A 113,444-nucleotide genomic window follows, 5' to 3' on the forward strand; every position below is an offset into this window, starting at 1 on the left:
CGGGTCGGGCAGCCGCCGCTCGCGTACGTCCCCGACTGCCGCCCGGCCCTGCCCCCACAGCGCCGGCATGCCGCCTCCACCCCGTCCCGCACCAGCCGAACGGGACCGGATGCCGCCGACGCGGACCGTTCGGCGTCCGGCGGCCCGACGGCCACCGTGCAGACCCCCCAGTGCCCCGAAGACGCGAGGGACCATGACGAACGAGCCGTCCGACCTGCTCGGCCCCGGACCGGGCGCCACGCCGCTGATCCGGCCGCACGGGGCGAGTACGACGCTCGCCGGCCAGGCCCCCCTCGTCCTGCCGGCCGAGGTCGACGACCTCGGCCACCTCATGGCGGCGGCCGCACGCGGAGAAGCGTTCGTCCTCCAGGGGAGCACCTGCGCGGAGCCGTTCAGCGGCCCGCGCGTGGGAGGCCTCGTCCGCACCCTGCTGCAGATGTCGGTGATCCTGACCCACGCCGCCAGGGTGCCCGTGGTCAAGATCGCCCGGCTGGCCGCCCGGCACACCGGTCCCGGCTCCGCCGGCCCGGCCCGGGCGCACGCGGAGGCGGCGGTGACGATGAACATGATCCGAGCGGTGAGCGGCGAGAGCGGTATCGCCGACGTGCGTCACGTACAGGGCTGGAACAGGGAGTGGGTGCGTGACGCCGAAGGGGGCAGCCGATTCGAGGCGCTCTCCGCCGAGATCGACCGCGGTCTGGGATTCATGGCCGCCTGGGGCGTCGACGACCGTCCACTGCGGACCACGAAGGTGTTCGCGAGCCACGAGCCGCTGCCGGGCCTCAGGATGCCGCACCTGCTCCGGGAGGCCTCCGGCGACGAGCCGTGCCTCTGGGCCCTGTCCGCGCACCAGTTCCGCATCGGTGAGCGGGCCGGGCAGCCGGACGAAGGGCACCTGGCCCAGGCCGGACTGCTGGCCAATCCGGTCTGCCTCACGATCGGTCCGGCGACGGCACCCGAGGAGGCCGTGGAGTACGTGCGGAGACTCGACCCGTACGTACGGCCGGGCCGGGTCACTCTGATGTGCCGGATGGGCAGCGACCGGGTCCGTGACGTACTCCCGCCCGTCGTCGAAAAGGTGACGGCGTCAGGTCACCAGGTGGTGTGGAGCTGCGACCCGATGCACGGCTACCCCCACGGGCCGTCGGCCGACAGCGCCGCGTGTTCCCTCCCGCGGGTGGTGGACGAGGTGCGGGGTTACATCGACGTACATCGTGCGCTGGGGACCCATCCTGGTGGGATACATTTCGAAACTACGGGCGCACAGGATAAGTCCGACACGAAACCGCTCGGCGGATTCGGACCGGAATGCGAACCTCGGTTGAATGAACAACAATCTATGGAGTTGGCCTTTCTGATGGCAGAGATGCTCCGTAGCTGATTTTCCGGAACTGAAAGTCTCCGTCAGGCGTCCGTGCCAGGGATTCCCGGCTCACTTACATTGGCTCAACCAATGGCGCCGGGTCGGTCCGCCGACCGGGCGGGCGCGGGCGGGCCGCCTGGCGGGCGGGGTCGCGGGGCGCTGGGCCCCCACCCCGCCCCGCTCCGACTTCCCCCTGGTGAGCCGGGTGTGCCGTCGCCGTCTGCGGGCGCCGGGCGCCGCCGGCCGGCTTCGCGGTCACTCCGGTGCGGGCCCTCTCCGGCCCCACGGCGGCCCCTCGGCCGTTCCGGCGGGCCGAAGGGAGAGATATCGCCATCGAAGCGGGTCGCTGTATGACCTCCCGCCGGGCGCCGTGAATGCGCGGCCGTCCGGCGAGTGCCTTGGTCTGAGCCATGAAGGTTGTCGCACTTGCGTACGGATCCAGCAACAGGCCGTGCCCGCGCTCCGTTGGGGGCGCCGACGGATGCGGAGGCCGATCCCCTATGCCGCGTGCGTCCTACCCCTATGCCCGGTGGGGCCGGAAAGAGGGGGGCCCTGGAGGCCCAGAGGTGGGCATTTGAGCCTAACTTGAGGTTCCGGCCTGCGATTTGACGGAACGCCAGGTGGGAGGCATCGGCTTGTGGGGGTGCGAAGCGGAACCCGCGCAAAGGGTCGTTGTGTGCTTTGAGTAGGGGTTTGCAGGGGGAGGGGGGTGGAGCTAGTGTTCCAATTGGAGAGGGATTCCAGCGACTGTTTTTAGTCCCTGGCTATAGCCGGTGTGGCGTCGAGCGGCGGCCGAACCGGGCGGGGTGGTCGCGGGGTAAGGCGCGGTTTTGAGCCTTTGGTGACGCAGCCACCGCTCCTCGATGTCACGAAAATGGTCACAATGGGGGATGATGGTGCCAGTGGCACTTGTTGAACGTGAGCATGACGTCCAACTGCTCAGGAATCTTCTGACCGCCACTTTCAAGGGGCATGGAAAGATAGGACTTGTCAGCGGGGCGGTGGCAAGTGGCAAGACCGAGCTACTCCGCGCGTTCGCCGACCAGTGCTCCGACGAGGGTGCCCTGCTTCTCAACGCGACCGCGACGAGAGCCGACCGCGGCGTTCCCTTCGCCGTGCTGCGCCAGTTGCTCGACTGCCTGCCGGGGCACGCGGAACAGGTGACGGAGCTCCTCGGCTCGGGCGGGACGTCAGAGGTCTCCCGCACAGCGGCTGCCACGCTGCTCGACCTCTCCGAACAGGCGCCGCTGGTCGTCGTCGTGGACGACGTGCACCACGCGGACGAACCGTCCATGGACTGCGTGATGCGTCTGGTCAACCGCCTGAGATCGTCGCGCATCCTGCTCGTACTCGCCGAGTCGTCGGGTGACTGGTCGGTGCACCCTGCCTTCCGTATCGAGCTGGTCCGGCAGACGCAGTTCCACCGGGTCCGGCTGGCACCTCTCACGCCGGACGGCGTCAGCGAGATGTGCTCGCAGCACCTCGGCCACGGTGCGGCCCGGCACGCCGTCGAGGCGCACCGGATGACCGGCGGCAACCGGCTGCTGGTGAGAGCCCTCATCGAGGACCACTCCGAGGCGGGGGAACTACCGGGCCGGGCGGGCTGCTCCTCGCTCGGCGAGAGTTTCAGGCAGGCCGTCCTGACCTGCCTGCGCCGCAGCGGCCCGGACGAGCTCGAAGCCGCCAGGGGCCTGGCCGTACTGGACGCCACCGGCTCGACGCACCGGATCGCGGAGTTCCTCGGCCGGGGTCCGGAGGCACTCCGCCGGCTTCTGCAGTCCCTGCAGACGCTGGGGATCATCCACGACGGCCGCTTCCGGCACCGGCTGACACGCGCGGCGGTCTACGACGACCTCGCCCCGCAGATGCTGGCCGAACTCCACACGCGAGCAGCACAGTTGCTGAGCGACTCCGGAGGCAGCGTCACCGACGTCGCGGACCACCTGGTGGCGGCGAAGCACGTGAGTGCGGACTGGGCCGTCGCGGTACTGCAGCGGGCCGCGGAGGAGTCGCTGGCCGCCGACGACGAGGAACCGGCGATCCGGTACATCGAGTTCGCGCTCTCGGTCTGCACCGGTGAGCGGCAGCGAGCCCTGCTGCGGATGCTGCTCGTCCAGACCAAGTGGCGCAGCGACCCCGAGGGCGCGGTCCGTCATCTGACACCGCTCTTCGAGGCGCAGCGTGAAGGCCACCTCGACGTGGAGCAGACGGCCTACCTGCTGCGTGTGCTGATGTGGCACGGGCGCGTCCAGGAGGCCACGGAGCTCATCACCCACCTGTCCCGCATCAGACCCTCGCCGAACGAAGCGCCGAGTGCCGTCCTGACGGGAGTGCACAACCTGCTCAGACACGCCTACCCGCAGTTCATCCAGCACAGCCCTCGCGTGGACAGCCACCTCTTCGACAAGGCGACCACGCCGCCGGGTCAGCAGGCACAGGCCTCCGCCGTGCTCAGCTCCGTCCTCGGGGAGACCACGGGCGGGGACGAACGGTGCGTCAGAGTGGCCGAACAGATCCTGCAGAGCAGCCAGTTGAGCGACGAGATGGTCGAGTCCGTCTGCTCGGCCCTCCAGACGCTCATCTACGCGGAGCAGCCGATCCTGGCGGAGCGCTGGTGTGACGCGCTGCTCGCCGAGGCCGACGCCCGTGGCGTGGTGACCTGGCAGGCGGCCCTGTCCGGGCTGCGGGCCGAGATCGCCCTGCGGGAGGGCGACCTGGTGCAGGCCGAGCACTACGCGGTCAAGGCGCTGACGATGATCGGCGTGGGGGGCTGGGGTGTCGGCGTCGGGGCCACCCTGGGCACCCTCCTCCAGGCCGTCACCGCCCGGGGCGACTTCGAGAGCGCCCGCAGATACCTGCGCGAGGCGGTACCCGCGGCCATGTTCCAGACACGGTACGGACTGATGTACCTGCGCGCCCGGGGCCACTACTACCTGGCGACCGACCGGCTGCAGGCCGCCCTCGCCGACTTCAGCTACTGCGGTGAGCTGATGACGTTGTGGCAGCTCGATTCCCCCACGTTCGTGCCGTGGCGTACCGACGCCGCCCAGGTGCTCCTCCGGCTCGGCGACGCCGAGCAGGCGCGCGCGCTCACCAAGGAGCAGATAGCACAGATCGGTTCGCGTGCCTCGCGGACGTACGGCGCGTCCCTGCGCGTCCTGGCGGGCACGGCGAGCCACCGTGGCCGGCTGAGCCTCCTGAAGGAGTCCGTCGAGATACTCCAGGCGAGCGGTGACCGGCTGACCCTCACCCAGGCGCTCTTCGACCTCAGCTGCGCGCACGAGGGCATGGGGGAGTTCGGCAAGGCACAGATGATCTCGCGCCGGGCGGGGCGGCTCGCCAAGGAGGGAGGGATGCAGCGGATGCAGGATTCCGCCCTCGCCTGCCCGGAGGAGCCGATGATGCTGCACCCGGGGCAGCCCGACTCCTGGTCCCGCCCGGTGGACGAGGCCGCGTCGGCCGCGGACGTGCTGACACTCTCCGAGCGCCGGGTCGCGGCGCTGGCCTCGCTCGGCTACACGAACCGCGAGATCTCCAGCAAGCTGCACATCACTGTGAGCACGGTGGAGCAGCACCTCACCAAGGTCTTCCGGAAGTTGCGGGTCAAGCGCAGGACGGACCTGCCCGTGGAACTCGAGTACCACGTCGCCAGCCCGGCCTGCTGACCTCCGGCACCACACCGCCCCGTTCACCTCCCCCTACGTACGTGAGCTGTTGAGGTACGCGATCACGGCCAGCACTCGCCTGTTGTCACTGGTGGACTGCACCAGCTCCAGCTTGGCGAAGATGCTGGCCGCGTGCTTGCTCACGGCACTGTCGCTGAGTGACATCCGCTCCGAGATGGCCGCGTTCGTCCTGCCCTCCGCCATGAGCGCCAGGACCTCCCTCTCGCGGGCTGTCAGGGCTGACAGCGGCTGTGCCTGTGCCGGCCCCACGGACCGGAACAGCTGACTGATCACCTCAGGGTCCATGGCCGTACCGCCGGAAGCAACGCGGCGCACCGAGTCGATGAACGTGTCGTCGTCGAACACGCGGTCCTTCAGGAGATAGCCGATTCCGCCCCGGCCGTCCGCGAGCAACTCCCGTGCGTACAACTGCTCCACGTGCTGCGACAGCACCAGTACGGGAAGCCCGGGGACCGCCCGGCGGGCGGTCAGGGCCGCCTGGAGGCCCTCGTCCGTGAAGGTCGGCGGCAGCCGCACGTCGACCAGGGCCACGTCCGGCCGGTGCCGGAGGAGGGCGCTGAGCAGATCGGGGCCGGTCTCGACCACGGCGGCGAGCTCGAAGCCGTGGTCCTCCAGCAGATGGGTCAGTCCTTTCCTGAGGAGGTACTGGTCCTCGCCGAGGACAACACGCACGGGAGCTCCATCGTCAAAGTGGTCGGGCCGCCGGGAGGCGAGGCCACGTCGAGCAGTCCGTCGAAAGCGGCCAGCCGCCGCTGGATACCGCGGATCCCGCTGCCGCGAGAGGGATCGGCGCCGCCGCATCCGTCGTCGGTCACCGTGATGCGCAGTGCCCCCGCCCGGTGGCGGAGGTCGATCAGGACGCGCCGGGCGCCGGAGTGTTTCGCACTGTTGGTGAGCGCCTCGCTCACGGAGAAGTACGCGCAGGCGGCCACCGGCACCTGGGCCCGCCCCTGGAGGTCGGCGGTCACCTCCACCGCCAGCGGATGCGCGAGTGCCAGCGTGCGGACGGCGTCGACGAGCCCTCGCTCGGCGAGGACCGGCGGGTGCACGCCCCGTACCAGACCGCGTAGTTCGCGAAGCGCGGCGGACGAGTTCTCCCGCGCCTCGGCGGCCATCGCCCGGAGCTCGGGCTGATCACTGCCGAGGCGGTGCTCGATGGCGCGCAGGCTCATGCCGATGGCGACGAGCCGGGTCTGTGCGCCGTCGTGGAGATCGCGTTCGATCCTCAGAAGCTCCGCCGCCTGGACACCCGTCGCCTCCGCCCGCGTCGTGGTCAGCTGCTGCACGCGCCGGGCGAGTACGGACCGCTCCGTGGGGGCCAGCAGCAGTGCGCACCAGCGCGCCTGGATCCGAAGCGCGTACGGGGCGCCCCACAGGACGGCCCCCGCCGCGAGCAGGGCCGCCGCGAGGCCGGCCGGGCCGGACCACCGGGTCCCGATGACGAGGACCGACGCCATCGGCCCGAGCAGGAGGACCGCCGTCACGACCGGATTGGTCAGCAGCCACAGGAGGTCGCGCCAGGTCGCGGGGTCGGTGAGAACCCACCGGCGGGTCGCCAGCCACGTCGGCAGCAGGGGGCCGGGGTGCAGCGTACGGCCGTAGGCGTAGTGCCCGTCGGCACCCTGGACAGGGCCCGGGGGCGGTCGCCTGTAGGGCTCCGCGATGTCCGCCAGACCGCCGTTGCGCAGCAGCTCCCGCCACAGGTTCACCAGCTTGCGGCTCGCCAGCACCACCTGGGCGAAGACGGGCACGAGCCCGAAGACCAGGGAGCAGACCGCGGCGATCAGCTGGAGCGGAGCGAGTACCGCCCCGCACACCGCCAGTGCGCACAGCAGGCAGGCCGCTCCCACTGTCTGCACCCGCCGCCACAACCGCACCCACCACGTCCTGCCGCCCGGCGCAGGTGCGCCGCCACCGTCCAGGAGCAGTCGCGTCCAGTACCCGTGCAGCCGGATCGCCGGCGGCCCCGACGCGAGCCCGGCCGACACCGAGGCCAGACCGAGCCCGGCCGCTCCCGCGGAGCCGGGCCCCGCCGCCCACAGGGGCGAGGTGAGCCCCGCCAGACCGGCAGCGATCAGGGTCGCGGGCAGTACGGCCACCGGGACCCCGACGAACGGGTCCAGCAGGAGCCACAGCAGGTCCCGCGCGGTCGCCGGATCCCGGGTGATCCTGTGGGCGGCGCGCTTGCGCCCGGCCGTACGCCCGGAGGCGTACAGGCGCCGGCCGTAGCGGTACAGTCCGCCCTCCCTGGCCCGGGCCTGAGAGGAGTGGGGGACGTACGGATCCGAGATCTCCACCCGCGACCAGGAGGCCGCCAGCCGGCGGCGCAGCCCGGGCAGCCGGCGCAGGCGCAGCAGCGTCCTGACCGCGCCGGACAGCAGGGCCACGGCCATCGGTACGACGAGCAGCACACCGACCGCTCCGAGACCGGCCAGCGCCAACCCGCGGAACGGGGCGACGAAGAGCAGCCGCCACGAAGTGCCACGAGGCAGTGCTCCGTTACTCATCGCACCTCCCGGCGGCTCGTGTGATCAACAGTCTGACATGCGGGCACACCCGGCGGCAGGTGCAGTTTTCTGCACCCCGACTGTGCTCCCGACTGCATTCCGCGGGACCCCGGCGGTGCGTAGCGTCATTCGGGAACACAACGGCAGGACCGGAAGCAGAGCAGCAAGGAGAGGAGGCCGTCATGAAGCCGGCACCACAGGTAAAGGAAGGGCCGGAACCGGAACCCGCCACGCTTCCGGACGACGTCAGGCAGCCGGAACGGACGGGGCGCAACCCACGGACCGTGCTCGTCGAGGCGGCTGCTCTGGACATCGCCCTGCCGCTCCTGCTCTTCTACGGGCTCCGGCTGACGGGTGTGAACCAGTGGCTCGCACTCGTGCTCAGCAGTGCCCTGCCTCTGCTGCGGCTGGTCTACAGGGCGGTCAAGGACCGCCGGGTCGAGCGGCCCACCCTTTTCTCCCTGAGCATCATGCTCAGCGCCACACTGGTCTCGCTGCTGACGGGAGACCCCCGCCTGGTCCTGGCCAGGGAGAGCTATCTGACAGCCCTGGTCGGGCTCTGGATGCTCAGTACGCTGCTGGCCTCACGGCCCTTCATCTACCAGGCGACCATGCCCCTGCTGCCGGAGGCCACCGCCGCTGCCTGGCGCAGGGACTGGGACGAGGTCCCCGAGTTCCGCCGGGCCATGCGGGTACTGACCGTCGCCTGGGGTACGGCCTTCATGATCGACGCGGTGGCCCGGGTGGTCATGGCGTACACCCTGCCCGTCGACAGCGTCCCGCTCCTGGGCGCCGGTCTGCTGACGGTGCTGCTCATCCTGATCGTGCAGTTCAGCAAGACCTACGCCAAGCGCCTTTCGGCCCGTCTCGGCCGGCCCTCCGAGGGCTGACCGGGTCCCCCTGCCCCCGCCCGGGCGTACGAGAGGCACCGGCCCCTTCCCCCCGGGGGCCGAGGGCCCTCCGCCCGGGCGGGTCACTCACTCCTGGGTCAGTGTCAGCAGGGCCCGTGCCGCCAGCTGGTAGCCGAGCGCGCCCATGCCGACGACGACCCCCGAGGCGAGGGGCGCCATGACCGACTCGTGGCGGAACTGCTCACGGGCCCAGACGTTGGAGAGGTGCACCTCTATCCACGGCCGGGGGTAGCTGGCCAGGGCGTCCCGCAGACTCCACCCCGCGATCATCAGCGCGCCGGGATTGACGATCGCGCCCACCGAGTCGTAGTGGTCCTGGACCGCATGGATCAGCTCGCCCTCGGATTCACGCTGGACGGAGACCACGTCCCAGCCCCGCGCCCGCACCTCGTCGGCCACGGAGCGCTCGATGTCGGCCAGGGTCGCCTTCCCGTAGACCTCCGGTTCGCGGCGTCCGAGGATGCCCAGGTTGGGCCCATTGAGAAGTAGCAGTGTGCTCATGACGCACCCTTCGTGTCGGCGGTGGATGTGCGATGGTCCCGGGGGGCGGCGGCTCCCATGGCGGCGAGCACTCCGGCCACTTCGTGCTCCGGGACGTCGTGCACCAACTCCGGCCCCCGCGGTCCGTCCAGGACGAACGACAGGCCGGTGGTGGCCTTCTTGTCCAGCCTCATCAGGGCGATGAGGACGTCGGGGGCCAGTCCGGGCGGCAGCGCGGTAGGCAGGGAGTAGCTCGCCACGACCGCGTGGTGCTCCGCGGCCCGCGCCGCGTCGATCCGGCCCAGGGCTCCGGCCAGCCGTCCGGCGAACACGGTTCCGATGGCGACGCCCTCGCCGTGCCGGACGGCGTAGCCGGTCGCCCGCTCAACGGCATGACCCAGCGTGTGGCCGTAGTTGAGGATGTGCCGCATCCCCGCGTCCCGTTCGTCGGCGGCGACGACGGACGCCTTCAGGGCCACACTCGCGGCGATCTGCTCGTGCGTGGACAGGCCGCGCAGGTCTCCCGCTCCGATGAAGTGGCACCTGGCGATCTCGCCGTAGCCGTTCAGCCACTCCCGGGGCGGCAGGGTCTCCAGGTAGTCGGTGTCGCAGAGCACGGCCTTCGGCTGCCAGTACGCCCCGACCAGGTTCTTCCCCTGCGGGAGGTTCACCGCGGTCTTCCCGCCGACGCTCGCGTCCACCTGGGCCAGCAGCGAGGTCGGCAGATGGATCACAGGGACCCCGCGGTGGTAGAGCGCCGCCGCCAGACCGACCGAGTCGGTGGTCGTCCCGCCTCCGCAGGAGACCACCGCGTCCGTCCTGGTCAGCCCGAACTCGGCGAACCGGCGGCACAGTTCCTCCACCGTCGACAGAGTCTTGTCGTCCTCGCCGTCCTTCGCCTCCAGCGTCAGCGCCGGCACACCCGGATCCGGCACCCAGTCCCGGGGCCGCGCGGACACGATGACGACCCGGGCCGCGCCGAGCCCGGCCACCACCTCGGGCAGCGTGTGGCGCACACCGGGGCCGATCCGCACGGAGTACGACCGCGCACCGAGTGGCACCTCGATCCGCCGGTATTCCTGGGGCATGTCCTCGCTCCTCGTAGTGCGTCCGCGCGCGGGCCGCCACGGCCGAAGCATGAACCGCGCTCCGCGCCCGTGGCCCAGGTTCGCATGAATACAGGGGGTCCGGTATGCGAATAGGGGTGAGAGATCGAACATAGGGGTGTCGCCCCCGATGGTGGCGAAATACTCTTCACAAAATCCTTCCCAGTGGTTGTCGAACCACCGGCCTGGAATCGGTGAAGGCGATGATTGAGCAGTTGCTCGCGGCGGAAGTCGCTTCGCACGAAGTGTTCACGGACCCGCCAGGGGTCACCCTTCTGCCCGAGGAGGAGGCGCTGGTCCGCGATTCCGTGGAATCGCGACGCCGCGAATTCACCACGGGACGTCATTGTGCCCATATGGCGCTCGCACGCCTCGGCTTCCCGCGCGACCGCCCCATCCTCTCGGGGAAAAGAGGAGAACCCCTCTGGCCCGGACAGGTGCGCGGGAGCATCACCCACTGCCGCGGCTACCGGGCAGCGGTGGTCGCCCGGTCTGCGGAGATCGCCTCGGTCGGCATCGACGCGGAGCCCGACCAGCCCCTGCCGGAGGGCGTCCTCGAGGCGGTGGCGCTGCCCCAGGAAGAGGCGAGGACCAAGGAACTCCTTGTCCGCTTCCCCGGTGTGTGCTGGGACAGAATGCTTTTCAGTGCCAAGGAAAGCGTGTACAAGACCTGGTTCCCGATCACCCGCAGGCCGCTTGAGTTCGAAGACGCCGTCATCGAGATCGATCCGGTGGACGGAACGTTTTCCGCCCGAATCCTACCGCAAGGTGTCCGCGGTATTCATAATGCCCCCAGGGGATTCACCGGCCGTTGGATCGCCGGGAACGGGCTTGTGGTCACAGCAATCGCTGTGCCGGCCGTGGGGGGATCCCCTGACGAAAACCCTGACCGCAATCATGACAGCAGCCGAGGAGTACATACCGCATGAGCATCGTCGAGCCCAATGTCATTCTCCGGGGTGGGCCTTCCCCCTATCTGTCGGAAGACCAGCGCATTTGTTACGTCGAGCAGCTGGACGAGAAGTTGAAGCTGCCCCGGGGCAACCGGTACGAGCACTTCGAGCCCACGGCGGAGAGCGAGATGCACGGAGGCGTCCCGCTGCGGGTCTTCACCTGGACCGGGGCCACGCAGTTCGCCGAGTAGGAGCCGGGACCGACCGGTGGCGGCGTCCGCCCCCAGGGGCCGGGCCCACCGCTCAGCCCCCGGACCGTCACCTTCCGAGGAGTGCGTCCGCGAGGCGGGCACGGGCGGCGGTACCCGCACGCCGTGGGGGCCGACGGCGGGGACGTGCTCGCACGTGCCCCCGCTCGCGGACGCGGGCCGGAACGGGAGCCACGCCCGTCCCGGCCGCGCCGTCAGGGCAGCAGCGACGACATCGTCCGGGAGACCGAGGCGATGACCTGCGGCGCGTGGTCGTTGAGGTAGAAGTGCCCACCGGAGTAGGTGTGCAGTTCGAACCCGCCCTCGGTGTGCTCGGCCCACGAGCTCACCTCGTCCACGCTCGCCTTGGGGTCATCGGTGCCCGTGTGCGCGTGGACAGGGGCCGCGAGGCGCGGTCCGTCGGTGTACCGGTAGGTCTCCGCCGCTCTGTAGTCGCTGCGGATCGCGGGCAGCACCATGCGCATCAGCTCCTCGTCCCCGAAGACCTGGGCTCCGGTGCCGTTGAGTGACCGCAGCTCCTCGATCATCCCGTCGTCGTCACGGAGATGAACGGACTCCTCCCGGTGGCGGCAGGGAGCCCGCCGTCCGGACGCGAACAGTACGAGCGGCATCACGCCCTTCTGCTCCAGCCGCAGTGCGACCTCGAAGCCGAGTGTGGCCCCCATGCTGTGCCCGAACAGCGCCAGGGGCCGGTCCGCCCACGCGAGCACCTGATCGGCCACCGCTGCGGCCAGGTCCGGCAGGTTCTCGATGCACGGCTCGGCGCGCCGGTCCTGCCGCCCCGGATACTGCACGGAGAGCACATCGATCTCGGGCGACAGTGCCTTGGAGACAGGGAAGTAGAACGGCGCGGACCCCCCGGCGTGCGGGAGGCACACAAGCCTGGCCCTGGCGTTCTCGGAGGGGTGGAACCGCCGGATCCACAGGCTGGGGTCGGTGAGATGCGCGGTCACCTGACATCCTTTCGAGTCACGGGCCGGAGCGAGATCCCGCCCGGCCGAATGCCTCCGCCACCCTTCCCGCCGCCGGCGACCGCGCACAACCCCTAACCTTCCGGCTAGGGGTGGACCGACCTCACAGAAGGCGAGAAATGGAACCCGAAGCCCCCGACCTCTGCGCACCGACGCGGATCTCAGGAAGCACGCGCCTCTTCGCCGTCCTCGGGGACCCCGTCGGACAGGTCCGGGCACCGTCGCTCCTGAACCCCCTCCTCGCCCGCCTCGGCCACGACGCGGTGCTGATCCCCGCGCACGTGGAACCGGACGGCTTCGCCGCGGTCTTCCACGGCCTCACGCGGCTGAAGAACCTGGACGGCCTCCTCGTCACCATCCCGCACAAGGCGACGGCCCTGGAACTCGCGGACGAGGTGAGCCCGGCCGCCGCGGCGGCCGGAGCCGTCAACGCGCTGCGCCGCGAGCCGGACGGACGCTGGCGGGGCGAGAACTTCGACGGAATCGGGTTCGTCCGCGGACTGGTGGCAGTCGGCCATCTCCCGGAGGGCAAGCGGATCGTCGTGATGGGTGCCGGTGGCGCGGGCAGCGCGATAGGCGCCGCTCTGCTGGCGGCCGGCGCCGCGCGGCTGACGCTCTGCGATCCGGACACGGCCAGGCTCCACGGCCTTCTGGCGCGCCTGGAGGAACACTGGCCCGGCCGGGCGGCGGGCGAGGTGACACCCGCGCTCGGAGACGCGGACATCGTGGTCAACGCCACCCCGCTCGGCATGCGGGCCGATGATCCGCGCCCGTTCCCCCTGCACGCCCTCTCCCCGCGCTGCGTCGTGGCGGACGTGATCATGAAGCCGAGGGAGACCGCGCTGCTGAAGGCCGCCGCCGCGCTGGGCCATCCCGTCCTTCACGGAGCCCACATGCTCGACCACCAACTCGACCTCTACCGGGCCTTCTTCCGGCTCGACGAGGCGCCGGCCGGACGAACCGCCACCCCGCGCACGGGCGAGGGGCCGGCCCGGTGAGGCCGCCGGCCGGCCCCTCGCCCGCTGCGACGCCCCTGGCGGGGCCCCTCCGGCCGCCTGTCGGAATCGTGTCGGACGGATGTCGGACGAGCCTGGTCCCATGGCGGCATGACGCAACTCGACAACACCCCCGACGCCGGCCCGCCCGCCATCCGGGTGCGGGGACTGGTGAAGCACTACGGCGGGACCAGAGCACTGGACGGCGTCGATCTCGATGTCCCCGAAGGCACCGTCCTCGGAGTTCTCGGCCCCAACGGCGCGGGTAAGACGACGCTGGTCCGCTGCCTGTCCACGCTGGAGCGGCCCGATGCCGGCACCGCGCTGGTCGCCGGGTGCGACGTGGTGGAGGATCCCCGCCGGCTGCGCCGCATCATCGGGCTGACCGGGCAGTACGCCTCGGTGGACGAGAAGTTGTCCGGGTGGGAGAACCTCTACATGATCGGGCGGCTGCTGGACCTGTCCCGTAAGGACGCCAGGCGCCGCTCCGAGGAGATGCTCGAGCGGTTCTCCCTCACCGAAGCCGCCAGGCGGCCCGCCATGCAGTACTCCGGCGGGATGCGGCGACGGCTGGACCTGGCGGCATCCATGATCGGGCAGCCCGCGGTCCTCTACCTGGACGAGCCGACCACCGGCCTCGATCCCCGCACGCGCAACGAGGTGTGGGCCGAGGTCCAGCGGATGGTGGGCGAGGGCGTCACCGTGCTGCTCACCACCCAGTACATGGAGGAGGCCGAACAACTCGCGAGCGAGCTGGCGGTCATCGACCGCGGCAAGGTCGTCGCCACCGGCGGGGTGGACGAGCTGAAGGCCAAGGTCGGCGGCCGGACGCTCAGGATCAAGCCGTCCGAACCGGCGCGGCTCTCCGCCATGAAGCGGGCGGTCACGGAGTCCGGACTCGACCCGGTGTCAGGCGCGCACTCCTCGCCCGAGGACTCCCTGCTGTACGTGCCGATCCTCGACGACGAGCACCTGACCAAGGTGATCACCTTGCTGGGCGCACAGGGCTTCGGCATCGCGCAGATCGGCACCCACCTGCCGAGCCTGGACGAGGTGTTCCTGGCCATCACCGGCCAGAAGTCCACCTCCGCCCCGGCCGGCGAGCCCGCCGACCGGAAGTCCGACACCGTTCCCGAAGGGGTCGCGGCATGACCACAGCGACGCTGTCCCGTACGTCGTCCACCACTCCGCCCTCTCGTCCGGGGCACGGTCCCGACGACCGGAGCCGGATCGGCCTGCGGGCCAACCTCCGGCACATCGGTGCCCTCACGCGGCGCAACGTCATGCAGATCAAACAGGACCCCGAGTCCATGTTCGACGTCGTGCTGATGCCGGTCATCTTCACCCTGCTCTTCGTGTTCGTCTTCGGCGGATCGGTCGGGCAGGCACTGGGGGGCGACAGCGACGCCTACGTCAACTACGTGGTGCCCGGCCTCATGGCGATGCTGGGGATGAACATCGCCATGGCGGTCGGCAGCGGCGTCAACGACGACTTCCGCAAGGGCGTCATGGACCGGTTCCGGACGATGCCGATCGCCCGGTCCTCCGTGCTCATCGCGAAGATCGTGGTGGAAGTGGGCCGGATGCTCATCGCCATCGTGATCCTGCTGGGCGTGGGCTTCGCGCTCGGGCTGGAGATCAAGACCTCGGTGTTCGGACTCCTGGCATCCGTTGGCCTGTCCGCCGTGTTCGGCTCCTCACTGATGTGGATCTTCATCCTGCTGGGGCTCACGATGAAGACCACGCAGACCGTCCAGGGCATGGCGATGCTCGTGCTGATGCCGCTGCAGTTCGGAAGCTCCATCTTCGCCCCGCCGTCCTCGATGCCGGGCTGGCTGCAGTCGTTCACCGACTACAACCCGCTGTCCAACCTCGCGGACGCCGCACGCGGCCTGATCAGTGGCGGGCCGGTCGCCCACTCCGCCGGCATGACCCTGGCCTGGGCGGCGGCCATCACCCTGATCACCGCACCGCTCGCCGTCGCCAAGTTCCGCCGCAAGACCTGACCCCTTCCGGGGCGAGCGGGGCGGGTCAGACGGTCGCCAAGGAGGCTGCCTCATCCACGGTGAGGCACCTCCCTTCGGCGTACAGCACCTGGTAGGCGGCGTCCGTCAGGCCGGCACGGACCGCCGCCTCGGCGTCCTCGTGCGACGTGCGTTCCTGCGCGGCGGGGGAGTACCCGGGCGGCAGCAGGGCGTCGGCCGCCCCCAGCAGGCGCGCGGCGTTCGCGACCCGTTCGGCGCCGCCCAGCCCGGCCAGCGCGCGGGCCATGGTCATCAGGTGGACCGCCGGCATCTGCGGAGCGACCAGCGTGCCCAGCGGGTCGCGAGCCCGGGCCAGGGCCTCCCGGGCACGACCCAGCGCGTCGGCGTGACGGCCGTCCAGGTTCGCCGTCCATGCCAGCAGTCCGTGGACGAGGCCTTCGAACACCGCGAGGCTGGAGTACCTGAAAGTGCCGAGCAGCCGCTCCAGTTCGACGCGCGCCTCGTCGGTGCGACCGGTCCGGTTCAGCAGGACGGCCAGAGTCATCCGGGCGGCGGGCTCGACCATGTGACTGTGCCGGTCGGCCTCGGCGAGGACCTCCCGCAGCAGCGCCTCGGCCTCGGCGCCCTGCTCCGGCTCCGTCATGACGCCGGCCAGCCGGGTCTTCAGCACGGCGGCCTGGGAGAGGGCGCCCAGTTGCTGCGCGTGCCCCACAGCGGCGCGGAAGTCCTCCGCCGCACGGGCGTGGTCACCGATCCGCTCATGGGACTCGCCCCGGACGGACAGTGCCTCCGCCGCACCCCAGGAATCACCGAGCCGGGTGAACAGCGCCAGGCTCTCATCGGCGTCCCGGGCCGCCTCACCGGCCTTGTCGCCCCGGTTGGCCAGCATGTTCGCCCGCAGCTGGAGGGCGGAGGCCAGGTCCCAGTCGTCGCCCAGTGAGCGGCAGGTTGCGACGGCCTGATCGACGAGCTCCAGCACGCGGCCCGGATCGCCGGTCAGCATCACCGCGTGGATCCACAGAACCCCCGGAGTACGGCAGGCCTGCGGCACGCCCGGCCGGTAGACCTCGACGATCCGGCCGCAGTACTCCACAGCCTCGGGCGTGGTCCACTGGTCGAGTTCGTGGCTCATGGAGGCGAGATGGATGAGCCGGACGCCGCGCCGCGCCTCGACGAGCACCTCCGCATGCATCGGCGGCGGGGCGTCGTTGCACCGCTCGTACAGCGGCCCGGCGGGCACCACCGGGGCGGCGAACGGGTCGGGGCCGAGCTCCCCCACGGCTTTGGACCAGTGCCTGGCGTCGGCCCGCAGGTCACGGATCTGCCAGTACCAGGCGAGTGCGTGGACCAGGCAGAGCGCCTCGTGCTCGTCCTCGGCGGCCACCGCCCGGCGCAGTGCGGCCCGTAGGTTCTCGTACTCGTTCTGGAAGACCGCGACCGCCCTCCGCTGTGCGCGCCCACGCAGCAACGGATCGGTGCGACGGGCCAGTTCCCTGAAGTGGACGAGGTGGCGGCGCTCCACCTCGGCCCGTTCCCCCGTCTCGTCCAGCCGCTCGGCGGCGTATTCGCCGATCGTCTCGAGCAACCGGTAGCGCATGCCCGTCCCCGAGGCGGTCGGCGCTGTCGCCACGACCAGTGACTTGTCGACGAGGGAGCCGAGCTGACCGAGGGCGTCCGGCCCGCAGACCGCCTCGACGGCCGGCAGGTCGCAGTCACCCGCGAACACGGACAGCGCGCACAGGGTCGTGCGCTCTTCGGCGCCGAGCAGGTCCCAGGACCAGTCGACCACCGCCCGCAACGTCTGCTGCCGGGGCAGCACGGTCCTGGCCCCGCCGGTCAGGAGCAGGAACCGGTCGTCGAGCCGGTCCGCGATCTGCCGGGGGGTGAGTATCCGCAGCCGGGCGGCGGCGAGTTCGATGGCCAGGGGCAGTCCGTCGAGCCGGCGGCAGATCTCCGCGGCGGCCTCCGGATCGTCCGCCGCGCGGAAGCCGGGACGCGCGGCGGTACCGCGTTCGGTGAAGAGCCGAAGGGCCATCGGGCCGGGCAGCGGCTCCACCGGGTGCAGCACTTCACCAGGCACCCCGAGTGGTTCGCGGCTCGTGGCCAGGACGGTCACCCCGGGGCACCGGGCCAGTACCTCCTCGGTGAGCCGGGCCGCCGCGTCCACGACGTGCTCGCAGTTGTCGAGCAGCAACAGCATCTCGCGACCGCCGCAGTGCTCGGTCAGCCGGACCAGCGGTGCGTCCCCGCTGCCGCGGTCGACGGCACGGAGCTCCTCGGTCTTCGCGCCCGGCAGTACCGTCTGCCGGGCGCCCAGAGCGGTGAGCACCACCTCGGGCAGGGTGGACGGGTCGTCGACGGGCGCGAGTTCCACGAGCCACACACCGTCCGGCCAGCGCCGTCCGGTGTCGGCCGCCTCGGCCGCCTCCATCGAGAGACGGGTCTTGCCGGCACCGCCGGGCCCGAGCAGGGTGACCAGCCGTGCGTGCGTGAGGTCGGCCCCGATGGACGCGATGTCGTCCTGCCGCCCGACGAAACTGGTGAGGCGCGCCCGAAGCCTCCCCCCGGCCCTCACGGGCTCCACGGTAGACACCTCCCGGCCGGCCGGAGCGAGCAACTCGGCGTGGAGGAGCCGCAGTTCCTCGCCCGGATCGGTGCCCAGGCGGTCGGCCAGGTCACGGCGCACCGTCTCGTACGCATCGAGTGCCTCAGCCGTACGGCCGCCTGCCCGCAGCGCGCGCAGCCGCAGGGCCTGCAGGGGTTCGTCGAGCGGGTTCTCGTCGCACAGGGTCATGAGCTCGGGCGACGCCTCCTCGGCACGGCCGAGCGCCAGCAGCGCGCCGAGCCTCTCCCGGCGGGCAGCGAGCAGCCGGGTGGCCAGCCGGCCGGCCTCGGCGCTGTGGTCGGGCAGGTCGGCGAGCGCGGGCCCGCCCGGCCACAGCGCGAGGGCTTCGTCGAGGAGCACGAGGGCGCCGGCGGGGTCCTCCGCGGCCAGCGCGCGGGTGCCCTCACGGGCCAACTGCTCGAAACGGTGGGCGTCGACGTCGGGCGGTGCGGCGCGCAGCGCGTACCCACCGTCGGCCGACGTCACCGCCCCCGGGCCGAGCGCCCTCCTCAGCCTGCCCACCAGCGCGTGAAGTGCGCCGGCCGCGTCGGCGGGGTGCGTGTCCACCCACACGGCGTCCACGAGGACCGCCACGGGGATGCTGTGCCCCGGCCGCAGGGCGAGGGCGGTGAGAAGCGCGCGCAGCCGGGCCCCGCCGACGGCGACGGGGGTTCCGTCCTCGCGAAAGGCACGGGCGGGGCCGAGAATCTGGTAACGCACACGTGCATTCTCCCGGATACGTCCGCCGGTGGTGTGCGAGGGCCGGAGCCGGCCTCTCCGGACACCGACTCCGCTCACCTGCGGACCGGCGCAGCGACTAGGACCTGTCCGGGCGATCTCGCGGCTGGGCCTTGACCTCAAGTCGACTTGAGGTCGCAGAGTGATCTGCATGGATACCGAAACCGCAGATATCAAGGCAATCGAACAGGTCGTCACCAGTGTCGAACGAGCTCAGCGCGCCAAAGACGTCGAGGGGTTCCTCGCACTCTTCCACCCCGACGCCCTCTGGACGACCGGCCACGGCAAGGTCCTGATCGGCTTCGACGCGATCGCCGAGTTCACCTGGGCCGTGCTGCCCGCAGCCAGCTGGGACGGTGAGATCACCTACGAGGCAGTGCACACGCAATTCCTGCGGCCCGACGTGGCGGCCGTCAAGGTTCGGCAGGTCTACCACTCGCCAGAGGGCGAAACGGAAGGCGCTCCGCTCTACGTCATGACCAAGCAGGACGACGGGAGGTGGCTGCTGCACGCATGCCAGAACACCGAAGTCCGGGTCGAATAGAACCCGAGCGACCGCGTGACTGGCCCATGTTCGGATCGTTGTCCTGGGCATGACGCGGGGTTCTGGCAGATGCGGAGCGGCTGTGGCCGTTTCTGCCGGTGGATAACGGGCGTTGTGGCCGCTGGCGGGATCACCGGCAGGTGATCGACGGGATTCTCCACCGCGTGCGGACCGGGCTCAGGCCGATCCCCCACGGCAGAGCCTGCTCGCCCACCTGGTGGAGGTGGTGCTGGAGGTGAGGGCCTGGGCCGCTCTCGCGGCGGGTGCACCAGCAAGCTGCACCTGAGCGCGGACGGCCGCTGCCGCCCGCTGTCCCTGGTCGTCACGCCGGGGCAGCGGGCGCACTGCACTCAGTTCGAGCCGGTACTGGAGGAAATCCGCGTCCCTCGCATAGGGCCGGGCAGACCGCGCACGAAGCCCGACAGTTCGCCGCGGACAAGGTCTACAGCAACGGCCCGTGCCGGCAGTACCTGCGCCGCCGGGGCATCCGGCACACCATCCCGGAGAAGACCGGCAGCCAGGCCGCCCGCCTGCGCAAAGGATCACACGGCGGACGGCCGCCCGGCTTCGACGAGGAACGGTACAAGAAGCGCAACACCGTCGAACGGGCGATCAACAAGCTCAAGCAGTCCCGGGCCGTCGCCACCCGTCATGACGAGCGCGGCTACGTCTTCCTCGGCACCGCAACCACAGCGGCCCTGGTCATCTGGCTCCGCACGTGATCGCCCGGACAACTCCTTCGGCGAACGCGATCTCCGCGACCCCGTCGCGCTCCTACACGGGCATGCCGTAGGCCATGACCTCGTCGAAGCCCTCCAGTTCCGCACGGCACAGACCGCGCAGTCCGCTCAGGGCGTCCCTTCGCTCCTCCGGCACCTCCGCCAGGTATCCGTCGACGTCCCGCGCCCAGCTCCGCACCATGCCGCGCTCCTGCTTCCCCGGGTGAGTGGCGTCCTCGGTGTCCACGTCGGCCGCCGAGAGGTACCAGGGGCCCGGCGGCACGGGCCTCTCACCGCACGCCCCGGTGGATGACGTCGAGGGCGTGCTCACGTGCCCGCTCCTTCAGGATGCCGTCCAGTTCACCGAAGAGCGCGCCCGCGGTGCTTCCCTTCCAGCCGGACGGAAGCAGCGCGAGGGGGATGCCGGGATCGCGATAAGGCAGGCGGCGCCACTCGGTGAGCATGGGGACGTAGGCCCGGAAGGCTTCCCTCGGAGTGGCACGGGCCCAGGAGGAGGGGTCGGCGAGGCAGGCATGCCGGTCAAGGAAGTCGGTGTACATGCGGGTGAGTTCGTCCAGGTCCCACCAGGCACTGACCTTGGACCGGAGATCGCCGAACGCGAGGTGCCGGCCACAGAAGAGGTCCGCGTAGCCGGAGAGCCCACGGCGTTCGAGGGTTCGTCGTGCCTCCGCGGCCAGGTTTCCCGGGGCGATCCAGACCCCGGGAGCGGTGTTGCCGAAGCCCAGCCGGGTCAGGCACGTGCGGAGCTCGTGCCGCTTCTCCCGCTCCGTCTCCGGGACGGAGAACACGACGAGGACCCAGCCGTCGTCGACGGTGGCGCGGACACGCTCGAAGATGCGTACGTCCCCTTCGGCGAGTGTGCCCAGTGCCGAGTCGGCCAGGGAGTACCCCGCGCGGCCCTCCTGGCGCACGCTGTTCAGCGTCCCACGGCGCTTCATGCGTGACACCGAGGACCGTACGGCGGGTGCCTCCACACCGAGGTCGGACATGAGCCGCACGAGGGCTGCGACCGAGAGCCAGTTCGCCTCGCCTCGTGCGTACAGACCGAAGAGGGTCGTGATCAGCGGTCCGTGGCGGGTGTCGCGGCTCGCCGCAGCCGGGGTCCCCGACCGGGCGGGCGCCGTCATGTCCGCATCACTGTCCCCACAGCAGAGCCGTTCACGAAGTCCTCAGCTTAGGTGATCGCGTGCAGGGCCCGCCCGGGGTGCGCCGGCCCCGGCCGGGGCGGGTGGGCCCGACGTGGTCGCGCGCTGCTGTCCGCCGGCCGGGTGACGACACCCGCTAGGGCGACGCCAGCCAGTCCGCGTAGCGGGTGGGGGCGAGCGAGGCGTCGTCCCTTCCCGTGAGGACGTCTCCGCGAACGACGGAGAACATGCCGGCGGTCTCGTCGGTGATGACCGTACGACTGTCCGAACGGGTCGCCAGAGTGATCCTGCCGAGCTCGTCGAGGGGGAACACCTCGGGCCCCGCGATGTTGTGGACGCCCTGGAGGGGACCGGCCGCGGCGGCTTGGGCGACCGCCTCGGCGACGTCCTGGGCAGCGATCGGCTGGAGGGGGGTGGTGGGCAGCCGGACGGTGTCGCCGTCGGCCGTCCAGCTGAGGATCGAGTCGACGAATTCCATGAACTGGGTGGCGCGGACGATCGAGTACGGAATCGGACCCGCCACGAGTGCTTCTTCCTGGAGGGTCTTGGCGCGGTAGTAGTCGAGTTCCGGCACCTGATCCACGCCGACGATCGACAGTACGACGAAGTGGCGTGCCCCCGCCTTGCGGCCGGCGTCCAGCAGATTGTCCATCGACCGGCGGAAGAAGACCGGTGAGGCCTCGTCGAAGGTCGGCGAGTTCGTCAGGTTGACGATGACGTCGGCGCCGGCCACTGCGTTCTCCACACCCTCGCCGGTGACGACGTCCACACCCGTCGACGTGGAGTGGGGGATCGCCTCATGTCCACCGGCGTCCAGCTCCCTCACGACCTTCGAGCCGATCAGCCCCGTGCCGCCGATCACAGCGAACTTCATGCCAGGCCCTTCCGCCGGAGGACGTGCTCGTCCCTGGTGCAGTTCCCGGTCCACTGAAGCACGCCCGTCGCGTGACCGCACACGCTCCGCGCCGGTGGCCGTAGCGGCTGCGGACGGCGTGCGGCGGCGTCGGGCACGTGGACCGGGACGACGCCCCGGAGTCGGCGGTTTCCTGGCCTGACGACCGCGGGGGCCCAGGGCCGTGTTCGCTAATCTGACCCCCGTGCCCAGCCCCCGCGCCTCCGGAGGTTCGGGAATGCCACCCGGTACATGGCTGTCGGGCACACCCGGCGGTCACGCACGCCCCGACGCGGCCCGGCCTCCCCGGCGGGTGTTCGGGCATGGAGACCGATGACCTCACGGAAGGCATCCCGCATGGCACCCGACCCCACCACCGTCCATCCGCTGTCCGCCCACGAACGGGTCGTCTTCCTCAAGCCGCTGGTGGACGGCAATAGCATCGAGGTGGGTGATTTCACCTACTACGACGACCCTGACGGTGCCACCGCCTTCGCCCGGCGCAACGTGTTGTACGCGTACGGCGCGGAGCGGCTGGTCATAGGCAAGTACTGCGCGATCGCCACCGGCACCCGGTTCCTGATGGCGGGTGCGGAGCATCCGTCGATGGGGGTGTCCACCTTCCCCTTCACCATGTTCGGCGGGGACTGGGCCGAGCAGACCCTCGACATCGTCACCGGTATGGCCGGCCGGGGTGACACCGTGGTCGGCAACGACGTGTGGTTCGGCTACGGGGCCACCATGATGCCGGGGGTGAGGATCGGCGACGGTGCCATCATCGCCACCGGGGCCGTCGTCACCGCCGATGTGCCGCCGTACACCGTCGTCGGCGGCAACCCCGCCAGGACGATCCGCCGGCGCTGCGACGACGACGACGTCGAGCGGCTCGTGCGGGCGGCCTGGTGGGACTGGCCCGTGGAGCTGGTGACCGCGCACGCCCGGACCATCATGGCGGGTTCCCCGCTGGAGATCGAGCGGATCGCCGTTGCCAACGGTCCGGAGCGTGGGCGCTGATGGCACAGGCGATCGAGGAACACGTGGTGTGCGGCCCCGGTGACGGCCCGTACGCGGTCACGACGGGCCCGGACGGTGCGCTCTGGTTCACCATGGTGCACAGCGGCAGGATCGGCCGTATGACCCCCGGGCGGGAGCCGACCGGTCACCGGCTCGGTGCGGACACCGGGCCGACGGTCATCACGAACGGGCCGGACGGCGCGCTGTGGTTCACCGAGTACCGCGCGCACCGGATCGGCCGGATCACCACGGACGGCCGGGTGACGGAGTTCGCGGTGCCGACCCCGGAGTGCGGTCCCTTCGGCATCGCCACCGGGCCCGACGGCGCCCTGTGGTTCACCGAGACCGCGTCGGACCGCATCGGACGCCTCACCACCGACGGGGAGGTCACGGAGTTCCCCCTGCCTCGCGCCGGCGCGTTCCCCTCCGCGATCGCCGCCGGGCGGGACGCCATGTGGTTCACCATGAACCAGGCCGGCGCCATCGGCAGAGTGGACATGGACGGCCGCATCACGGTCCACGACCTGCCCACCGAGGCCGCCGCACCGGTGGGCATCGCCGTCGGCCAGGACGGGCGGGTCTGGTTCACAGAGATCGCCGCCGGCCAGATCGGCAGCCTGGACGCGGACGGCCGGATCACCGAGTACCCGTTGCCCGACCGTTCCGCCCGGCCGCACGCCGTCACCACCGACGCCGACGGCACCCCGTGGTTCACCGAGTGGGGAGCCAACCGCGTCGGCACGATGGCCTCCGACGGGACCTTCGTGCTCCGGAGCCTCCCCACCCCGGGCTCGGAGCCGCACGGAATCACCCTGGGCCCGGACGGTGCCATCTGGACGGCGTTGGAGACCGGCGCGCTCGCCCGTGTCACGCCTGGTCCCGGGGCCGGCTGACCGAGCCGCGCTCCGGAGGGGCCGCCCCCGTCATCGAGCGGCCGGGGCGACGGCCCGGCCGGAACCGTCCCCGGGAGGGGGGATGACGGGGGCCGGCGGAACCGGCGGGGCAATTCCCGGGCCGCGTGGCGTCTACGCCTCGGGGAGTGAGGGATCGGGCGTCCACGGGGACGGCGCGGTGATGGACCAACGCTCGTGGTCGCGCCAGGCCCCGTCGATGTAGAGGTAGGCGGGCGCCAGACCTTCGTGACGGAAGCCCAGGCGCTGGGCCAGGGCCAGGGAGGCCTTGTTCGCCGGCTGGATGCCTGCCTCCAGCCGATGGAGCCGCAGGTCGTCGAAGGCGTGCCGGAGTGCGGCGGTGACCCCTTCCGTCATGTGCCCCGGCCCGCTGACGGAGCGAAAGCCGCATAGCCGAGGGACGCCCCCTGGTACCGGCCGCGGATGATCGAGTCGATGGTGACCATGCCGGCAGCCGCACCGGTCTCCTGGACGCGAATCAGGCACAACCCGGGGACAGCCAGGAGCTGTTGGCACCCCCTGGCGCACGGTGAAGTCGATCCCGACGGTGTCCGCAGGCCGGCGGGCAGGGAGGCGCGCGACCCGGGGACGGACGTCCGCGCGGGACACGTCGACCGCAGCGCTGCCGGACCGGGGCACAGGTCCGTGTGACCGGCGCGTACGCGCCGTCAGGGACGACCGCAGGCCTGTAGCGGTCGTCCCCCATCTACCCTTCACCGCACCGGAATTGGCCCAGTGTTCCGGTGTCCGAATGGCTCTCGGAAGGGGGCCTTCTCGGTCGTAGGCTCATGACATGACCGAGAACACGACCACCCCGTTCCCTCCGGTACTCACCCGGTACGCCGACGCGGAGACCTGCGTCGACCCGAGCAGCACGATGCGTCTGCTCGGCGAAGCGGCCCACACGGACGACGGCTTCACGAGCTACCGGTCCACATTCGCCGAGGGAGCGGTGGGGGCACCGGCCCACTTCCACACCAGGGCGACAGAACTGTTCTTCGTGCTCGACGGAGCCCTTCGCGTGCTCGTGGGCGACGAGGTGACCACCCTGCGGAAGGGCGACTTCCTGGCCGTTCCGCCCCACACCCCGCACGCCTTCGCCGCGGCTCCCGGGTCCACGGCGGACGTCATGTTCGTGTTCGACCGCCACATGGACCGCTTCGAATACCTGCGCCTGCTGGGCCGCGTGATGCGGGGGGAGGCGGACGCCAAGGAGATGGCCGAGTCCGCGCAGCGCTTCGACAACCACTACGTGGACAGCGCGGTCTGGCGCGCCGCGCTGGAACCCTCGTGACCGCGCGGCGGGACCCTGCGGCCGTGAGACCTGGTCACCACGGGCCATGACCGGCTTCCGGCCGGGTGCGAGCCGAAGACGCGGGGGTATGCGTGCGCCGCCGACTACCGGGTAGTCGGCAGCGCAAGGCGTAACCGACCGAAAGAAGGGGTTGTTCTCCTCATGTCCTCCTCCCTCGTCGAAACCGTCGACATCAAGGCGCCGGTCAGCGTCACCTGGGCTCTGTGGAGCGATGTGACGCAGTGGCCGAAGTTCCTGAGCCACGTGAAGCGGGTCGACCCGCTGGACGAGCGCCGGTTCTCCTGGCAGTTGTCCCTGCCGGGCGCCGACAAGGGCTTCGTCGCGGAGCTCACCGAGGTCGTCCCGCAGGACCGGATCGCCTGGAAGACCATCGAGGGCGTACACCACGCGGGCGTGGTCACCTTCCACCGGCTCGACGACACCTCCAGCAGGGTCGCCCTGCAGATCGAGTACGACCCGAACGGGTTCGTGGAGCACCTGGGTGCCCTCACCAACCTCGACTCGGCACTGGCCAACTACGACCTGGGCGAGTTCCAGAAGCTGGCCGAGTCCACGGCGGCGGGCGACCGCCCCCAGGGGCTGTGACCACGGCCCGTTCGCCGCGGAGCGGAGTGCCCCGCAGAACCGTGACCGCCCGTGCGGCCCTCCTGGGGCCGCACGGGCGGTCACGTTCTCGCGGGACGCGGCAGTCAGTGGCCTGACGACGTGGAGGGGCCGGGCCGGCCGGGGGCAGGGGCGTCCGCGTCCCGGTCGTGAGGTTCCGCGTCCCGCGTCCCGCGCGCCGCCGAAGGTTCCGCGTCCCGCGTCCTGCGTGCCGCCGCCGACTGGCGTGCCGTCCGCAGCGGTGACTGGGTCCACTCGGCGAACCACCACACGCCGGCCACCACACAGGCCCACACGAGCCCGCCCCGCACGGCGCTCGGCCACGGGGCGTCTTCCGCCCACCGCTCGACGGCGGTCAGCGCCACCCACGCGCTGATCAGGACGGTCAGGACTCGTACGCGCCTATATCTGAACATCTCCGCCCGATACCCGGTCGACGAGGTATTACACAGCGTGATCCCCGAAGAAGTGCACCAGTTGTCCCCGGGCCCCGCTGACCGGCGGGCCGCCTGCCGGCCGGGCGACAGGCGGTACACCCGTGCGGGGCGCCGCCGCAGGGCCGCCGGAGGACGCCGCAGTAGCCCGGCAGTCACTTCGCCGGGATGCGGGCGCGGTGGCCGGGGCGGGCCGTGGTCAGGCCCCGCCCCGTCTCCTCCCGTGGAACGGGGGTTGTCGGCAGCATCGGGAGCGGGTGGGATGGTTGTATGGAGAAAGCGCTTTCACAGCTCACCGCCGAACCCCTGGTGCCCTTCGACCACCTCGATCACCGCTACCGCGGCGAGAACCCGGTCCGCACCCTCGGCCACCTCTTCCACCCGGACCGCGGCCGACTGGCCCTGGCGGTCGCCATCTTCGTCGTGAAGCACAGCCCCATATGGCTGCTCCCGCTGATCACCGCCACCGTCCTCGACGTGGTCGTCCAGCACGGTCCCGAGTCGGGCATCTGGAAGTCGAGCGGCGTACTGCTGTTCATCCTCGTGATCAACTACCCGCTCCACCAGTGGTACGTGCGGTGCCTCGCGGGCAGCATCCGGCGCATGGGCACGACTCTGCGGTCGGCCCTCTGCCGCAGGATGCAGCAGCTGTCCATCGGCTACCACTCACGGGTGAGTTCGAGCGTGCTGCAGGCCAAGGTGGTCCGCGACGTCGAAGCCGTGGAGCACATGGTCCAGCAGAGTTCCGACATGGGACTCGGCGCGGTCGTCACGCTGATCGGCGGGCTCGTCGTCATCGGGGCGCGCGTGCCCGAGTTCCTGCCCGTCTTCCTCGTCGTGGTGCCCGCCTCCGGCTTTCTCGTGATGCGGCTCCGGGGGCGGCTGCGCAGTCACAACGAGTCCTTCCGCCGAGAGGTGGAGCAGCTGTCCTCCCGCGTCGGCGAGATGACCACGCTCATTCCCATCACCCGCGCCCACGGCCTGGAGAAGACGGCGCTCGGCCGGGTCGACGGGTCGCTGCGCCAGGTCTTCGCCGCCGGAATGCGTCTGGACATGATCAACGGACGCTTCGGGTCGCTGGCGTGGGTCATCCTCAACACGCTCGGTGTCCTGTGCCTGACGGGCTCCGCCCTGGTGGCGTACCACGGGTGGATGGACCTGACCCCCGGTGACGTGGTGATGCTCAGTTCCTTCTTCACCGTGCTGACGGGTTCCGTGACCACCTTGCTCGGCCTGGCTCCCGTCCTGACCAAGGGCCTCGAGTCGGTGCGTTCGGCGGGGGAGGTGCTGCAGGCCCCCGACCTGGAGAACAACGCGGGCAAGGCCCGGGTCGAGGGTGTGGCGGGACGCATCGACTTCGAGGACGTCGGGTTCACCTACGAGGACGGGGAGCCGGCCGTCGACGGGTTCACCCTCTCCGCGCGGCCGGGGGAGACCATCGCGCTCGTCGGGGCCTCGGGTGCCGGCAAGTCCACGGTGCTCAACCTGCTCATCGGATTCATCCGGCCCACCTCGGGCCGCATCCTCCTGGACGGCACCGACATGGCCGGGCTCGACCTCCGGACGTACCGGCGCTTCCTGTCGGTGGTGCCCCAGGAGTCGATCCTCTTCGAGGGCAGCATCCGCGACAACGTCACGTACGGCATGGGGGACACGGACGACGAGGCGTTGACGCGCGCCCTCCGGGACGCCAACGCGCTGGACTTCGTGAACGGTCTGCCGCGCGGCCTCGACACGGTCATCGGAGAGCACGGCGCGCAGCTGTCGGGCGGCCAGAAGCAACGTCTCGCCATCGCGCGGGCACTGATCCGGGATCCGAGGATCCTGGTGCTCGACGAGGCCACCTCCGCGCTCGACAACCGTTCCGAGGCCCTCGTGCAGGAGGCGCTCGCCCGGCTCGTCCACGGCCGGACCGTCTTCGTGGTGGCCCACCGGCTGTCCACGGTGCAGGGTGCCGACCGCATCGTTGCCATGGAGGGCGGCAGGATCGCCGAGGTGGGCACACACGCGGAGTTGCTGAGCACGGGTGGCGTGTACGCCGGGCTCCAGCCCCGTCCGACCGAGGTGACGTGAGGCCTCGCCCCGTGGCCGCCGGAAGGGACATCCACAAGGGAGGAGTCGGGGCGCGGGGGGCCGTAGCGGCGGTCCCGTCGCTCTGAGGTTCGACGCCCTTCCGGGATGCCGGGGAGGGCGCCCCGGCTTGGTACGTCAGGGTCCTGCGGCCGGATGCCGGGGTCCTCGCACGGACGCCCGCGCGATTCGTACAGGGGGACGGGGGGCGGATGTGCCTCCGAAGGGGGAGGCGGGTGGAATCGGCTGCCCGTGCGAGGTGTCATACCAGAGCGGGACGCCGGGCGGGCAACTTCGACAACTGCACGCCGCCCCCGGGCGATTGACGACTACCGTGTGTTGCCGGTGATCAACGGTGGGCTCCTATCGGTCGAGCCTGCCCCAGCCGTTGACCCGGGCCTGACCGACCACCGTAGGTGTCACCACACGAATGCCGATTCCTGGTGCCCCACGTACCGAGGACGATGATGTCTCAACTTCGCGCACCCACCGCGCGACCGGAACGCCGCGAAGGCGGACGGCACGGCCGTCCGGGTGGCCGTTCGCACTCGGCCGGGAGCCGGCCGCGCGCCACACAGCCCGCCCCCGACGGCGGTCTGCGACCACAGCTGCTGCGCACCGCCGTCCTGCCCGCCGTGGCCGCCGCCCTCAGCGGAGCCGCAGCCGTCATCTTCACCATCCGGGCCTCCGGGGTACGCCCGTCCGGCAGCCTCCTGGCGGCGCTCGGCGGCTCCGGAGCACTGGCCGTGGCGGCCGTCGCGGCAGCCTTCCTCGGTGCGGGCCGTGTCGCCAACGGTGTCCTCGACCGCGCTCTGGCGCTCCGGCACACCGGTGCCGAGCACCACGCCGAGCTCCGGCGCGTCGTGGAGCAGCTCCGGGACGGCGAACCCCTGCCGGCCCGGCGGGCGACGCCGGCAGCCCCTCCCGACGCGGACGCCTTCGAGCTGCTCTCCCAGGAGATGGGGCGCGCGCAGGACGACGCGGTGGCGGCCGTCGTCCAGGCCTCCCAGCTGTTCCGCGGCAACGGGAACGAACAGAAGGTCGAGGTCTTCGTCAACCTCGCCCGGCGGCTCCAGTCCCTCGTGCACCGTGAGATCCAGATTCTCGACGAGCTGGAGCAGGAGGTGGAGGATCCCGACCTGCTCAAGGGGCTCTTCCACGTCGACCACCTCGCCACCCGCATCCGCAGGCACGCCGAGAACCTCGCCGTGCTCGGTGGCGCCGTCTCGCGGCGCCAGTGGAGCAGTCCCGTGTCCATGACCGAAGTGCTGCGCTCGGCGATCGCCGAGGTCGAGCAGTACCCACGGGTCAAGTTGGTTCCGCCGATCGACGGAACCCTGCGCGGACACGCGGTCGCCGACGTGATCCACCTGCTCGCCGAACTCGTCGAGAACGCCACGGTGTTCTCCGCTCCGCACACCCAGGTCCTGCTGCGCGCCCAGCGCGTCACCTCCGGGCTCGCCCTGGAGGTGGAGGACCGGGGGCTCGGCATGCCCGGCCCCGAGCAGAAGCGGATGAACACCCTGCTGGCCGACCCCGACCAGGTCAACGTCGCCCACCTGCTGCAGGACGGGCGGATCGGACTGTACGTCGTCGCCTCCCTCGCTCGCAGACACGGCATCGCCGTACGGCTGCAGAGCAACATCTACGGGGGCACACAAGCGGTACTCGTGCTGCCCGAGGTGCTCCTGGGCATCGACATCGATGCCACGGCGCCCCCGGACGTGACCCCGTCCCCGCAGCCCGGAGCCGTGGGCGGGCCACCCTCGCACGGCAGGACACCCGTGGCCGGCCCGGCGCCGGCGGCGCCGCACCCGTCACCGCCGGACCGGACACCCGGCCAGGACCGGCGTCAGGCGGAGGCGCCGCCGCTGCCCCTGCGTGCCGAGCGGGTCGACCGGCCGAACCTGGCCGCGTCCCCGCCGGCCGTCCGGCCGGTGGAGACCCCAGGACCGGCCTCGCCGGCGATGACCGCGTCCTCGTCCGGAGCCGCCCCGTCGTCCGGGACCGGCGAACCCGCCCGGCCCGCCGTGGACACCGGGCGCCCGGCCGGAACGTCCGTGCCGGTTCCGGCCGGTTCCGGCCGTCCTCAGCTCCCCAGGCGCAGCAACCAGGAGCACCTGGTTCCACAACTCAGGGAAGCCCCGTCGCCGCGCGCCCGGGCCGGGAACGTCCTGCACGACCCCGGCCTCATGGCCGCCTTCCGGCGTGGGGTCGACCTGGCCGAAGCCCAGACGGCCGAGCATCCGGAGCCGGACGGCGCGCGTGGCGGTCCGGGAACCGCGCCCGCTGCAACCGGACCCGCCATGACTGTCGGGGCCCAGCGGTCCCAGGGCCTCGCCCCGCTGCCGTTCCGCGGCCCCAGTTCCACCGCGACGGCCGGTGCGGAGCGAGTGGAGCCGGGGCACCGGGCACCGCGGACATCCGGACCTGATCCACGAACCGAGAACATGTTCAAGGAGTAGATGCACCATGACGAGCGAAATGCCGCACGGTCAGGTCTCGGACCTCGACTGGCTGCTGAGCGGCCTGGTCCAACGCGTGCCCCACACGCGCAGCGCCGTCCTCCTGTCGGCGGACGGCCTGGTGAAATCGGTCCATGGCATGGATGCCGACAGCGCCGATCACATGGCCGCCCTGGCCGCGGGACTGTACTCGCTCGGCCGGAGCGCCGGTGCCCGGTTCGGCGACAACGGTGACGTACGACAGGTCGTGGTCGAGCTCGACTCGACCCTCCTGTTCGTCTCGACCGCCGGCTCCGGCACCTGTCTCGCCGTGCTCGCGGGCCGCGAGGCGGACGCCGCCGTCCTGGGCTACGAGATGGCCATGCTGGTCAAGAGCGTCCGCCCCTATCTGATGACGCCGCTGCGGCAGCCGGCCGGAGCGCCGTTCACCCCGGGGCTGTGAGGATGCCGGCCCCGCAGGACGGGCCGTTGCTCGACGACGCGGCAGGCCGGCTCATCCGCCCGTACACCGTGAGCAACGGCCGGACGAGGCCGACAACCGTGCTCGACCTGCTCTCCCTGGTGATGGCCACGGGGCGCGAGCCCCAGGTCCACCTGGGCCCCGAACACACCGTCGCCCTGGAGCTCTGCGAGGGACCCACGTCCGTGGCGGAGGTCGCCGCCCATCTCCGGCTGCCCGCCGTCATCACCAAGGTCCTTCTGTCGGACCTGGTCGACTGCGGCGCGGTCACCGCACACGCCCCCGCCTTCCACGACATGCCAACCGACCGATCTCTGCTGGAGGCAGTGCTCGATGGTCTACGACGACAGCTCTGACAGCTCCGAATTCTTCCCCGTGGCCCTCAAGGTCCTGGTCGCGGGCGGTTTCGGCGTCGGCAAAACAACGTTCGTGGGCGCCGTCAGCGAGATCGCGCCGCTCAGTACCGAGGAACTCCTCACACAGGTGAGCGTGGCGACCGACAGTCTGGAAGGCATCGAATCGAAGTCGGCGACGACCGTGGCCATGGACTTCGGCCGGATCACGCTGTCCGGGCAGCACGTGCTGTACCTGTTCGGCGCCCCTGGGCAGGAGCGGTTCTGGTTCATGTGGGACGAGTTGTCGAAGGGGGCACTCGGAGCGGTCGTGCTGGCCGACACCCGTCGGCTGGCCGAGTGCTTCCCGGCCGTCGACTTCTTCGAGCGGCGCGGCATCGGGTTCGTCGTCGCCGTCAACGAGTTCGACGGCGCCTACAGGTACGAGCCGGAAGAGGTGCGGGCGGCGCTCGACCTGGGGCCCGAAGTACCGGTCGTCCTCTGTGACGCCCGGATCGCCAGCTCGGGCACCGGAACTCTGGTCACCCTCGTCCAGCACCTCATCAACGCCACCGCACCGGCGCCGCTCTCGGGTTTCGGAGCCCGCCCGTGATCCCGTGAGGGACCGGCCGCCCGCCGCTCGCGGCGGACGGCCGCCCGGCCCGGGGCCACGGCCACCGCCCGGGCGCCGGGGTGTCACCGGATTGGCCGGGGGACAGAAAGCGCTTACTGGAGTGCGGCCTGCAGAGTTGATACCCGACATGCCGCGGTCGATGGGCCGAGGAGGCCGTGCCGGACCTCGCGGATCCCGGACGTCCGGGCTACGGTCGGACCGGCCGCAGCCCGGATCGGAGACCGTGGATGACCCTCACCGCCGACGACGTACGCGCGATCGCACTGGCCCTGCCCGACACGGCCGAGAAGCTCGCCTGGGGACAGCCCACCTTCCGGGTGGCGGGGAAGATCTTCGCCGCGCTCGGGGACGACGACGCGACCGTGGGGGTCAAATGCCCCGTGGAGGACCGCGCGGAGCTGATCGCCGCGGAACCGGAGAAGTTCTTCGTACGCGAGCGACACGACGAAGCCTATGCCTGGCTACGGGTGCGGCTCGCCGCCCTCGACGACGCGGGGGAACTGACCGCCGTCCTCACCGACTCGTGGAGGCAGGCCGCGCCGCGCCGGCTCGTCGCCGCCCACCCCGAGCTGGGCCACCCAGCGGTGGACGGCTGACGGGATCTCTCAGCCGTGCAGAAATCCGGTGATCCTCTCCCGCAGAGCGTGGGCGTCGAGTCCGTGCGACGCCAGGTGGTCCGTCATCTGTCCGTACCTCCGCAGTTCGCCCCGGCCCACTCCCAGCCCGAGTACCCGGTGGGGCAGGTCGGCCAAGGCGTCGTTGGCCACCGCCGTCGACGTGCCCGCCAGAAAGGGCTCGACCAGCACGACGTCCGTCCCGCGGCCCGCCCCGGCCGCCCGCCGGAGCCCCGCCGCGTCGAAGGGGCGCACGGTCGTCGCGTACAGCACGGTCGTGTCCAGGCCCTCCGTCGCCGTGAGCACGCTGTCGAGCATCGGCCCGACGGCGACCACGGTTCCGCCGGTTCCCTGCCGCACGGTGCTGAAGCCCGAGCCCGTGACCGGGCGGCCCGCGCTGTTCGACTGGAGGGAGAGCCGTACGTAGACGCGGCCGTCACCGGCGACTGCGTGCCGCAGCAGGGCTTCGGCTTCGTCGGGATGGCCGGGCACGTGCACCGTCCAGTCCTCGAGTGTGTCGAGCAGGGCGACATCACCCGGTGACATGTGGGTGAAGCCGCCGGCCGGCCAGTCGAACGAGGCACCGGCGCTGACCAGTACGCCGCCCACGCCCTGATGACCCAGGTCCAGCTTCACCTGCTCGAAAGGGCGCTCCACGAGGAAACTCGCGAAGGTGTGCATGATCGGCCGGACCCCGGTCAGAGCCATCCCGGCGCCCGCGCCGATGAGCAACTGCTCCCGGATGCCGACGTTGATCACCCGGTGGGGGTGTGCCTGTTCGGCCCGTTCGAAGCCGTCACGGCTGATCTCGGCGAGCAGGAGGGCGGTGCGGGGGTCCTCGTCCAGCAACCGCGTGGTGGTCGTGATGAAGCGGTCACGCATGGTGTCCATGGTGGGTCCTTGTCCGGAGGGGGCGGAATGGTCAGCGGCCGGGTGCCACACGGGCGATCACGGCGTGCGGCCGGCCGGGGTGCGGCGCCGTGAAGGCGGCGTGCAGCGCCTCGTGGTCCCGGCCGTCCACCGTCAGGGCCGACCATCCACCGGCCTCGAACCGGGCGGCGATGCCTCCAGGTCTGGCATAGGTCGCCGAGGCGTTGTCGATCACCACCGTGTGCAGTTGTTCGAGCCCGGCCGGGCCGGCGTAGGCGATCGCCTCGTGGTTACTGCCCTCGTCCAGCTCGGCGTCGCCGGTCAGCACCCACACGTGGGGATCCGTCAGCCCTTGCGCCCGCAGTCCCAGTACGCTGCCCACGGCGAGGGGGAGCCCGTGGCCGAGCGACCCGCTGCTGATCTCGGCCCCCGGTACCAGCAGCCGGTCGGGGTGGTGACCGAGCGGCGAGTCGTAGGACCCGAAGCCGGTGAGCAACTCCTCCTCGAAGAAGCCGCGAGCGGCCAGAACCGCGTAGTACGCCATGGGGCCGTGCCCCTTCGAGAGCAGGAACCGGTCGCGGCCGGGGGAGTCCGCGGTGCCGGGTGAGACTCGCAGTACCCGGTCGTACAGGACCCAGAGGGTGTCGAGGGTGGAGGTCGCGGCGGGGCCGTGCTTCTCGTCACCGGTCATGAGACTCATCAGCCGGCCCAGTTCGTCGTACCCGTGGACCGGCGGGGGGATCGTGTGCGTCATGCGCTCAGCGTTCGACATCAACCAAGGTTGAGGTCAAGGCCCCCGGAAACGGGTTCGTGAGCAGCGGTTGAAGTGCGGTATTGTTCTCATGCGCGTTCAGCCAGGGGGAAACCCCAGGTCACACGGGCAGCGGGACGTGGCGCAGCTTGGTAGCGCACTTGACTGGGGGTCAAGGGGTCGCAGGTTCAAATCCTGTCGTCCCGACTGGAGACAGTCGCAGGTCAGGGCCGGTTTCGGAGCAATCCGAAACCGGCCCTTGATCATTTTTGGGGACCAGTTGGGGACCAGCTGGAGGTCCGGCCTCCTTGACCGGGTCAGCGGGTCATGACGATGGGGCTCGGCAGCGAGCGTGGTGCGCGCAGCACGTTGAAGTGGGCCGAGAGCGCCGCCCCGGCGGCCGTGATCTTGTGGACGTCCGGGTGCAGATAGCGCTGGGTGGTGGTCAGTGAACCGTGGCCGGCGATTCTGCGGAGGACGTGCACTTGGACCCCGGCGTCGGCGAACCAGGTCAGTCCCGTGTGTCGGAGGTCGTGGCGGCGCAGATGCTCGTAGCCGAGCTTGGTGACGACGTCGTCCCAGTGCGTGGCGTCGCGCAGGACGGCGGTGGAGATACGTCCGCCGCGCGGGCCCGTGAACAGGCGCGCGTCCGGATTGGGGCCGGCGGACAGGATGCGCTGGGCGACGAGGGGGCGGATCTCCTCGACGATAGGAACCTTGCGGGCCCGCTTGCCCTTGGTGCCCTTGTCGGTCAGCCCGCCGGGCGCGGGTGTGGTCTGACGCCGCACGGTCCAGATCCACTGGGTGGTGTCGATGTCTCCGACGCGGCAGCCTGAGATCTCCCCGATCCGTGCGGCGGTGCACGCGGCGAAAATGACCACCTCTCCCCAGCCGCGGTACTCGTCGTGAGAGGCGGCCACCAGCGCGTCGGCCAGTGCGAGGAGTGTCTCCCAGTCGGGCAGGGCGAGCGCGCGCGGGTCAAGGAGTTCGTCCTCGGCCTGCTTGTAGAGCTTCTGCCACCCAGTGACTCGGGCGGGATTGACCTTGACGATGCCGTCGCGGACTGCCTGCTCCATGACGCGGACCAGGACGGCGATGGTGTTCTTGACCGTTGAGCGGCTGAGCTCGTCGGCGATCCAGTTCTGCACGGTGCGGTCGACAACGCCATTGGTGATCATCCGGACCGGGACGTGGCCCAGGGCGGGCACGACACGCATCCGCCAGCCTGACAGGTAGGGGTCGAGTGTTTTCAACTCCAAGCCGCGCAGAGCGAGGTCCATGTTCGCGTTGCCGTATTCGGCGAGCTTCATGGTGGCGAGCGACGGGGACAGCCCTGCCTCAGCCGCTTCGATGATGGACTGGAGCCACTCCTGTGCTTCATCCTCGTCCGCCTTCCCCTCCGACAGGGACAGACGCCGCTTCGTAGCCGGATCGAACCAGCGGACTCGCGCGCGGTACGGGTTGGGGCGATCAGGCCGGTACTCGATGTCGGTGGTGAGTCGGACACCGACCGGCACAATGGCCTTGTCGGCCATCATGCGTCTCGGCGCGGGACGGTTCGGTGGCGACGCAGCCATTCCTCAACGTCGAGGGCGCTGTACATGATGACGCGTTCCGAAACGGAGACGAACGGCGGGCCCTGGGGAGGCTGAGCTGTGCGCCAACGGCGCAGAGTCGAGGTGTTTACACGTAGGCAGGCGGCGAGGTCGCGCGTCGAATACCAGGCATTGGCCAGGAGAGGCGATCGGCTGTCATCTTGGACGAAACGGGCACTGCCCTCATTCTTCGCATGCGTCTGACGGTCTGTGTAGTCTGCTATCGGTTTGGTGGGCAAGGGTGGTGGATCTCCGGGGGTACGGAGCACCAAAGGGATACAGAAGGCGGTCGGCGACAAGCGGGGCGGCCCGCAGGTGGTGAACCGTGGGGTTCTGCATGAACAGAAGCGGTGAGCCCCTTCTGTTGGAACTGATCCGCAGTGGTGCTCTGGGCAAACGGTGGACAACAATTGTCTGCAGAAGCGCCGGTTTGGCTAACCGGCGATGTGCGGCTATGTTGCCCTCATTTGCGACGCGGTGAGCGTCACGTACTGTGCCGATTACTGTTTCTCGATGACCCACCACGTGGAGTGCGTCGCGATCCTTGAACCCATCGCAAAGGGCATCTGACCTGCAGGTTTCCCAGTGTGCGTTATGTGCATTGTGGGCGTTACGGGCGATATCTTGACGCTGAAATGACGCTCGTCCTGACGGGGTGTCAGGGCTGTGATCGTGCAGGTAGCGCCGGGTGCTGAACTCGGTTTGTGCGGTCTGGCTTTGCGGAGACTTGAAGAACATCGGTCCGTTCCGCCGTCGCGGGTAGCGGCGGCGGGCGCGCTGCCAGGTGTGGCATCGCGGCTGGCAGCCGGGCTCGAGTGGGTGCTCAGTAGCTGGATCCGTAGGGGCTCAAGCCCTGCATGAACGGCTTGAGGTCCTCGGCCCGGGGCTCGGGGATTTCCGGCATCAGCGGTGAACCGTTGAGTGGATTCAGGCGTTGTACGTGTCCCTCGGCCCAGGCGATCCACGCCTCGGCTTCGTCCTTGGCTGGTCCGAGCGGCAGACGCTCGGCGTGGAGTCGGAGTGCGCCAAGGTACTCGACAAGACCCGCTGCGCGCCTCCAAGCCGCGTTCTGTGCTTCAAGGTGGCGGGCGCGGTATGCCTCTGCGTATTGGGCCGTGGCCTGACGTTTCACGGCTTCCCATCGCAGGCGCTTCTGCTGGGCCTCCTCCAGGTCAGCCAGACGCTTGCATTCGTCTTCCTGCCCGCGGAGGCCGACCTCCTGCACGATTTCGGCGAGCTGGTCCTCAAGGGGGCGTGCGGCCGTGTCGGCCCATTCGCTGGCCCTGTGTCGCAGGCCGCCGCTGACGCAGATCCTCAGGCGTTCAGCGGGGGAGTGGTCGTACCGAGGAATCCTGACCCAGGAGTGCTCCTCAACTTCAGCGAGTTCCTTCTTCGTGGGGATGTGTTCGGTCCGGTCCTGCTCCTGCAGGATGAGGAAATCGCATCTCTGCCTCTGGGCTGTGACGGTGAAGTGGGGAGGGCCGTTCCACCGGCGATGTGGTGCCGGTGCACTCTCGGCTGTGCCGAATGCGCTGGCGTATCCGAGCCTCTGCGTCGCGGTGAGCAGCGCGTGGATGAGACGGAAGGCTCGACCCTGCACAGACTTGGTCAGCCTCATGGGCTGGGGGTGCTGCTGCAGAGCTTTGACCACCGGGTGCGGAGCGGTGAGCCGTACCGGTACGGGAATGGGTGGCAGCACGGCCAGTCGCCAGGCGGGGGTGTCGACCAGGCGGATTTCGTATCCATCACGGCACCAGCCCGCGTGCAGTTCCTTCGTCTCGGGGATCTTTCCCGACCGGCGCGCCGCGGCGACACGGATCGGCCATTTTTCGGTCTCCCGACCACTGGCCTCACGTTTGATGATTCGACCGCCGGCTTCGACGAGCTCTTCCAGGAGCTGCTCCGTGACGGTCTTGGCTTTCTTCCGTGGAAGGGGCCTGGTTCGTTGTGGTGGCACGGGCGCAAGCGACCTGGCGCTGGATTTCTCGCTCTCGGGCATGTTGGGTGACTGGATTCCAGCCCGTGGCGCCGGTGCGGTGTCTTTGCTGCAAGGTTGTTCGGGCGGATAGGATCCGTGGTCCAGGTATTGCTGGCCGGCCTTGGTGAGGGCGACTGACCATTGCCCCTGTCGCTTGGAGACTTTGACTAGTCCGCGGCTGTGCAGGGCTTGGCAGCTGAGTTTGTGCCCGGTTCCTTCCCACACGCCGTTAGGGCAGCCTCGGGCGACCCATTGCAGCACCTGTTGCTGCCGTTCGTTGAGCTGTCGTGGCACCTGAACTCCCCACCGTGCGAATGCCTCACGTGCAATGCTCTCAGCCGCACTCCGCCTGGCGGGTGGAAGAGGAGGGGGGTGGCAGGCGGCGATGAAGATTCGGACAGATGTAGGCATGGCCGCCTGTGGTGGCTAGGCTCGCAGTCGTTCGTTGGTGGCCGCCGTGGACGCTTGCTGGTCGGCCCGTGACGGGTGCTGGCCGTTTCGCGATCATCCGAGGAGGTGGCCGCCGGGCGTACGAGTACCCGTACTAGCCTGGCCATCCGTGCTGAGGCGTTCCCGTGTCTTAGGCAGGGGAAGGCTGGTTAGGCGTGTCGGTCCCGCTTGGCTGCGGCCAGGACGGGACTGGCGAGTGGATCGTGTGAACGTGAGCCGCTCGTGCTTCCGGTGATGCGTGCCTGAGGGTAGGCAGGGGCGTGCAGGCGCACCGCGGACGAGGGTGTCAGTTCGAGACGAGAGCAGGTTGGTTCATGGCGGTCGTGGCGCGAGAGCAGATGGATGTCGTCGCAGGTGCGCTGACTCCCTGCGACCTCGTGCCTCGCGAGGCGAAGCTCGCGCTCGTCGAAGCCTTCGGGACGGAAGCTGTTGTGGCCTATCGGTATGACGCGCTCGAGCGGGAGCGGCGGGCAGATGAAGGGATGCCGCCGCTAACGCGACCTGACGTCCTGGATCTCCTCATGTCGCTGCCCCTGGGCGAGCCGGTTCCTGCCGACTCTTTGAGCGAGAGGGAGCGCCGGGTGCTGAAGTCCCTTCCGAAGGGCGCGGCGGTCCGCAGGGACGGGTCGATCACCCGCCGAGCGGCGCAGCCTGTCCATATCGACATGGCTTTCGTGCCCGGCCGAAGCTGGGAGTCGGCGATGGAGAAGGCAGAGCGATTTACTCCGTTCTGTTCTCGCGCGGTGGTGGTGGACGGCGTATTGCGGCGCAAAGATGATGCTGTGCTGCGCGCGGACTTTTACGGCATCGGCCTGCTCACACTTCAGGGGGACTCGGTGGAAGTGGTGGTGCCGCCGCGTCCCTTCGTGCGCAGACGTCATACCGTCGCCGGCTGGAAGTTCCTGGAAGACGTCCACCGCCAGCTCCCCTGAGCATCTGGCCCGTGGCTCGCTACGGGGTGACGGGGAGTGTCGCCCATGCTTTGAGCGGCGCGGGCGCCTGGAATCCGGACCTGGGGCTGGCGCCCAGGCCGATGCGCTGGTTCTCCAACGCGTAGCGGTCGATCGAGGCCGCACATTTGTCGCGCCACCACGATTTACGCGGGGTGCCTGGCTGGTAGCTGGCCATTTCGGTGACCCAGTCGCTCCAGGTGAGGACGGTGTGATTGTCGGCCTCGCGCCGGGTTTCGCCGTCAGGCAGGAGAAAGCGATCGAGTCCACGCCCGTCGCACTCCTCGCAGGAGCAGGTTGCGGGATCCACGTTGCCGTACAGCCTGGCGAGGGACTCGGCGCCCTTGAAGCACATGAGCTCCGGCATCAGCACGTTCGGGTAGGTGGGGCCAGCCTTGTTGGTCTGGGCCTTCTCGCCGGGCGGGATCGCGTGGCGGAGTGAACTCTGCACGCCGATGCCGGCACAGAGGGCGCCGTGCGCGATCGCATCAAGCGCAGCGAGGTCGGTCCGCAGGAGCGCCATGTGCTCGACCTCGGCCAGCAGGCGGCGCAGATTGGCGGGGATGTCCTTCGTCTGCTCCAGCGGATCGAACTGGCGGAAGAGGACGAGGGCCTTCGGGTGCCGGATCTTCGTGCAGACTGCGATGAGTTGACCGATGTTCTCGCGGTTCAGCCACGTGACGTCGATCGGGAGCGTCACGACGGTGTCGGCGCGTTCGATCTTGTTGGCCTCGCGTATCACTGCCTTGAGCGTCTTGGAGTCCGCGGGCGGAATGTAGCCGGTCGGGGTGAGTGCCGCGCTCGCTCCACGTGCCTTCTGGAAGGCCAGTGAGGTGTCCACTGAGGCGAACAGCTCGTCGGTGGGCACCATGAACGGCTCGTCGGCGGTCGCGACGTAGGTGGTGTAGGGGGCACTGTCGATCAATAGAGTGCCTTCGTAACCAGCCGTGCTGCGAAGGTGGAAAGCCCGCTCGTCGGCTTTGGCTCCGGTCATCACGACGCCACTGAAGTCGTCATCGAGCGCGGGCCGCGGCCGCGGAAGATTCACGGCGTTTTCATGGAGCAGCACCCGCCCCTGGAGAAGCGGCACGGCGGCAACGGTGTGGTCGAGCGTCTTCAGGGCGGGCGGTCGCCGCCTCGGGGAGGGGGTGTTGCTCATGAATCACCTCGCAGAAGAGTCCGGCACGTCCTTGTGTCCGGACGGAGAAGAAGGGCACACGTAGATCTCGTGGAACTCCTCGCGACCCAGGCCCGCTAGGTGGGCGGTCTCGGTCGGACTGAGGTGGAGCTGCTCAAGCCGGGTGACGGCTTGAGCGAGATGGCGCGGGGTCTCGCGTCGGATGGTGATCGGCTCGTTGGTGCGGTAGCCGAGGGCGGACAACTCGACTATGAGCGTGCGGTGGTGCCATTCGCTGATGACTCCCAAGTCCATGGCGCGCCTGATGAGGGATGCCATCGATACCCCCCACCGGGCCTTGAGGTCCAGCAGACGGGACACGTCGATGCCTGGCTTCAGTTCGGGCAGGACCGCGTCGTGGGGCATGAGGAACTCGGCGGCGAACCGGTTGGCCTGGTCCTCCTGCACGCGCGCCTCTCCCGGCTCGGCGTGCATCACCAGGTGGCCCAGCTCATGCGCCAGGCTGAATCGAGAACGGTCCCCGGGTGCGCGCGAGTTGAGCAAGATCAACGGATACCCGCCAGGGGGCCACTGGCTCACGGCGTCGAGCGCGGTGGTGCAGAGATCTCGGACTACGACCAGAGCGCCGGCTTCTTCGAGCAGGGCGACCATGTCCTCGATCGGTCCTGCGGGGACGCTCCACTCCTCACGCATCGTCTCCGCCGCATCCGCGGGAGTATCGAAGTCGTTGACCTCCACGCGCCGAAACCTGTCGTTTCGATGGAGGTCCGCTGCCCGAGCCAAGGAGTCGACCTGGAGCCGGGTGAGCGCCAACGTTGCATGGATCCGCCGCAGGGCGGGCGCCCCCAGGGAGGCGCGCTTGCGATGGTGCACCAGTCCGACGCCTGTCCCGGCCGTGTCACTGCCGCGGCACAGCGTGTCGGCGGTGTAGCGCAGGGCGTCAGCGAACAACTGCACGCGCCCGTCCCTGACGGGGATGCGGCCGGCTTCGGCTCGGCTGACGTACCCCTGGGTGATGCGGCTGCCATCAAGACGTGTCATCTCGTCGGCAAGTTCGGACTGTGTCCAGCCGCGTGAGTCACGGGCCAGCGTGAGCATCCAGGGATCCGCAACCAAGCTCGTCTGGTCGCGCACGTGCCCACCTCCAGCCCTGGCGAGTTCAACTCCTCAGAGAGTACACGGTTTTATGCCTCAGAATATTCCGCCCATGATCTGAGGCCCGTCACGGCTCCATGCGTACCAGACCCCACTGACAGTCCAACTCAACTGTTCAAGGCGTCTTTCGGTACCGAGAAGGCACTCCCCAGGCACAAGCAACGACTGGACGCACTGGAGCAGGCCGTTGTCGATGCCGCTGACAAGTTCGAGGCCGCAGCTAGTGCGGCTGCCCTGCACACGCTCAAGGACCTTGCGGCGAAGCCTGTCGATGCGGCTGACCGAGCTCAGCTAACGAACACCTATACAAACCGGTTCGTACCGGACGGTGCCCCCGGCAATTTGTTGTACAACGCGTTAAAGAAGGTTCGGCACAAAATTTGCCCCCTCTGTGGTCACCGTGATGTCAGCACCCTCGATCACCAACTGCCCAAGATGAAGTACCCGCTCCTAGTAGTGCTTGGTCAGGTTCGCTCGATGGTGGCGTGTCCGCTTGATCTGTTGTGTCGTTGATCGGGTGTGCTGGGTGAGGAGTTGGCCGCGGTCCGGTGTGATCTGGAGGACTTCGCGGCGGAGATGTTCGAGCCGTTCGCGCGGGCGGAACAGCGTCGGTGGGGCGAGGTCTATCTGCGCGGACTGCTGCTGGACGGCGGCCGGAAATCGGTGGAGCCGATGGCCGCCCGCCTGGGCGAGGACGGTAACCGGCAGGCCCTGGCCCACTTCGTCACCTCCAGCCCGTGGGATGCGGCGCATGTCCGGGCCCGCCTGGCCTGGCGGATGCAGCCGGTCATCAAGCCCACCGCGCTGATCATCGATGACACCGGGTTCCTCAAGGACGGCGGAGCGTCCGCGTGCGTGACCAGGCAGTACACCGGCACCGCGGGCAAGGTCACCAACTGTCAGGCCGGGGTCTCGCTGCATCTAGCCTCCCACAACGCCTCTGCAGCGGTGAACTGGCGACTGTTCCTGCCCGAGAGCTGGGATCCCGCCGCGTCGAAGGCCGATCCGGTGAAGGTGGCCCGCCGCACCTCGTGCGCGGTCCCGGCCGAGCTGGGTCATGTCGAGAAGTGGCAGCTGGCCCTCGACATGATCGACGAGACGCGGTCCTGGGGCGTCGACGTGCCCCAGGTCATCGCCGATGGCGGATACGGCGACACGGCCGCCTTCCGGCTCGGCCTGGAAGCGCGCGGACTCGACTACGTGGTGGGCATCTCGACCACGACCACCGCGCAGTGCGAGGAGGCACGGCCGTGCACCGCCGACTACACCGGCCGGGGCCGACTGCCGGTTGCGGCCTATCCTGATCCGGCCCGGCGAGTGAAGGACCTGGTCATCGCGGCGGGCAAGGGGTCCGCCCGGCCGGTGCAGTGGCGAGAGGGCTCACGGCCCGGCAGCGGCCGCAGTGGCCACAAGCGCATGTACTCGCGGTTCGTCGCCCTGCGGATCAGGCCCGCCGGACGCGAGATCCGCAAGGCCACGGCCGGCACCGAACTGCCGGTGCACTGGCTGCTGGCCGAATGGCCCGTCACCGAAGACGAGCCCGTGCAGTTCTGGCTCTCCAACCTGCCCGAGAACACCCGCTGCCTGTCCTCGTGCGCACCGCGAAGCTCCGCTGGCGCATCGAGCACGACTACCGGGAGATGAAACAAGCCCTCGGCCTGGCCCACTTCGAAGGCCGCACCTGGCCCGGCTGGCACCACCACGTCACCCTCGTCTCCGTCGCCCACGCCTTCTGCACCCTCCAACGGCTGGGCCGCTCCCCAAAAGAGACGGCGTCGGCCTGAGCATCTACCGAGTCGTCCGCGAAGTGCAGTTACTCCTCGCACTCTGGACCGGCGCCTGCCCCACCTGTCACCGCGACATCCCCAACCCCGCACCGACCTGACCAAACACTACTAGCCGACTCATGCGGCGTAGGTAGGCCGTGTCCATCACCAGGGCGCCGGCCCCGGGGCGCAGAACGGGAGCATCCAGCGCGTGCCGTCGACCGATTATTCCGCTTTGAGCCACTATGAGAAGTGATTACCCACCCATTCAACCGCTTGTAAAAATGATCCCGTAAGCGCATAATTCGAGGAAATTTGAATGGGGAGAAACTGTGACAGCACTAGAAGAGAAGCTGGCCCGCTACAAGGCGCGGTCGAGTGACACAGAAAAAGAGAAGCAGGAGCGAGCAGAGGGAATGGCTCGTATTGCTGTTGGCGCATGGACCGGCTTCGATGGCATCTCATTGAGCTTCCTGCCCAAGGGCTCCTATAAGAACAACACCAACGTACGTGCGGACAGCGACGTCGACATTGCGGTTATCCACAAAGGGTTCTACTACTACGACGATAGTGCCATTCGTCAGGGCGATAAAGTAACTCACTCTCCCGTCACCTGCAAGCGATACGACGGTGCCGAGTTCCGGGCTGAGCTCGAAAAGGCAATGCGCTCTGCCTATGGCCCTGACTGTGACACGTCAGGTTCGACAGCCATTGAGATCGCGGAGAATAGTGGCCGTGTGAAAGCAGACGTCGTACCGTCCTTCCAGCACCGCAAGTATTACTACGACACACAGGGAAACATACGCTACTTCGAGGGCACCACCACACGGCGCACGAACGGCGAATGGGTTGTTAATTACCCCGCCCAACAGTACGCGAACGGTGTTGCCAAGAACGACTCAAGCCGAACGGGGAAGCGCTACAAGCAGATGGTGCGTATTCTAAAGCGGGTCGAGAACGACCTAGTAGCCGCAGGCAAAATCGAGGCGTTGCCGAGCTACTTCATGGAGTGCCTCGTGTACTGCGCCCCTGACACCCTCTTCAATCATCAGAGCAGCACGCCGCTTACCGATGACTTTTCGGCGGTGGTCAGTCACATTTGGAACAAGACCAAGCCCGATGGAGAAGCTAAGGGGTGGTACGAGCCGAACGGGATCAAGCCGCTATTCGCCGACGGTCAGAAATGGTCAATGGAGCGAGCGCACCAACTCACCCTGAAGACCTGGCAGCATCTGGGGTTGGGTAGCTGATGAACTCTAAGGTTCGTATCGGTATTGGCATCGCCGCTCTCGTTGGCCTGGTGCTTGCGGTCCTCGCAGGACAAGGCATATCGCAAATCCCCTTTCGGGTATTCTCCATTACTGGAATGCTAGCCACATTGGTGTTCGCGCTATGGGAGCGGTTCATCTGGAAGTGGAAAGCGGTCCGGTATTTCACAGGGGTTCCCTACGTCGCTGGAACATGGCGCGGGGAGTTGATCTCCTCTTACATCAAGCCTGATGGAACGCAGGTTCCCCCTATCCCAACAGCCTTGTATATCTCTCAGACCGCTTCCAGGGTGACAGCCACCCTCTTTACAGGAGAGTCCAAGTCTTTTAGTGAGCACGCTAAGCTCATTCATGACCCAGATGGCCGCTGGAGGCTTAGCTGGCAGTATGTGAATACACCTCGTCCTGGCGTTCGTGACCGGAGTGAGCGCCATCGCGGTGCGGCTGAAGCCTTTATAGGGTCACAACCTGGCGAGGGGCTAGAGGGATCTTACTTTACCGACCGTCGTACAGATGGTGAGTTGCATCTTACGGAATGGTCGTCGGCTCGCTATGGAAGTGCGGCGACAGCGCTCGCGGGGGACGGTTTCCGTGATGCCCAGCCGTACGTGCGAGAAAACTAAGACGGGAGCAGGAGACTATGACGAAGCGCTATATTCAGCAGTTCATGTGGGGCTTTCAAGAGCATTTCCGGGGTTCCTTAAATTTGGAATGTGATTCGGTACTTAGGTTTATTGGTTTCCGTGGCAACCCAAAGGCGACTCTTGTGGGGTTTGAGGTGGCTGGTGAACATGAATTTAGCATTTGTATCGAGCAAGAAGAAGGGCTATTCAAGCCGTCAGACTTAGCTGATGTCGAAAGGCGGGCGGTACAGAAGTACAAGAGCCACCCAGAGAGCAAGATTATTAACACGGATCAGAGGACTCACGATAATCGTCAAAGGGGAATCCTGAACCGGATGAGAGCCGAGGCTCTTGAGGAGACGCTGGGCACACTACCGGGCCAGGAGCAGAGACTGTTCTTTGCAGCGAACTCGGTACGTGTAGATGATTACGAGGTTCATGTGATCATCAGCGTTGATCGGTCAGCAGTTGCAGCTGTACCGCAGATCAAGACAACTGTCCGGGATCGCTTTACCATTCGCCCTTCCCTGTTTCATGCCGTCATGATGCGCATGCTTGGTCTCGCCGCCCGATCTCTTTACTTCCCCGACCCGGGCGCTGGCCTTTCAGCTCTGGGCACAAACTACGGCGAAGTAGTTCGCACAGCTACCGAGTCTCTAATGCGCGACATTCTGTACTGCGCGGGATATTGGTTTGGCAGTGATGCCGACTCGCTGATGAATACTTTGTCTTCCTTGCCCTACGAGGGCCGCGCCGGCTCAGGGCGTTTGGTGTTCGCCAAATTCGATAATCCAGCAGTTGACGTTTCGGTCAAGCTTCGTAGTCCAGTTGGTACGCGCAAAACGTTGGCCGTGCGCAAGCTCTTGGAAGCTAGCGGGCCGAGAGCGGATGTCCTATCCGATGGTGAGAAGGTCTACGGTCTAGGTCTCATCAAACCTGACTATGACCCAGAGACCGAAACAGTTTTCGTCGTGACTTTCAATTCCCGTGGTACATGGGAACTTTCGCATGCAGGCGTTGCGCTCCTCACTGTCAAGGATGGGGTTCCCAGCTTGCCGACACACGTGCTTGATGAAGATTACCTCAGTGACCTAGTGGACCGACTGTTCCCTCAAAGCGACGATACTGCCCTATTGGAAGCTGCTCGGGCTGCCGGAGAGCACAGGCATGGCGCCATGCTGGTAATCTCCGCTGACGCCGCTGGTGAGGCAGAGCGGCTCTCGCCCCAATCTTGGGCTGTAGAGCCTGCCCGGATTTCTCCGGCCCTGATTACCCAGCTTACTGATATGGATGGTGCAGTACTTATAGACCCTACAGGTCGATGTCATGCCATCGGAGTGATCCTAGACGGGACTGCTCGCGGTGAAGGTGATCCGGCCCGCGGAAGCCGACTCAATAATGCAGTGCGATATCTCGGGAGTGAGCCGCCACCGGCTATCGTGGTGGTCTATAGTGCTGATGGCGGAATTGATATTCTTCCCCATCTGCATCCTCGGGTGCGTGAGGAGGATGTCAGCAACGCAGTATCCACTTTTGTCGCACTGGCAACCGAGCAGCCGCCTAGTTTCGAGATCGCCAAACGGGCATGGAAGGTAGTGGAATCGTTCAAGTTCTATCTGTCCCAAGAGCAATGTGATGCCGCGAATCAGGCGCACAACACTCTGGAGGACTTCCGCATGAAGAGTAGCAACATGCGTATGCAGGAACCGCCGCTAAAGCCTAATGCCGCTATGGACGAGACGTATTGGCTTTAAGGCGACGCTAAGTGAGGAGTGATCTGCCAGCTCTTGATTTTCCGGATCAGCCTGTGCCGCCCAGGGCCGGTTGATCCCCTCAACCTAGCTGCGCAGGGCGAGGGTGCCATGAGGTAATGACTGTCGTGGATCAGAACTCGCTGCGGAAGCTCGTGGAGGGGCAGCTCCTCCGGCTGGAGGGCAACGCCTTCCAGGACTGCGTGGATCGGCTCGGCCAAGAGCTGTATCCCGGTGACTATCAACCCGTACGGGCGGCCGGACCAAGGGGTGACACCAAGAACGACGGCTACTGCCCGCAGGCCCGAGTCTTCTTCGCGGCGCATGCCACGCGCGGCGAGCGGATCGACAAGACCAAGGCGAAGATCCGCGGTGACTTGGAGGGCTGTCTGCAAGAGCACCGTGACGTGAAGGTGTGGCGCTTTCTCACCAACGACACCTTGCCGGGCGAGGTTGACCAGTTCATCGACAACGAGCTGCGGCCCCACTACCCGGGGATCACCATCGAGGTGTGGGGGCTCAAGACGATGGCCGATCAGATCTGCAAGCTCAAGCGCGAGCAGGTCGACAAGGTCGTCGACGTCAACTTCGGGGCAAGACGAACGGCTCAGAGCGAGCCGCAAGTTGTGCAGTTATGTCTCGTCACCACTGGCCGCGACATCTGGCCGATCCTCTCGGCTTCCATGGCCTGGATGCCAGCAGATGAGCCGGATGATTGCACTGATGAGGAGGAAGACCTCATCGACGCGGTCGTCCAGACCTTCACGGACTGCCTTGAGATCTCCGAAGACATAGAAGTGTCGCGCTCTTCGGTGCGTGAGGCCCAGCGAGGCATCACCGGTCTCCTAGACGAGCTGAGAGCCAAGGGACTCGCCGTGTACGCGGGCGCCGTCGACAACCATCCCATCGGCGGCGGAGCCGCGCCGCTCCTGGTGACCATGGCGATATTCAAGATCACCCGGATCAGCAGTCGACCGTCGTCACCCTGATGCAGCTGAGGTACGAGAACCTCCTCGTCCGAGATCATGGGCGCTGATGGGGCGGTGCTCAACGCGCAGCAGAGGGGCGTTCAGAACCGCGCGTTCTCGATCGAGGCCGGCGCCGACCGTAGACCACCGGCACCCAACCCCGCCGCGGAGGCAGCGAAGACGCCGCTGACCACGCCGACGCCGGCCGTAGCCCGTGGTGCACCTAGCTTCGACGCCCCGTACCGCAGCCCTGAAACCGAGAGCTCTAGCCGGACCAAGCCGTGACGAGAGCGTGTCCGTACTCATGGACGCCGGCTGTTCCTTGTAAAAACTGCTTCTCAGGCTCGCATACGCCTCTGCTGGTCTTCTCGGACCATGAGCAGGACGATCGGGTCGGCGCCGCAGGTGCGGGCGAACCGTTCAAGCATGAGACGGCTGGGTAGCTCCGCTCCGGCGAGTCCGCCGCGAAGTCCTCCAGATCACACCGGACCGCGGCCAACTCCTCACCCAGCACACCCGATCAACGACACAACAGATCAAGCGGACACGCCACCATCGAGCGAACCTGACCAAGCACTACTAGCAGTTGTACCGATCAACCTCGTGCCGGCATGTGGCATCTGTAACGGGCTAAAGGGCGAACGTGTGCCGGAGACGGTTGCGGAGCAGACACTTCACCCGTACTACGACGATGTGGCAGACGAACAGTGGCTCCATGCCGGATTGAAGTGGACCGAGAGCCGCCCGCCAGAGATTACGTACTCCATACGTCCTCCAGAAGGAGCGGACACGGTGCTTGCCGCCCGTGTGATTCGCCATTTTCGGATTTTCAGTCTTGCCGAGCTCTACGGCCCCAATGCCGTGCGTGAGATGAGCAATATTCGTGGAATTCTCAAATGTCTGAACGCCGGGACGCGGCATAAATATCTGCTGCTGGCGGAAAACAGCGTGCTTATTGACAAAGATGCAGGAGGTCAAAATCACTGGAAGAGGGCTCTGTTTCAGACGCTTGCGCGAGATTCCAGGTATCTCGAAGGTGGCTTCGACCAGTTCTGATCCAGGGGGAACGAACTCGCCATCGAGCTTGGGCGGTCGGCCTCGTTGGGGTCGTATGTGTGCATGTATCGACCGGTGCATGACGCGGTCGGACCGGAGCCGGCCCACGATCTCGACAGGCATTCTTACAGACGATGCGGCGGATCTCGGTGTCGAAGTGCAGGCACTGAGCTTCTTCGAGTTGGCCACCGAACGGGTGATGGGGCGGAATCGCAACGAGCAAGGCCCCCGCGCTGTTGATCGAGATGTCTGACGTCTCAATCACTTTGCTCGGGGGCTTCGTTCGTTGCTGTGCAGCGCTCTGCCGGAGGTGGGGCCGTGGTGCCGGTCGCACAACACCGCGGCCCTACGGCTCAATGTGGTCAAAGAGCGTTATGGAGCGCTGGGCCGGTCCCGGCAGATCGCGGCGAAGTCGCAGGCGGCGCAGGTATTGCACCAGGAGGTCTTGCGTGGCATGTGGTTGTGGCGGAGTTGCTCTCCGGCCTTGGCAACCTTGCCGGAAATCTCCTTCAGGAGGGTGTCGTTGACCTCCTCGCGGCTGCTGCGGCTGCCTTCGTCAAGGTTCAGGACCTCGACGAGATCGGCACGCTTGCCGCTCAGCTCCTCGTATCCCGCTACGTAGATGTGCAGTTGATCGCGGGTGACAGCGTCAGCCTGGGCGCGCTCCTTGGACTTGAAGTCCACGATGGATTGCTCACCGGTGTCGATCCGGCGGATCAAGTCGATGCGTCCGCTGACGGTCACCCCCGGCGTGAGGTGTACCTCCACCGGCTGCTCGGAGTGCTCGGTGAGGGCAAGTCGCGAGCCGTTTTCGCGGAGGTAGCGGTGGACGGAGCGGATGGCGGCGTTGCGCAGCTGTTCCTTGAGCGGCTCGGGCGCGAACGGAGCGTGCAGGTGCCGGTCAACGAGCGCCTCCACCTCCGTCGTGTCGACGATGTCGCCCTTCACGGCGCGCTTGTGCACCTCGGCCATCACGTCATGGAGCGATTTGCCGTACCCGAGTTCCTTCTGCAACGGCGAGTCGAAGCCGTACAGAAACCGCAGCTTGAACTGGTACGGACATTCGAACAGGTACTTCAGCTCGCTGAAGCTGAAGACGATATCGGGCGTGTCGGACAGGGGGGTTGAAGGCAGCCGATTCAGCGTGGACTCGTGGGGCCTGGCGGCCTCCCGGGTCAGAACGTAGGTGTTGCGGGTCGCCTCGGCGAAGAACTGCGACTCCCGCTGGTAGAGCTTGCCCGGCCCGGGGGAGAAAGAGAGAGCGAGGTACTTCTGGGCGCGGGTCGCCGCCACGTAGAAGAGCCGGCGCTCGTCGTCCTCGCTGCCGCGGTAGCGGTCGGCTTCGTTGACGGCAGCCTCCGGGACGATGTGGAACACACCGAGTCCGCCCTGCCGCTTGCTGGGGAAGCGGTTGCGACGCATACAGGGCACGAACACCGCCGGCCACTGCATGCCCTTGGCTTGATGGACGGTGGCGATCGTGACGGCGTCGGGCCGGGCATATCCGGCGTCGGCGTCACTCTCCTCGTAGTAGTCGCCGGCCTGGTGCTCCAGCCACTTGGCGAAGGCGGCGAACCGGTCGGGCGGACTGCTGAGGAAGTGGATGCGCTCGTAGTCGCCGATGGCGGTGCTGAACCGTCCTAGGTTGTAGAAGGCGAGCTCGCTGCGCTCGCGTCCGACCTCAGCCGTGAGGTGCTCCTCGCGGACGCCGACCTCGCCCAGGAAACGCTGGTAGGTGCCCTGGATCGTGTAGGCGTCCCAAGGCATGCCCTCCGCCCAGCCGCGGGCCTCGTCGAGGATCTTCCCCCCGCGCTTCAGGGCCTCCTCGCGGAGCCCGAGCCGGGCGTCCGTCCACGCCGTCACGACGGCGTCACCGTCGACGGCTCCGGCGATGTAGTCGAAGCAGGTCTTGGCGGCCTGGACCTCGGGCGTCTGGAACAGGCGGCTCAGGCCCTTGATGATGTAGCGGATTCCCCGGGCGCGCATCTCCGTGACCAGCGGATCGGCGTCACCCGACACGCTGCGGAAGAGGACAGCGAAGTCCGAGTACGCCAGGCCCCGTGGCGGCGTGCCGGCATGGTCGGTGAAGGGCAGGCCGATCATCCACTCGATGCGGTCGCAGATCCACGTGGCCTCCTCCTGCGGCGTACCGAAGGAGAGGGCCAGCAGGTCGCCACGGCCGTAGCTTTGGTGTCCGCTGGCGATCATCGACTTGCTCAGCCGACGCAAGGGATCGATGCCCTCCGCCACCCGGCGTGCAAGGTCCACCACCGCCTTGGACGAGCGGAAGTTCTCGTTGAGCGTCACGGTCTTGGCGCTGCTGTGGCGGGTGGTAAACGTCAGGATGTTGTTCACCGCGCTTCCGCGCCACTGGTAGATCGTCTGGTCGTCGTCCCCTACGACGCACAGGTTTGCGCCGAACTGGATGAGGCCGGCGATCAACTGCTCCTGGACGGGGTTGGTGTCCTGGTATTCGTCCACCACGACGTAGCGGACCGTGTCCCGTACGTGGGCACGCAGATTGACCACGGGTTCGGTGGCCGGCCCTCCCGTACTCGGCGGCGGGAGCAGCAGGTCTGCGGCGAGGCGGAGGATCTCGCTGTAGTCGAGGTAGTGAAGGCGCTGGAGCAACGCCCGGTAACTGTTCAGGCCGTCGAGTACGTCCGACGGCAACTTGTCCTGGTCGATTTTGTCCTCGCGGAGCATGCCCAAAACGCGCTGGTAAAGACGGGAGTTGACGTACCGCTTCATCGGGCGGGTCGGTTTGCCCTTAGTACGGATCTGTGTTGTTGTCAGTCCGCCAGCCCGGCTATTGCGGTCGATCAGAACACGAGCCTGCACATCGCTGAGGACAGTGCATTTGAACGTTTCCGGCACTTGGGACTGCAGCATGCTCAAGGCGTAGCCGTGCATGGTGCCTACGAAAAGCTCGGCCAATCCACGTACATCACCCAGTTCCTCTCGGACGCGAGAGACGATGCGCTGCTTCAGTTCTCCGGCCGCCCGGTCGGTGAACGTGAAGGCGACAATGTGCCGCGGCTCCACACCGGGCAGTCGGAGCAACTTCACCACCCGCCGGGCGATGACCTCTGTCTTTCCGGATCCAGCGCACGCGACGATTCCCAGGTGCCTGTCCACGGTGTTGATCGCTGCCAGCTGATTTGAGGTCAGTTGCACCGAGGTGCCTCCACGCGTCACGTCGGGGACCTGCTCCCCGAGCGATGAAATGTGTACCAAGCAGCACTGACAGTCGTTTCGTTACTCCAGCGCCTTCCCTGTCACCAGTTCGAATATTGATTGGTGCGTTTGTCGAGCAATCCGTCCAATGGCCTGTGGTTAACTCCATCAGGGGGGCACTAGTCCATCACTCCAACGTGCGTGACTGTTCGACATCAGTCTCTGGCGTGTTCGATACATCCACTGGAGCCGGGGGGAGGCGGCGAGCACTGCCGGGCGGCTCACCTGCGCCAGGAGGCGCACCCCACTCTCGGTTGCAGCGTCCCGAATTCGTTTACGGTCCGCGAGGTCGAGGGAACGAGTGATGAGTCTTGGCGGCATGCAGCTCAGGCACGGCTTGGCAGTGGTAGGAACGACGCGCTGCCGACCGCGTCGGCTGGCTTCCGGACAATCGTCGTGCAGCGCAAGCGACCTGTGCCGGGAAATCGAACCGGAAGCACCAGGCGCTTAGAAGGCACGTGCTCTGTCCGCTGAGCTACGGGGGCTGACCTGCGTAAACGCAGCTTCCGGGTCCTGTCCCTCAGGTCGCGGGGGACGCATGGGGGAATCGCTGGTCCCTGGTGGCTAGGGAAGGCGAGTGCTCTCCGGCCGGCTCGTACGTAGGCTCTCACATCACCTTCACGCCCTCGTGGCCTCTCGCGGAAACAATCCCGCACCTTTTCGGCGTTGATGACCTCCGAGCCGAGGAGGGGTCGAGCCTGAAGTTGTTTCGCATGGACATGGTGAATGGCGGCATGACCGAGGTCGTGCCGCGTCTTGCTGAGGTCGAGGCCGATGTGCAGGGTCTTGTCGAGGCGCACATGGAGACGCTGCTGGGGGTGCGGTTCCTGGCGAGCGAGTACGGAACGGGTCCGGTGCACGGGGGCCGGATCGATTCGCTGGGGCTGGACGAGAACGGGTCGCCGGTCCTCATTGAGTACAAGCGCGGTGTCGACGCCGGCGTCATTAACCAGGGGCTTTTCTACCTCTCGTGGCTGATGGACCACCGGGCGGAGTTCGAGCACCTGGTCCGCGACCGGCTCGGGGTGACGGCCGCGTCCCAGGTCCTGTGGAGCGGCCCACGCCTGATCTGTATCGCTGGCGACTTCACCCGCTACGACGTGCATGCTGTGCGCGAGCACCGGCGGTCGATCGACCTGGTCCGCTACCGACTCTTCGGCAGCGATCTGCTCGGGCTTGAGACCGTGGCGTCGGTGAGCGGCGGCATGCGGGTGGCCCGTCGGGCGCGTCGGCAGGCGGTTGCTCGGGCAGCGGCCGACGTTCAGGGCGCGTCGATGGTGGAGCTGGCGGGTGCGGTGGACGAGGCGCTGCTCGGGCTCGGGGGCGGCGTGAAGCGTGTCGAGCGCAAGACGTACCGGGCGTACCAGCGGCTGCGGAACTTTGCTTGCCTGTGTCCGCCGCAGCGGAGCAAGGTGCTGGTCTACCTGAAGGTCGATCCGAAGGACGTCGACCTCGTACCCGGATTCACCCGGGACGTGTCCGGGCTCGGTCACCACGGGACAGGCGACCTGGAGGTGCAGCTGCGTACCCCACGGGACGTGGAGCGGGCACAGGAGCTGTTCCGGGCAAGCTTCGCAGCAGCATGATCGCCTGTCGGCCTGTCGGCCTGTCGGCCTCTCGGTCGTGGCCGCTTCGTGGCTGTTCTGGTGGCTGTTCTGGTGGTCGTGAGGGCGAAGTCTTTCGACGTGCGAGTGGGGCGTGGCGGTGGACTATCAATGATGCGCGGGATCGCCGGTTTGGCTAACCGGCGATCCCGCGCTATGTTGCGCGCTCGGCGGGCGGCGGCTATCGACTGTCCACGCCTGAACGGCGGGGCGGCGGTGTTGAGGATGGGCCTTGCCCTCAGGCAGGGAGCTTTGCACCGAACCAGGCGCCAGTGGCTAGTAGTGCTTGGTCATGTGCGGTTCGTGATGGCGTGTCTTCTTGATCGTCGTGTCGTTGACCGGGTGTGCTGGGTGAGGAGTTGGCAGCGGTCCGGTGCGATCTGGAGGACTTCGCGGCGGAGATGTTCGAGCCGTTCGCGCGGTCGGATCAGCGTCGGTGGGGCGGGGTCTATCTGCGGGGTCTGTTGCTGGACGGCGGGCGCAAGTCGGTAGAACCGATGGCCGCCCGCCTGGGCGAGGACGGGAACCGGCAGGCCCTGGCCCACTTCGTCACCTCCAGCCCGTGGGATGCGGCGCATGTGCGGGCCCGGCTGGCCTGGCGCATGCAGCCGGTCATCAAGCCCACCGCGCTGGTCATCGATGACACCGGGTTCCTCAAGGACGGGGACGCGTCGGCGTGCGTGACCCGGCAGTACACCGGCACGGCGGGCAAGGTCACCAACTGCCAGGCCGGGGTCTCGCTTCACCTGGCTTCCAACAGCGCCTCCGCAGCGGTGAACTGGCGTCTGTTCCTGCCCGGGAGCTGGGATCCCGCCTCGCCGAAGGCCGATCCGGTCAAGGTGGCCCGCCGTGACAAGTGCGCCATCCCTGCCCAGGTGGGGCATGTCGAGAAGTGGCAGCTGGCCCTCGACATGATCGACGAGACGCGGTCCTGGGGCATCGAGGTGCCCCAGGTCATTGCCGACGGCGGCTACGGGGACACCGCCGCCTTCCGGCTCGGCCTGGAAGAGCGAGGTCTCGACTACGTGGTGGGCATCTCGACCACAACCACCGCACAACCCGAAGACGCACAACCGTGCACACCTGCCTACTCCGGCCGCGGCCCGCATCCGGTTCCTGCCTACCCCGAGCCGGCCCAGCGAGTGAAGAGCCTGGTCATCGCGGCCGGCAAAGCGTCCGCGCGGCCGGTGCAGTGGAGGGAGGGATCACGGCCGGGCAGCGGCCGCAGCGGGTTCAAGCGCATGTACTCGCGCTTCGTGGCCCTGCGGATCCGGCCCGCCGGACGTGAGATCCGCAAGGCCGCGGCCACCGCCGAGCTTCCGGTCCGCTGGCTGCTGGCCGAATGGCCCGCCGACCAGAACGAGCCCGTGCAGTTCTGGCTCTCCAACCTGCCCGAGACCACCCCGCTGCCCGTCCTCGTGCGCACCGCTAAGCTCCGCTGGCGCATCGAGAACGACTACCGCGAGATGAAACAGGCGCTCGGTTTGGCCCACTTCGAAGGCCGCAGCTGGCCAGGCTGGCACCACCACGTCACCCTCGTCTCGGTCGCCCACGCCTTCTGCACCCTCCAGCGACTGACCCGATCCCTAAAAGAGACGGCGCCGGCCTGAGCCTCTACCGAGTCGTCCGCGAGCTGCAGCTACTCCTCGCGACCTGGACCGGCGCCTGCCCTACCTGTCACCGCGACTTACCAGATCCCGCGCCGACGTGACCACGCCCTGCTAGCAGTTCTGGGTGGTGAACTTCGTTGCAGGTTCTGTGCCGGTACCCGTATCTGCCTCCGGCAGAGCCCATCGGGCAATGCTGCCGTAGTGGTCCTCGATCAACAGCTTTCCACCTTTCACGGGCACGTTGAGGTCGGTGATGGCCCTGTACTCGTCATTGGCCTTGACCGTCGCATAGGGGGTGAAGGCGTCGATGCAGCCCTGCCAAGGCGCATCGGTGTAGTCCCAGGCTTCGGCCATCTCCGGACCCCGCGCCCACTTGATGTGGTTGTCCGTCTGCTGACCAAGGGTCCCGCCCGTCGCAGATTTCATGGTGAAGGCGACGGCCAGCGCGTACTTCCCGTTCAAGGGAAGCGTCTTGTCCTTGGCGAAGGCATCCCGGTAGGCAATGCCGGTGAGTGTGATTTGCATGGGGCGACCTTCATCGTCCCTGAGCGTGACGGTCTGGCCGATCTGCCGAAGCGCCGGGTCCGAGGCGCCAGCCTCCCCCGGTGCCTGACTCACCGCTTGCGGTGGCCGGGAGTCTTGGCCACCTTCGGCTTCTGTGCACCCCGCCACCGCAAGGGAAACCGCCAGCGTCACGACCGCTAATGCGTTCTTCATGGATGAAGCACCCGCCCTCTCCTCGTTGCCATCGGGACATCTGCCTGTGCGCTAGTCCTTGCTGCGCGTCGAGTACATCTGCCTCGTCCCACAGGCATTTCGTGTCGTGTGAACGCTACCGAGGAATCGATCATGGTGCGTCAAATTGGCCGATCTGCCAACGGCGACGCCGACACGACGGTCCTGCGCACGATCATGGCTGGCCCGATCAACGAACGACCGACCAAGAAGACACGCCGTCACGGATCGCACATGACCAAGCACTACTAGTGCACGGGGCCGGCGGCTCCCTGGCGAAGGCCGACGACGTCGCGGCGAGGCGGCGCCCTGAAGAGTCGCGAGTACTCGCGACTGAACTGGGACGGGCTTTCGTATCCGACCTCGAAGGCGGCTCGGGCGGCGTCGAAGCCGTCTGTGAGCATCAAGCGTCTGGCTTCTGGAGGCGGAGCCATTTCTGGTACTGCAGCGGAGTCATGGCCGTCAGTGCCCGGAAGTGGTGGTGCAGACTCGAGGCGCTCAGGTGGACGTGGTCGGCGAGGTCTTCGATGCGCAGTGGTCGTGCGTAGTTGAGCTTGAGCCACTCGATGGCCCGGGCGAAGGCGACAGCGGTGGGCGGACGCGGACAACAAGATCGCAACGCCGGGCCCCCGCATCCTGCCCGAGAAGTTGGACGCCGACGCGGACGCGGTCACCGAAGAGTTCTTCGACTACTACCGCACCCCCCGCGGCTACCACGAGAGCTCGCCAAACACCAGCGGCGACTGGACCGCTACCACCCCCTGTCCTTCATGAACTTCCCGCTGTTGACCCACATCGCCGAGATCTCCCCTCGCCCCACGTTGCTGATCGCCGGTGAGCACGCTCACTCGCGCTACTTCAGCGAGGATGCCTACGCGGCAGCGGCCGAGCCCAAGGAGCTACTGATCATCGAGGACGCCAACCACGTCGACCTGTACGACCGATCTGACAAGATTTCCTTCGACAAGCTTGAGGAGTTCTTCGGCGACAATCTGCGCTGACCACTTCACCGGTCCTGGCCGGTCCCCCGCGCCCGGCCGGGACCCCACCGGGACCCGGCTGGAGGAGAACCTCGCCGCCGGCGACGTCGTGCTCTCGAAGCCGACCTCGCACACATCGACGAGAACGGAATCGAACATGGCAAGCATCCTGATCACCGGCTCCACCGACGGCGTGGGCCGCAACACCGCCGAGGCGCTGCTCAACGAGGGCCACCACGCCGTCGTGCACGCCCGCACCACAGCCCGGCTGGCCGCCGCCCAGCACCTCCTCGACCTCGGTGCCCAGGCAGTCGTCGGCGACCTCGCCGACCTCGGCCAAGTCCATGAGCTGGTCGAGCAGGCTAACGCGCGGGGCCCGTTTGACGCCGTCGTCCACAACGCCGGCGTGATGCAGGGCCCGGTCCTGCCGGTCAACGTCACCGCGCCGTACCTGATGACCGCGTTTATCCCGGCGTCACGACACATCTACCTGTCCAGCAGCATGCACCGCGGCGGCAAGCCCGACCTCACCGGCGTCGACTGGACCGGCCAGCGCGCAACGCGCTCCTACTCCGACGCCAAGCTGTACGTCACCGCACTCATGGCCGCCGTCGCCCGCCTCAGGCCGGACGTCCTCGCACACGCGGTGGACCCCGGCTGGGTGCCCACCAAGATGGGCGGCACCGGCGCGAGCGACGACCTCGCGCTTGCCCACGTCACCCAGGTCTGGCTTGCAACCAGCGACGACCCCGAGGCCCTCGTCAACGGCCGCTACTGGCACCACCTCCGAACCGAGAAACCCCACCCCGCCGTTCCCGGCGAGACGTTCCAGGACGAGCTCCTGGCCTCGCTCGCCGAGCAGACCGGAGTCCGGCTCCCGGAGCGGGCCGCCGGGCCCTGATCGACGACACCGACCAGATCGCCCCACACACATGCCGGATCACCCCGCACACATGATCACCAGAGGAGAACCACCGCCCTCACCTCGGCCGCCGCTTTCTGGCACCTCGCCCTCGGGGCGATCTCACCGTCAACAGGTCGGCTACGGCACCATGCAGCTCACCGGACCCAGCGTCTGGGGGGATTCTGCTGACCGCGACAACGCAGTGGCTTCTGTGATGGGTTTCAGGGCAGTTCGCTGTCGTGGGCGGGTTCTGCTTCCTTGAGTCGGGTCGCTGCCCAGCTGGCGAGGAGTTTCAGCTGGTCTTCGTCGGGGCTTCCCGGCTCGGCCGTGTAGATGGTCAGCGAGTGGACCTCGCTTGGGGAAATGGGCAGGTCCAGCGGCTGGTAGACGAGTTTCAGCGGTCCGGCGTTAGGGTGCTGGAACTGCTTCACCCCGCCGTGGTGGATGCGCACGTCGTGGGCGGCCCAACGGGTGCGGAACTCATGGTTCGTTGTGGACAGTTCACCGATCAGCTCGCGCAGGGCCTTGTCGTGCGGGTAGCGGCCGGCTTCGGCGCGCAGCAGAGCGACGGTGGTGTCGAGTGCACCCTCCCAGTCGGCGACGAAGTCGGGGGCACCGCGGTCGAGGAACCAGTACCGGGCGAAGTTCGGACGGCCGCGTTTGCCCGTGGTCTCGCTGTCGAACAGCGGCGCGAACAGAGCGCGGGCCAGCGCATTGGTGGCAACGATGTCCAGGCGGCCGTTGGTGACGAACGCCGCGGACAGGGTCATGGAGTCGAGCAGCCACTGGACGCGGGGCGGGATGTCGACGGCCTTGCGGCGGCGCGGGGTTCGGCTGAGTGGCTGGGCGGCCCTGGCCAGGTCGAAGAGGTAGGTGCGTTCGTCCTCGTCCAGCTGCAGCGCACGGGCGACCGCGTCGAGGACGTCAGCGGACACGCCGGCGATGTGACCCTTCTCCAGGCGCGTGTACCACTCGGTGCTCACGCCGGCGAGGACGGCGACCTCCTCGCGCCGCAGTCCCGGAACCCGGCGCCGGCCGCTGGTGGGCAGCCCGACCTGCTCCGGGGTGATCTTGGCGCGCCGGGTGGCGAGGAAGTCACGGATCTCGGCGCGGTGGTCGGGGAGGCGTTCCATGCCTTCCACGCTACGACCCTGCTCCCAGGGAAGGGGGGTCGAGCTTGTCCCCCCCATAAACGCAGCCTGCCGCGCCTGGCGCAGCTGCGGTCTCCTGGAATCGCGCCTCGGTCACGACACCACCAACCGTCGCGCCTTCACCTCCGCCGATCGAAATGAGGTCCCTCCATGGAACGCCGCAAAGCGCTCGGACTGATCGCCGCCACCGGAGCCGCCGCCACCTTCACCGCTCGGCCCTCCTTCGCTGCGGAGGGCGGCCGCGCCGCGAGCGCCACAGGACAGGGCAAGGCCAAGGGCGGCTACACCTTCGCGCTGGACAAGAACGTCAAGCGGACCTCCGTGCGGTTCAAGAACCGCTACGGCATCGAGGTCGCCGCGGACCTCTACATGCCGAAGAACGCCAAGGGCAAGCTGCCCGCCCTGGCGGTCAGCGGACCGTTCGGCGCCGTCAAGGAACAGTCCTCTGGGCTCTACGCCAACGAGTTCGCCCGCCGCGGCTACGCCGCCCTGGCCTTCGATCCCTCCTTCACCGGGGAGAGCGGGGGTGTGGTGCGCGACGTGGCCTCGCCCGACATCTACACCGAGGACTACAGTGCCGCCGTCGACTTCCTCGGCCTGCAGAAGATCGTCGACCGCGAGCGGATCGGCGTGCAGGCCATCTGTGGGTTGAGCGGTATGGCGCTCACCGCGGCGGCTGCCGACAGCCGTATCAAGGCCGTCGCCACAGCCTCGATGTACGACATGTCGCGCAGCATGTCCCGCGGCCACGAGGACTACTACACGCGTGAGCAGCGCCAGGAGGTCGTGGACCACCTCAGCCGGCAGCGCTGGATCGATGCCGAGAACCGCACGTACGCGCGACTTTCCCACGAGGTCCCCTTCGACGAGAACGGCAACGTCGCTCCCTCGAACCGCGTCCTGCCCGAGACCCTCCCGGCGGACGCCGACCCGGTCACGAAGAGCTTCTTCGACTACTACTGCACCGAGCGCGGCTACCACCCGCGCTCGATCAACTCCACCACCGCATGGACCGCGACCACCCCGATGTCGTTCTTCGCCTTCCCGCTGATGACGAACCTCGACCTGCTGGCGCCCCGCAAGGCCCTCCTGGTGGCCGGCGCCGACGCGCACTCCCGGTACTACGCCGAGGACGCCCAGAAAATGGCCCCCGACACGGTCGACCTCGTGATCGTCCCGGGCGCGGACCACGTCGACCTGTACGACCGCAAGAAGCTCATCCCCTTCGACAAGCTCGACGAGTTCTTCACCAAGAACCTCGCCTGAACGTGAGTACCTCTGCAGGCAGGCGACGGCCCCCGCCTGCCGACAGAGGTGGCGTGACCAGCTGCCACAGCGCTGGCCTCCACCCCGATCTAGACCCCGCTGCGGAGATGAAGCATGACCACGCGAGGAGACACCCTCCACGCCCCCGCCGACCTGCGGAGCAGTAGCCACGAACTGCCGCCCGCCCGGCTCCCGCTCCTCGTCTACGTGCTGGCCCTGGGCACGTTTCTGATGGGCACGACCGAGTTCGTGGTGGCGGGCCTGCTGCCGGAGATCGCCGCCGACGTGCAGGTCGGCATGGCCCAGGCCGGCCTGCTGATCACCGTCTTCGCGGTCGGGATGATCGTCGGCGCGCCGCTGATGGCGATGCTGACGCTGCGGCTGCCGGCGCGGCTGACGCTGATCCTGGCACTGGGGATCTTCGCGGCCGGACACGTCGTCGTCGCACTCGGCTCCAGCTTCGCGCTGATCCTTGGCGCCCGGTTCCTGACCGCTCTGGCGACCGGCGCGTTCTGGGCAGTGGCCAACGTGGTGGCCGCACGCGCCGCCGGTCCCGCCGCGAGCTCTCGCGCTCTGGGGGTCGTGGGCGCCGGTGCGATGCTCGCGAACGTCGTCGGCGTACCGCTGGGCGCGTTGGCCGGACAGGTGATGGGCTGGCGCGGGCCGTTTTGGGCGCTCGCCGTGCTGGGTGCCGCCGCCATGGTGCTCATCACCCGCCAGGTTCCGCGCCACACCGGCGGCGACCAGGCGGTCTCGGTCCGTTCCGAACTGTCCGCTCTGCGCTCGGGACGCCTGTGGCTGACGCTTGCGGCCTGCGCGACCACGACAGGCGGTGTGCTGTCGACGTACACCTACATCTCGCCATTGCTGACCGGCCGGGCTGGTCTGGCCGCCGGTCTGGTGCCGCTGGTACTGGTCGGCTTCGGGGTCGGCGCGCTGACAGGCTTCCTGGTGGGAGGCCGTCTCGGGGACCGCCGTCCGTACCTGACGACGATCGTGGCGCCCGCGGTGACCACGGGTTTGCTGCTGGCGCTCTGCCTGCTGTCCGGATACGCCGCGCCCACGATGGTGCTGATCACCTTGCTGGGACTGTTCGGGCTCGGCGCCAACCCCGTGCTGATCTCCCTGGGCGTCCGCTTCGCAGGACGGGCCCCCACCCTGGGCTCCGCCCTCACCGTCTCGGCGTTCAATCTCGGCACGGCCATCGGCTCCTGGACCGCCGGCCTCGCCCTCGACTCTGCCTTGGGAGCCACCGGCCCGGCCGCCGTCGGCACCGTGATCGCCGCTCTCACGCTGATCCCCACGATCGCCATCGCGCTTACCCAGCGCCACCCGCGCACACCCGCGGCGAACTAGTCCCTTCCAGCGGACTCGACGGCGCGAACCCTTTCACATCGAGGAAGACGCGGCCCCGCCGTGCCGTCCTGAACACGAACAATCCGGCGCCTCACGCGCTGGCACGACAGAGCAAAGGAGACCCCACGATGCGTGGAGTAGTGATGTACACCGCCGGAGACGTCCGGGTCGAGGAGCGCGAAGACCCGAAGATCATCGAGCCGACCGACGCGATCGTGAAGCTGACGGCGACCTGTATCTGCGGCTCGGACCTGTGGCCGTACCGCGGCATCGAGCCCGCCGACCACCAGGTCATGGGCCACGAGTACGTGGGCGTCGTGGAGGAAGTCGGCTCCGAGGTCGAGAACGTCAAAATCGGCGACTTCGTCGTCGGGTCGTTCGTCATCTCCGACAACACCTGCGAGATCTGCCAGGCCGGCTTCCAGTCCAAGTGCGTACACGCCGAGTTCGTCTCGCAGACGATCGGCACCCAGGCCGAGAAGGCCCGCATCCCGCACGCCGACGGCACCCTCGTCGCCACCCCGGGCCAGCCCGACCCGGAGCTCATCCCCGCCCTCCTTGCCGCCTCCGACGTGCTCGGCACCGGCTGGTACGCCGCCGTCGCCGCCGAGGCAGGCCCCGGCAAGACCGTCGCGGTCGTCGGCGACGGCGCCGTCGGCCTGATGGCCGTCCTCGCCGCCAAGCAGCTTGGCGCGGAGCGCATCATCGCCATGTCCCGCCACCCCGAGCGGCAGAAGCTGGCCCGCTACTACGGCGCCACCGACATCGTCGAGGAGCGCGGCGACGAAGGCGTCGCGAAGATCAAGGAGCTGACGAACGGGCTCGGCGCGCACTCGGTCATCGAGGCGGTCGGCACGCAGGAGTCGTTCATGCAGGCCGTCGGCGCCACCCGCGGCGGCGGACACCTGGGCTACGTGGGCGTGAACTACGACGTCCAGATCCCCGGCATCGAGCTGTTCTTCGCCGGCATCCACACCCTCGGCGGCCCCGCCCCGGTACGCCGCTTCCTGCCCGACCTGATCCAGCTCATCTGGGACCGCAAGATCGCCCCCGGGAAGGTCTTCGACCTCACCTTGCCGCTGGAGCAGGCCGCCGAGGGTTACAAGGCGATGGACGAGCGGCGCGCCACCAAAGTGCTCCTCACCCTCTGACGGTGCGGCTGGGCAAGTGGAGGGGGAGGACTGATCGCCGAGCACGTCAAACACACGGTCGGCCTGTCGCTGGACCGCTCCCGGATCCTGGCGGACCACGTGAGCAGCGGGCAGGCGGCCGTGGTGGTTTTGCGCCACCGCCTGTCGGACAGCAGCGCGCAACTCGTCGCGGCCCTGCCGACGGCTGTGCGACGACCGGGCGCGCAGCGAGGTGCGCTTCTGTCGAAGGTAGGAGCTGACCCGGCCGTAGCTGCCTCGATAGCTCAAGGGGACGAGCTTCTCCCAGAGCTTCCAGGCATTAGTGCAGCCCTCGTCCCAGCGTTCGTCGACCAGGAGCAAGACGTCCTCCGGCTGATGTACATGCCGAGCGCGACAGCCAAGCGGGCATCGGATGGCGGATCCGCCGTCGGTCTCGCAGGAGCAGGTCGTCGCCGGCGATGAGGAAGAAGTCCTGGTCGCCGATGAAGTCGGCGGCCAGGATCGCGGGCACGGCCGTTCCGTACCGGTTGCCGTCGCGGGGCTGCTCGATGAAGTGGAAGTCCGCCTGGTCGTGAAGGTGTGCGATCGGTTCGTACTTCTTCTGCCAGCCGCGGGCGGCGAAGTAGTCCCGCACGCCGTGGTCTTCGGTGAAGTAGTGGCGGACCTGCCGTCCCCCCTCGCCCTGCGAGGTGACGATCGCGATCTCGCGCACGCCCGCTGCAAGGCAGTCGGCGACCGCGCCGCGGGCGGCGCTCAACTAGCCGAACGGTCATTGCTGTTGAGCGAGGCGGCTTGGCAGAGCACGCTTTATGGATCAGTGGATGGGGGTGTGATCGAAAACGAGAGGGGTGCGGGGGCACGACGGCGTACTGGGCGTGACTGCCGCAGATCTGCTGCGGTTCTGACGACCCCCTTCGGGGGACAGCAATGACGGCCCGAGCACGTCCACCCGAGTTGCCGCCCGTAGTGGCTACCGACTGTTTCAGCCGCGGCTTCGCTCACCTACTCAGTGCCACATCTCCCACGGCGCCCGCCCTTCGGCCAGCCCGGTCTGATGGTGCGGCCCTTCACTGAAACTCTCAGTTGGTCTTCCGCACCTTGCTCCGTTGACGGCTAGGGTGCGAGCCGAGCGGTCGAGGTGGCTGGGGGCGCTGGACATTCCAGTGCCCCCAGAGAGGCCCTCTGCCCTTGAAAGCCGTCATTGACGGCGATGGGTTCCCATCCGATGGCGCTACGGTCGAGGTCGGGGCGCAGGGCTCCGATGCCGGCGCCGTAGCGCAGGCCGCATTCGCGGGCTCACAAGGTCACGGACGCCAACAAGGCCGTGGCATCCCTGCATGCACGAGATCTGTTGATGGTCAGGCGACCGTGCGGCCCAGGTCCAGGATGGCGGTGCGGTTGGACTCCAGGAGGTCGAAGACGTCAAGGTCGGTTGTGTCGATCTCGGCGATGTGCCAGCCCAGATGCTCACCGGCAGCAAGGACTGCGGGGATCTGGACCTCGCCGGTGCCGATGGGGGTCTGCGGTTGGTCGTGGCCCACAGGCCCGTCCTTGAGGTGTACGGCGGCGGCGCGTCGGCCGAGCTGCTTCAGTACCGCTACGGGGTCCTGGCCGGCGGCGGTGGCCCAGTAGACATCGAGCTCGGCAAGGAGCCGCTCGCCCGCCAGTTCCCAGAAGGCGTCGTAACCAGAGCGGCCGTCGGGGAGCTTGGCCCATTCGAATTCGTGGTTGTGATACCCGAGGTTGATGCCGTGCCCGGCCAGTTCTTCGGAGGCTGCGGTCAGCCGCGCCGCGAAGGCGGGCAACCGTTCGGCGTCGCCGAACACATTCCGTTCGAAGCCCTCGACCAGCTCTGGAACCGGCACGAACACCGTGTCCGCGCCCAGGATGCGGCACTCTTCGACGAGTGGTGCGAGGTCACCGTCAGAGAGACCACCGTGCACTGACGAAACCGTGAGTCCAGCCTCGTCCAGGGCGGCACGCAGCTCACGGGCCCGTTCAAGGCGCTCAGCCGGGGCGGCCCACCCATGTCCGAAGCCGAAGGGCTCGACATGGCAGTAGCCGAGATCGGCGATGCGTGCGAGCGTGCCGGCGAGGTCGGAGAAGAACGCTTCGCGGACGCTGTAGAGCTGGACGGACAGGCGGGCCTTGCTGCTCATTGGGTCCTCCACGGACGAAAAGGGATCAGACAGCGGGCAGGGATCAACTGGGGCACGGAACCAGCACTGGCTCGTGTGCCGGTGCTCCGCGAGTGGTGTGTCGGCTGCGGCCGGTTTCAGAAGATCAGGGGACGCAGGGTGCGGTGGGCGATCTCCAGCCCCTGGGTGACCTTCTCGGGTGACCCACCCCATACGGGGTCCTCATGTTCGACGGAGAGTGTGCCGGTGTAACCGTGCTCGTATAGGCGGTCGATGATGCCGGACCAGTCGACCTGGCCGAGACCGGGGACGCGGTAGCGCCACCAGCCCATGTCCCAAGGGTTCGCGGAGCGGTCGATGGCGGGTCCGAAGTGCCCGTAGCGCTGCCGGTCGGCGGGACGCAGCTGGACGTCCTTGGCCTGGGCGTGCACGATGCGGTCGATGTACGGGGCGATCGTCTCGACCGGATCGATGCCGATCCAGGTCAGGTGCGAGGGGTCCCAGTTGAGGTAGAGACCGAGGTCGAACATCCACTCCCACAGCTCGGGCGAGTAGGCGAGGTTGCCCGGGTAGCCGTCGGGGTGCCAGCCCTCCATCACACAGTTCTCGATGATGATCCGCACATCGCGCTCGCCTGCGTACTCGACGAGCTCGGGGAAGATGCGCTCCGCCTCGGCGAGGTTGTCTGCGATGGGGCGTGTCCAGTCGCGGCCGACGAACGTGCCGACGTGAGGGACGCCGAGGAGTTGGGCGGTGTCGATGGCGTGCTTGAGGTGGCTGCGGATCTCTTCGCGGCGAGCGGGATCGGGGTGGAGGTTGTTCTCGTAGTAGGCGAGGGCGGACAGTTCCAAACCGTGCTGTTGGAACAGGTCACGGGTGGCGTCGGCCTCGCGCTCGCCGAAGGTGGCGACGGGGAGGTGAGCGGCCTCGAAGTCGCGGCCTCCGGAGCCGGGCCAGACCGCGACCTCAAGGGCCTGGTAGTCGTGGTCCGCTGCCCAGGAGGCGATCGTGGGGAGGTCCCACTGCGGGAGGCAGGCTGTCAGGAATCCCAGTTTCATGCGTGCTTCACCTTTGTCCAGTCACCGGTGCGGGAGGAGGAGAGGAAGGCGTCGACGAGGCGTGCGGCGCGCAGCCCGTCGACGAAGGTCGGCAGCCCTTCCGGGGCGCCGCCCCCGATCGCCGCGTAGGTGTCGGAGACAAACGCGGCAAAGCAGTCGGCGTACCCCTGAGGGTGGCCGGCCGGCAGGACGGACAGGCGGCGCTGCTCTGCGCTGCCGTGGTGCGGGTCACGGTGCGCGACGCGGCTTTCGTGTTCGGCGCCGAGCCAGATGGTCTCCGGGTTCTCCTGGTCGAAGACCGCGCTGCCGCGCGATCCGTCGAGTTCGAACCACAGGCGGTTCTTGCGGCCTGCGGAGACCTGCGAGACGGTCAGCGAGGCGAGTAGGCCGCGACCGGTCCGCAGCAGGAGGGTGGCGCAGTCCTCGGTTTCGACGCGGGTGCGCGGGCCGTCCGCGGAGTTGGTTGAAAAGGATGCGGCGTCCGCTGCGGGCCGCTCGTCCACAGCCACGGAGGAAGCGGCGGTCAGCTCGGTGAAGGTTTCGCCGGAGACCCACTGGACCAGGTCGCACCAGTGCGATCCGATGTCCGCGAAGGCCCGGGAAGCACCGCCGCGCGCGGGGTCCACACGCCATCCGGATGCCTCCGGCTGGAGCATCCAGTCCTGCAGGTAGCTGCCGTGCAGCAGATGCCACCGGCCGAACTCGCCGTCCAGACGCCGACTGCGGATCTCCCGTACGAGCGGGTGGTAGCGGTAGACGAACGGCACGGTGGCTATCAGTCCGCTCTGCTCCGCCGCGGCTGCCAGCTCTTCCGCCTCCTCGACGGAGACGCCGAGCGGCTTCTCGCAGACGACGTGCTTGCCGGCCGTCAGTGCCTGAAGGGTGTAGTCGGCGTGGGTGTGGTTGGGAGTGCAGACGTGGACGACGTCGACACTGCCATCGGCAAGCAGCGATGGCAGGTCCTCGTACGCCGTGGTGCTCCATTGCCGGGCGACTTCCAGGCTGCGTGCGGGTGAGGAAGCGAGCACGCCGACGACGTCGCCGCCTGCGGCGCGAATCGCTCGGCGGTGGACTTCGGCGATCATCCCCGCGCCGACGACCGCAGCGCGGAGGGGGCGTCTGGCTTCTGTTGTGGATGGTGTGGTGGGCGGAGCCATGACGGCCGCGCTCCTTTCGAATGATGCGCTCCCCTGGGGGAACTGACGTTGCTCGGTCATGGGTTCATCGGCCGGCGAGGGCGCCACCGATGCCGCCCACGCTGAAGTACTTGTGTAGGGCGGCGAAGACGAGGCACGGGGGGAGCAGCATGATGACCGCGACGGCCATGACGCCGCCCCAGTCGGTGGCGTTTTGCTGGAAGAAGTTCTGCAGGCCGACGGGCAGGTTGAGCACGGGGTCGGAGTGCAGGAACACCAGGGCGACCAGGTAGTCGTTCCACGCCAGGAGAAAGGCGAACACCGCCGCGGACAGGACGCCGGGCAGGGAGTTGCGGAGTACGACGCGGGTGAAGGAGCCGAACACGGAGAGACCGTCGACCCAGGCGGCCTCTTCAAGGCTGGCCGGTATGGAGTCGAAGTAGGCGGCCATCATCCAGGTGGTCACGCAGATGGTGCTGCCGACGTAGACGATGGTCAGTCCGAGGAGGTTGTCGACCAGGCCCATCCGGGAGAAGAGGATGAACAGCGGGATGGCTGATGTGATCACAGGGAGGGACTGGAAGACGAACAGCAGGAGGGAGAAGCCTCCGACGACCTTGCCCCGACCTCGGGAGAGCACGTAGCCGGCCGGTGCGGCGACCACCACCGAGACGATAACTGTGAAGCATGCCACCAGCAGGCTGTTGGCGAGCCAGCGCAGCACGTCGGTGTCGCGGAAGACTCTCTGGAAATTGTCCAGGGTGAAGAGGGACGACTCGGCGCTGCCCGCTGCGGGACGGAAGGCGAGCAGAACGGTGGTCAGTACGGGAGCCATCGTCAGCAGGGTGATGACGAGCAGGACGGCGAATCGCCACCACTTCGAACGGGATGCCCGGGTACTGGGCTCGGTCGTGGGCGCCTGTGGTGCTGGTCGCGCGGGTGCGGCGGCTTGAGGGGCGAGGGTCATGCGACGTCGGCCTTTCGGATCCGGCTGAAGAGCAGGGCGGAGACGATGACCAAGGCGAAGGTCATGGTGAAGGCGATGGCGACGCCCGGGCCGGTCTGGAAGTCCTGGAAGACCTTGCGGTAGGCGAGGACGATCAGTGAGGTTGTGGCGTCGACGGGCCCACCGCCGCTGAGGAGGTAGATGGTGGGGAAGTCGTTGACGCAGAAGATCGCCATGAGGACCCAGGAGATGTAGGTGCTCTTGGCGGTCATCGGCAGGGTGATGAACCGGAAACGCTGCCACGGTCCGGCGCCGTCTAGGCGGGCTGCCTCATAGACGGAGTCTTCGACGGAGGCCAGCGCCGAGGAGCTCATCAGCATCATGAACGGAAAGCTGAGCCAGACCTTCACGACGCACACGGTGATCACGGCGAGGGTGGGGTCCGCGAGGAACAGGACGTCGCCGAAGCCCAGGGCGCGCGCGATCGTCGGCAGGGGGCTGTCCCGGGTGGCCACCAGCCAGTTCCAGGCAGTGGCGGACACGACGATCGGCATGATCCAGGGCAGGAGCAGCAGGACGCGGAACACCTTGGCTCCGGGCACCCGCGTGCGCAGCAGGAGGGCGAGGCCGAGCCCGACGGCCCAGCTGCCGAATACGCCGGCCAGCAGGAACACGACGGTGAACAGGGCCGCGTTGCGGAATTCGAGGGTGAAGAGCGTCGACGTGAAGTTCTGCAGTCCGACGTATTGCCCCGTGTTGATCAGTGAGCCGTTGTGGACGGCCTGGATCGCGGCGTAGACGAGGGGATAGGCGCTGATCAACAGGAGCAGAACGACCGACGGTGCGGCCAGGAGGATCATGGTGCGCTTGCGGGACGGTCGCATCCTCGTGGTGGTGGGCGCGGTGGTCATGGCGCGTTCTCCGGATCGGTCGTGATCACAGGGCGATGGAGTCGATGCTCTTCTGAAGGGTGGCCAGGGCCTGCTTGGGCCGGGTGTCCCCTCGGAGGATCGTCTGGGTGAAGCGGTATAGGGCGCTTCCGCCGTCGACGGCGGCCAGCCGGGCGGTACCGCGCTCGGAGTAGGTGCGTGAGATCGGCTGCCACTCCCGGACGATCTTCACCTGCCGCGGATCACGGGCGACTGCTTCGCTGTCGGCGATGGACTTCAGCACGGGCAGCGTGGTGATCAGGCCCTCGTCCCAGTAGGTCTGCAGGTGCTGCAGGTAGTACCGGAGAAAGCTCTCGGCTGCCGCGGGACGAGTGTTCGAGTTCTTGTACATCATCAGGTTGTTGACGTAGTAGAGAGCGGCCTTGTCGCCGTGTGGTCCCGTCAGCGGTGAGGCCACCTCCAGAAGGTCGCCGGTGGTGCCGACTCGGCTGGGCAGGCCGGAGTCGTGGATACCCATGGCTACCTCACCGGATTTCCACTGGCCCAGGACATTGTCGGCTGAGTAGCCGAGGCATGCCGGATCGATGATCTTCTCTTTGACGAGCTCCTGGGTGAAGTCCATGGCCTCGATGTTGCGACCGTTGACACAGTCGGGATTGCCGTCGGCGTCGAAGAGACCGCCTCCGTTGCCGAGCATGAGGCCGATCAGCATCTGCATCCCGGCGGTGTTCCCGGCGCCGGCGCCCGTGCCGTATCCGTAGTGGCCGGCCTTCTTGAGCTGGCGTCCGGCCTCAAGGAGCGAGTCCCAGTCGGTGGGCACTGACACGCCGGTCTCGTCGAGAATGCGCTTGTTGTACCAGAGCACGCGCATATCCAGCTGCCAGGGGATGCCGACATAGCCGTCGACAGTCCGCATGGTGTCCAGTACGCCGGGGAGGAAGATGTCGTCCGCGCCGGCGGCATGCAGTTGCTCGACGACGTTGTCAGCGTGGTGGATTGCCCCCTGCTGCTCGAACAGGAACGCCTGGAAACTGGCTCCAGTGCTGATCGCTGGACCCTTGCCGGCGGCGACGCCCGTGGCGAAGGTCATGTAGTAGTTGTTCCACGGCACGGACTGGTACGAAGCGCCGCGCGCTCTCTCAGCAGTCCGGTATCCCCCCGTGATTTGTTTGGCGAGGTTGGTGTAGGCAGGCGGGCCCCACGGCATGTCCCAGAACCGGACGGTACGTGATGCGGTTGCACTGCCGCAGGCGCTCAGGAGCGGGGCGGTGGCGGCGGCGCCGAGCAGGCCGAGGAAGGCCCGCCGCCGAGTGCCGCCGGGGGCGTGGGTGGTGCGTGCGGTCATGGCGATCCCTCCTGGTGTGTAGTGGCGTGACTCATGGCGTGCAGGTCCGCAGCGAGGGCGTGCAGGTCGGCAGTGGCTGCCGCTGCGCACCCCGGCGACTCGGAGGCGCTGAGCAGTCGGTGCAGTCGGCGCCAGGCGGCTCGGTGCGGCGACTCGTAGTGGGTCGGCCAGGTGCGAGAGCCGTCGGGCGAGGTGACGGTAAGGAGTGCCGGGCGCGCCGTGCGCCAGCTGGGAATCTGCAGGTGGACGGCGTGACCTGCGCTGATCAGCCGCACGGATGCGGTCGGCGCGAGAGCGTCGGTTAGCACCGTGCCGAGCAGTTGCGTTCGCCCGCCGGTGGTGGCGGTCGCGAGTACGCCGCGCTCGGTGCGTACGTGTGTCCGGATCTCCTCGGCGGGGTGGTCGAGGGCGCGCAGCAGTGCCAGTTGGTCCAGCAGCGCCTGACCGAGGTCATGGTCGGTCGGGAGGGTGAGGCGGCATTCGATCGCACTGGCCGGATCTGCATCGGCGACGTCTCGCAGGGCTTCGGCGGCCCGGGCCACCGTCGGGGTTCCCGCCCACGGGCTGTCGAGGACCACGGCCGTGCCGTGCTTCCCGGCCAGCTCGGCCAAGGTCAGGACATCGGCGGGGTCGGTCGGAGCCGGGTGGCGGACGACGAGACCCACAGCGCCGTCCTGGACGGCGGCGGCGGCTGCATCGACCCAGCCTCGACTGCCCGGCAGCGCACGCACGGGTACGCGATCGGCGGTGACCGGACGGAAGGAGAGGGGCAGAGTGGCAAGGACGGCGGCAGTGCCGGCGTCCGCGTGGACATCGAAGGTCTTGGTTCCGGTCATGCGGCTTCCCTCGCATCCGGTGCGATCAGTTTGGAGGCGGCGTCGGCCAGGTGCAGGGCCAAGCGCAGGTCGGCTAGGTCATGTTTGTGGCGGACGCCGTCGACGACCTTGCCGCGGGCAAGCGCGGCAACGTGTTGCCACTCGCCTGCGTAGCCGTTGCTGTCGGCGGGCTCCGCCACCATCGTCGAGTCGTGGCCGCGTAGTGCTGCGCGTGCCGACCCCGCTTGCACGTAGCTGGGGGTGAAGTCGAGACGGAGGGCCTCGGTGTCCGAGAGCACCTCCAGCGTCCACTCCGGTTGCCATGTGGCATTGACGACGGCGTGCAGTTCCACGGTCCGCCCGCCGGCGGTGAAGACGATGTGGTAGCCCCAGGGCCGCAGTGGTCGAGCCTCGTGGACCATGAGGTCGTCGAACTGCGGAAGGAAATTTCTGATCAGTGGGAGGTCGTGGACGGCGAGACCGAGGACGCCGCCTACCACGACCTCGGCTTGAGCGGCCGGGTCCGCCAGGTCCGGTGCGGGGCCGGCTGTTTGGCGTCCGTATACCTCGGTGGCCAGTTCCTCGTAGCGCGAGTTCGGTGGCAGCACGATGGAGGAGCGGATGGTGTGGGCTGTGCGCCTCAACTCGGCCGACCGTCGGTCGGCCCACAGCCAGCCCGGATCGAACAGGTGCATGGCGCCGACGACGACAGGGACCCCGGTGCGCCGGGAGGCTTCGCCGATCAGTTCGGCTTCGGCCATGGAAACCGCGAGGGGCTTTTCGCACAGGACTGCGCGCTTGCCCGCCTCGCAGGCTGCGATGACCTGCTCGGCGTGGAACCGGTGCGGACTGCACACGACCACCACGTCTACGGCAGGGTCGGCGATCAGGGCATCGGCGTGAGCGGAATGCCGGGCGCCGACTGACGCGGCCACCTGAGCGGCGAGGTTTTCGTCGGGGTCGCTGAGGTGGCGTACGGCGAAGGTATCCGCCAGGGACGCTAGGGCGGGCAAGTGGACGGTCTGTGTCACAAGTCCGGCGCCTATGAGGCCGACGCCAAGCCGTTCGAGGGGAGCCATCCCACTCCTTCAAGCCAAAAGTAATCAGTCGTTCATGTTTCAACGCGGTGAACAGTAGGCGGGTGATAGCTTTTGGGGCAAGGGGTTGCACGAGGATTTCCGAAGGGCATGGCATGGCGAGTGGGACCAGGGGGCCGCGGGGGCCGTACCGCACCGGCATCAAGACGCGTGAGCAAATCGTGGTCGCCGCGGCCAGAGCCTTCGCAGAGAAGGGATACCGGGCGGCCTCACTGCGTCAGATAGCCGCAGACGTCGGCCTGTCGCCTGCAGCCCTGCTGCGACACTTCGAAAGCAAGGAGGACCTGCTCGCCGCAGTCCTCAACTGGTGGGAAAGCGAGACCGCCCACCGCGAGAACCCCGACCTCCAAGGTCTGCGCGCCATCGACCAACTGCGGACGTCGATGGCCTACCACCTCGAGCACCGCGGGCTGCTGGAGCTCTTCATCACGTTGACCGCCGAGGCGGCGGCCAACCCTGAGCACCCGGCCCGGGACTTCGCCCGGCGACGCTACGCCCAGGTTGTCCGTACCAAGACCGAGCAGCTCCTCCAGGCCGTGCAGACCGGCGAGATCCCGCCACTCACAGAGACCGAGGCCGAGTCGGACGTCCGTGCGCTGCTCGCCGTCATGGACGGCCTCGAACTCCAGTGGCTGCTCAACTTCGACGTGGATCTGGTGGGTACGTTCAACCGGTACCTCGACCACGCTTTGGCCTGCTGGCGGGCCGGCATGCGACCGATGCTCTGAAGAGGCGTTCAGCGCGTCTTCGGTGGGGGCATAGGACTTCTTGAAAGGTGGTGGACTGTGCCCCGGGGGCGCCCGCTGGCCGCGGTCGGCAGGTGCTAGCTATAAAAAACTGACGGACTTCGTTGATAGGTGGGTCTCTCGTAACTAGGAGCCCGTATGACTGAACGCGAGCTCTCGAGGCGGGCGAAGCATCGGCCGTCGGTGCTCCGCCACGTGGAGGAGGTGAGCGGGAGTGTGGCTGCCACTTGCCGCTACTACGGCATCAGCCGTCAGTGCTACTACACGTGGCTGCGGCGCTGTGAGGCCAAGGGGATCGACGGACTCAAAGCCCGCTCCAGCGCCCCACGTCACACGCCGCATGCCACGAAGGCAGACGCCGTGGAGAAGATCCTTTGGCTTCGCCAGCAGTATCACTTTGGTCCAGCCAAGATCGCGATGTACTAGGAGCGCTAGCACGACGTCAGAGTCAGCTCGTCCGGCGTCTGGCGGATTTTGAAGAAGGTCGGTCTAAAAAATCGGTTGCCGGCCTCGCAACGGTATAAGGGCCGCTCCATCCGCTGGAAGCGGTGCGAGAAGCAACGCCCCGGCCATCAGCTGCAGGTCGATGTCAAGTTCATCGAACCGCTGGGTCAGACTGGCAGCAGGAAGCGCTGCTACCCGTCCACCGCTATCGGCGACTGCACTCGGCTTCGGGTCCTGTGCACCTATCCACGCCACGACCAGAAGACCGCCATCCAGTTCATCGACCATGTCCTGGCCGAGCTGCCGTTCGCCGTCGAGCAGGTTCAGACCGAAAGCGGCCAGGGATTCGTCCACTGGCACGTGCTCGACAAGGGCCATCGTCCACGTCCGAAACAAGCACCGAACCGCGCCTGAACGGCAAGGTGGAACGATCCCACCGCATCGACTCCGAGGAGTGCTACCGCCTCCTGAAGGGACAGGCCATCGACGACGTCAACCTGTTCCCAGCTCCAAGAGTGGGGGGACTACTACAACTACGATCGCCCCCACGGCGCGCTCACTGGCCAGACATCCTACGAACGAGTCCGACAGAAGACCCAGGACCCACTGTCGTTAGACCTCCGGCAGCTGCACAGCTAGCGGTTGCGGCGGACGGTGGTCCGTCCTCATGTGGTGGTTGTGCCGGGTGCGTGAGGGGCAGGACTCACGCACCCGGCTGCTTCGGGTCAGGCCGTGGCCGGCTTGGTGCCGGTGTCGATCTGGTCGGAGCGCAGCACCCGTGGCATGAAGAAGGACAGAATCAGGGCGACGGCCATGCACCCCGCGAGGGTGAAGTAGGCGTTGGTGAGGGCGTCGTCGGTGTAGAAGGCGGTGCCCTTGAGGATGTTGCGGTCGCTGTTCAGTGCGGTGAACATCAACTGGGTGGCCAGAGCCTGCGCGAGGTTCATGAGCATGACGGCCATGCCGCTGGCCAGTCCCTGCTCGCGGTGGGAGACGGCGCCCAGCAGCAGGATGCCGGCGCAGGACAGCACCAGCCCGCCTCCGAGGTTGGTCAGGCAGCCGGCGAGGATGATCTGGAGTTCGGTGTGGTGGAAGAAGCCCTGGCTGATGAGGCCGGCGGTGGTGATCAGCAGACCGGCTCGCCAGGGCAGGCGCGGGTCGAACTTGCGGGTGAGGACACCGGCGATGACACCGACGATGATGACCAGGAGCCCGGCAGGAGTTCCGACCAGGGCATTGTGGGTGCCTGACCAGCCCAGTCCGTCGGACACGCCGGGGATCGCGGGGTAGAGCGCGACGAAGACCACCATGGTGCCTGCCGCGAAGAAGGTGCCTTGTGCGATCGCGGAACCGGCGAGGACGGTGGCGACGTTGGGGCGGGCCAGCATGCGCACGTCGAGCAGGGGTTCTTTCACACGCCGTTCGACGAGCACGAAGGCGATGGCGAGGATGATGCAGGCGGCGAACAGGCCGAGTATCCGGGTGTCGGTCCAGCCCCAGGTGCTGCCCTGGCCGAGGGCGTAGACCAGAACCGTGGCGGAGCCGCCCAGGAGCAGGCCGCCGGCCCAGTCGAAGTGGACGCGCTGTTCGGTGGGCGGGATGTTCGGCATGAACAGCCACACCAGGAGCAGGCCGAGTGCGATGCCCGCGGCCAGAGCCCACAGCACGCCCTGGAAGCCGGTGTGGTCCAGCAGCCAGCCCGCGGCCAGAGGGCACAGCACCAGCACGATGCCGGCGGAGCTGCCGATCAGGCCGGTGGCCATGCCGACGTGGCGGGGCGGGAAGACGTCGCGCGCCGATGCGTAGACCAGGGCCGCGATGGGCCCGTAGAGGCCGGCGATGCCCCGGCCGACCAGCATGAGCTCGTAGTTGGGGGCCAGGACGGCGATGACGTCGCCGATCAGACCCGCGGCGAGGATGACGAGCATGACCCGCTTACGGCCGAACAGGTCACCGGCCTTGGCGACGAACGGGGTGGCCAGGGTGACGACCAGGGCGTAGATCGTGGTGAACCAGGCGATCTGGGCGGTCTGGAAGTGCTGGGCGATCGCTCCTTGCGAGGTGGCGGCGAAGACGCCGGCCACGGTGAGCATCTGGGCGGGCCACAGCATGGCCAGCAGGACCATGGTGAGTCGGGTTCCCAGGCGGTTGCTGGCACCGGGAGGCGCTTCCGCGACGGGGGCGGGAGGCGGGGAAGCCGCAGGAGTACGCGTCATCGCGTGCCCTTCCGGACGGGGGCGGCAGGTCGTACTCAATGGGCCGCCCGGAGCCACCGAAGTGGCAGGAAGTGTTCAGGTGCCGTGCAACGTAACTTAAAACCAGTTTGGGTTACAGGTTTTTAACAACGTGACCTGGGTCACATTCCAGCAGGGGTGTCTGTGGCGAAGGTTCAAATGTGCAAACGGATGCTGGGGGTCCAACAGGCCGCTCGCCGCATCGCGGGGCTCTCAGTGCCCTCCGGGCACACCGGCTGCGCGTAGAGCGTAGAGCAGGTCCTGGTGGTGTTGGCCGGAGACGGCCTGTGCTGCTGCAAGCACTGTGGCCCCGAGCCCGGGGTGGGTCGCGATCACGGTGACGACATCCTGGCGCGGCCGGGTCTTCACCACGCTCCACAGAAGGTGCCCGACGAGCGCGTGATGGCCGGATTTCAACAGTGCGCCCGCCAGCTCGGCGACGTCCGCAGGAGGTCGGCCCGCAGCCAGGCGTGCGAGGTGCTCCGCATGTGCTTGATGTCGACCGTCATCCAGCGCCTGGACAGCCTGGGCAAGGTCGATCGCCGGCAGCGATGCCACCTCCCACAGCAATGTGGCGATCTCCGCCCCCTGCCCGTCCTCCTCCAAAGCGGCAGTCAGTAAGGGCAGGTCGCGGGGTACCGTCGCGGCGTCGGAGAGCACAGCGTGGGCTTGGCCGCTCGCGCCGGCCGCGCGCAGAGCCCGCAGATGCCGAGCGATCCCACGGGCCTCAGCCATTAGCTGTGGATGCGGGGCGCCAGTCGGGAAGGGGGCGCCCTCGGTATTCGGCGCGTCCGGCGGCAAAGCCGCAGCGCCGAAGGCCAGCGCGGCCAGGGCTGCGCTAGCCGTCCGGCGCCGCGGCTGTGGCGCAGTCGTCTCCTTAAGTGCCTCCCCGGCCGGCTGCGGCGTCCACCCGGCAACCGTGTGCTGTCCGGTAGCTCCGAAGTCGGCTGCCGATGGCGCCTGCGTCTGCCTCTCGCCGCCCGCCAGATTCTGAGGGTGGGCCTGCCATGAGGGCGGCGCGGGCTGGTGCCGGGTGTCCTCGGACCGCTGCACGTCCGTATACAAGGCCCAGGTGCGCTCCCGCAGTGCGGGGATGCTGCCGCGGAATCGCTCGTAGTCCGTCAGCAGCAGGTCCACCACGTCCCAGGGCGGCGTTTCCCGGCCCGCGAGGTACCCCCGCAGCTGCTCTGGCCGACGGGCGGCCAGCACGGCCAGCCACCCGTCCCGGGCCGAGAGCTGCCCCACCAGCCATCGCAGGTGGTCGGCGAACAGGTGGTCAGGATCGTGCGCAGGGCGGGGCACTGTCACTCCAGGAAGGCGGGAAGGGGCAGCCGCCGCACGGGCGCGGGGACCGGCTCGATCGTCGAGCCTTCCCGGGCGCCGGTAGCCGTCTGCGCGGCTGACGGACGGGACGGGACACTAGCTAAAAACAGTCGAAACAGTAAGTATTTGTTGAAATGGATCTTGCCGTCGGTCAGTGGCCTGCACGTATGCTCATGGGCATGTCCAGCGCCGCCGAGCCGCCCGCGTCTCGCATTGACCGAGCAGCCAAGAAGCCACGCACCCGCCGCCGCACCGGCACCTACGCGGCCGCGGACGAGCGGCGCAGGCTCATCCTGGAAACAGCGATCGTCCACTTCGCGCACAAGGGCTACCACAATGCCTCCACGCAGAAGATCGCCGCCGACGTGGGCATCTCCACCACCGGCCTGATGCATCACTTCGGCAGCAAACAGGAACTCCTGCGTGCGGTCCTCGAAGCCCGCGACAACCAGGCGTTCGAGCAGTTCTTCCACCGTCTCGATCCCGCCGAGCCCGACCCGGTGGAACTGTTCCGCCTCATCGCCGAACAGACACGCTTCAACGTCACCCAGCCCGGCCTCATGCAGATGTACGCCCTGCTGGCCGCCGAGGCAGGAAGCGACGACCACCCCGCCCACGCCTACTTCCGCGAACGCTACGAGCGCATCATCACCATCATCGCCAAGGCCATCGACCATGGCGTGGCGAGCAACATCCTGGTGCCGGGAACCGACGGCCGTGCCGTCGCCCACGAGATGCTCGCTGTTGCTGACGGCTACCAGATTCAGTGGGCGCTCACCGACGGCACCTTCGACTTCCACACAGCCCACCTGGCCTACCTCGACTGTCTCTGCCGGCGCCTCACCACCGATCACACGGGCATCGCCAGCAGATAGCAGGCCGTCCCGCCGAGCCATCCCATCCGACCCCAGGACGACCACCTCCAGCGGCAGGCATCACCCGGTGCCGTCCGCCCTGCGCGGTACGGGGCGGACGGCACCCTGTCCACTTCTTCCCGCGGCGCCCGCGACGACATGAGCCCTGAGCGGCTGCGACCCGCAGGTCCGACCCGGCGGGCGCCCGCGCCCGGGCGATGAGGCGCACGGTTCCTTCCGAACCGGTGACGTGACGCATGGCCGCGGCCGCTCAGACTGCGGATAGGTAACTCAGGGCCTGCACCCGAGCCGGTCTGGGGACCATGGCTCGACATGCTCCTCCCTCCTCTACCTTGTCGATCGGATGGTCGCCCGGATAAGGGTCAGCCATGCGGTCGATGGCTGAGTGGGCACGAGGAGACGGCCGGGAGTACACGACGCGATGGCGCTTCCTGTCAGGACAGGTGGAGGGTGAGGACGGCGGGATCCGCCGGGCCGCTCTCGGTTGCCACTGCTCGGGAGACACAGAGGCACAGTCGGCTCGAGCGTTCCTTCTGGGGTGCGCTCAGGAAGACGTCACGGTGGTCGATGGTGCCGGTAGCGTCGACCACCTTGGCCAGACACAGCCCGCACTCGCCCTTGCGGCAGTCGGAGAGCGTCTCGACACCAGCCGCCTCGAGAGCATCGAGAATCGAGGTGTCGGGTGGGACGGTGATCTCCCGGTTGAGCTGCGGAAGGCGCACCAGGAACTCCTCGGCCGGGTACCCGCCGCTGGAACCGAAGGTCTCGAAGCGCAGGTTGGTGGCCGGCAGTCCGTGGACGGCCCAGTTCCGTGAGATGCCGTTCATGAGCCCGATCGGGCCGCACATGTAGAGCTCGGTGCTCGCCGCGGCGGGTGTCCGGGGGATCTCGGCGACGAGGTCGTCCACCGCCAGGGGGGTGTCCTCGTCGTCGATGTGGATACGGACTCTCTCGCCGTGCTCGGCGACCAGGTCGTCGAGATACGCCATCACGGGGCGGGTGCGGCCGGCGAACACCAGTGTGTAGTCGGCGCCGCGCCGGCGTAGTGCGGAGGCCATCGCTACCAGTGCGGTGATGCCGATGCCGCCGGCGACCAGCACGTAGCGGGTGGCTCCGACTGCGAGCGGGAAGTTCTGCAGCGGGCCGGTGACGGTCAGCTCGTCCCCGGACCGCAGTCGGTGCATGGCCGCCGAGCCGCCGGACGAGGTGGGGGAGAGCCGCACGCTGAGGGTCAGCCGACGGCCGCCGTCCTCGGAGCGCACAACCGAGTAGGAACGCACCCGCCGGGCGCCGTCCCCGATCTCGACGTCGATGTGCGAGCCCGGCGCGGCGTGCTCGGGCCTCTCGGGCTCCAGGACGATCCGTCGCACACCATCGGCAACATCAGAGACCTGTACCACCCGGGCCCGTTGCCAGCGAAGCTGGGTCTGTACTGCCATGTCAGGCCCCCTGGCCGGTGGTCGACACGGAGGATGGGCGTCCCTCGGCCGTGAGCATGCGTTCGAGTATCCGGCGTACCCACATCCCTCCGGCGTCGATGTTGAGGCTGTAGAACTCGTGGTCGGGGTTGGCGTCGATGGCGCGCTGCTGGGCCTTCAGCATGTCTTCGTCCTCGCCGAAGACCCCGTGCACCGCTTGGCGCAGCTGGGTGGTGATGGTCTGGCTGTCCACGCGGTAGTTCCGCATGAAGGCCCAGAAGTAGTGGGAGGTGCGGTCGGTCTCGGGGGTGATCGTGTTCATCACGTATCCGTTGACGCCCTGGCTGCGGTCGCCCTCGGGCGCACCGGTGCCGGCCTTCGCCACGCCGACGTCGATGCGGATGGTGCCCGGTGCCTCGTACTTGATGATCTGCCAGCGGTCGACCTTGCCGGAATAGCCCGGGAACTTGTCGCGCATGTTCTTCAGCCAGAACGGAGGGGCGTCGATGTCGCGCATCCACCGGGCGACGGTCACCGTGTCGCCCTCGTGCGTCACGTCGAACTCGGCCTCCGACAGTTCCTCCTGGCCGATGCTCGAGGAGTGCACGAATTCCTCGTGGGTGAGGTCCATGAGGTTGTCGAGGACGAGCTGGTAGTTGCAGTCCGCGTGGATCGTCTCCCCGTCGCCGGCCCAGGCGGGATCGTCCATCTGATGCATGTCGGGCACGGTGTTCGGATCGGCTAGGTCCGGATCGCCGATCCAGACCCAGAGGTACCGGTAGCGTTCGACCAGGGGGTAGGAAGGGACCGCCGCGCTGGGGTTGATCGTCTCCTGCGCGGGCATCCCGGTGCAGCGGCCGGTCGAGTTGTAGCGCAGACCGTGGTAGGGACACTGCAGCTCGTCGCCCAGGATCTTGCCCTTGGACAGCGGGCCCAGCCGGTGCCAGCAGGCGTCGGCGAGGGCGACCGCGCGGCCCTCTGTGTTGCGCCACAACGCCAGCGGTACGCCCGCGATCGTACGGGCCAGTGGCTGGCGGCCGGTGACCTCGTGGTCCCAGGCGGCGACGTACCAGGCGTTGCGGGGGTAGTTGAAGATTTTCGCTGCCGCGGTGGTCGGTGTGGCGGTGTCTGGCGGGGGAGAGACGAACAGGGACATGGGGACTCCCTATGAAGAGTGGTGTCTGGTGGGGCGGGTCACGACAAGGGCCATGGCGTCAGGCTGTGGCGTGCACGGACAGGGACTGTGTCAGCGCTCACGCAGGCGGGCGGCCATGCGGTCGAGGGTGGCGTGCGCGCTGTCGAGGCCCACGAGGTTGAGGTGGCCGTGCATGACGCCTGCCGAGAGCGCCTGTTCGACGTCCACCCCTGCGGCGCGGAGCTGGTGGGCGAAGTGTTCGCCGCTGCTGCGTAGCGGGTCGAATTCGTCGTTGTCGATGTAGGTGGGTGGGAAGCCGTCCAGGTCCTTCGCCAGGCCCGGGAAGGCGTAGGAGGATGCCGTCTCGATCGGCTGGTCGCCCAGGTAGGGGTCGAACAGCTGGTCGAGGAGCTTGCTGAGCATCTGGAAGGGGGCCGGGAGCTGGGCGAGAGCGGCGGTCAGTTCGTCCGAGGGCTCGGGCAGCGGGGCGTGGAGCACCGGGTAGATCAGCATGGTCTGCCAGGGGGCTGTGTCCTCGTCCCGCAGGCGCAGTGCGGCTCCGGCTGCGAGGCTGCCGCCGGCGCTGGCTCCTCCCAGGGCGATGCGGGCGGGGTCGATGTCCAAATCCGTCGCGTTGTCGCGGACCCAGCGGTAGGCGGCGACGGTGTCCTCGTGCGGGGAGGGGAAGTGCACGTCCTCGCCGCACAGGCGGTAGTCGACGGAGACGACGACGGCGTCCGCTCGTCCGGCGATGCCGCGGGCGGTCTCGTGGGCCTCGGGCATGTCGAGGTCACCGCCGACCCAGGCACCGCCGTGCAACCACACCAGACAGGGGCGCGGGGTCTGCGCGTGACTGGTGGGACGGTAGACGCGCACCGGGATCTGCGCGTCCGGCCCCGGGATCTCCTGATCGTTGATCGCCAGGTCCCACGCCTCGGACGGTCCGTAGGGCTCATCGAGCGGCTGGAAGTCGCCGACCGCGAGGTTGTCGGCGAACGTGGCTATCCGACCGGCCAGTTGAGGATGGAGCGTGTGCTGCGGACGCGTCGTCGTCATAGATGTCTCCTGTGGCAGGGGCACTGTGCTCAGGCGGTGATGCCGTCGCCGAAGCGGAACGCCGGGTTGTGGGTGTCGAAGGGGGCGTCGGGTGCGCTGGCCTCGACGGCCGTCATCGAGGAGGGCAGGTCGAAGGGGAGAAGCCCTTGTGCGGTGGCGGCGCCGGTGAGGATGTCGACAACTGCGTCGTCGTCGGCGCCGAAGTCGACGAGGAGGGCCGCGGCGCCTGCCGCGATCTCCGGAATCACGGCGGCCCGGTCGAGGTAGAGGACCACGACGGTGGGGACCGTCGCGCACACGGACAGGATCCGTTCGCGCTCGGGTGCCGGGAATTCCAGGGAGCCGGCGTGGAACATCGCCTCGAAGCCTCCGGGGCGCGGTTCGTAGGGGGCTTGCAGGCGCAGCACCGCGGCGTCGGCGTGTTCGGGGGAGTCGACGGGCCGCCCCAGCCGGGCAGCTGCCTGGGCCGATAGGCCCTCGGTGTAGATACGACGGTCGGCGGGGGCGTGGTGCAGTGCTGCAGCAGAATTTGCCGGGGCTGCGGTGAGGCGCGTGATGGCCGCGCGCTGGGTGGCCTGTCCGAGCCGTATGTGGTCGGGGTGTCCGACGACTTCGAGGGCTTCGTCCTCGTCGAGGAAGGGGTGGTCGAACAGGCCGAGGGCGAACTTCTCGGCGAGGAGCCGGCGCACGGAGGTGTCCAGTCGGCTCTCCTCCAGGTCACCGCGTTCGACCAGGTCGGCCACCAGGTGCGGCACGCTTTCGCCGCCGAACTGGTCGGCTCCGGCGTGCAGGGCCCGCAGGGTACGGGCGTGCGGGTCCAGGTGCTCCAGGCCCCAGGCGCGTGCGGGCACGGGCTGGCCGAAGATGACCGCGTCGGTGAGCAGGCCCCAGTCGGTGCAGACGATGCCGTCGAAGCCCAGTTGCTCACGCAGCAGGCCGGTAATGATGTCCCGGTTGAAGCCGAAGGCGACCTCCTCGAAGGGGGTGCCCACCGGCATGCCGTAGTAGGGCATCATCTGCCGGGCTCCGGCCTGCAGCGCGGCGATGAAGGGCTGCAGGTGGTAGTCGAACTTCCCGTCGGGATAGATCTGTTCCTTGCCGTAGGGGAAGTGCGGGTCCTCGCCGTCCTTCTGCGGGCCGCCGCCGGGGAAGTGCTTGACGACCGCCGAGACCGATGCGGGGCCGAACTCCTCACCCTGCAGGCCGCGCAGGTAGGCGCCCACGAGTTTGCCGGTGAGGTAGCTGTCCTCGCCGAAGGTCATCCCGGAGCGGGACCAGCGGGGCTCGGTGGCCAGGTCGATCTGCGGGTGCAGTGCCACGCGCAGGCCGGTGGCCAGGTACTCGCGACGCACCACGTCGGCGTACTGCTCGACCAGGTCCTCATCGCGCAGGGCGGCCAGGCCGAGGGTTTCGGGCCACTGGGAGAACGCGCCGGCCAGGGCGGCGGTGCCGGCGTTGGAGGAGAAGGAGTGGCGCGGGTCCGTGGAGAGCGTGACCGGGATGCCCAGCGGGGTCTCCAGCGCCGCTTCCTGCAGGCGGTTGTGCCAGCGCACGTGGGCCCGTACGTCGTTGATCGGTCCCACGAGGTTGAAGTGCGTCATGCGCAGGTTCTGCACGGCGTCGACCGTGGCGGGCCTGCCCAGGAAGTTCTCCGGACCTGCCAGGTGCCCGTCGGGGCCGGGCACGACCATGTCGTGGAAGAGCAGCCCCGCTTTGTCCCGCAGGGTCATGCGGGCCAGGAGGTCCTCGACACGGTCGGCTAGCGGGGTGGTGGCGTCGCGGTAGACAGGCGCGGCGGTGGTGGTCACGGTGCTCCTGGGTCGGGGCGCTTCATCGGCGGATGCCGCTGCTGCGGCGGGGCGGGTCACGTGGCGGAAGTGGTGCGGTACTCGAAGCGCTGCAGGTGCGCGCTGGCATCGAGGGCCTGGACGCCTACCACGCGGCCGGTGAAGCCTCCGGCGACCTCGCTGGAGAGGTAGCGGCCCTCCAGCGTGGCGAGGACGACTTCCTGCTCGCCGTCGAGGTGGCCGAGGTCGATCAGGTCCGGGTCCGTGGGCAGCGCGGGGTGAGAGGAGACGGCGGGCCTCGTGCGGATGAACAGGTGCACCGCAGTGCCGTCGCTGCCGCGGGGGCTGTGCGCGACGCTCTGGCCGAGGGTCCCGACTTGGGCCCGGGCGGTCACGCTGGTGGCGTCGACATCCAGCGCGTACCAGTGGGAGTCGTCCAGGCGCAGAGCGAACCGGGCTGTCGCGCCGCTGTCCGTGTCGAGTGTGACGTCGACGCGCCAGTGCTCGTCGCGGGTGCGGGTGAGCAGCGCACCGGTGTGCTCGGCAGTGGCGTCAATGCGCAGACCGCCGTCGGGCGCGGGGGCGGTGAAGTCTGCCGGGGACCGCCGCGGGGAGATCCAGCGGGGGTGGAGTTCCGGGGTGTCGAAGGTGTCGGTGAAGGAGTGGTCGGCCGCGGGGACGCTGTAGCGGTTTTCGTCGATGACGGGCCAGTCGTCCTGCCAGTCGACGCCGACCAGGAACGACTCGCGGCCGTTGACGTGGAAGCCGGGGCCACCGCCACGCGGGCGGACGCCCAGGTGCACCATCGACCACTGCCCGTCAGGGCCTTCGACCAGATCGGCGTGACCTGTGTTCTGCACCGGGTGGTCGGTGCTGCGGTGGGTCAGCACCGGGTTGTTCGGGTGGGATTCGAAGGGGCCGCGGGGGGAGCGGGAGCGGGCCACAGTCACGGAGTGACCGCGCTCGGTTCCGCCTTCGGCCAGGAGCAGGTACCACCAGGAGCCGCGGCGCAGCAGATGCGGGCCCTCCGGGCTGGCGAGCCCTGTGCCCGACCATAGTTGGCGGGGCTCTTCGAGGAGCCGGCCGGTGGTGGTGTCCAGGGTGGCCTGGACGATGCCGAACCAGCGGGGATCGAAGGAGGTCCAGGTCAGGTAGCAGGTGCCGTCCTCGTCCCAGGCAAGGTCCGGGTCGATGCCGATCACTCCGGGGACGTACCGGGCCGGTGACCAGGGGCCTGCCGGGTCCTCCGCGCTGAGCAACAGGTGGCCGCGCTCGACCTGGGCGCTGTTGGTCGTGATCAGCCAGAACGTCCCGTCGTGATGGCGCAGCGTCGGCGCGCACACGCCCAGGCTGCTGGCCGCCTGGCTCACATCCAGCTGGTCGGGGCGCTGCAGCGCGTTGCCGATCTGCTTCCACGAGAGCAGGTCCGTGCTGTGGAAGAGGGGAACGCCGGGCAGGTACTCGAAGGAGGAATTCGCCAGGTAGTAGTCCTGGCCGACCCGGCAGATCGAGGGGTCGGGGTAGAAGCCGGCGACGATCGGAACCGCGGGCGGGCAAGGCCCGTCGGTGCCGGCGGCCTGGTCCTCGAGGGCGGATTGCGTGGCCATGGGTACTCCTGGTGGTGAGCAGACTGAACACTGATCGATTGTTCAGCTTTGGGGTGTGGACACTATAGGACCGCCCCCGCCCACCGTCCACCATTCGCACCGCGGCAGCGATGTATCCTCCTCGGCATGCCGTCGCCGGAGCAGGAAGCCGCTGAACCGGCCGCCCCGACCACGGGCCGGGCGGCCCGCGGCCCGTACAGGGCCGGCCGTGCGCGCCGACGCGAAATCCTTCAAGCCTCCACCGAGGTGTTCGCCCAGGACGGCTACCGAGGCGGATCGCTGCGCGACATCGCCGGCGCCATCGGCGTCTCACCCGGCGCGATCCTGCACCACTTCGGTTCCAAGGAGCAGCTCCTCGTCGCCGTCCTGGAGGACCGCGACCTGTACTCCCGCGACACCGTGATGTCGTTCATGGACTCCGGACGCGTGATCGACGGCATCCGGCACATCGTGATCGACAACGAGCGCAGCCCCGGGCTGATGCGGCTCTACACGACGCTCGCCGCCGAGGCGGTGAACACCGAGCACCCCGCGCACCGCTACTTCGTGGACCGCTACGCCATGCTCGCGAGTTTCATCATTGAGACGCTCGCCCGCGAAGGCCACGAGGCGCCGCCGGGGCAGACGTTCGAGGACACTGCCTCCCTCATCCTGTCGACCATCGACGGCCTGCAACTGCAGTGGCTGCTCAGCCCGACGTTCTCCATGATCGGCAGGTTCGACGCCATGCTGGCAGCCCACGGCCTGCTGGATCTCAGCGGCCGCGCCTGAAGCGTCCGGGGCTCCGCCCCTGCCGTCCTCGCGCCCCTTCCGTCGCCTGGCCGCGCAGCCCAAACCCTGGGCGTCCGCTCCGCGCAGGGAGCCCGGCGCGTCGGTCGCGGCCAATTGGCACCCAAGCGCGCAAGCCGCTGACAGTGCGCGGCAGATCCACGCCGGCGGCCCCATTTACACGAGGCTTCGAGCGGGGCGGAGAGGGTCGGCCGTCAGCGAACTGCATCGGCGCAGTGCCGTATGGGCGGTCTGACCGCGCAGCCGCGTGCGTCTGTTAATGGCGGCCGCACGTGGGGGCATAGGCGTCGGACAGCGGCCCGGTGCGTGGGCCTGAATCTTTGCCCGGCGGAAGGTGTCTCGTGCCGAACCAGGAGTGATTCCCAGGCCGGTCTCGGTGCCGCCAGGCCATGCGAGCTGACCGTCGCCGCGCCCGGCGACCGGGTGCGGTAGGCGTCGGGGATGTGGACATCGGACTTCGCGGGCGTCTATGTTTGAAATTCAACACTGCACACCTGTTCAGTATTAGTGAGGAACGAGGACGCCATGACCGCGACCGGCCTTGCGGACGCCTTCGCCCCGGACGACCGCGACGTCCTGCGCACACTGTTCGACACGATCATCCCCGCGGACGAAGAGACGGTCGGTGGCTGGGACGGCGGAGTGGCGCGGCTCCTCGACGAGCACCTTCAGGACTTCATGTCCTGGGCCCTGTCGCCCCTGCGCCACGCCCTGGCGGACTTGGAGAAGGCGGGCTTTTGTGACACCGCCTCGTCCCACACCGCACGCGAGCGTCTCCTCGCAGAACTCCCCGAGCAGACTCTCGGGGCCCTGCTGCGCATCGCCTACGAGGGCTACTACGCCGGCACGTCCGCGCCGGCCGGGTGGACCACCACCGGCTTCACGCCCGTCCCGCCCGGTGTCTCCCCCCTCGATCCCGACCCGGCCCTCACGATCCGGCCCGAGCACGTCCGCCCCCACTACGACGTGATCGTCGTCGGTGCCGGGGCCGGCGGCGTCGTTGCCGCCCGGGAGCTGGCCGCCGCCGGCCGCGACGTGCTCCTCGTCGAGCGGGGCGCCAACCACCGCAACAGCGAACTGCGCGGCAACCACCTGCAGGGCAAGCGCGCCGAGCTCTACCAGGTCACTGCCGGCGCTGGCCAGGGCGACCTGCGCATCCTCGAACAGCCAGACGGCACCACCACGACCCTCACCGGCAGCGGCAGCGGACAGGCTTACGGGCTGAACGCAATGACCGTCGGCGGCGGAACACGCCTGTGGCAGGGCATGGCCTGGCGGTTCTACCCCGAAGACTTCAAGATGGCCTCGACCTACGGAGTGCCCGCCGAGAGCACACTCGCGGACTGGCCCTTCGGGTACGACGAACTGGCGACCTACTACGACCAGGTCGAACAGCAGCTCGGCGTCTCCGGCGATGCCACCAGCCCCATGGCCGCCCGCACTCCCCGCACCGGCCCATACCCGATGCCCGCCCTCCCCGACGACATGGCCCGGGCCCGCTTCGGGCAGGCAGCAGCCCGTCTGGGCTGGGACACCTCCCCGATCCCCTTCGCCATCAACAGCGTGCCCCGCGACGGCCGCGCCGCCTGCGTCCGATGCGCGCAGTGCGTCGGACACGCCTGTCCGGTCGACGCCAAGAACGGCACCCAGAACACCTTCCTGCCCCGCGCGCTCGCCACCGGCAACTGCTCGCTGCTCACCGACACACGCGCGACCCAGATCACCCACGACGGCCACGGCCGCGCCACCGGCGTCCGCCTCGTCACCCGCCACCAGGACACCTCGCTGTCGTCGGAACTCCAGGTCACCGCCGACGTCGTCGTCGTCGCGACCGGCGCCATCGAGACCCCCCGCCTCCTGCTCGCCTCCGGGCTGGGCAACGAATGGGTCGGCCGCAACCACCATTCCCACGGCATCGCCATGGCCAGCGCGCTGGGCGGACCCCACGTCAAGTCCACCGACGGACCGGGGCACTCCGTCGCCACCGTCCGCTTCGTGCACGGCCAACAAAAGGTCTGGGGCGGAGGCGTGATGTTCGACCTGCCGGCCCCCTACCCCCTGCTCAAGGCCCAGGTCGGCCAGTTCGCCTCACCGCCCGTCCGGCTCGGCCACGCCCACAAGGCGTGGATGCGCGACAGCCGTGTGTTCCCCGGCGCCCTGTCCATGGTCCAGGAGATCCCGCACGCCACAGCCCGCGTCGGCCTCGATCCCCAGCGCACCGACGCCCTGGGGATGCCGGTGGCCCGGCTGGCCGGCACACCCCATTCCGCCAGCGTCGAAGCGGCCCAGTACATGGCCGACCGCTGCCGCGAGTGGGTGGAGGAACTGGGAGGTGAGTCCATCTTCACCATGGCCGTACCCGGCGCACCCCAGGGAGCCGAGCACTCCGCCGGAACAGCACGACTGGGTGCCGACCCCCGCACCTCCGCCTGCGACCCCACCGGCCTCCTGTGGAACACGGCCAACGTCTACGTCGCCGACGCCTCCCTGCACCCCACCAACGGCGGATTCAACCCCGCGCTCACCGTCATGGCCAACGCCATGCGCGTCGCGCAGCTCATGCCAGAAACACGTCGATGAGCGACACCGGCCGTCACCAGGCCCACACCCCATCACCCGGCCATCCCCCGGCACCCGACCGACAGACCACCAGAGGCGGCACCGCATGACCCACGAACCTGCCCAGCACTCCGCCGACGCCCCTCTGCGCCTGGGTGTGTTGGGCGCCGCGCGGATCATCCGGGACGCCCTCGTCCGCCCCGCCCCCCACGTCCCCGGCCTGGAGATCGCCGCGATCGCGGCCCGGGACCACGCCCGCGCCCAAGCGGCCGCCACACAGCACAAGATCCTCCGCACCCACACCGGCTACGACGCACTGCTCGCCGATCCGGAGATCGACGCCGTCTACGTCCCGCTCCCCGTAACCCTCCACGAGCACTGGGCGAAGGCTGCCCTCGATGCCGGCAAGCATGTGCTGGTGGAGAAGCCGTTCACGGCCAACGCCACCCAGGCCGAGCACCTGGTCGCTGCCGCCGAGAGCTCCCCGACGGTCCTCATGGAGGCATACCACAGCGGCCACCACCCGCTGACCGGGCAGCTGCGCAAGATCCTCGACTCGGGGGAGATCGGCACCGTCCGCTCCGCACGGGCCGTCTTCTGCGTCCCCGTCCCGCCCGGCAAAAACATCCGCTGGAACCTCGCCCTGGGCGGCGGAAGCCTCCTCGACGTCGGCTATTACCCCGTCAGACTGCTGCGCGAACTGTTCGGTGAACCCACCGTCACCCAGGCCCGAGCACGACAGCGCGGAGGCATCGACCGCGCACTCGAAGCAGACCTCCTCTTCCCCCATGACATCGGCGCAACGATCGTCTCCTCGCTCTGGTCCCGTCGTCTGTTCGCCTCGAAACTCGAGGTCACCGGTGAGCACGGACAGATGAGCGTCTCCTTCCCCTACCACCCGCAAATGGGCGCCAAGATCACCCTTCGCACACCTGACGGGCGACGACGGGAACCTGTCGACCGCACCTCCACCTACGTCCTGCAGCTGCGCGCATTCGTCGACGCCGCACGCAACGGCGCGCCCATCGGAACCGACGCGCCGGCCGCGCTGCTCCAGATGCAGGCCCTGGACGCGATCTACCGAGCAGCAGGCATGTCACCGCGGGGCCTGGAATGACCCCGCACGCACAGCCTCGCGGACGTCGCACTCTTGCGCCCCGCCTCGCCCTCTGACCTTCACCTCCGCCCGTCGACCCTCGAGCCGACCTGATCCGCCCGACGGGGCCCAAGCCGCCGGATACGCGAGCCTGACCCTCGCGTATCCGGCTCACCCGCCTCCCCGCCCCGGCCCACTGCCCACGGCCACTCGGTGTCCCGCTCCCGATTTCCGCGCCCACGACGCAGGCCACCGCGCCCGCCAGGCACGCGCATCTGCCGAACCCGTGCCACTGCCCACGACCACGACGACGGGCCGCACCCGGTGCAGGGCACGACGCCGGGACACTCTGCGCGAACCTTCGCCCCGGCAGCACCGGCCGCCCCCCGAAGGAACCGGCCCTTCAGCCGATCTCCTTCGACAGAGCCCTGCCGGCCGGGACTACCGCTACGGCAGGATGATCGAATGTCCCCCTCACACATCCCGCGCGGCGGCCTCTCCAGGGTCCAGTCGCCCGCCCGCCACGGGTGCAGAAGGGCAGCACGGCCTCGAGTCATCCTTCGCACGCCGCGACAGCGAACATCCTCGAGCGGCCATGTTTTCCACTTGGCGGGCGTCCTGGGGCACACGGCCTTCACCTCCTTCAGCATCCTGCCTCGCACCCGCCCTCCTTTGACAGGTCCGCCTATCACCACCTTCTAGGGGCACGCCCTGCCCCCTTTACCAGAGAAGGACTTTCCCGCCCATGAGTTACGACATGCAGTACGCGCACCTGGGCCGCTCCGGACTGTTGGTCAGCCGTATCGGGCTGGGCACGATGGACTTCGGCCACACGATCGACGAAACGGACAGCTTCGCGATCATGGACGCCGCACGCGAGGCGGGAATTAACTACTTCGACACCGCGGACGTCTACGGCGGGCCGCAGTCACCCAACATGGCCCAGGGCTACGGCCACTCGGAGGAGACCATCGGCCGCTGGCTCTGGAACACCGGACGCCGCGATGAGATCGTCCTGGCAACCAAGGTCTACCAACCCATGGGAGAAGGCCCCAACGACCGCCGCCTGTCGGCCTACCACATCAAGCGCGCCTGCGAAGCGAGCCTGCGCCGCTTGAACACCGACCACATCGATCTCTACCAGATGCACCACATCGACCGAGCCACCCCTTGGGAAGAGATCTGGCAGGCCATGGAACAACTCGTCCACGAAGGGAAGATCAGCTACGTCGGGAGCAGCAACTTCGCCGGCTGGGACGTCGCCCTGGCCCAGAGCGCCGCCGCCGCCCGGCACTTCCTGGGCCTGACCTCCGAACAGAGCCTGTACAACCTCGCCGTACGAGCCACGGAACAAGAACTCATCCCCGCCCTCCGCCACCTCGGCATCGGCCTCATCGCGTACAGCCCCCTCCACGCCGGACTGCTCACCGGCATCCAGCCCACCCTGCCGGCCAGTCCGTCGGCCGACGAGCGCGTCGCCCGGCTCCGCCCGCAGCTGGAAGCCTTCGAAGCGCTCTGCCGCGACCTCGGCCGCCCCCCAGCCCACGTGGCCGTTGCCTGGCTCCTTCACCGCCCCGTGCTCTCCACCACCGTCACCGGCCCCTTCACCGTCGAGCAGCTCCACTCCACCCTCGGGGCGCTCTCCGTCCACCTCGACAACGACACGATCCGCCGCCTGGACGACATCTGGCCCGGCCCCGGAGAAGCCCCCCAGTCCTACGCCTGGTGACTTCCCCTCCCGCACCGGGCACCCCGACGCTCCACGGCACCCCAGCACAGCAGGAAACGGCCCGGGAACAACCCGTGCTGTCCAAACACATCCGACTCAGAAAGTCCAACAGCCTCGGACTGACCATCCGCTGCGAGCCGGTCACCCCGGTCAGTGGGTCATTCTCGTGCTCAGTCCCGCTCCCCGGTCGCAGGCGCAGCCCTAAAGAACTCGAAGCGTGGCTACGGGTGCAGACTGTCAGTTGTCTGAGCGGCGAACTCGCGCGCACGCTCTGCCCCAGTCGCCACCAGCAGCAGGGTTGAAGCACCACTACGTCCAAGAACCCACGGACTCGCGCGCTTTCGGCCGCGAAGCCCGATATGGGCTACCTGACTCGACGAGGGTGGTCAGTATTCCGATCGCGGTCACGAAGGTTGGCACTTCAGGTCAAGAGCTGACACGAACGCCAGCGGCGAGATATGCGACGGAATGGACCCCGCTCTTCCAGCCGGCCCAGTTGATAGTGGACCGAGCTGGCACTGGTGAGGCCGACCCGCTCGGCGACTTGGCGGAGGCTGGGCGCCTCACCACTCTCGGCTATCGCGGCGTTGATCGCCTGGAGGATGAACTCCTGCCGTACTCTGAGGGGAGCGTCACCGGTCATGCCGGTCTGCCCTGCTCCGCGGCGCGGGCGGACCTTTGGAGTTCCATCCGGGCTGCCGAGGCCCGGCCATTCCTCGTACCTCAAAATTCCTCAAGCAGTATGCGGGGTTCTCCGAGGACGCGGACGGCGAAGCCGAGTTCTTCAATCGGCTGCAGGTGGATCCCACGGCTCCGGGTCTACTACTGCTCGAAAGGCTGTTCCGGCTGGATCTGGCCGGATTTCTGCCCGGCGCCCCCGATGTGCATCCCCTTCTGCTGAAGGAGATGATTGCGAGACGGGCGACTTCGCTCGAGACGAATCACGTCGTCGACCGCTCCACCGTGCTTACCGCTCTCGGGGTCCCCCCGGAGCGCGTTCTGCCTGCTCCCAACCTCATTGACCGGCCCGGGCGCGTCATCGTGATTCCGCAGACTCGCGCGATCGCCGACGACATCGTGGGGTCCACCCAGCGGCCGGTCATTGTCCACGCGGCCGGCGGCGTCGGGAAGTCCGTGCTCACCACGCAGATCGAACGGAGCTTGCCGGCCGGATCCGTCACCCTCGTCTACGACTGCTTCGGGAACGGTGGTTACCGGCGCTCCAGCTCACCTCGCCATCAGCATCAACAAGGTTTGGTCCAGCTGGCCAACGAGCTTGCTGCGCATGCTCTGTGCGATCCGCTGATTCCAGCCGGTACGGCCCAGCCGGCCGACTACGCGAAGGCGTTCATGGTCAGAGTGAGGGGCGCGGCAGAGGCCATCGCGGCCTCTGCCGCCGGAGCGCTCCTGGTTCTTGTTGTGGACGCGGCCGACAACGCGGCTCTCATCGCGAGAGACGGTGGTGAGCGCACCTTCGTCGCAGACCTGTTGCGGGAGACCCTGCCTGACAACGTGCGACTCGTTATGTTGTGCCGTACTGAACGCGTCGGTCTGCTGGAACCGCCGCCTGGTGTCCACAGAATCGAGCTCGCGGGGTTCGGCGTCACCGAATCCAGGAAGCATCTGGAATCGGTGTTCGGCGCGGTCACGGAGGCGCAGGCCGCCGAGTTCCACCGTCGCACCGGCGGCAACCCCCGGATCCAGGCCCTCGTTCTCAGTACGGCATCGGACCTCGCCTCCTGTCTCGCCTCCCTCGGGGAGGCGAGACAGCCCGACGTTTCCTTGTTCGACGAACTCCTGCAGAGCGTGGTGGACCACTGTAAGGACGCCAACCATCACCTGAGTGCGGAGATCGACCGCCTGTGCGAGGCCATGGCCGCACTCCGGCCGAGGATCCCCGTAGGGGTTCTGACCGAGCTGTGCGGGGTGCCGGCCGCGCTCATCCACAGCTTCGCAGCCGATCTCGGACGCCCGCTGCTCGTCGATGGTGACACCTTGCAGTTCCGTGACGAGCCGACCGAGACCTGGTTTCGAACGAGGTATCGTCCGACCGGCCAGTCCCTGATCGACTTCATCGACCGCCTGACGCCGCTCGCCGCAGGCGAACCGTATGTGGCGGCCTCTCTGCCTCAACTGTTGTGGGAGGCCGGGCGGGTCGACACCCTGGTCGAGCTGGCCATGACCGACGGAGCCCTCCCCGAGGGCGACGATCTGGAGCAACGGGAGATCGCTCAGCAGCGGGCCCAGTTCGCCCTGAAGGCCACACTGCGCGTGGGAAAGGAGTGGGAGGCGGCCCGGCTGGCCGTCAAGGCTGGAAGCCTGGCCGCCGGCCACTCCCGCCGGCTTCATCTGCTGAGGTGCAATACCGATCTGGCGGGCGCGTTCCTGGACGCCAGCACGGTCGAAGACATAGTCGCGAACCGCAGCCTTGCCGCGGACTGGCCGGGCTCCAACCTTCACTTCGAAGGTGCCCTGCTCTCATTCGCCGCAGGCCAGACCGACTTCGCCCGCAGTCGTCTGCGCAGCGCGGCGGAATGGCTCAAGGCGTGGGTGCGGGAGCCTGACGACGACGATCCGCACCGCCACCGCGTCACCGCGACGGACATCGCTGAAGTCGCCTTCGGGCTCCTCAACACCGACGGCGTGGAGGCATGCGCCGAATACCTGGCCCGTTGGCGCCCCAATCGGGTGGGCTTCGAAGCCGGAGTGACCATCACCACCCGGCTTGCCGACTCGGGCCGTACCGAGGAACTGGAGGGCCTCGGCCACGCAGCCACGCGCTTGAAGTACCTCCAGTTCGCCGTCGCCTACGCCGCCTGCCAGGCTAACTTCGACTGCCAGGAACCGCTTGCGCGGCGCCTGGTGAGAATGCTGAAGCGCCAACGCAGACCTGTCTCCTTTCGTCGGCATCCGGGCCTTCCGGAGGAGAACAAGGCGCTTCCGGCGGTTGGTTGGATTATCGCCATGGGGCTGCGCCATGGCGTGCTGTCGGACGCGGAGGCCGAACGGATCCTGCGTCTCAATCTCCCTGACGACCTGGGCCGGGGCGCAGGGAGCCGCTACGGCCATAACAGCGACACACTCGCATTGCTGTGTGGCTTCGCGCTGCTGTCGAAGATCCGGAGGCAGCCCTTCGATGTAGACGTGATCGCGGGCGACGACGTCCTGGAAGCGCGGCAGCATCCCCATACGTACTCGAGCGCATTGAACGACCACGAGAAGAGCGTCGTGCCCCTCGGTGCCTGGGCCGGCCTGTGGATGGACTGCCTAGTCGGAGCTTCCGGCGACACAGAAGGTCGATTCAGAGATCTCGTGGCCGCCATACCGGGGAAGCAGGGCGGACATGAGTTGCCGTACGTCCTCTATCGAGGTGTCGCGCGACTCGGGGTCCGGATTCTCGCCTTCGGCTCGTCCGAGGTGACGCGTCAGCTCCTGCTTGACTGGTTCCGGGCCACGCAGAGGCACATTGCAGACGAAGTCCTGATCGACGCCGTTCGAGCAGCGGCCCCCGCCGACGAACTGCAGCACATCGCCGTCGAACTCGCGGAGGCCGTCGCTGCGTCGCTCGATACCACCCAGGACAGTGCTGAGTACAAGGCGGAGCAGATGGTTAAACTCGCTCGCGCCGTCCAACGATTCGACACAAGCGAGGCTCACGCCTACTTCACCCGGGCGATCGATCTGACCGACCGAGTGGGCGACGACGTACACGTGCTGTGGCGGGCCTTCCTTGCCGTCGCCCGCCGTGCCTCCGAGGGAAATCACGAGGACGATCGCCGGGCGTATCGCGTTGCCCAGCTCGCTGAAAGCCTTCAGCCCTATCTAGGGGACGGAATGGACCACTCCACGGTCCTGAGCGCCATGGGCCACTTGAGCCCTACGACCGCGACAACCGTTGCTTCCCGCTGGCGTGACCGCGGCTTGTGTTCTGAAGGTCCGTTCATCCAGGCACTGCTCGACGAAGAAGCGGGCCCGCTCGCTCCGCCCGCGGTTACTGCTCTGGCGATGGTGCCGTTCGGCGAGCACCGGGTCAGCGTCCTCCGCCTTGTCGAACAGGCCATGCGCGAGGCTCCCAGTGAAGGGGAGCGCATAGCAGGGACGCTGGGCGAGTTCTTGCGGGCACATCGCTTCGGCAGGGAAACCTTCGAACGGCTTGACGAGACCGCCAGCGAATTGAGCATTGACCTTTCCGGAACGTTGTTCTCCGTTGGATCCCGCCACCTCGCGTTCCCGGAGTCATCCGGCTACAGCTCTCCCCGATGGACTCGAGGCGAGGAGGACGAGGAGCGAGCGGCGCGTCTGCGACGGTTGGAGGACGCCCTCGGAGCGTGTGACCTCTCCACCGACGAGGGCTTCGAGAGGGCCCGCCAACTAGTCCGAGGGTCGGATCGCCTGCTGCATATGGAGCAGGTCATCGACCGAGCGGTCGCTTTGCCCCTGCGTGAACTTGACGACATGCTCGCCGCGTTTCACTCCAATCCCCACCTCAGCACCTTCGACTACACACATCTGATCAAGAAGTTGACCGATCTGCGTTTGCTTCCCCTGGCCGCACGCCAGCAGCTGCGTCATGTTGCGGCCACAGTCGTCAAGCGGTTCAGCCGGGAGCTGACGACCAGGGGCTACGAGTCGATCGACCTACAGAGCCTCGCCGACCTGGCCAGCATGCCTGATGCGGATTTGCTCGGAACCGCACTTCGGGAACTCGGTTCCCAGCCTGCTACGTTCCTCGCCGAGGAGTGCCACCACCTGGCAGCCCGGATCGCTCCACGTCTCACGGGTGCACAGGCGCAGGTCGTCCTGGACGACTTCGGGACCATGCTTGCCGGCCTCGCCCCCGAGGACTCAGCCGACGGCGTGTTCACCGATCTTCCCGCCAAACCGGCAAAGACCGCGGAATGCCTCGCAGGCTATCTGTGGGCGGTCCTCGGCGACCCCGAGCACGATGCAAGGTGGCGGGCCGCGCACTGCGTCCGACTCCTCGTCGAACTCGGCTGCAAAGAAGAACTCGACGCGCTGCAGCGCTTCGCGCTGGGCACTCTCGACGTGACCCCGTTCCACGACGCCCGTCTGCCCTTCTATGGCCGACACGCCCTCCAATGGCTGCTCTTCGCCCTCGCGCGTGCCGCTCAGAACACAGCAACGCACCAGGGACTCGCAGAATTCGAGCCGCTGCTGCGGAAGGCGATCTTCGACGATGGACCGCATGTCGTTATGCAGGAAAGCGCGAAAGTGATCTGCCTCGCCCTGGTCGCTTCCGGCTTCGGGAGTCTGACAGCTGACGAACTCGACATCGTGCGCGCGATCAACAGCCCAAAAAGGGTTATCAGTCAGTCATGGGCGAAACGCAGGGCAAGAGCACTGAATGAGACGGATGAGGGAGGCCCCTTCGCACTCGAACCGAGCGATTTCCATTTCTTCTGGGACTTCAGCGATCGCTGGTGCAAGCCGCTCGGGGAAGCTGTCGGCATATCCGAGGAGACGGTCCTGCGACTCGTCGGGCACACCATCACGGCCACCTGGCAGCTCTCGTACCGTGGCGCCCACGAGGACGACCCGCGCCACACCCTGAAGCTGTACAGGGAAGGAAGCACCTTCGCCCACCGTACGGCCTGGCCGGACGCGGACGATCTGGACTTCTATCTCTCCACCCATGCCTTGTGGACCGTCGCCGGGGAGTTGCTGAAGACGAATCCCGTGTACCGGGATAGCGAGGCGGACACCGACTTGTTCCATGACTGGCTCAGTGACTTCCGTCTCACGCGCGGCGACGGCAGATGGCTTGCCGACCGGCGGGACCCCTCGCCGCAGAGCATCTTCGGGGGGCTATACGACTCGCCAAAGCCAGACTGGATCTGGCAGTTGAACAGCCGGCACTTCAGCGAGCATCTCCTGGCGAGTGATGGATGGGTCACGGTCTGGGAAAGCTCCGACGACACGAGCTACGAGGCCGCGCAACAAGTCCTGATCCGCAGCGCTCTGGTCAATCCCGAAAAGGCCAGGGCGCTCGCACTCGCCCTGCAGACCGCCCCTTCGTACATGGCGTATCGCATCCCGGACGCCGACGACGGCGACTACCAGTTCGATGCCCAAGGATTCCAGCTGACCGGTTGGATTGTCGTCCCGGACGGCCGCGAAGGTCAGGACAACAGAGACCCGCTCGCTGCTGGGGTCAGGTACCCGCCGTATCGGCCCGCAGACGAATTCGTCGGTCTGCTAGGGCTGGAGCCGGATGCAGATATGCGCGAATGGACTCGTGCCGATGGCGCCGCCCTTCGTAGCGCCGTCTGGGACGACACGGCCGCGACCAGTTCGGACCGAGTGACGGGAACTGAGGGACAGCGGCTGGAAATCCGATGTGATGCCCTTCAGGAACTCCTTTCCCTGACCGGTCGCAGCATGATCGTCGAAGTGATGATCGACCGTACTCACAAAGACCACAGTCAACCCTTTTCGGTGAGGTGTGACCAAGACGATGACGAATCCCTTCCCCCGCGCGAAAGGTCCTACAAGATTTACCTCTTCGATGACTCCGGAGGATGCGGTGAGCTTTGAGCAGACCCTCGAACTGGGCAAAGAAATCGCGGCTAGCCTCTCGGATCACGATGTTCTGGGCCGATGGATGGCACATCACATCAGCGACTTGATCATGCGTGCGGAGAGTGCCCCTGAGGGGGAGGCCGACGACATACGACGTGAAACGGTGGCCGCCGTCCTCGAGCTCTGGAAACACCGGTCGGCACTCCTCATGCCCAATCCGCCGCTCGACGCGTTCGAGCCCGTGTTCAGAGCACTGGAACGGCTGAGCGAGCCCCAAGACCCCTGGGGCTTCTACCGGATGTTCCCGTCTGGGCATGAGCCCGGTCAGGACGACATGGTCGCCGTACCGCTGCTTCGGAACGCACTGGTCCTTGAGGATGCCGTCCGCCGCGTAGTACGTGAGATCGTCGTATTTGCCGAAAGGGAAGCCGCAGACAAGGAGGCGAAGTGGCTCAAGCTTTCGGAGCATCTCGAAGAGGACGAACAACGAGCGGCGCGGGACGCCGTCCTTGAGCTGGCACGCACCCTCGCAACGTACGCCGGTGACGCCGACGTCGAACCGGCTGTGGGAACCGGGCACTCGAAGCTGATCACTACTCTTCTGCGTGCCGAGACGCAGCTGGCAGAAGTCCGCCGGGTTCTTGAGGCACATCTGTCCGAGACGTCGTCAGGGGGGGAGCCCGGCGCGCCTGCGTGAGAGCGCGTGACAGTGCTTCATCACCTTCAGCTTGGGGCTGGTTTCGTTTTCCTCGTGGGCCTCAGCCGGGACCTGGCGGGCCCGCTTGCCCTTTGTCCCCTTGCTGACGAGGCCGCCGGAAGTCGGCATGGTTTGGCGCCGGTCGTGGGGTCGAACCAGCGGACGCGGCACGGTACGCGTATAGGAGCTGCGGCTCCAGCTCACACTCGCGGGCGCCGGTGTGCGGTGTGGCAATACTGGGTCTCCAGGTGGTCACCCACGGCCAGAGCGTGCCGCCGGCTACACCGGAGAGGAAAGCGGGGGAACGCGGTGCTGGCGGTGGTGTGAGGCGCCCTTACAGGGGCGGCCCTTCACCCGGCTCCTCCTGATAGCTGTAGCGCTGCTCGCGCCGGACCTCGCCGATGTTGTGGTAGCCGCGCTCTTCCCAGAACCCCCGGCGGTCACGCGTCATGTACTCGATGCCCCGGACCCATTTGGGGCCCTTCCAGCCGTACAGCGGGGGTACCACTAGCCGGACCGGGAATCCGTGCTCCAGTGTCAGGGCCTCTCGATTGCGGAACCGCGCCAGGAGCGATTGGTTGGAGGCGAATTCGTGTAGGCGGAGATTGGCGCCGAAGCCGTATTCAGCCCAGACCATGACGTGGGTGACGTCCGGCGCAGGAGGGGCGAGCGCCAGCAGGGTCGACGTGGCCACCCCCGACCATTCGTTGTCCGGGACGGTCTTCCCGGAGACGCAGTGCAGGTCGGCCACGACTGTCGTCAGCGGCAGCTCGGTGAACTCCTCGAAGCTCCAGGTGTACTTGTCGCCGGAGGCCGTGGCCCCGAAGATGCGGAACTCCCACCGCTCCGGCTTGAACTTCGGGACGGGGCCGTAGTGGCGCGCGGGCCAGCCCGCCACCGAACGCTGTCCGGGCGGAAGGGGCTCGTCGTCGCGGGTACGGGTGGGGGGCGGGCCCTGCGCCCCGCGCGGCCGGTCACTGTCCCTGGTCCACCGCTGCCAGAAGGAGAGCCTGCGCAGGGTGACGAGGGTGTCGTGGTGATCGGGGCCCAGCCGCTCGGTCTGGTCCTCCAGCAGCTCGGCCAGTGCCGAGGCGGCCTTGCGGGCGTGTCCCTCCGCCAGGTCGGGCCGTTCGGCGCGGGCGAGCGGTCCCTGCCCGTTGAAGTAACGGGCCAACTTCATTGCGGTCGTCGCCAGGAGGGCCGCATCCTTGGAGGGTCCGTTTTCGAGCAGAGCCAGGGCGCTGGCGAGACAGCCCTCATAGTCGACGGCGAGAGTGTTGTCGTCCCCTGCCTCCCCGGTGGGAATCCGGGCCAGCGCGTCGGCCGCCAGCACCATCGTGGCGGCCCTGCGCTCGGCGTGGCCCGAGTGGGCCTCCTGATCAGGATGGCCCGCCACGACTCCGTAAGCGTCCAGCGCCCGCGTCAGCAGCCCGTACACCGCCCAGGACGGGCCGAGATGCCCGGGCGAGTCCTCCAGCAGCTCCGGGGGGACGAGTCGCGCCCAGTCCTCCGTCCGGTCGTGCTCGCCCGCCAATGCGACGAGCGCGTCGCCCAGGGCGCCGGTGGTGACGAAGTCGCCAGGCACGACGGGGCGTTTCAGGTCCCGCAGCCGGGCCCCCTCGTAGGCCGTCTCCACTGCGTCGGTCAGATCCTCCGGCATGCCGAGGGCCCGCCAGCGGCGCAGCAACGCGCCGGAGAGGAGCCCGCACAGCCACGTCGACCGTGTGTTGTCGCACGGGCTCTCCCGCAGCACGCGCAGCAGGCGGATGGCCTCCTCCAGATCGCGTACGGCACCGTCCTCGTCGTAACGGTGCAGATGGCGGTCAGCGCGCCGGAAGTGGGCGAACCACTCGGCGTGGAGCAGCCGGACGGGTCCGGCAGACTCCGCCGACGCAGGGCGGGGCGAATCGCTCGCGGTCGGGTAGAAGCGCCGGAGCACCTGGCTTGCCACGTGGGCGAACGCCTGCTCGGCGGGGTGCGCGTATCCCTTGCCGGCTTCCGTCGCGTCGTTCATATGTCCGGTGGTGCCGTCGAGGTAGGTCGCGGCGAGCGCCGGGACGTTCCGGGTGCCACGGCCGAACTGGCGCTCCACGTAGTGCGAGACCTCGCGCAGGACGAGGGCGGCCTCGCCGCGGTCGACCCTAAGAAGCAGTTGATCCCGCACACCGTCCTGGAAGTCGAAGAAGATGTCGTCGATGTCGGCTGATGCCTCGGGACGGCGTACGAGGAGGCCGCTGAGCAGCACCTCCGCCAGCTCGGAGGGACCGGTGTGGGGCAGCATCACTCGCTGCACGAGGCGCATGACTGGAAGGATGAGGGGGGCGGTCGCCAGGTAGTGAGCGAGCCGGACGGCGTCGGGCGAGGCGGCCTTGAAGAAGGCGCGCAGGAGGCGTGCGGGGTCGCTCACGGCCGTGGCGGCTCTTGGTGCACGGGAGGCCAGGTGGCGGGGAAGCACCCAGGCGGCGGCTCCTCTGACGACCGGGGTAGTGCCGGCCAGCACGCGGGACCAGGCCCCGAGCGCCGAAGGCGTCGGCGAGAGGACTGGGACGGCGAGTGCGTTCGACTTCGGATCGGGCGGCTCCTGGCCGTGGGCGCGGAAGTCCCAGCGGGCACTGCGTTCCTTCCGCCGCAGGGTGCCCGGGACCGGCGGCAGGTGGGTGCGTGACCACATGCGTTGCGGCAGCGGCTGGAGTACGGCGACGGGTGCGGCCTGCGTCCACCGGTGGAGGTCGCGCTGCATGCGGCCGCTGCGCCAGAGCGGGCCCGTGCAGTCGGAGAGGACCAGGGTGATCGTCCGCCTTGCTGGGTCGCGGAGTCCGGTGGCTGGGTTGGACACGGAGTCCGGGCGGGGGGAGCCGGAGACCACGACCGTCCCAGTGCGGGGGAGTTCGTGCAGGTAGTGCACGGCGATGTCGTGGAAGGCGCCTGAACGTCCGCAGGCAAGCCGGAGTTCGCGCAGTAGCTGGTGCCAGGGCGCCATCGAGGTGGAGCCGTCCATGAGGAGCTGGAGACGTGCCACGGGCCGGCCCCGATTCTCCAGTACTGGCAGCAGGAAGCCGGTCTCGGCGGCGAGTTCGGCTGTGGCGGCCTCGTCGAGCGCGGGATCGGAGGACGCCCACGTTGGCGGGCTGTAGTGCCGGAGCGGGCGCAGGGCGCGGCGCAGCGGCTGGGTATCCGGCAACGCGGTGCCGCCCGGTAGCTGGACGCCGACCGGGGCGGTGGCTTGGCCGGCCTGCGCCCGCACACGCACCAAGTATTCGTCCTCCGGGCCGGCACTGAGGTCGGGCAGGGGCGGCGGGGCGTCGACGGACGCGGCGTGCGCGTTCCCGGGCGCAGGGGGCGGTGCCTCCGTTCCGGCGTCTCCGGGCCCCGCGGGGGAAGGCGTGACGAACCGGGCCAGCCACAGAGCGTCCGCGACCGTGTCAGGGGCCGTGGACAGGCCCGCGCCGGTGAGCCTGCGCACCAGCTCCTCCAGCGGTGGGCGGGCCGGTGCGGTGTCCTGGCCCGGGGGCTGTGTAGCCTTTTCCCCCGGCCGCGCGCCTCCGGGCGTTCCCGGCTCCGTACTCATGGCCGGCCCGGTCCCAACGGACGCATCAGCAGGTCCGCGAGGCGCTCGCGCCCCACAGGATCCTCCTGGGCGCTGTATTGCGTCAGATAGATCGCGTTCAGGAGCTGATCGGCGGCGCGCAGCCCGCCGGGCGACGCGGAGATGAACCGCTCGATGATGTCCTCGTTCTCCTCCGCGGACGCGCTGCCGAAGTGTGCCTGGACCATCGCTGCGAGCCGGTCGGCCTTCGGTGTGCGCATGTCGAGGTGGATGCAGCGGCGCAGCAGCGGGGCGGGGAAGTCGCGTTCGTCGTTGCTGGTCATCACCACCACGGGGAACTCACGGCAGCGCACGCGCCCGTCCACGACCGTCGCGGACAACCCGTCGTGGGTGAGTACGGAGACCGTCCCGCCTTCGTTCTCCCGACGAGCGCGCTCCAGCTCCGGGATGGCGAATTCCCCCTCCTCCAGCACGTTGAGAAGGTCGTTGGGCAGGTCGACATCACCCTTGTCGAGTTCATCGATCAGCACCACGCGGGGCCTCTCTGAAGGCAGGAGCGCGGTGCCGAGTGGTCCGAGCCGCAGATAGCGGCCGATGCCGGTGTCGGTGGTGCCGGGCAGCTGGGACTCTTGGAGCCGGCCGATGGCGTCGTATTGGTAGAGCCCGTCGCGCAGCGTGCTTCGGCTGACGATGGGCCACTGCAGCACGCGGCCGAGTTTCAGCTCGTGGGCGATCGAGTGGGCGAGCGTGCTTTTGCCGGTGCCGGGGTCGCCGGTGATCAGCAGCGGGCGGCGCAGATACAGGGCCGCGTTGATCAGTTCGAGTTCGTCCAGCGGGCCACGGACGGCGAACCGGCCCCGGGAGGTACCGAGCCGACGGGTGGAGGCGCTGTCGAGCGGGGGGGCTGGCGGTGACCCCGCGAGCTCACCGTCGAACGTGCGCCAGGGGGGTGGCGGGGGCAACCGGCTGATGCCGTCGTGCGGTTCGCTCACGCCCTGGTAGATGAACCAGTCGCTGTTCACGGAACTCCTTCGGTGCGCTGAAAGCGGGGTGCGGGGGCGGCGGAGTGCGGGCGAGGGTCAGGGTGCGTCGAGAACACCTGCGGGCTCGGCGAGGGGCCGGTCGGCGTCGTCGTACATCAGGGCCAGGGGCTTGGCCCAGTAGGCGTGCGGATCGCGGCGGTGGATCCGCTCACGCAGGACGCGCAGCCGCTCGGGCAGCTCGGCCGCGGAGCCGGCGTCCGCCAGCAGCCGGGCGGCGTTGCCGCTGAAGCTGTGGCAACGCTCGTCACATCCGTCCGGAGGGTGGGGCCCGGCGTTCCACAGGAAGACGCCGTGTCCGCTCTCCAGAGCCATGCGCAGGACCTCGCGGCCGGTGGCATCGGCGGCCGGCCGGCAGACCACCGGGACTTGGTCGGGCCCGGCACCGGCGAGAGCGGCGCGGCGCAGCAGCCGACCGGGCTGCGGCGTCGGCAGGGCACGCAGTGGCGTGGCCACGGCCGTGTCCTTCCACCGCATCTCCCACAGGGGGTCGACGCCGCCACGGCGGGACGCGTCCCGCACGACGACTTGCCGGCGTACGCCCAGCGGCCAGCAGGCGGGGTCCGAAAGGTCCAGGTCTGTGACGGCGGCCTGCGGCAGCCAGTGCTGTACGGCGAGGTCGAAGTGCTCGGGCGGAAGGACGACCTCCAGCGGGGCGTGGCGTTCGGGGGTGTCCAGCTGGAGGAAGAGCCGGGCCAGCGGGCGCTGGAGCCGGAGCGGCAGGTCGTCCGGCGGGACCCCGTCGCCGTTCTCGTCGGCGTCGACGACCGCGTCGTCGTCCTGCTCTGGGTCGAGGACCCGCAGCCGCCAGTGGAAGGCGACCGAGGGCGACCACAGGGCAGGTTCGAGCTCCAGCAGCACGCTGGGGCCGTCGCCCGGCCGGGCGTCGAGGATGCCGACCTGTACGGGCTCTGCGGCGAGCGGCGGGTCCTGGGCATGCCCGCCGGGGTGGACAAGGATCCCCGTCGCGTTCGTCCCGCCCCGCACGGTGATGTCTCCGTCGACCAGCCCGGGCAGGGTGACCTCGCCCACGCTGACGTCGGCCTCCAAGCCCAGGCGGCGCATGCGGCGTCCCACCCAGCGGTCCAGGTCGGCCGCCACAGACACCGCGCCCGGCGTCGATGCGACGGCGAGGGCGACGAGCTTGGCGTACCGCAGATAAGGCAGGGCCTCGATCGTGAACTGCATCCGGTACTGGTGGATCTCGCCGTGCCCGTCCCGCCAGTGCCGGAGGGCTGAGGTCGCCGGGAACTTCGCGCGGTGGTGGAACACCACGCGCAGTAGGCTCCGCACCAGCGTCGGGTCGTCGGGCGCCGGGAGAGCGGCCAGCAGCTCAAACAGCTCCAGCCGGTCGCCCGGCGACCAGGAGGTGGTGCTGTCCGGCAGACCGTTGCCTGGCAGCTCGCCTTGGACGTCCGTCCATCCGTCGCGGAGGTCGCTCTCGGCGTGCCACCGGTCATGGGCGCAGACCAGGGCGTGGTACGGGTCCGGCCCGAGGGCATGGTCGGGGTCCACGACGACGGGGCTGACGAACTCCCGCAGTAGAGTGCTGCGCACCGCCCGGCCGCCGTCCTTGATGTCGCCCTCGGATGTGCGTCTGCTGGCTTTGGTCAGGCCGACCAGGGCGCCCTGTGAGAGGTCGATGATCGGCCCTCCGGAAGACCCTTTCGGAATCTCCGTCTGCGGGCCGAGGCGGAAGCTGTAGGGACCGTCGTTCCCGGCGACCACGCAGACGCCGTTCCAGTCGAGCAGTTCCTTGCCGCGCTTGCCGCCGGCGACGTACCAGCCGTAGGCCCGTACCTCGAGCGAGGGCGGGTCGCCGCGGTCGCTGAGCCAGACACAGGCGTGATCGGTGCCGTCCTCCAGCAGGCGTACAAGAGCGATGTCCGACTCTGCGGGGACGGGGCCGCTGTCGGGCACCCCGGACAGCAGATAGCCGGTCCTCGCCGAGATCGAGCGGCCGTTCCACAGGGTCACGGTGTATGGGGCTTCTCCCGCAGCCCGGACCACGTGGGCCGCGGTCAGCGCCCAGCCGGGTGCGATCAGCCCGGCGGACCCCCAGTGCGTGCCGTCCTGTGCACCGATCGCCGCCGTTGCCGCCCTGGCCAGCCGGTCCAGGCGCGGAATCTGGTCAGGCATTCCCCTGCGCACCGGCAGTCGTGCCGTCGTTCCGGTCGCCGGGCCGCCAGGTGAGCGTGACGTTGAGAGCGGCCTTGGCCTCGCCGTCGGCGAGGAACGCGACCGCCTTGCCGGACTTGGCCGCCAGCTCGACACCGAACGAGACGCTCACCTCGTCGGGGTGGGCGGCCTCGCGGGCGGCTTCGAGCACGGAGGTGCCGACCGACCGGATCACCCGCTGGACGCTGTCGACCCGTTCCATCAGGGTGTCGAGGGCTGTGACCTCCTCCTCCTCGCCGTACTCGGTGATCCGCTTGCGCAGATCCACCTCGTCCGGGTCGAGCGTCTCCACTCGGGCGAGGACAGTCTCCCCACCGATCTCCACTTCCCGTACCCGGTACGCCACAGCTCCGCCGCTCCCGTCGCCGATCTCCGTGCCGTCCGCACCTTGCTCGGGCCACAACATCACAGACGCACACCTGAGTTGTTCAGGTTACTTCCCGGCACCGACGCGCGGGCCTGTTCACGGTCTTCTCCTGACGGAGGTCCCGCGCGAGGGCCGCTGTACTGCCAGTGGGGTGAGAATCCCGGACTGGGCGGGTCGATGCGGGGCGCCTCATACCATGGCGACCAGCGCTGAATGGGCCGACCGAATGCCCGGAGCGGCCACCCGCAACTTGCGGCCGCGGCGCGGGCACAGCCGAGGGTGCTGAATGCTGTCGAGCTTCCCGTCACGTTCTCGGCGAGGGTCTTTCGGGAGTCCGTTGAGTGCGCCGCCATGCCCCGGCCGGCTTCAGTGTCTGTCTCGCTGCGAACCTATGCGCGGACGCAGCTTGTACGGGACCTTGGCCACGCCCTCGCGCTCGCTCCACAGCCGCACCCCGGACCGCGTCAGTGTCCAGCCGCTATCCTCGTAGGGCATGAGTTCTCCGACACTGAGCTGCCCGAGGAGGTGGGTCAGTTCCTTGGCCACCCGCAGGTCATGCTCGCGTTCTCGTTCGTCCGCGTTCGCGTACCCGTCGGCGCGAGCGGTGAACTCTTCGTAAGTCAGATCAGCGAGGCGGCGTCGATGTTCGAGCAGCGCCTCACGGTCCACGTACGCGTCGGTGTACTCCTTGCCGTAGCGGCGCCCGTACTCACGTACTCGGTGACGTTCCTCCTCGAGTGCTTCAGGGCTGATCCGTCGCTGACGGGCGGTGGCGACCTGATTGGCGCGAGACAGGAGCCAACTGAGAGGGGAGGGGCAGAGGAAGATGCCGAGCCTGTCGTATCCCTGCCATTGGCAGTGGGCGTATCCGACGGCCTGTGCGACCCAGCCGTAGCGTTCGCCGGTGCCTGTGTCCGGAGTCAGGTTCTTGAACTCGATGCCGACGGCCGGCTCGGCATCGTGCCAGCCGTCCGCATCGCGCGGCTTCAGCACGGCGTCGATTCGGGTTTCCTCGCCGGTCCAATAGCATCCCGGCACCTGCTCCTCAATGTGGAACCACTGGTCCAACTTGCCCAGAACGAAGGCACCGAGGGCCTTCTCGTCAGCGAACGTTCCAGGGCGTGGCAGCAATGCCTTCTCTCCGTAGCGCACTTACCCGACTGTACGGTCCACCTGACTCGGGGCGCGAGACTACAACTGTTGGCGCAGAGTCCATGAGATGTCGTAGTCCACATGATCGCGGTAGGTCATCACCAGCGCCTGTACCGCCTGACGGAGGGCGTCGCGTGCGGGCCCCAGTGTGGCTTGTTCGTACAGATCCAGCACCATACGGCGGGCTTCGATGTTCGCCACGGCTGACATTGGCCCCCAGATGGCGATCTGATCGGCAACATCCCGCAGCGGACAGGCGACAACCAGCTCGTCGTGGTCGTCGACGACCCTCTGGCTACGGGTCGGCCAATGCCGCCAATGGGTGATACCTGCGGCTCCGGTAGTGCCCTCCTCCTCGTCAAGGCGAGCAAGAAGGAAGGCGATCATCGGCTCATGGTCACGCTCATCGGGGTGGGCCGAGAATCTGCGGGGCCCAAGGGCAGTCGTCGTCGGGGCAATAGGTAAGCCAGCCGATTTCGCCACGGACCAGAATGCCGCCACCGGGCGGCACATAGGTCGCGCACAACTCGGCGGCGCACAGGGCGCCGTACCTATTGCTGGCTGCCATCCCCGTCACCCTCCCCGAGTAATCCGGTGCGCCGCCACAGTAGCTGGTTCTACTGGCACCGCATCGTTCGAGGAAGGACGAGGGGAACGGGTGCTCTGGGACGCCGGCTTCGAGGGTCGAAGCAAAAACCGAGATCGCGGCTGGGCGCGGACCGCTGCGTGACCGAGCGAGCACACTCTTGGCTGTTACATGGGAACGGCAGCGGAGGTCCTCAACCCTACGACCCGGCCCCGGGGCCACCCTGATGACCACGTAGGTGGTCGGAGGGTTGCGATCTCGAAGGAGCTTGAGGTGCTCGCGCGAGGCGTAGGCCGGACAATGGGAAGGGAGCGCGTGGGGACCAGTTGGGGACCACACGCTACGCGCGGTGGTGCACGATGCATGCCTACACGCACAACTCGCGCCCGGATTAATTCCGCTATATCCAGAAAATACCCTTGACCCTCACTCCTGGGGGTCAAGGGGTCGCAGGTTCAAATCCTGTCGTCCCGACTCGTGAGAGTCGTAGGTCAGGGCCGGTTTCGGAGAGATCCGAGGCCGGCCCTTGATCATTTTTGGGGGTCCACTCGGGGACCGGCGTCCTTGACCGGATCGGCGTGGCCGCCAGCCGGTCGACGAAGCCGACGGATGACGGGCGCCGGCGCCCGCAGCCCGCTGCCTGTCCCCACCTCGTGCGGCATGGCGGCTGCCTTCGAGACCGGCCGGCCACGGCGCGGCCAACTCGTCAGGCGAGCGAGCCGACGCCGAGGGATCCCCGTGATCAGCCGAGGCGCCGGCGCCGGCCGATTGACCATGATCGCCACAACCGGATCATGCCACTTGCCCGGCACGCGGCCCCCCGCTGTCACGCACCAACGCGTCAGTGGGGCAGCGGCAGCTCGACTGCCGAGGGCGCGCCGGCCGACAACGCCGTCGCACGTGATGGATCAACTCGGCGGGACGAGCGTCGTAAGCACTGTGTCCAGGTCGAGCGGCCTCCACGTCTGCTCCATGCAGGGGCGGGGGCAGCGACAGGCGCCGGTGCGGACTCCACGCCGGCGCCTGCCATCCGCGCGTATGCCGCCGGTGCCGACGGGCGGCCTACGGCGGTGACCTGTCAGTGGTCGTCCCAATGCCCATCGTGGGAGGCGTGCCGATGGCCGTCATGGACGTAGTCGACATGGTCTTCGTGCGGCACGGCGACGTGACCGCAGTCCTGTCCGTGCCGGTGCTCGTGCCCTTCGTGCACCGAGTGCGCCGGATTCGCGCACTCGTCCACATGGTCCTCGTGGGCACGGTGCAGGTGGCCGTCGTGCGCGTAGTCGACGTGGTCGTTGTGCGGGATCGCCACGTGGCCGCATCCCGGCGCGTGCGCGTGCGCGTGTGCGGGATGGGGGTGGTGCGCCTTGGTCGTGGACATCTCGCTGGCTCCTTCGTCGGTTCACCGTCCTGGAGACACCGAACGCGCCCGCCGGAGAGAAGAGGAAGACAAGTCCGGTATATCTCTCATTTCTCGCAGGGTAAGCCCGTCCGGGTGCGGGCACCTCCGGGCTCGCTGCCGCAGCTTCGGTTCAGCACTCGGAGATGTCGAGTGTCACTTTCCGTGGCGACCGCCTCCTTTCCGTTGATCACTTGCTGGAGCCGGCGTACGGAAGGAGTGCCATCTCGCGTGCGTTCTTGATCGCTGCGGCCACCTGTCGCTGCTGCTGGGCGCTGATCCGGGTGACCCTGCGGCTGCGGATCTTGCCCCGGTCGGAGATGAACTTCCGCAGGAGATCGGTGTCCTTGTAGTCGATGTAGGTGATCTTCGCCGCGTCGAGCGGGTTCGGGCGGTCCTTGGCGGGTTTGCGGGGTTCCTGGCGTCGGGCCATGAATCTCTCCTCAGAGGGCTGGGTGTGTGGTGGCGCGAGCGGTCAGTGGACCGGGTCGAGGAACTCGTCGAAGGCGGCAGGCAGGTCCTTCCAGGCCGCACGGCCCGCTGTGTACTCGGCGTCGGTCAGCAGGCAGGAATCGAGTAGAGCGGTCAGCCCGTCGCGGTCCAGGCCGGGGGAGACGAAGACCAGGTGCTGGCAGCGGTCGCCGTGCTCGGGATGCCAGTCCAGTGCGGCGGCCGCCCGTCGTACCGGCGGAATCATGTCCCAGGCCGCGTCCGGGAGGGATGCGAGCCAGGGACCGTTGTTCTCGACGCAGAGCGCGCCGCCCGCCGCCTCCCAGGACAGGAGTGTGTCGGGACGGTCGGCGAGCCAGAACCGGCCGCGGCTGCGGGCGGCCGCGCAACTCAGGTCCTCCAGGGCGTCGTACAGGCGCCCGGGGTGGAACGGCCGGTGCTTGCGCCACACGAGAGTGCTGACGCCGGCCTCCTCGGCCTCCTGGGGCAGCAGCGCGCTGGCCGGATGCTGTCCCGCGCCGGCCGCTTCCACGTCGAACCCCACGAGGGCCAGCCTCACCAGCTCTTGCGAGCCGGCCGCCGCCTGAGGGGCCGTCGGGTGCAGCTGTCCGATCAGCGCCCTGTCTTCCTCGTCCGCTTGGCCGGTGTCCACGATGGCGACCACGGAGGCGTACTCCAGTTGTCGCGCCCAGGTGTCGCCGACGGTCCGCTGATCGGCGGCCGCGGCTGCCAGGCCCGCCTCGGCCAGGTCGTCGCCGTTGGCGAGGTAGGGCAGGACGAGGGCAGGATCGACGGCGGTGATCACGCTCGTCACCTCTACCCGGCCATCGCCGTGTGCGGCGACGACCTCGGCCATGGCCTGGGGCTCCACGGAGTCCCACAGCTCGACGACGGCCGTCCGGGTGACCCCGTCGGCCGCCAGTCGCTCCAGCTCCGGCATCAGGTCCTCGCGCAGGGCGCAGCAGGCGCAGTCGTTCACCAGCGGGGTCTCGCCGCTGGAGAGCGTCCCGGAGGTGTCGCGCACGGTCCGGTACACCGTGCCCGTCCCGGCCGTCGTGAGGTCGTGGTGCAGAGCGACGCTGTGAGGTATGTCCCTGAGCAGCCCCTCCACGACCTCGTGGCGGGCGTCGGAGTGCAGTCCGCAGACCATGACGACGGGGAGCATGCGCCTGTCCTCCATCACCGGCCCTCGCGGCGGCCGTAGCGCCGCTCGAAGCGTTCGACGCGTCCAGCGGTGTCCAGGACGCGGGCGGTGCCGGTGTAGAAGGGGTGGCTCGCGGAGGAGATCTCCACGTCGACGACCGGGTAGGTGGTGCCGTCCTCCCACTCGACCGTCCGGTCGCTGCTCAAGGTGGAGCGGGTCAGGAAGGCGAAGTCGGCGGCCTTGTCGCGGAAGACGACGGGGCGGTAGGAGGGGTGGATTCCGGGCTTCATGGTGGTGTCCTCGTGGTCAGGGGCGGGGGTGTCGAGCGGGGGAGTCGAGGTGTCAGCGCTCTTCGCGGAAGTCGACGTGGCGGCGGACGAGCGGATCGAACTTCCGCAGGACCAGCCGGTCGGGGTTGTTCCGCCGGTTCTTGCGGGTGACGTAGGTGTAGCCCGTTCCCGCGGTGGAGCGGAGCTTGGTGATCGGGCGTAGTTCGTTGCGAGCCATGCCGCTACTATATGGCAATGGTTTCCATTTTCAATATGGGACCGACTCGATGAGAGGCAGGTAACTTCGTGTCCGCCCACTGCCAACTGACCGGCGCACAGCCGGGCTTCGGCAACACGATCTCCCACTCGCACCGGCGCACGTCGCGCCGGTTCGACCCGAACATCCAGCGCAAGCGCTACTGGCTGCCCAGCGAAGGGCGGCATGTGCGCCTCGTGCTGAGTGCCAGGGCGATCAAGGTGATCGACACCATCGGCATCGAGGCTGCGGTCGCCCGCATCCGGGCGAGGGGAGTGAAGGTCTGATGGCCAAGCAGAGCAAGATCGCCCAGAACGAGAAGCGCAAGGCGACCGTCGCTCGGTACGCCGCCCGTCGTGCGGAGTTGAAGGAAACAATCCGCAGGCCCGGTGTGCCGGAGGTCGAGCGGCTTGCTGCTGTCGAGGAACTGCGTCGGCAGCCGCGCGATGCCAGTGCCACCCGGGTGCGCAATCGGGACAGCGTGGACGGCCGCCCACGCGGTCATCTGCGGAAGTTCGGGCTGTCCCGGGTCCGGATGCGCGAACAGGCGCACGCCGGATTCCTTCCCGGAGTGACCAAGTCCTCCTGGTGACCGCTCGCTTACGATGGCGGGTGGTGGTGCGGCCGGCGGGCCGTGGCGCCACCCGTCACTGTTCCCGGTCCGCGTGCTGCCACGGCCGATGACGCACCGTCGGGGCGTGCGCGGTGTTCCGCAGGACGGCGGGTGCGCTCGTCCGAGTCCTTCGTCGGCTCAGCCGGCACCTCGTCGTAGCAGTTGGTAAGCCTCGAGGAACGCCGGACGGTGCACCGGGAGCCCCGGGCGCGCGCCGGGGGCCGGTGCCGTGCTTCTCCTCCCCGGCGCCGGCCCTCTCCTGTGCCCGGCCGTGGTCCTTCGGCAGGATCTGCTTTCGCTCCGCCGAACCGCAGGAGGTGGCCATGTCATTCTCGCTCTCCCGGAGACCCGGACGCCCTGCCCCTCCCCGTCGAGTTGTGACGCACGTTCGGCATGCGCTCCGACGTGCCGGTCAGCGTCTCGTCACGGACCGGAACGCACTGGGCGTCATCCCGGTGTGCTGCCGGAAGAAGGCGCTGAAGGTGGTCGGGTGGGTGAAACCGGTGCGCTCGCCGATGACGGCCGGCGGCAACGACGTGTGGATGAGCAGGCGCTTGGCCTCCAGCAGCACCCGGTCGTCGATGAAGCGCTTCGCGCCGCAGCCGAGCGCCGCGCGGGTGGCGCGGGTGAGAGTGCGGGGGCTGTAGCCGAGCCGGTCCGCGTAGTCCTCGACCCGGTGGGTCTCACGGAATCCCTCCTCGACGGCCTGCCGGAAACGCTGGAACGGTTCGCGGCTGCCGGAGCGCGTGCGCCACCGGGGGTCGGCGAGGTGGACGAGGCGGATGAGGATCACGGACAGCAGGTCGCGCAGCGTCTCGACGTACGCCTCGAGCCGCAGGTCGCCGAGACCGTCGTACTCCTCGGTCAGGCAGTCCAGGACGCGCAGCAGGGCGTCCTGACGCGGCGGGTCGGGTGTGATGAGGCGGCAGGCGAGGTGCTCGCCGTGCCGGATGAGGCTGTCCGTGGCAGTGGTGGGAAACCCCGTCGGGAAGACCAGCACCGTGGCGTCACCGTCGCCGGTCCCTTCGGGGAACCGCAGTACCTGGCCGGGCCACACCCACAACCAGTCGCCTGCTCCCAGGCGGTACGCGGTGAAGTCCACCGAGCACTCGAGCCGGCCGCCGCGCACCGCTACGAGAAGGTGGAACGCCGGACGTGCGGACGAGGTGAGGGGCAGGTCCCGCTCCGCGCCCTGCGCGGCGAGCCCCGCCAGATCGAGGATCTCCAGGCCGGGCGGCCTCCCGGGCGAGGGCCGGTACCGCACCGCCGGAATGGCGCCCGACCGACGGCCGTCGGGGAGTTGTCCGTTTCTCTTCATCGCGTGGCCGAGTGTAAGGCGATCACCGGCCCGGGCGGAGCTAGCTTGAAACAGGCGCCGCCGGGGTCCCGGCAGGCCGGGACTGCGGGACGGGACCGCCCGAGCCGAGGGCCGGTCAGCGCCCGGCCCGGCCAAGTGGCGCGCCCCGCCTCCCGCGAAAGGACCACCATGACGATCGAGTTCGCCACCCGGTACCGCGAGCGCTCCCACATACCGCCGCAACCGGGAAAGCCGTACTTCATCGAGAAGGGCATGGGGGATCGCGCCCACCTCTTCACCGACATGTTCACCGTCTACGCCGGCGGTGAGCAGACCGAGAACACCTTCAACTTCTTCACCTGCGAAGGACCCAAGGGCGACATCATCCCCGCGCACTCCCATCCCGACACGTACGAGGTCTTCTTCATCACGGACGGGGCCGTGCGGCTCTTCGTCGAGGACCTGGAGGGGGAACAGCACGAGAAGCTCCTGACCTCGGGCGACTTCGGCTTCGTGCCCAAGAACTGCCCGCACGCCTACCGCATCGAACGCCACCACAGCCGCATCGTCGGAGTGGCCGCCGGCCCCGGCGGTACCTTCGAGCGGTTCTTCGAGAATCTGGGCACACCCACGGAGGAACACGGACTGCCCCGCACGCCGTACGTCCCCGACCCGCGGAAGTTCGGGACCGTGCCGCAGGAGTACGACGTCA

Annotated in this window: 99 protein-coding genes, 1 tRNA gene and 3 pseudogenes (1 of these 103 running past the window's edge); 51 read left to right on the top strand and 52 right to left on the bottom strand. The window is 68.4% G+C overall.

Translation table 11 applies throughout. The features are described from left to right. Nucleotides 1–193: 193 nt before the first annotated feature. Nucleotides 194–1,381: a 3-deoxy-7-phosphoheptulonate synthase gene (locus ACHFIV_RS11280; protein WP_398966411.1), complete on the top strand. Its 1,188-nt coding sequence runs from the start codon at nucleotides 194–196 to the stop codon at nucleotides 1,379–1,381. An 875-nt stretch (nucleotides 1,382–2,256) separates the two neighbouring features. After that, the gene (locus ACHFIV_RS11285; protein WP_398966414.1) at nucleotides 2,257–5,028 is read left to right on the top strand and encodes a helix-turn-helix transcriptional regulator; all 2,772 of its coding nucleotides are present in this window, start codon (nucleotides 2,257–2,259) and stop codon (nucleotides 5,026–5,028) included. A gap of 33 nt (nucleotides 5,029–5,061) precedes the next feature. Here ACHFIV_RS11285 and ACHFIV_RS11290 read toward each other — a convergent pair whose 3' ends face one another. Together ACHFIV_RS11290 and ACHFIV_RS11295 are read right to left on the bottom strand one after the other, a co-directional pair. Beyond that, nucleotides 5,062–5,721 (bottom strand): response regulator transcription factor, encoded by a 660-nt coding sequence (locus ACHFIV_RS11290; protein ID WP_398966416.1) that lies wholly within the window; start codon nucleotides 5,719–5,721, stop codon nucleotides 5,062–5,064. Continuing rightward, nucleotides 5,673–7,556, bottom strand: a complete 1,884-nt coding sequence (locus tag ACHFIV_RS11295) for a sensor histidine kinase (RefSeq protein ID WP_398966419.1) — start codon at nucleotides 7,554–7,556, stop codon at nucleotides 5,673–5,675. The genes ACHFIV_RS11290 and ACHFIV_RS11295 overlap by 49 nt, the downstream gene beginning before the upstream one ends. A gap of 182 nt (nucleotides 7,557–7,738) precedes the next feature. Between ACHFIV_RS11295 and ACHFIV_RS11300 the strand changes: the two genes are divergently transcribed. Next, the gene (locus tag ACHFIV_RS11300) at nucleotides 7,739–8,446 is read left to right on the top strand and encodes a VC0807 family protein (RefSeq protein ID WP_398966422.1); all 708 of its coding nucleotides are present in this window, start codon (nucleotides 7,739–7,741) and stop codon (nucleotides 8,444–8,446) included. An 87-nt stretch (nucleotides 8,447–8,533) separates the two neighbouring features. Here the strand turns inward: ACHFIV_RS11300 and ACHFIV_RS11305 are convergent, their stop codons facing one another. Together ACHFIV_RS11305 and ACHFIV_RS11310 are read right to left on the bottom strand one after the other, a co-directional pair. Then, complete coding sequence (locus ACHFIV_RS11305; RefSeq protein WP_398966425.1) at nucleotides 8,534–8,968, bottom strand: type II 3-dehydroquinate dehydratase; 435 nt, start codon at nucleotides 8,966–8,968, stop codon at nucleotides 8,534–8,536. Beyond that, a complete protein-coding gene (locus tag ACHFIV_RS11310) occupies nucleotides 8,965–10,035 on the bottom strand; it encodes a 3-dehydroquinate synthase family protein (protein WP_398966428.1) in 1,071 nt (356 codons plus the stop codon). The genes ACHFIV_RS11305 and ACHFIV_RS11310 overlap by 4 nt, the downstream gene beginning before the upstream one ends. A gap of 221 nt (nucleotides 10,036–10,256) precedes the next feature. Between ACHFIV_RS11310 and ACHFIV_RS11315 the strand changes: the two genes are divergently transcribed. Next, complete coding sequence (locus ACHFIV_RS11315) at nucleotides 10,257–10,982, top strand: 4'-phosphopantetheinyl transferase (RefSeq protein WP_398966431.1); 726 nt, start codon at nucleotides 10,257–10,259, stop codon at nucleotides 10,980–10,982. Further along, a complete protein-coding gene (locus tag ACHFIV_RS11320; RefSeq protein ID WP_398966434.1) occupies nucleotides 10,979–11,197 on the top strand; it encodes a DUF5988 family protein in 219 nt (72 codons plus the stop codon). The genes ACHFIV_RS11315 and ACHFIV_RS11320 overlap by 4 nt, the downstream gene beginning before the upstream one ends. Before the next feature lie 212 nt (nucleotides 11,198–11,409). Here the strand turns inward: ACHFIV_RS11320 and ACHFIV_RS11325 are convergent, their stop codons facing one another. Continuing rightward, on the bottom strand, nucleotides 11,410–12,168 hold the full coding sequence (locus tag ACHFIV_RS11325) for a thioesterase II family protein (protein WP_398966435.1): 759 nt from the start codon (nucleotides 12,166–12,168) through the stop codon (nucleotides 11,410–11,412). Nucleotides 12,169–12,305: 137 nt separating this feature from the next. Here ACHFIV_RS11325 and ACHFIV_RS11330 point away from each other — a divergent pair, with 137 nt between their 5' ends. The 3 genes from ACHFIV_RS11330 to ACHFIV_RS11340 all read left to right on the top strand — a co-directional run bounded on the left by ACHFIV_RS11330 (nucleotide 12,306) and on the right by ACHFIV_RS11340 (nucleotide 15,187). Continuing rightward, a complete protein-coding gene (locus ACHFIV_RS11330) occupies nucleotides 12,306–13,184 on the top strand; it encodes a shikimate dehydrogenase family protein (RefSeq protein ID WP_398966437.1) in 879 nt (292 codons plus the stop codon). A gap of 108 nt (nucleotides 13,185–13,292) precedes the next feature. Beyond that, the gene (locus tag ACHFIV_RS11335; protein WP_398966440.1) at nucleotides 13,293–14,333 is read left to right on the top strand and encodes an ATP-binding cassette domain-containing protein; all 1,041 of its coding nucleotides are present in this window, start codon (nucleotides 13,293–13,295) and stop codon (nucleotides 14,331–14,333) included. Then, on the top strand, nucleotides 14,330–15,187 hold the full coding sequence (locus ACHFIV_RS11340; protein WP_398966442.1) for an ABC transporter permease: 858 nt from the start codon (nucleotides 14,330–14,332) through the stop codon (nucleotides 15,185–15,187). Before ACHFIV_RS11335 ends, ACHFIV_RS11340 begins: the two co-directional genes overlap by 4 nt. A 25-nt stretch (nucleotides 15,188–15,212) precedes the next feature. Here ACHFIV_RS11340 and ACHFIV_RS11345 read toward each other — a convergent pair whose 3' ends face one another. Continuing rightward, nucleotides 15,213–18,491: an ATP-binding protein gene (locus ACHFIV_RS11345; RefSeq protein WP_398966445.1), complete on the bottom strand. Its 3,279-nt coding sequence runs from the start codon at nucleotides 18,489–18,491 to the stop codon at nucleotides 15,213–15,215. 169 nt (nucleotides 18,492–18,660) lie between these two features. On the opposite strand from ACHFIV_RS11345, the gene ACHFIV_RS11350 reads away from it, so the two are divergent. Beyond that, nucleotides 18,661–19,053 (top strand): SgcJ/EcaC family oxidoreductase, encoded by a 393-nt coding sequence (locus ACHFIV_RS11350; protein ID WP_398966447.1) that lies wholly within the window; start codon nucleotides 18,661–18,663, stop codon nucleotides 19,051–19,053. 62 nt (nucleotides 19,054–19,115) lie between these two features. Continuing rightward, nucleotides 19,116–19,775 (top strand): annotated as a pseudogene (locus ACHFIV_RS11355) (IS5 family transposase). A 52-nt stretch (nucleotides 19,776–19,827) separates the two neighbouring features. Here ACHFIV_RS11355 and ACHFIV_RS11360 read toward each other — a convergent pair. The 3 genes from ACHFIV_RS11360 to ACHFIV_RS11370 all read right to left on the bottom strand — a co-directional run bounded on the left by ACHFIV_RS11360 (nucleotide 19,828) and on the right by ACHFIV_RS11370 (nucleotide 21,812). Further along, on the bottom strand, nucleotides 19,828–20,103 hold the full coding sequence (locus tag ACHFIV_RS11360) for a hypothetical protein (protein WP_398966449.1): 276 nt from the start codon (nucleotides 20,101–20,103) through the stop codon (nucleotides 19,828–19,830). After that, a complete protein-coding gene (locus tag ACHFIV_RS11365; protein ID WP_398966451.1) occupies nucleotides 20,063–20,920 on the bottom strand; it encodes a PaaX family transcriptional regulator in 858 nt (285 codons plus the stop codon). Before ACHFIV_RS11365 ends, ACHFIV_RS11360 begins: the two co-directional genes overlap by 41 nt. Nucleotides 20,921–21,074: 154 nt before the next feature. Continuing rightward, the gene (locus ACHFIV_RS11370; RefSeq protein ID WP_398966453.1) at nucleotides 21,075–21,812 is read right to left on the bottom strand and encodes an SDR family oxidoreductase; all 738 of its coding nucleotides are present in this window, start codon (nucleotides 21,810–21,812) and stop codon (nucleotides 21,075–21,077) included. A 375-nt stretch (nucleotides 21,813–22,187) separates the two neighbouring features. Here ACHFIV_RS11370 and ACHFIV_RS11375 point away from each other — a divergent pair, with 375 nt between their 5' ends. Both ACHFIV_RS11375 and ACHFIV_RS11380 read left to right on the top strand, forming a co-directional pair. Next, on the top strand, nucleotides 22,188–22,844 hold the full coding sequence (locus ACHFIV_RS11375; protein ID WP_398966456.1) for a CatB-related O-acetyltransferase: 657 nt from the start codon (nucleotides 22,188–22,190) through the stop codon (nucleotides 22,842–22,844). After that, nucleotides 22,844–23,737, top strand: a complete 894-nt coding sequence (locus ACHFIV_RS11380; protein ID WP_398966458.1) for a Vgb family protein — start codon at nucleotides 22,844–22,846, stop codon at nucleotides 23,735–23,737. Before ACHFIV_RS11375 ends, ACHFIV_RS11380 begins: the two co-directional genes overlap by 1 nt. A 132-nt stretch (nucleotides 23,738–23,869) precedes the next feature. On the opposite strand, the gene ACHFIV_RS11385 is transcribed toward ACHFIV_RS11380, so the two are convergent. After that, a complete protein-coding gene (locus ACHFIV_RS11385) occupies nucleotides 23,870–24,112 on the bottom strand; it encodes a GNAT family N-acetyltransferase (protein WP_398966460.1) in 243 nt (80 codons plus the stop codon). 436 nt (nucleotides 24,113–24,548) lie between these two features. Between ACHFIV_RS11385 and ACHFIV_RS11390 the strand changes: the two genes are divergently transcribed. Continuing rightward, nucleotides 24,549–25,049, top strand: coding sequence for a cupin domain-containing protein (locus ACHFIV_RS11390; protein WP_398966463.1), 501 nt, complete (start codon nucleotides 24,549–24,551; stop codon nucleotides 25,047–25,049). A gap of 162 nt (nucleotides 25,050–25,211) precedes the next feature. Beyond that, nucleotides 25,212–25,655 (top strand): SRPBCC family protein, encoded by a 444-nt coding sequence (locus tag ACHFIV_RS11395; protein ID WP_398966466.1) that lies wholly within the window; start codon nucleotides 25,212–25,214, stop codon nucleotides 25,653–25,655. Between the two features lie 104 nt (nucleotides 25,656–25,759). On the opposite strand, the gene ACHFIV_RS11400 is transcribed toward ACHFIV_RS11395, so the two are convergent. Continuing rightward, a complete protein-coding gene (locus ACHFIV_RS11400) occupies nucleotides 25,760–26,089 on the bottom strand; it encodes a hypothetical protein (RefSeq protein ID WP_398966469.1) in 330 nt (109 codons plus the stop codon). Nucleotides 26,090–26,377: 288 nt separating this feature from the next. Between ACHFIV_RS11400 and ACHFIV_RS11405 the strand changes: the two genes are divergently transcribed. The 6 genes from ACHFIV_RS11405 to ACHFIV_RS11430 all read left to right on the top strand — a co-directional run bounded on the left by ACHFIV_RS11405 (nucleotide 26,378) and on the right by ACHFIV_RS11430 (nucleotide 32,664). Then, entirely contained in the window at nucleotides 26,378–28,180 is a 1,803-nt protein-coding gene (locus tag ACHFIV_RS11405; RefSeq protein WP_398966472.1) for an ABC transporter ATP-binding protein, read from the top strand. Nucleotides 28,181–28,644: 464 nt separating this feature from the next. Continuing rightward, nucleotides 28,645–30,642 carry a sensor histidine kinase gene (locus ACHFIV_RS11410; RefSeq protein ID WP_398966475.1) on the top strand — a complete coding sequence of 666 codons (1,998 nt, stop codon included), beginning with the start codon at nucleotides 28,645–28,647 and terminating at the stop codon, nucleotides 30,640–30,642. 7 nt (nucleotides 30,643–30,649) lie between these two features. Next, nucleotides 30,650–31,084: a roadblock/LC7 domain-containing protein gene (locus tag ACHFIV_RS11415; RefSeq protein ID WP_398966478.1), complete on the top strand. Its 435-nt coding sequence runs from the start codon at nucleotides 30,650–30,652 to the stop codon at nucleotides 31,082–31,084. A gap of 2 nt (nucleotides 31,085–31,086) precedes the next feature. Further along, on the top strand, nucleotides 31,087–31,458 hold the full coding sequence (locus ACHFIV_RS11420; RefSeq protein ID WP_398966481.1) for a DUF742 domain-containing protein: 372 nt from the start codon (nucleotides 31,087–31,089) through the stop codon (nucleotides 31,456–31,458). Further along, nucleotides 31,436–32,047, top strand: coding sequence for a GTP-binding protein (locus tag ACHFIV_RS11425; RefSeq protein WP_398966484.1), 612 nt, complete (start codon nucleotides 31,436–31,438; stop codon nucleotides 32,045–32,047). Before ACHFIV_RS11420 ends, ACHFIV_RS11425 begins: the two co-directional genes overlap by 23 nt. A 248-nt stretch (nucleotides 32,048–32,295) precedes the next feature. Then, nucleotides 32,296–32,664: an MmcQ/YjbR family DNA-binding protein gene (locus ACHFIV_RS11430; RefSeq protein ID WP_398966486.1), complete on the top strand. Its 369-nt coding sequence runs from the start codon at nucleotides 32,296–32,298 to the stop codon at nucleotides 32,662–32,664. Between the two features lie 9 nt (nucleotides 32,665–32,673). Here the strand turns inward: ACHFIV_RS11430 and ACHFIV_RS11435 are convergent, their stop codons facing one another. Next, nucleotides 32,674–33,573 carry a transketolase family protein gene (locus ACHFIV_RS11435; protein WP_398966489.1) on the bottom strand — a complete coding sequence of 300 codons (900 nt, stop codon included), beginning with the start codon at nucleotides 33,571–33,573 and terminating at the stop codon, nucleotides 32,674–32,676. Nucleotides 33,574–33,604: 31 nt separating this feature from the next. Further along, on the bottom strand, nucleotides 33,605–34,306 hold the full coding sequence (locus tag ACHFIV_RS11440) for a transketolase (protein WP_398966492.1): 702 nt from the start codon (nucleotides 34,304–34,306) through the stop codon (nucleotides 33,605–33,607). Nucleotides 34,307–34,436: 130 nt separating this feature from the next. Between ACHFIV_RS11440 and ACHFIV_RS11445 the strand changes: the two genes are divergently transcribed. Next, nucleotides 34,437–34,510 (top strand) — tRNA-Pro (locus ACHFIV_RS11445). A gap of 110 nt (nucleotides 34,511–34,620) precedes the next feature. Here the strand turns inward: ACHFIV_RS11445 and ACHFIV_RS11450 are convergent. After that, the gene (locus ACHFIV_RS11450) at nucleotides 34,621–35,838 is read right to left on the bottom strand and encodes a tyrosine-type recombinase/integrase (RefSeq protein ID WP_398966689.1); all 1,218 of its coding nucleotides are present in this window, start codon (nucleotides 35,836–35,838) and stop codon (nucleotides 34,621–34,623) included. A gap of 883 nt (nucleotides 35,839–36,721) precedes the next feature. Next, nucleotides 36,722–37,897, bottom strand: a complete 1,176-nt coding sequence (locus ACHFIV_RS11455) for a hypothetical protein (RefSeq protein WP_398966494.1) — start codon at nucleotides 37,895–37,897, stop codon at nucleotides 36,722–36,724. 743 nt (nucleotides 37,898–38,640) lie between these two features. Between ACHFIV_RS11455 and ACHFIV_RS11460 the strand changes: the two genes are divergently transcribed. Continuing rightward, nucleotides 38,641–39,258, top strand: coding sequence for a hypothetical protein (locus ACHFIV_RS11460; protein ID WP_398966497.1), 618 nt, complete (start codon nucleotides 38,641–38,643; stop codon nucleotides 39,256–39,258). A gap of 19 nt (nucleotides 39,259–39,277) precedes the next feature. Here ACHFIV_RS11460 and ACHFIV_RS11465 read toward each other — a convergent pair whose 3' ends face one another. Both ACHFIV_RS11465 and ACHFIV_RS11470 read right to left on the bottom strand, forming a co-directional pair. Beyond that, the gene (locus ACHFIV_RS11465) at nucleotides 39,278–40,435 is read right to left on the bottom strand and encodes a hypothetical protein (protein WP_398966499.1); all 1,158 of its coding nucleotides are present in this window, start codon (nucleotides 40,433–40,435) and stop codon (nucleotides 39,278–39,280) included. A gap of 3 nt (nucleotides 40,436–40,438) precedes the next feature. After that, nucleotides 40,439–41,548 (bottom strand): ImmA/IrrE family metallo-endopeptidase, encoded by a 1,110-nt coding sequence (locus ACHFIV_RS11470; protein ID WP_398966501.1) that lies wholly within the window; start codon nucleotides 41,546–41,548, stop codon nucleotides 40,439–40,441. On the opposite strand from ACHFIV_RS11470, the gene ACHFIV_RS11475 reads away from it, so the two are divergent. From ACHFIV_RS11475 to ACHFIV_RS11510, 8 genes and pseudogenes are all read left to right on the top strand, one after another. Then, nucleotides 41,549–42,082, top strand: coding sequence for a hypothetical protein (locus ACHFIV_RS11475; RefSeq protein ID WP_398966504.1), 534 nt, complete (start codon nucleotides 41,549–41,551; stop codon nucleotides 42,080–42,082). It abuts the gene before it with no gap. Nucleotides 42,083–42,145: 63 nt separating this feature from the next. Beyond that, nucleotides 42,146–43,090: pseudogene (locus ACHFIV_RS11480) on the top strand (IS701 family transposase); the annotation flags it as partial. Further along, entirely contained in the window at nucleotides 43,087–43,353 is a 267-nt protein-coding gene (locus tag ACHFIV_RS11485; RefSeq protein ID WP_398966507.1) for a transposase, read from the top strand. The pseudogene ACHFIV_RS11480 and the gene ACHFIV_RS11485, both read left to right, overlap by 4 nt. 314 nt (nucleotides 43,354–43,667) lie before the next feature. Further along, the gene (locus ACHFIV_RS11490) at nucleotides 43,668–44,585 is read left to right on the top strand and encodes a nucleotidyltransferase (protein ID WP_398966509.1); all 918 of its coding nucleotides are present in this window, start codon (nucleotides 43,668–43,670) and stop codon (nucleotides 44,583–44,585) included. 116 nt (nucleotides 44,586–44,701) lie between these two features. Continuing rightward, nucleotides 44,702–45,226: a Cap15 family cyclic dinucleotide receptor domain-containing protein gene (locus tag ACHFIV_RS11495; RefSeq protein ID WP_458575930.1), complete on the top strand. Its 525-nt coding sequence runs from the start codon at nucleotides 44,702–44,704 to the stop codon at nucleotides 45,224–45,226. A gap of 17 nt (nucleotides 45,227–45,243) precedes the next feature. Then, entirely contained in the window at nucleotides 45,244–46,980 is a 1,737-nt protein-coding gene (locus ACHFIV_RS11500) for a diadenylate cyclase (protein WP_398966513.1), read from the top strand. A 125-nt stretch (nucleotides 46,981–47,105) separates the two neighbouring features. Further along, on the top strand, nucleotides 47,106–47,966 hold the full coding sequence (locus ACHFIV_RS11505) for a hypothetical protein (RefSeq protein ID WP_398966515.1): 861 nt from the start codon (nucleotides 47,106–47,108) through the stop codon (nucleotides 47,964–47,966). Between the two features lie 624 nt (nucleotides 47,967–48,590). Further along, entirely contained in the window at nucleotides 48,591–49,001 is a 411-nt protein-coding gene (locus tag ACHFIV_RS11510; protein ID WP_398966517.1) for a hypothetical protein, read from the top strand. A 372-nt stretch (nucleotides 49,002–49,373) separates the two neighbouring features. On the opposite strand, the gene ACHFIV_RS11515 is transcribed toward ACHFIV_RS11510, so the two are convergent. Continuing rightward, nucleotides 49,374–52,178 carry an ATP-dependent helicase gene (locus ACHFIV_RS11515; RefSeq protein ID WP_398966520.1) on the bottom strand — a complete coding sequence of 935 codons (2,805 nt, stop codon included), beginning with the start codon at nucleotides 52,176–52,178 and terminating at the stop codon, nucleotides 49,374–49,376. Between the two features lie 794 nt (nucleotides 52,179–52,972). On the opposite strand from ACHFIV_RS11515, the gene ACHFIV_RS11520 reads away from it, so the two are divergent. Beyond that, a complete protein-coding gene (locus tag ACHFIV_RS11520) occupies nucleotides 52,973–53,824 on the top strand; it encodes a DUF5655 domain-containing protein (protein WP_360287142.1) in 852 nt (283 codons plus the stop codon). A 362-nt stretch (nucleotides 53,825–54,186) separates the two neighbouring features. Further along, nucleotides 54,187–55,452, top strand: coding sequence for an IS701 family transposase (locus ACHFIV_RS11525; RefSeq protein WP_398966522.1), 1,266 nt, complete (start codon nucleotides 54,187–54,189; stop codon nucleotides 55,450–55,452). Between the two features lie 111 nt (nucleotides 55,453–55,563). Here the strand turns inward: ACHFIV_RS11525 and ACHFIV_RS11530 are convergent, their stop codons facing one another. Further along, the gene (locus ACHFIV_RS11530; RefSeq protein ID WP_398966524.1) at nucleotides 55,564–56,169 is read right to left on the bottom strand and encodes a hypothetical protein; all 606 of its coding nucleotides are present in this window, start codon (nucleotides 56,167–56,169) and stop codon (nucleotides 55,564–55,566) included. A 132-nt stretch (nucleotides 56,170–56,301) separates the two neighbouring features. On the opposite strand from ACHFIV_RS11530, the gene ACHFIV_RS11535 reads away from it, so the two are divergent. Then, nucleotides 56,302–56,439: a hypothetical protein gene (locus ACHFIV_RS11535; protein WP_398966527.1), complete on the top strand. Its 138-nt coding sequence runs from the start codon at nucleotides 56,302–56,304 to the stop codon at nucleotides 56,437–56,439. A 151-nt stretch (nucleotides 56,440–56,590) separates the two neighbouring features. On the opposite strand, the gene ACHFIV_RS11540 is transcribed toward ACHFIV_RS11535, so the two are convergent. Beyond that, complete coding sequence (locus tag ACHFIV_RS11540; RefSeq protein WP_398966530.1) at nucleotides 56,591–56,806, bottom strand: AraC family transcriptional regulator; 216 nt, start codon at nucleotides 56,804–56,806, stop codon at nucleotides 56,591–56,593. Between the two features lie 151 nt (nucleotides 56,807–56,957). Here ACHFIV_RS11540 and ACHFIV_RS11545 point away from each other — a divergent pair, with 151 nt between their 5' ends. Both ACHFIV_RS11545 and ACHFIV_RS11550 read left to right on the top strand, forming a co-directional pair. Beyond that, nucleotides 56,958–57,188, top strand: a complete 231-nt coding sequence (locus ACHFIV_RS11545) for an alpha/beta hydrolase (RefSeq protein WP_398966533.1) — start codon at nucleotides 56,958–56,960, stop codon at nucleotides 57,186–57,188. Between the two features lie 136 nt (nucleotides 57,189–57,324). Further along, entirely contained in the window at nucleotides 57,325–58,068 is a 744-nt protein-coding gene (locus ACHFIV_RS11550; protein WP_398966536.1) for an SDR family NAD(P)-dependent oxidoreductase, read from the top strand. 224 nt (nucleotides 58,069–58,292) lie between these two features. Here the strand turns inward: ACHFIV_RS11550 and ACHFIV_RS11555 are convergent, their stop codons facing one another. Next, nucleotides 58,293–59,288 (bottom strand): helix-turn-helix domain-containing protein, encoded by a 996-nt coding sequence (locus tag ACHFIV_RS11555; protein ID WP_398966692.1) that lies wholly within the window; start codon nucleotides 59,286–59,288, stop codon nucleotides 58,293–58,295. An 84-nt stretch (nucleotides 59,289–59,372) separates the two neighbouring features. Between ACHFIV_RS11555 and ACHFIV_RS11560 the strand changes: the two genes are divergently transcribed. The 3 genes from ACHFIV_RS11560 to ACHFIV_RS11570 all read left to right on the top strand — a co-directional run bounded on the left by ACHFIV_RS11560 (nucleotide 59,373) and on the right by ACHFIV_RS11570 (nucleotide 62,995). After that, nucleotides 59,373–60,488 carry an alpha/beta hydrolase gene (locus tag ACHFIV_RS11560; protein WP_398966539.1) on the top strand — a complete coding sequence of 372 codons (1,116 nt, stop codon included), beginning with the start codon at nucleotides 59,373–59,375 and terminating at the stop codon, nucleotides 60,486–60,488. A gap of 114 nt (nucleotides 60,489–60,602) precedes the next feature. After that, nucleotides 60,603–61,844 (top strand): MFS transporter, encoded by a 1,242-nt coding sequence (locus ACHFIV_RS11565; RefSeq protein WP_398966542.1) that lies wholly within the window; start codon nucleotides 60,603–60,605, stop codon nucleotides 61,842–61,844. A gap of 128 nt (nucleotides 61,845–61,972) precedes the next feature. Then, entirely contained in the window at nucleotides 61,973–62,995 is a 1,023-nt protein-coding gene (locus tag ACHFIV_RS11570; protein WP_398966545.1) for a zinc-dependent alcohol dehydrogenase family protein, read from the top strand. A gap of 298 nt (nucleotides 62,996–63,293) precedes the next feature. Here ACHFIV_RS11570 and ACHFIV_RS11575 read toward each other — a convergent pair whose 3' ends face one another. From ACHFIV_RS11575 to ACHFIV_RS11615, 9 genes are all read right to left on the bottom strand, one after another. Then, complete coding sequence (locus ACHFIV_RS11575) at nucleotides 63,294–63,731, bottom strand: hypothetical protein (RefSeq protein ID WP_398966547.1); 438 nt, start codon at nucleotides 63,729–63,731, stop codon at nucleotides 63,294–63,296. A gap of 601 nt (nucleotides 63,732–64,332) precedes the next feature. Continuing rightward, on the bottom strand, nucleotides 64,333–65,133 hold the full coding sequence (locus ACHFIV_RS11580; RefSeq protein ID WP_398966550.1) for a sugar phosphate isomerase/epimerase family protein: 801 nt from the start codon (nucleotides 65,131–65,133) through the stop codon (nucleotides 64,333–64,335). Between the two features lie 116 nt (nucleotides 65,134–65,249). Beyond that, on the bottom strand, nucleotides 65,250–66,170 hold the full coding sequence (locus ACHFIV_RS11585; protein WP_398966553.1) for a sugar phosphate isomerase/epimerase family protein: 921 nt from the start codon (nucleotides 66,168–66,170) through the stop codon (nucleotides 65,250–65,252). Continuing rightward, nucleotides 66,167–67,327: a Gfo/Idh/MocA family protein gene (locus ACHFIV_RS11590; protein ID WP_398966556.1), complete on the bottom strand. Its 1,161-nt coding sequence runs from the start codon at nucleotides 67,325–67,327 to the stop codon at nucleotides 66,167–66,169. Before ACHFIV_RS11590 ends, ACHFIV_RS11585 begins: the two co-directional genes overlap by 4 nt. Before the next feature lie 64 nt (nucleotides 67,328–67,391). Next, on the bottom strand, nucleotides 67,392–68,273 hold the full coding sequence (locus tag ACHFIV_RS11595; RefSeq protein ID WP_398966559.1) for a carbohydrate ABC transporter permease: 882 nt from the start codon (nucleotides 68,271–68,273) through the stop codon (nucleotides 67,392–67,394). Further along, a complete protein-coding gene (locus tag ACHFIV_RS11600; RefSeq protein ID WP_398966562.1) occupies nucleotides 68,270–69,163 on the bottom strand; it encodes a carbohydrate ABC transporter permease in 894 nt (297 codons plus the stop codon). The genes ACHFIV_RS11595 and ACHFIV_RS11600 overlap by 4 nt, the downstream gene beginning before the upstream one ends. 25 nt (nucleotides 69,164–69,188) lie before the next feature. After that, nucleotides 69,189–70,487: an ABC transporter substrate-binding protein gene (locus tag ACHFIV_RS11605; protein WP_398966565.1), complete on the bottom strand. Its 1,299-nt coding sequence runs from the start codon at nucleotides 70,485–70,487 to the stop codon at nucleotides 69,189–69,191. Then, nucleotides 70,484–71,323, bottom strand: a complete 840-nt coding sequence (locus ACHFIV_RS11610) for a hypothetical protein (RefSeq protein WP_398966567.1) — start codon at nucleotides 71,321–71,323, stop codon at nucleotides 70,484–70,486. Before ACHFIV_RS11610 ends, ACHFIV_RS11605 begins: the two co-directional genes overlap by 4 nt. Further along, entirely contained in the window at nucleotides 71,320–72,381 is a 1,062-nt protein-coding gene (locus tag ACHFIV_RS11615) for a Gfo/Idh/MocA family protein (RefSeq protein ID WP_398966570.1), read from the bottom strand. Before ACHFIV_RS11615 ends, ACHFIV_RS11610 begins: the two co-directional genes overlap by 4 nt. Before the next feature lie 113 nt (nucleotides 72,382–72,494). Between ACHFIV_RS11615 and ACHFIV_RS11620 the strand changes: the two genes are divergently transcribed. The 3 genes from ACHFIV_RS11620 (at nucleotide 72,495) to ACHFIV_RS11630 (ending at nucleotide 74,003) form a co-directional block, all read left to right on the top strand. Beyond that, the gene (locus ACHFIV_RS11620; protein ID WP_398966572.1) at nucleotides 72,495–73,127 is read left to right on the top strand and encodes a TetR/AcrR family transcriptional regulator; all 633 of its coding nucleotides are present in this window, start codon (nucleotides 72,495–72,497) and stop codon (nucleotides 73,125–73,127) included. 156 nt (nucleotides 73,128–73,283) lie between these two features. Next, the gene (locus ACHFIV_RS11625) at nucleotides 73,284–73,571 is read left to right on the top strand and encodes a helix-turn-helix domain-containing protein (protein WP_398966575.1); all 288 of its coding nucleotides are present in this window, start codon (nucleotides 73,284–73,286) and stop codon (nucleotides 73,569–73,571) included. Between the two features lie 48 nt (nucleotides 73,572–73,619). Next, complete coding sequence (locus ACHFIV_RS11630; protein WP_398966577.1) at nucleotides 73,620–74,003, top strand: hypothetical protein; 384 nt, start codon at nucleotides 73,620–73,622, stop codon at nucleotides 74,001–74,003. A 311-nt stretch (nucleotides 74,004–74,314) separates the two neighbouring features. Here ACHFIV_RS11630 and ACHFIV_RS11635 read toward each other — a convergent pair whose 3' ends face one another. Next, nucleotides 74,315–75,805 (bottom strand): MFS transporter, encoded by a 1,491-nt coding sequence (locus ACHFIV_RS11635; protein WP_398966580.1) that lies wholly within the window; start codon nucleotides 75,803–75,805, stop codon nucleotides 74,315–74,317. Nucleotides 75,806–76,036: 231 nt separating this feature from the next. Continuing rightward, nucleotides 76,037–77,125 (bottom strand): hypothetical protein, encoded by a 1,089-nt coding sequence (locus tag ACHFIV_RS11640; RefSeq protein ID WP_398966582.1) that lies wholly within the window; start codon nucleotides 77,123–77,125, stop codon nucleotides 76,037–76,039. Nucleotides 77,126–77,325: 200 nt separating this feature from the next. Here ACHFIV_RS11640 and ACHFIV_RS11645 point away from each other — a divergent pair, with 200 nt between their 5' ends. Then, nucleotides 77,326–78,021 carry a TetR/AcrR family transcriptional regulator gene (locus ACHFIV_RS11645; RefSeq protein ID WP_398966585.1) on the top strand — a complete coding sequence of 232 codons (696 nt, stop codon included), beginning with the start codon at nucleotides 77,326–77,328 and terminating at the stop codon, nucleotides 78,019–78,021. Nucleotides 78,022–78,455: 434 nt separating this feature from the next. Here ACHFIV_RS11645 and ACHFIV_RS11650 read toward each other — a convergent pair whose 3' ends face one another. From ACHFIV_RS11650 to ACHFIV_RS11670, 5 genes are all read right to left on the bottom strand, one after another. Beyond that, nucleotides 78,456–79,460: a PDR/VanB family oxidoreductase gene (locus ACHFIV_RS11650; protein WP_398966588.1), complete on the bottom strand. Its 1,005-nt coding sequence runs from the start codon at nucleotides 79,458–79,460 to the stop codon at nucleotides 78,456–78,458. 1 nt (nucleotide 79,461) lies between these two features. Further along, nucleotides 79,462–80,595, bottom strand: a complete 1,134-nt coding sequence (locus ACHFIV_RS11655; RefSeq protein ID WP_398966591.1) for an aromatic ring-hydroxylating dioxygenase subunit alpha — start codon at nucleotides 80,593–80,595, stop codon at nucleotides 79,462–79,464. A gap of 90 nt (nucleotides 80,596–80,685) precedes the next feature. Then, complete coding sequence (locus ACHFIV_RS11660; RefSeq protein ID WP_398966594.1) at nucleotides 80,686–81,630, bottom strand: alpha/beta hydrolase fold domain-containing protein; 945 nt, start codon at nucleotides 81,628–81,630, stop codon at nucleotides 80,686–80,688. Nucleotides 81,631–81,659: 29 nt separating this feature from the next. Continuing rightward, nucleotides 81,660–83,438, bottom strand: a complete 1,779-nt coding sequence (locus ACHFIV_RS11665; RefSeq protein ID WP_398966597.1) for a glycoside hydrolase family 3 protein — start codon at nucleotides 83,436–83,438, stop codon at nucleotides 81,660–81,662. Nucleotides 83,439–83,494: 56 nt separating this feature from the next. Beyond that, the gene (locus ACHFIV_RS11670) at nucleotides 83,495–85,024 is read right to left on the bottom strand and encodes a glycoside hydrolase family 43 protein (protein WP_398966600.1); all 1,530 of its coding nucleotides are present in this window, start codon (nucleotides 85,022–85,024) and stop codon (nucleotides 83,495–83,497) included. Nucleotides 85,025–85,150: 126 nt separating this feature from the next. On the opposite strand from ACHFIV_RS11670, the gene ACHFIV_RS11675 reads away from it, so the two are divergent. The 4 genes from ACHFIV_RS11675 to ACHFIV_RS11690 all read left to right on the top strand — a co-directional run bounded on the left by ACHFIV_RS11675 (nucleotide 85,151) and on the right by ACHFIV_RS11690 (nucleotide 91,197). Next, nucleotides 85,151–85,795, top strand: a complete 645-nt coding sequence (locus ACHFIV_RS11675) for a TetR/AcrR family transcriptional regulator (protein ID WP_398966602.1) — start codon at nucleotides 85,151–85,153, stop codon at nucleotides 85,793–85,795. Nucleotides 85,796–86,338: 543 nt separating this feature from the next. Further along, complete coding sequence (locus ACHFIV_RS11680; RefSeq protein ID WP_398966604.1) at nucleotides 86,339–88,393, top strand: GMC family oxidoreductase N-terminal domain-containing protein; 2,055 nt, start codon at nucleotides 86,339–86,341, stop codon at nucleotides 88,391–88,393. A gap of 85 nt (nucleotides 88,394–88,478) precedes the next feature. Continuing rightward, a complete protein-coding gene (locus ACHFIV_RS11685) occupies nucleotides 88,479–89,489 on the top strand; it encodes a Gfo/Idh/MocA family protein (protein WP_398966607.1) in 1,011 nt (336 codons plus the stop codon). A gap of 724 nt (nucleotides 89,490–90,213) precedes the next feature. Beyond that, entirely contained in the window at nucleotides 90,214–91,197 is a 984-nt protein-coding gene (locus ACHFIV_RS11690; RefSeq protein ID WP_398966609.1) for an aldo/keto reductase, read from the top strand. A 421-nt stretch (nucleotides 91,198–91,618) separates the two neighbouring features. Here the strand turns inward: ACHFIV_RS11690 and ACHFIV_RS11695 are convergent, their stop codons facing one another. Continuing rightward, nucleotides 91,619–91,840, bottom strand: coding sequence for a LexA family protein (locus ACHFIV_RS11695; protein WP_398966611.1), 222 nt, complete (start codon nucleotides 91,838–91,840; stop codon nucleotides 91,619–91,621). A 35-nt stretch (nucleotides 91,841–91,875) separates the two neighbouring features. Here ACHFIV_RS11695 and ACHFIV_RS11700 point away from each other — a divergent pair, with 35 nt between their 5' ends. After that, nucleotides 91,876–97,752 carry a hypothetical protein gene (locus ACHFIV_RS11700; protein ID WP_398966613.1) on the top strand — a complete coding sequence of 1,959 codons (5,877 nt, stop codon included), beginning with the start codon at nucleotides 91,876–91,878 and terminating at the stop codon, nucleotides 97,750–97,752. Then, nucleotides 97,742–98,434: a hypothetical protein gene (locus ACHFIV_RS11705; RefSeq protein ID WP_398966616.1), complete on the top strand. Its 693-nt coding sequence runs from the start codon at nucleotides 97,742–97,744 to the stop codon at nucleotides 98,432–98,434. The genes ACHFIV_RS11700 and ACHFIV_RS11705 overlap by 11 nt, the downstream gene beginning before the upstream one ends. A 334-nt stretch (nucleotides 98,435–98,768) precedes the next feature. On the opposite strand, the gene ACHFIV_RS11710 is transcribed toward ACHFIV_RS11705, so the two are convergent. The 13 genes and pseudogenes from ACHFIV_RS11710 to rpmG form a co-directional block, all read right to left on the bottom strand. Next, on the bottom strand, nucleotides 98,769–99,452 hold the full coding sequence (locus ACHFIV_RS11710) for a molybdopterin-dependent oxidoreductase (RefSeq protein WP_398966695.1): 684 nt from the start codon (nucleotides 99,450–99,452) through the stop codon (nucleotides 98,769–98,771). A 1,065-nt stretch (nucleotides 99,453–100,517) separates the two neighbouring features. Then, nucleotides 100,518–102,002: pseudogene (locus ACHFIV_RS11715) on the bottom strand (SAV_2336 N-terminal domain-related protein); the annotation flags it as partial. Then, complete coding sequence (locus tag ACHFIV_RS11720) at nucleotides 101,999–103,003, bottom strand: MoxR family ATPase (RefSeq protein ID WP_398966619.1); 1,005 nt, start codon at nucleotides 103,001–103,003, stop codon at nucleotides 101,999–102,001. The gene ACHFIV_RS11720 and the pseudogene ACHFIV_RS11715, both read right to left, overlap by 4 nt. 57 nt (nucleotides 103,004–103,060) lie before the next feature. Beyond that, nucleotides 103,061–105,160: a VMAP-C domain-containing protein gene (locus ACHFIV_RS11725; protein WP_398966621.1), complete on the bottom strand. Its 2,100-nt coding sequence runs from the start codon at nucleotides 105,158–105,160 to the stop codon at nucleotides 103,061–103,063. Then, nucleotides 105,153–105,605 carry a CU044_2847 family protein gene (locus ACHFIV_RS11730; protein ID WP_398966697.1) on the bottom strand — a complete coding sequence of 151 codons (453 nt, stop codon included), beginning with the start codon at nucleotides 105,603–105,605 and terminating at the stop codon, nucleotides 105,153–105,155. Before ACHFIV_RS11730 ends, ACHFIV_RS11725 begins: the two co-directional genes overlap by 8 nt. Nucleotides 105,606–105,932: 327 nt before the next feature. Continuing rightward, complete coding sequence (locus ACHFIV_RS11735; protein WP_398966624.1) at nucleotides 105,933–106,718, bottom strand: hypothetical protein; 786 nt, start codon at nucleotides 106,716–106,718, stop codon at nucleotides 105,933–105,935. A gap of 39 nt (nucleotides 106,719–106,757) precedes the next feature. After that, nucleotides 106,758–107,105 (bottom strand): DUF6221 family protein, encoded by a 348-nt coding sequence (locus tag ACHFIV_RS11740; protein WP_398966626.1) that lies wholly within the window; start codon nucleotides 107,103–107,105, stop codon nucleotides 106,758–106,760. A gap of 16 nt (nucleotides 107,106–107,121) precedes the next feature. Beyond that, entirely contained in the window at nucleotides 107,122–107,286 is a 165-nt protein-coding gene (locus tag ACHFIV_RS11745; protein WP_398966628.1) for a hypothetical protein, read from the bottom strand. 1,096 nt (nucleotides 107,287–108,382) lie between these two features. After that, nucleotides 108,383–108,685, bottom strand: a complete 303-nt coding sequence (locus ACHFIV_RS11750; RefSeq protein ID WP_398966631.1) for a hypothetical protein — start codon at nucleotides 108,683–108,685, stop codon at nucleotides 108,383–108,385. A 208-nt stretch (nucleotides 108,686–108,893) separates the two neighbouring features. Continuing rightward, nucleotides 108,894–109,136 (bottom strand): 30S ribosomal protein S18, encoded by a 243-nt coding sequence (gene rpsR, locus ACHFIV_RS11755; protein ID WP_398966634.1) that lies wholly within the window; start codon nucleotides 109,134–109,136, stop codon nucleotides 108,894–108,896. A 42-nt stretch (nucleotides 109,137–109,178) separates the two neighbouring features. Beyond that, nucleotides 109,179–110,333 (bottom strand): CobW family GTP-binding protein, encoded by a 1,155-nt coding sequence (locus ACHFIV_RS11760; protein WP_398966636.1) that lies wholly within the window; start codon nucleotides 110,331–110,333, stop codon nucleotides 109,179–109,181. Beyond that, nucleotides 110,333–110,587, bottom strand: coding sequence for a type B 50S ribosomal protein L31 (locus ACHFIV_RS11765; RefSeq protein WP_398966639.1), 255 nt, complete (start codon nucleotides 110,585–110,587; stop codon nucleotides 110,333–110,335). The genes ACHFIV_RS11760 and ACHFIV_RS11765 overlap by 1 nt, the downstream gene beginning before the upstream one ends. Nucleotides 110,588–110,639: 52 nt before the next feature. Beyond that, complete coding sequence (gene rpmG / locus ACHFIV_RS11770; protein ID WP_398966641.1) at nucleotides 110,640–110,804, bottom strand: 50S ribosomal protein L33; 165 nt, start codon at nucleotides 110,802–110,804, stop codon at nucleotides 110,640–110,642. Between the two features lie 68 nt (nucleotides 110,805–110,872). Here rpmG and rpmB point away from each other — a divergent pair, with 68 nt between their 5' ends. Together rpmB and rpsN are read left to right on the top strand one after the other, a co-directional pair. Beyond that, a complete protein-coding gene (gene rpmB, locus ACHFIV_RS11775; protein ID WP_398966644.1) occupies nucleotides 110,873–111,109 on the top strand; it encodes a 50S ribosomal protein L28 in 237 nt (78 codons plus the stop codon). After that, nucleotides 111,109–111,414: a 30S ribosomal protein S14 gene (gene rpsN / locus ACHFIV_RS11780; RefSeq protein ID WP_398966647.1), complete on the top strand. Its 306-nt coding sequence runs from the start codon at nucleotides 111,109–111,111 to the stop codon at nucleotides 111,412–111,414. Before rpmB ends, rpsN begins: the two co-directional genes overlap by 1 nt. A gap of 433 nt (nucleotides 111,415–111,847) precedes the next feature. Here rpsN and ACHFIV_RS11785 read toward each other — a convergent pair whose 3' ends face one another. After that, nucleotides 111,848–112,753: a helix-turn-helix transcriptional regulator gene (locus ACHFIV_RS11785; RefSeq protein WP_398966651.1), complete on the bottom strand. Its 906-nt coding sequence runs from the start codon at nucleotides 112,751–112,753 to the stop codon at nucleotides 111,848–111,850. 168 nt (nucleotides 112,754–112,921) lie between these two features. Between ACHFIV_RS11785 and ACHFIV_RS11790 the strand changes: the two genes are divergently transcribed. Then, a protein-coding gene (locus tag ACHFIV_RS11790) for a quercetin 2,3-dioxygenase (protein ID WP_398966654.1) crosses the window boundary here: on the top strand, nucleotides 112,922–113,444 show its 5' portion. Its footprint extends 38 nt past the window's final position; the window shows 523 of its 561 coding nt (coding positions 1–523); it begins with the start codon at nucleotides 112,922–112,924; its stop codon lies off the right edge, out of view.

Source organism: Streptomyces sp. ALB3, from assembly GCF_044385685.1.
GTDB lineage: Bacteria > Actinomycetota > Actinomycetes > Streptomycetales > Streptomycetaceae > Streptomyces.

Coding starts and splice junctions, on each gene's coding strand:
- ACHFIV_RS11730 (WP_398966697.1), bottom strand. CDS start 105,605: ATGTTGTGGCCCGAGCAAGGTGCGGACGGCACGGAGATCGGCGACGGG.
- ACHFIV_RS11570 (WP_398966545.1), top strand. CDS start 61,973: ATGCGTGGAGTAGTGATGTACACCGCCGGAGACGTCCGGGTCGAGGAG.
- ACHFIV_RS11500 (WP_398966513.1), top strand. CDS start 45,244: ATGACGAAGCGCTATATTCAGCAGTTCATGTGGGGCTTTCAAGAGCAT.
- ACHFIV_RS11305 (WP_398966425.1), bottom strand. CDS start 8,968: ATGAGCACACTGCTACTTCTCAATGGGCCCAACCTGGGCATCCTCGGA.
- ACHFIV_RS11645 (WP_398966585.1), top strand. CDS start 77,326: ATGTCCAGCGCCGCCGAGCCGCCCGCGTCTCGCATTGACCGAGCAGCC.
- ACHFIV_RS11760 (WP_398966636.1), bottom strand. CDS start 110,333: ATGGAGGACAGGCGCATGCTCCCCGTCGTCATGGTCTGCGGACTGCAC.
- ACHFIV_RS11460 (WP_398966497.1), top strand. CDS start 38,641: ATGGCGGTCGTGGCGCGAGAGCAGATGGATGTCGTCGCAGGTGCGCTG.
- ACHFIV_RS11650 (WP_398966588.1), bottom strand. CDS start 79,460: ATGGCAGTACAGACCCAGCTTCGCTGGCAACGGGCCCGGGTGGTACAG.
- ACHFIV_RS11565 (WP_398966542.1), top strand. CDS start 60,603: ATGACCACGCGAGGAGACACCCTCCACGCCCCCGCCGACCTGCGGAGC.
- ACHFIV_RS11340 (WP_398966442.1), top strand. CDS start 14,330: ATGACCACAGCGACGCTGTCCCGTACGTCGTCCACCACTCCGCCCTCT.
- rpmG (WP_398966641.1), bottom strand. CDS start 110,804: ATGGCTCGCAACGAACTACGCCCGATCACCAAGCTCCGCTCCACCGCG.
- ACHFIV_RS11435 (WP_398966489.1), bottom strand. CDS start 33,573: ATGGACACCATGCGTGACCGCTTCATCACGACCACCACGCGGTTGCTG.
- ACHFIV_RS11535 (WP_398966527.1), top strand. CDS start 56,302: ATGGTGCGTCAAATTGGCCGATCTGCCAACGGCGACGCCGACACGACG.
- ACHFIV_RS11560 (WP_398966539.1), top strand. CDS start 59,373: ATGGAACGCCGCAAAGCGCTCGGACTGATCGCCGCCACCGGAGCCGCC.
- ACHFIV_RS11430 (WP_398966486.1), top strand. CDS start 32,296: ATGACCCTCACCGCCGACGACGTACGCGCGATCGCACTGGCCCTGCCC.
- ACHFIV_RS11380 (WP_398966458.1), top strand. CDS start 22,844: ATGGCACAGGCGATCGAGGAACACGTGGTGTGCGGCCCCGGTGACGGC.
- rpsN (WP_398966647.1), top strand. CDS start 111,109: ATGGCCAAGCAGAGCAAGATCGCCCAGAACGAGAAGCGCAAGGCGACC.
- ACHFIV_RS11520 (WP_360287142.1), top strand. CDS start 52,973: ATGACCGAGGTCGTGCCGCGTCTTGCTGAGGTCGAGGCCGATGTGCAG.
- ACHFIV_RS11455 (WP_398966494.1), bottom strand. CDS start 37,897: ATGCCCGAGAGCGAGAAATCCAGCGCCAGGTCGCTTGCGCCCGTGCCA.
- ACHFIV_RS11635 (WP_398966580.1), bottom strand. CDS start 75,805: ATGACGCGTACTCCTGCGGCTTCCCCGCCTCCCGCCCCCGTCGCGGAA.
- ACHFIV_RS11550 (WP_398966536.1), top strand. CDS start 57,325: ATGGCAAGCATCCTGATCACCGGCTCCACCGACGGCGTGGGCCGCAAC.
- ACHFIV_RS11685 (WP_398966607.1), top strand. CDS start 88,479: ATGACCCACGAACCTGCCCAGCACTCCGCCGACGCCCCTCTGCGCCTG.
- ACHFIV_RS11425 (WP_398966484.1), top strand. CDS start 31,436: ATGGTCTACGACGACAGCTCTGACAGCTCCGAATTCTTCCCCGTGGCC.
- ACHFIV_RS11285 (WP_398966414.1), top strand. CDS start 2,257: ATGGTGCCAGTGGCACTTGTTGAACGTGAGCATGACGTCCAACTGCTC.
- ACHFIV_RS11785 (WP_398966651.1), bottom strand. CDS start 112,753: ATGAAGAGAAACGGACAACTCCCCGACGGCCGTCGGTCGGGCGCCATT.
- ACHFIV_RS11750 (WP_398966631.1), bottom strand. CDS start 108,685: ATGTCCACGACCAAGGCGCACCACCCCCATCCCGCACACGCGCACGCG.
- ACHFIV_RS11450 (WP_398966689.1), bottom strand. CDS start 35,838: ATGGCCGACAAGGCCATTGTGCCGGTCGGTGTCCGACTCACCACCGAC.
- ACHFIV_RS11315 (WP_398966431.1), top strand. CDS start 10,257: ATGATTGAGCAGTTGCTCGCGGCGGAAGTCGCTTCGCACGAAGTGTTC.
- ACHFIV_RS11400 (WP_398966469.1), bottom strand. CDS start 26,089: ATGTTCAGATATAGGCGCGTACGAGTCCTGACCGTCCTGATCAGCGCG.
- ACHFIV_RS11590 (WP_398966556.1), bottom strand. CDS start 67,327: ATGGCTCCGCCCACCACACCATCCACAACAGAAGCCAGACGCCCCCTC.
- ACHFIV_RS11495 (WP_458575930.1), top strand. CDS start 44,702: ATGCTAGCCACATTGGTGTTCGCGCTATGGGAGCGGTTCATCTGGAAG.
- ACHFIV_RS11580 (WP_398966550.1), bottom strand. CDS start 65,133: ATGAGCAGCAAGGCCCGCCTGTCCGTCCAGCTCTACAGCGTCCGCGAA.
- ACHFIV_RS11405 (WP_398966472.1), top strand. CDS start 26,378: ATGGAGAAAGCGCTTTCACAGCTCACCGCCGAACCCCTGGTGCCCTTC.
- ACHFIV_RS11725 (WP_398966621.1), bottom strand. CDS start 105,160: ATGCCTGACCAGATTCCGCGCCTGGACCGGCTGGCCAGGGCGGCAACG.
- ACHFIV_RS11740 (WP_398966626.1), bottom strand. CDS start 107,105: ATGATCGCCTTCCTTCTTGCTCGCCTTGACGAGGAGGAGGGCACTACC.
- ACHFIV_RS11415 (WP_398966478.1), top strand. CDS start 30,650: ATGACGAGCGAAATGCCGCACGGTCAGGTCTCGGACCTCGACTGGCTG.
- ACHFIV_RS11620 (WP_398966572.1), top strand. CDS start 72,495: ATGGCGAGTGGGACCAGGGGGCCGCGGGGGCCGTACCGCACCGGCATC.
- ACHFIV_RS11330 (WP_398966437.1), top strand. CDS start 12,306: ATGGAACCCGAAGCCCCCGACCTCTGCGCACCGACGCGGATCTCAGGA.
- ACHFIV_RS11600 (WP_398966562.1), bottom strand. CDS start 69,163: ATGACCACCGCGCCCACCACCACGAGGATGCGACCGTCCCGCAAGCGC.
- ACHFIV_RS11310 (WP_398966428.1), bottom strand. CDS start 10,035: ATGCCCCAGGAATACCGGCGGATCGAGGTGCCACTCGGTGCGCGGTCG.
- ACHFIV_RS11625 (WP_398966575.1), top strand. CDS start 73,284: ATGACTGAACGCGAGCTCTCGAGGCGGGCGAAGCATCGGCCGTCGGTG.
- ACHFIV_RS11395 (WP_398966466.1), top strand. CDS start 25,212: ATGTCCTCCTCCCTCGTCGAAACCGTCGACATCAAGGCGCCGGTCAGC.
- ACHFIV_RS11485 (WP_398966507.1), top strand. CDS start 43,087: ATGGCCCGTCACCGAAGACGAGCCCGTGCAGTTCTGGCTCTCCAACCT.
- ACHFIV_RS11530 (WP_398966524.1), bottom strand. CDS start 56,169: ATGAAGAACGCATTAGCGGTCGTGACGCTGGCGGTTTCCCTTGCGGTG.
- ACHFIV_RS11670 (WP_398966600.1), bottom strand. CDS start 85,024: ATGGCCACGCAATCCGCCCTCGAGGACCAGGCCGCCGGCACCGACGGG.
- ACHFIV_RS11350 (WP_398966447.1), top strand. CDS start 18,661: ATGGATACCGAAACCGCAGATATCAAGGCAATCGAACAGGTCGTCACC.
- ACHFIV_RS11335 (WP_398966440.1), top strand. CDS start 13,293: ATGACGCAACTCGACAACACCCCCGACGCCGGCCCGCCCGCCATCCGG.
- ACHFIV_RS11295 (WP_398966419.1), bottom strand. CDS start 7,556: ATGAGTAACGGAGCACTGCCTCGTGGCACTTCGTGGCGGCTGCTCTTC.
- ACHFIV_RS11300 (WP_398966422.1), top strand. CDS start 7,739: ATGAAGCCGGCACCACAGGTAAAGGAAGGGCCGGAACCGGAACCCGCC.
- ACHFIV_RS11385 (WP_398966460.1), bottom strand. CDS start 24,112: ATGACGGAAGGGGTCACCGCCGCACTCCGGCACGCCTTCGACGACCTG.
- ACHFIV_RS11440 (WP_398966492.1), bottom strand. CDS start 34,306: ATGACGCACACGATCCCCCCGCCGGTCCACGGGTACGACGAACTGGGC.
- ACHFIV_RS11615 (WP_398966570.1), bottom strand. CDS start 72,381: ATGGCTCCCCTCGAACGGCTTGGCGTCGGCCTCATAGGCGCCGGACTT.
- ACHFIV_RS11585 (WP_398966553.1), bottom strand. CDS start 66,170: ATGAAACTGGGATTCCTGACAGCCTGCCTCCCGCAGTGGGACCTCCCC.
- ACHFIV_RS11660 (WP_398966594.1), bottom strand. CDS start 81,630: ATGACGACGACGCGTCCGCAGCACACGCTCCATCCTCAACTGGCCGGT.
- ACHFIV_RS11605 (WP_398966565.1), bottom strand. CDS start 70,487: ATGACCGCACGCACCACCCACGCCCCCGGCGGCACTCGGCGGCGGGCC.
- ACHFIV_RS11610 (WP_398966567.1), bottom strand. CDS start 71,323: ATGACCGGAACCAAGACCTTCGATGTCCACGCGGACGCCGGCACTGCC.
- ACHFIV_RS11690 (WP_398966609.1), top strand. CDS start 90,214: ATGAGTTACGACATGCAGTACGCGCACCTGGGCCGCTCCGGACTGTTG.
- ACHFIV_RS11390 (WP_398966463.1), top strand. CDS start 24,549: ATGACCGAGAACACGACCACCCCGTTCCCTCCGGTACTCACCCGGTAC.
- ACHFIV_RS11365 (WP_398966451.1), bottom strand. CDS start 20,920: ATGACGGCGCCCGCCCGGTCGGGGACCCCGGCTGCGGCGAGCCGCGAC.
- ACHFIV_RS11465 (WP_398966499.1), bottom strand. CDS start 40,435: ATGAGCAACACCCCCTCCCCGAGGCGGCGACCGCCCGCCCTGAAGACG.
- ACHFIV_RS11420 (WP_398966481.1), top strand. CDS start 31,087: ATGCCGGCCCCGCAGGACGGGCCGTTGCTCGACGACGCGGCAGGCCGG.
- rpsR (WP_398966634.1), bottom strand. CDS start 109,136: ATGGCCCGACGCCAGGAACCCCGCAAACCCGCCAAGGACCGCCCGAAC.
- ACHFIV_RS11280 (WP_398966411.1), top strand. CDS start 194: ATGACGAACGAGCCGTCCGACCTGCTCGGCCCCGGACCGGGCGCCACG.
- ACHFIV_RS11655 (WP_398966591.1), bottom strand. CDS start 80,595: ATGTCCCTGTTCGTCTCTCCCCCGCCAGACACCGCCACACCGACCACC.
- ACHFIV_RS11320 (WP_398966434.1), top strand. CDS start 10,979: ATGAGCATCGTCGAGCCCAATGTCATTCTCCGGGGTGGGCCTTCCCCC.
- ACHFIV_RS11745 (WP_398966628.1), bottom strand. CDS start 107,286: ATGGCAGCCAGCAATAGGTACGGCGCCCTGTGCGCCGCCGAGTTGTGC.
- ACHFIV_RS11370 (WP_398966453.1), bottom strand. CDS start 21,812: ATGAAGTTCGCTGTGATCGGCGGCACGGGGCTGATCGGCTCGAAGGTC.
- ACHFIV_RS11375 (WP_398966456.1), top strand. CDS start 22,188: ATGGCACCCGACCCCACCACCGTCCATCCGCTGTCCGCCCACGAACGG.
- ACHFIV_RS11675 (WP_398966602.1), top strand. CDS start 85,151: ATGCCGTCGCCGGAGCAGGAAGCCGCTGAACCGGCCGCCCCGACCACG.
- ACHFIV_RS11595 (WP_398966559.1), bottom strand. CDS start 68,273: ATGACCCTCGCCCCTCAAGCCGCCGCACCCGCGCGACCAGCACCACAG.
- ACHFIV_RS11680 (WP_398966604.1), top strand. CDS start 86,339: ATGACCGCGACCGGCCTTGCGGACGCCTTCGCCCCGGACGACCGCGAC.
- ACHFIV_RS11765 (WP_398966639.1), bottom strand. CDS start 110,587: ATGAAGCCCGGAATCCACCCCTCCTACCGCCCCGTCGTCTTCCGCGAC.
- ACHFIV_RS11695 (WP_398966611.1), bottom strand. CDS start 91,840: ATGACCGGTGACGCTCCCCTCAGAGTACGGCAGGAGTTCATCCTCCAG.
- ACHFIV_RS11545 (WP_398966533.1), top strand. CDS start 56,958: ATGAACTTCCCGCTGTTGACCCACATCGCCGAGATCTCCCCTCGCCCC.
- ACHFIV_RS11410 (WP_398966475.1), top strand. CDS start 28,645: ATGTCTCAACTTCGCGCACCCACCGCGCGACCGGAACGCCGCGAAGGC.